The following is a 105,427-nucleotide window of genomic DNA, read 5'->3' as shown; positions in this document are numbered from 1 at the left end:
CTCTTGTGTTGGCGCGAGGCCTCAGCGAACAGGTCGAACTTCAGGGCGCTACGGGGAGTGATCATGGCAAAGGATGGAGCACGCGTTCTCGATCAACAAGGGACCGGATGGGTTTTGAGAGGTTCCCGTTCGACTGCTCGGACGCCGCGGCGGTGATCTCCCCGATGATGTCGCCCACCCGCTGCACCGAGCCCACGATCTCGCCCATGGTGCGCCCGGCGTCCTCCACCAGCCGGGTGCCGGCCTCCACCCGGGCCACCGAACTGCCGATGAGCGCCTTGATCTCGCGCGCCGCCTCGGCGCTGCGCCCGGCCAGCGAGCGCACCTCGCTCGCCACCACGGCGAAGCCGCGGCCCTGCTCGCCCGCACGGGCGGCTTCCACGGCGGCGTTGAGCGCCAGGATGTTGGTCGGGAAGGCGATGCCGTCGATCACGCCGATGATGTCCGCGATCTTGCGCGAGCTGGCGTCGATCTCGGCCATGGTGGACACCACTTCGCCCACCACGCGCCCGCCGCGCTGGGCCACCTCGGCGGCCGATCCGGCCAGTTGGTTGGCCTGCCGCGCGGCATCGGCCGACTGGTGCACCGTGCCCGTGAGCTGCTCCATGCTCTGCGCCGTCTGGGCGATGCTGCTGGTGGCGTTCTCGGTGCGCGCCGACAGGTCCTGGTTGCCGGTGGCGATCTCGGCGCTGGCGGTGGTGATGCTGTCCACCGCCGTGCGCACCTGCTGCAGCACCTGCAGGTAGCGCTGGCGCATGCCCTCCACCTCGCGCACCAGGGCGCCCATCTCGTCGGCGCGGCGCGTCTCGAACGCCTGGGTGAGGTCGCCCTGCGCCACCAGCGTCACGGCGCCGGTCAGCTCGCGCAGCGGCTCGCTCACGCCGCGGCGCACCATCGCGAAGATGCCCGCGCCCACCACCGCCAGGGCGACGGCCATCACCAGCCACACCGCCCCCATCGCGCGCCGCTGGCTGGCCAGCGCCTCGTGGTCGGACACCTCGGCCACCACCTGCCAGCCCGAGCCGGTCCGCAGGCTCATGGCCCACGGGTCCGCGCCCTGGGCGGGCAGCAGCGCGGCGGCCTGCGGCACGAAGCCGTCGGCGCTGGTGTTCAGGGCGGCGAGGAAATCGGCCGCGCCCGGATAGGCCTCCAGCACCTTCTTGCCGCGCGCCGTGGGGTGCGCGACGAACACCGCATCCTGCGGGCCTTTGCGCGGATCGATCACGTACATGCCGCCGTGCTCGTAGAACTGCATGCTGGCCACCTGCTTTTGCATCTGCTCCTGGAAGGCCGACAGGTCGTTGCCCACGAACAGGATGGCGATCACCTTGCCCGCCGCATCCTTCACCGGCGCGTAGTGCGCCATGTAGGGCTTGCCGAACAGCATGGTGCGGCCCGTGTACGGCTGGCCCGCGAGCATGGGCGGGTAGGCGGGGCTGGCGCGGTCGAGCAGCGTGCCCTGGGCGCGCTCGCCCTTTTCGTTCTTCACCGAGGTGGTGATGCGGATGAAGTCCTCACCCTTCCTCGCGAACACCGTGGCCACGCCGCCCGTGTCCTGGCTGAACTTGTCCACCGTGCCGTAATCGGCGTTCACCGCGATGCCGAAGCTCGTCAGCTGCCCGCTGGCCTCGTCCAGCTGCATGCCGGGGTCGAAGCCGCGCTGGAACGCCTGGGCCGAACGGCGCACCAGTTCGCGGTTGGCCTCGTCCACCGCGTTGAGCGACTGGCCCACGGCATCGACCGCATCGCGCACGCCTTCGGAGATCTGAGTGCGTGCGGCTTTCGTCGTGATGACCGAGATCGCGATGCTCACCGCGATCAGGGCGAGGGCGACGAGCGCCAGCGCCAGCAGGGTGACGCGGCGGGCAACCGATCGGGTGCGGACAGATGGGGTCATGGCGGTTTTTTTCGGGTTCGGTCGCAGGGGAGGGAGCAGGGGCGGATGCGCTGCGGAAGACGCCGGCCCCATCGTAAGCAACCGTAACTTTGGCAGGATGAAGGCATTCCTTTAAGGGAAAACCCTATGTATTGAAGGATTTAGCCTGCTTGGCAGCATCACTTTCGGGGGCGAAAAATGCCTTCAGCGCATGTTCTTCTAAGGCATATTGCTACATAAATAATAGCAATTGGCTTTTCGTGCGCTTTGTAGCACTTGTGACACTTCTGCGATGTCGGCCACCCGGTGCAGGGGAGCCCCGGGCACATGGGACAGCGCCCGACGCAGCCCCATGCCTCGGCAAGTCGCCCGCCGGGCCGCAGCCCCGCGCCCGTCAGGCGTGCTCGAAGTGGAACACCGCCGTGCCCGCCAGGGCGTTCGGCAGGAAACGCACCTCGCGGCCGTCCTGCAGGCCGAAGGCGTCGATCACGCGCAGGGCGTTCTTGTGCGCCAGCACCTCGAAATCCTTGAACGTGCCCACGCGGATGTTGGGCGTGTCGTACCACTGGTAGGGCAGCCGGCGCGTGACGGGCATGCGCCCGCGCAGCACCGACAGCCGGTTGGGCCAGTGGGCGAAATTGGGAAACGCCACCACGCCCGCGCGGCCCACGCGGGCCGTCTCGAGCAGCATCACCTCGGTGTTGCGCAGGTGCTGCAGCGTGTCGATCTGCAGCACCAGGTCGAACGAGTTGTCGCCGAACATCGCCAGCCCCTCCTCCAGGTTGAGCTGCACCACGTTGACCCCGCGGCGCACGCAGGCGAGCACGTTGGCGTCGTCGATCTCGATGCCGTAGCCCGTGCAGCCGCGCTCGCGCTGCAGGTACGACAGCATCGCGCCGTCGCCGCAGCCCAGGTCCAGCACCCGCGCGCCGTGCGGCACCAGCCGGGAAATCGCATGCATGGTGGCTTTCTCGGTCATGCGAACTCCTTGGCGATGCTGTCGAAATACGAGCCGACGACGCCCATGTAGCGCGCATCGTCGAGCAGGAAGGCGTCGTGGCCGTGCGGTGCGTCGATCTCGGCGTAGCTCACGTCGCGGCGGTTGTCGAGCAGCGCCTTCACGATCTCGCGGCTGCGCGCGGGCGAAAAGCGCCAGTCGGTGGTGAAGCTCACCAGCAGGAACCGGGCCGTCGCGCGCGCCAGCGCCAGCGTGAGGTTGCCGCCGTAGGCGAGCGCGGGGTCGAAGTAATCGAGCGCGCGGGTGATCAGCAGGTAGGTGTTGGCGTCGAAATACTCGCTGAACTTGTCGCCCTGGTAGCGCAGGTAGCTCTCGATCTGGAACTCGATGTCCTGCGTGCTGTAGCGGTAGCCCGGCCCCGCGCCGGGCGTGCCTGGGGCGGCCGGCGCACCGCCAGCGGTGCCTGCCGGCAGCGTCTCCTCCATCACCGTCTGGCGCAACTGCCGGCCGAATTTCTCGTTCATCACGTCTTCAGACAGGTACGTGATGTGGCCGATCATGCGCGCGATGCGCAGGCCGCGCTGCGGGATCGCCCCGTGCCGGTAGAAGTGTCCGCCGTGGAAGTCCGGGTCGGTCACGATGGCCCGGCGCGCCACCTCGTTGAAGGCGATGTTCTCCGCCGTGAGATTGGGGGCGCTGGCCACCACGACCGCATGGCGCACGCGCTCGGGGTACTGCAGCGTCCACGACAGCGCCTGCATGCCGCCCAGGCTGCCGCCCAGCACCGCCGCGAGCTGCTGCACGCCGATGCGGTCCAGCAGGCGGGCCTGCGCGTTCACCCAGTCCTCCACCGTGACCACGGGGAAGTCGGCGCCGTACACCTCGCCGGTGTCCGGGTGCGTGTCCATCGGGCCGGTCGAGCCGAAGCACGAGCCCAGGTTGTTGATGCCGATCACGAAGAAGCGGTTCGTGTCCACCGGCTTGCCGGGGCCGATCATGTTGTTCCACCAGCCTTCGCTCCTGGGCTGGCCCTCGTACACGCCCGCCACGTGGTGCGAGGCGTTCAGCGCATGGCACACCAGCACCGCGTTGGAGCGGTCGGCATTGAGCGTGCCGTAGGTCTCGAAGGCAAGGGTGTAGTCGCGGATGGCGCCGCCGCCCTGCAGCGGCAGCGCGTCGGCGAAATGCAGGGACTGGGGCGTGGCAATGAAGGACATGAAAAAACCCGGCGTCGCTAAAAACGAGGCCGGGTCGGTGTGTCTGTCACTTGGCGGACGGGTCTTTAGCGGTATTTATAAAGCGCCCGCAAGCTATGCAAATCGGCGCGAGGGGCACTATACCAAAGCCCGGGCCCGCCGGCCATGGGCCCGTGCGCGTTCAGGCCGCGGGTGCGAAAAGCGCGATCAGCCCCAGCGCGAGGAAGATCACCGCCGACACCATGTGCACCGCGCGGATCGGCACCCGCCGCGTGATGCGCTCGCCCAGCCACACCACGGGCGCGTTGGCCAGCATCATGCCCAGCGTCGTGCCGGCCACCACCCACCAATAGGCGCTGTAGCGCGCGGCCAGCATCACCGTGGCGACCTGGGTCTTGTCGCCCATCTCGGCCAGGAAGAACGCGATCAGCGTGGTGCCGAACACGCCAAAGCGCGGCGCGCCGCCCGTTGCGTCGTCGTCCAGCCGGTCGGGGATGAGCATCCACACCGCCATCGCGATGAACGACAGCCCGAGACCCCAGCGCAGCACCTGCGGGCCCACGACGGTCGTCACCCAGGCGCCCACGGCGCCGGCCAGCGCGTGGTTGGCCAGCGTGGCGACCAGGATGCCGAGCACGATCGGCCAGGGCTTGCGAAAACGCGCCGCGAGAACGAGGGAAAGGAGTTGGGTCTTGTCGCCCATCTCCGCGAGGGCGACGATGGCGGTCGAAACGAAAAAGGCTTCCATTGGGGGCAGGGAGTTGTCCGGCCGGACAGGTCGCAGAACATTGACCGCACCCCGACGCCGGCCTTTGGGATCGGTGTGCAGTCAATGGTCTCGCCCAGTTCCGATGGAACCGCATGCACCACAGGCCGCGCAGGCCCGAGTTTGTTGATGCATGCCCCCGTGCGGTCTGTGCGCCGGGCGGGCTACTCCCCAAAGACGGGCCGATTGTAACGATGCGCTTCCAGCCTTCGGGTAAATACCCAACGAAAACGTTGCAGACGCGCCAATTTTCGTGCTTGGACCCCGAATAGATGGTTAATAATGGGCCTTGCCTTTCTGCCAAGCAGGAACGCAAGTAGCGGTGATTGGTCGGTTTCGCGTCTTTGAAGTCGTCACAGGTTTGTTGATTGCGTCGGGCTCCATCGCGTTTTCTTGTTTTTTTAGGAGTCCTTCATGGGCAACAAACTCTACGTGGGCAACCTGCCCTATTCTTTCCGCGACGACGACCTGCAACAAACGTTCAGCCAGTACGGCGCCGTGCAAAGCGCCAAGGTCATGATGGAACGTGACACCGGCCGCTCCAAGGGTTTCGGCTTCGTCGAAATGGGCAGCGATGCCGAAGCGCAAGCCGCCATCCAAGGCGCGCATGGCCAAAACTTCGGCGGCCGTGACCTCGTGGTCAACGAAGCCCGTCCGATGGAACCCCGTCCCCCCCGCAGCGGTGGCGGCGGCTTCGGTGGCGGCAACGGCGGTGGCGGCGGCTACGGCGGTGGTGGCGGCCGCAGCGGTGGTTTCGGCGGTGGTGGTGGCGGTGGTGGCTACGGCGGTGGCCGCAGCAGCTACTAAGCTCACGCTGACAGCATTTCAAAAAAGGGTCCTTCGGGGCCCTTTTTTCATGGCTGAGCCAGCGCGTTTGGCCCGTGTCTGGCACCTTGCTTTTTTGCGGAATTTATGGCCCATAATGCATCGGCGAGATATTTTTCGCGTCGACGTTTGCGGGGATCCGTCAGTTTCGCGCATGGGACATCTTTGTGATTCACTGGCTGCGTTTTCGGGACTCCATCGCTTTATCAATGTATTTTTGAGGAGTCCCGTAATGGGCAACAAACTGTACGTCGGCAATTTGCCGTACTCGGTGCGTGACAGTGACCTGGAGCAGGCCTTCGGCCAATTCGGAGCCGTGACGAGCGCCAAAGTCATGATGGAGCGCGACACGGGCCGCTCGAAGGGCTTTGGCTTCGTTGAGATGGGCAGCGACCCTGAAGCGCAAGCCGCCATCCAGGGCATGAACGGCCAGCCCCTGGGCGGCCGCAGCATCGTGGTGAACGAGGCGCGTCCCATGGAACCCCGTCCCCCCCGCAGCGGCGGTTTTGGTGGCGGCGGTGGTGGTGGCGGCTACGGCGGTGGTGGCGGCGGCGGATACGGCGGCGGCGGTGGTCGCAGCGGTGGCGGTGGTTACGGTGGCGGCCGCAGTGATGGCGGCGGCGGTGGCTACGGTGGTGGTGGCCGCGGCGAAGGCGGCGGCGGTGGTTATGGCGGCGGCGGTGGTCGCGGCGATGGCGGTTTCCGCAGCCCCTACGGCTCCGGTTCGCGCAATGGCGGCGGCGGTGGCCGCAGCGGTGGTGGCGGTGGCGGCTACGGTGGTGGCGGCAACGGCGGCTACTGATCCTCTCCCGCAGCGAGGGCCCTTCCCATCCGTGAAGGCTTCTCGCGCAAGAACAAAAGGCCCCTTGTCAGGGGCCTTTTTTGTGGGCGCCGCCGGCTGGAATCCCGAAGCGGGCCCCGTGCCCGGTCAATGCGGGGCGCCGCTTTTTTGCCGGTGTTTTCTCGGGCGGCCCGACAGCAGGCGGTCGAAAAGCACGTTCGGCAGCACACGCAGCAGCTTGGCCACCACGCCCATCTGCCAGGGAATGACGCGGTAGCTCGCGCCCGCGCGGATCGCGGCGAACGCGCGGTCGGCAAAGTCCCCGGGCTGCATCAAAAAGGGCATGGCGTAGCGGTTCTGCCGGGTGAGCGGGGTGTCGATGTACCCCGGGCACAGCGTGACCACCCGCACCCCCGACGAACGCAATTCGCCCCGCAGGCTTTCGCAGTAGCTGATGACCGCCGCCTTGCTGCCGCAGTACGCGCCGTGGCCGGGCAGGCCCCGGATGCCGGCGACGCTGCCGATGCCCACGAGCGCCCCGCTGCCGCGTTGGGCCATCGCATCCACGAACGGCTGGAACGTGGCCGCCATGCCGATGTTGTTGGTGGCGAAGGTGCGGGCCATCACGTCGATGTCCTCGCGCACGGCGGTGTCCATGCCCACGCTGATGCCCGCGTTGGCGATGACGACATCGGGCACCCCTTGCCGGGCCATGCAGTCCTGGCCCGCCGCCACGATGCTGTCGGGCTGCGCCACATCGGCGCTATAAATTTGATAGCTACCTGCCGGGATGTTGTTTGCGCTGGCCCACGATTGCATCTCTGCCGTGCGGCGGGCCACCAGCGCGAGCCGGTAGCCGGCCTGGTGAAAGCGCAGGGCGAGCGCCTGGCCGATGCCGCTGGATGCGCCGGTGATGAACACCAGAGGGCTGGAAGGCATGGGGGCTCCTGAGGGGTGGTTAGGCATCGTGCGCCGTCCAGTGCCGGTCACTTGCCGGCCGGCGGCATCAGCATGCCCTTCACGCGGCCCTGCAGCTGCATGATCTGGCTGAGGTTGTTGTAGTCCATGGTGTCGGCGGTGAACTGGTCCTTGCCCCGCGTCAGCGTGACCGGCTGGTTCGACTGCACCCGCTCGTCGTTCAGCCACGCGTGCAGGAACTCGCCCCGGAACTGAAGGCGCGGCAGCGGCTCGCGCCCGGGACGCACCAGGGGCTCGCGGGTGACGATGGCGTTGCCGAACAGTTGCACCTCGGAACCGTCCGCATTGGTGAGCGCGCGGTCGGCCGTGGCGATGGTCAGGCGGCCATCGGGCGCGACCGAGCGCATGTGGGCCTTGTCGATCTCCAGCGTGTCGGTGTCCAGGTAGTGGCGCGCGAAATCGCCGCGGACATCGCTTTGCAGCCGGCCGGTGGCATCGAAGCTCTTGACCGAGAAGGTCTTCATGAAATAGTCCGGCTCGTGCGTCAGCGGGCGCTCCTGCACGGGCTTGGCCGGTGTGGGCGCGTTGCGCACCAGCCACCACGTGCCCAGCGCCATGAGCCCCATGAGGGCCACGGGAAGGTAGATGGACAGCCGGTCCCAGCCCCGGCGCAGCGTGGCGATCATGCGGTGTAGGCCTCCAGCAGTTGGGCATAGCGGCCACTGGCCACCAGCAGCAGGTCGCAGAACTCGCGCGCCGCGCCGGCCCCGCCCGCTGCGGCGGTGACGTGGTGGGCCACCGCACGGGCCTCGATGTGGGCATGGCAGGGCGCGCAGGCGAGGGCGCAGCGGCGCATCAGGGGCAGGTCGGGCCAGTCATCGCCGATCACGGCGGCCTGCGCCCAGTCGAGTCCCAGTTCGGCCAGGATGGATTCGGCGGCCGGGCGCTTGTCTTCGGTGCCGAAGCGGGCATGCACCACGCCCAGGTTCTTCAGGCGCAGGCGCAGCGCGGGGGCATCGCGGCCGGTCACCACGGCGGGGGTGATTCCGGCCTTTTGCAGCAGCTTGATGCCGTGGCCGTCGAGCGTGTGAAAGCGCTTGAGCGTCTCGCCGGCTTCGCTGAAGTACAGGCCGCCGTCGGTGAGCACGCCGTCCACGTCGAAAAACGCCACGCGCACGCCCTGCGCGCGCAGCAGCAGTTGCGCATCGAACTGCAGGGCGGGCCGCAGGGGCGGCAGCGGCTGGCTGGCGGGCGTTGCCGCCCCGGCCGTGGCGTGGGCGAGGGGCTGGTCCATCAGATGACCTTCGCGCGCATCAGGTCGCCGATGTGCACCACGCCGATGAGAAGGCCGTCGGGATGGGCCACCAGCACGCTGGTGATGGCGTGGCGCTCCATCATTTCGGCGGCGTCCACGGCCAGCGCGTCGGGGGCGATGGTGCGCGGGCCGGGGTGCATGACCTCGCCCGCGGTCGCGCCGCGCAGTTCCGCGCCGGCTTCGATGCGCCGGCGCAGGTCGCCGTCGGTGAAGATGCCGAGCACGCGGCCCGCATCGTCCACCACGGCCGAGGCGCCCAGGCGCTTGGCGCTCATCTCGCGCATGAGTTCGCTGAACGATGCGCCGGGCGCCACGCGCGGGATTTCTTCGCCCGAGCGCATGACGTCGCTCACGTGGGTGAGCAGCTTGCGGCCCAGGGCCCCGCCGGGGTGGGAGCGCGCGAAGTCTTCGGACCGGAACCCGCGGGCGTCCAGCAGGGCGACGGCCAGGGCGTCGCCCATGGCCAGCTGCGCGGTGGTGCTGGCGGTAGGGGCCAGGTTGAGCGGACAGGCCTCGCGGTCCACGCTGCAGTCCAGCACCAGATCGGCATGGCGCGCCAGGGTGGACTGAAGCCCCCCGGTCATGGCCACGAGCGGCACGCCCAGGCGCTTGAGCACGGGCAGCAGCACGGTGAGCTCGGCGCTTTCGCCGCTGTTGGAAATGCCCAGGACCAGATCGCCCGGCGTGACCATGCCCAGGTCGCCATGGCTGGCTTCCGCAGGATGCACGAAAAAGGCGGGCGTGCCGGTGGAGGCCAGGGTGGCGGCGATCTTGCGGCCGATGTGGCCGCTCTTGCCCATGCCCATCACCACGACGCGCCCCGTGGTGGCGAGCACGCGCTCGACGGTATTGGCGAAGCTCGCGTCCACGCGGGCCGACAGGCCGGCCAGGGCGGCGGCCTCGATATCGAAGGTTTCGCGGGCCAGGCGCAGCGCCTGGTCGGCATGGAAGGGCGCAGGCGCGGCGGGGGCGGAAAGCATGCGCGGATTCTATCGGCCGGACCATGGGCCTGCGCCGCGCCTGGGCTAGCATCCGTGCATGTCTTCACTTGCCTTGACGTTGCTCTACCTGCTGGCTGCCGTGCTGGGGGTGGTGGCGTGCCGCAGCCTCAAGCTGCCGCCGATGCTGGGCTACCTGGCGGCGGGCATCCTGATCGGGCCCCATGCGCTGGCCCTGGCCCAGAACTCGGAAGGCGTGCGCCACCTGGGCGAGTTCGGCGTGGTGTTCCTCATGTTCGCCATCGGCCTGGAATTCAGCCTGTCCAAGCTGCGCGCCATGCGCCAGTTCGTGTTCGGCCTGGGGCTGATGCAGGTGGCGCTGACCATGGCGGCCACCATGGCGGGTGTGCTGCTGCTGTCGCGCTACGTGGGCGGCATCTGGGACATGGGCTGGCAGACGGCGCTGGCCCTGGCCGGCACGCTGGTGATGAGCAGCACCGCCATCGTGGTCAAGCTGATGGCCGAGCGGGCGGAGCTGGAGAGCGAGCACGGCCGCCGCGTGCTGGGCATCCTGCTGTTCCAGGATCTGGCCGTGGTGCCGCTGCTGGTGCTGATCCCGGCGCTCGGCTCCCGGCCGGACCAGCTGTTCGTCGCGCTGGGCCTGGCGCTGCTCAAGGCCACGGTGCTGGTGGGCGTGCTGCTGGCGGGTGGCCAGCGGGTGATGCGCTGGTGGCTCACGCTGGTGGCGCGCCGCAAGAGCGACGAGCTGTTCATGCTGAACCTGCTGCTCATCACGCTGGGGCTGGCCTGGCTGACCGAGACGGCGGGGCTGTCGCTGGCGCTTGGGGCCTTCATCGCCGGCGTGCTGGTGTCCGAAACCGAATACCGCCACCAGGTGGGCACGGACATCCGTCCCTTCCACGACGTGTTGCTGGGCCTGTTCTTCATCACAGTGGGGATGATGCTGGACTGGCACATCCTGCTGGAGCGCTGGGCGCTGGTGCTGCTGCTCCTGGTGGTGCCCTTGCTGGTCAAGGCCGGTGTGATCCTGCTGCTGGCGCGCGGCATGGGCGCCACCACGGGCGTGTCGCTTCGCACCGGGCTGTATCTGGCGCAGGCGGGGGAGTTCGGTTTCGTGCTGCTGTCGCTCACGCAGGAGCACGGGCTGGTGCAGCCCGCGCTGATGAACCCCATCCTGGCCGCGATGGTGCTGTCGATGCTGGCGACGCCGTTCCTCATCCTGTACAGCAACCGCATCGTGATGAAGCTGGTCGCCAGCGACTGGCTGCAGCAGTCGCTGCAGATGACCACCATTGCACGCAAGTCGATCAACACCAGCAAGCACGTGCTGATCTGCGGCTACGGGCGCTGCGGCCAGAACCTGGCGCGGATGCTGGAGCGCGAAGGCATTCCCTACATGGCGCTGGACCTGGACCCCGACCGGGTACGCCAGGCTGCGGCGGCCGGGGATTCCGTGGTGTACGGCGATGCCACGCGGCTGCAGGCCCTGATGGCGGCCGGGCTGGTGCGCGCCAGTGCCGTGGCGGTGACGTACCTGGACATTCCCGCCACGCTCAAGGTGCTGGCCAATACGCGCGAGCACGCGCCGCAGGTGCCGGTGGTGGTGCGAACGCAGGACGACCAATACCTCGACAAACTGCAGGCCGCCGGCGCGACCGAGGTGGTGCCCGAGGCCATCGAAGGCTCGCTGATGCTGGCCAGCCATGCGCTGGCGCTGGTCGGCGTGCCCATGCGGCGGGTGCTGCGCCTGGTGCAGGACCAGCGCGACGCCCGCTACAACCTGCTGCGCGGCTACTTCCACGGGGCGGACGACGACACCGTGTCCGAGCGCGACCAGGAGCGGCTGGCGTCCGTCACGCTGCCCCCCGGGGTGCGGCCGCTGGGCCAGGCGCTGGGGCCGCTGGCCCTGCAGGCGATGGGTGTTCGGGTGGTGAACCTGCGCCACAAGGACGGCCGCATGTCCCAGCCGGACGATGCCACGGTGCTGGCCGAAGGCGACACGCTGGTGCTCTCGGGCCACCCCACGGCGCTGGCGCTGGCGGAAGACGCCTTGCTGCGGGTGTGAACGCCTGGCAGCCGCAGGCGGCTGCCCCGCCGATACACTGCATTCCTTCCCTTCTTTCCCTCCCCCTGGCGTGGCGGCACCTGTGCGGCCGTGCGCGGGCGGCCTTTTCCTTCCAGCCTTCTCCACCGCGCCATGCAAGCCCTCAGCGTCAACGAATACCTTCGCCAGCACATCCGCACGGTGCCCGACTGGCCCGCGCCGGGCGTGCAGTTCCGGGACATCACTCCGCTGCTGCAGGACCCGAAGGTGTTCCGCGTGCTCATCGATGCCTTCGTGCACCGCTACATGGACCGGGCCCTGCGGCCCGATGTGGTGGCCGGGCTGGATGCGCGCGGCTTCATTCTGGGCGCGGTCGTGGCCTACGAGCTGAACGTGGGCTTCGTGCCGATCCGCAAGAAAGGCAAGCTGCCCTTCACCACGGTCGAGGAAACCTACGAACTGGAATACGGCAGCGCCACCGTGGAGCTGCATGCCGATGCCGTGAAGCCCGGCGACCGCGTGCTGCTCATCGACGATCTGATCGCCACGGGCGGCACGATGATGGCGGGCAAGAATCTGCTGGAGCGGCTGGGCGCGACGGTGACCGAGGGCGCGGCCATCGTGGACCTGCCCGAGCTGGGTGGCTCGCAGCGCCTGCGGGACGCGGGCCTGCCGCTGTACACGCTGGTGGACTTCGCCGGCCACTGAGCCCGGGGGCGGAAACCCGCTGGCCGGGCACGCCACGGCCCCTGGGTGGACTGGGGCGATAAAATTAGCAATCATTCTCATCCGACGGATTCGTTCCGGCGTTCGGCTGGAGACCGCCGCGTGGGGCGTTGACGCTGCTGCAGATGGAATGGCTTTTTCTCGTTCGCTTCTTTCCTGGGTTCCGTCCGCTATGTCCCGCCTTGTCCCGTTTGACCCGCGCCGCTCCGGCCTGCGGGCTGTCTCTCTTTCCGTCTCCGGCCTGGTTCTGGCGCACGCCGGACCTGGCGAAGGGGCGGGCCTGTGAACCGCGACGGCGCCACATCCCAGCCGCTGGCCCGGAGCGCTGGTGCGTTGGCCCCTGACGGGGCTTGCCAGCCGCAGGGCGGGGCATCGGAGGCCCGGCGCGCTCCATGGCGCCGGCTGTCGCTGCCCTCGCTGCGGCAGGCGTGGTTCCAGGTGCACTGGTTCCTGGGCATCACGGCGGGGACCGTGCTCGTGGTCATCGGCCTGTCCGGGGCGCTGCTGTCCTTCCATGAGGAAATCCTGGACGCCCTCAACCCCGGCGTGCGCCAGGTCACGCCGCACGCCGGGCCCATGCTCACCCCGCAGCAGATCATGGATGCCGTGGCGCGCGTGCCCGGCCACCCGCGCATCAGCACCCTCACGGTGCAATCGCAACCCGGCGCGGCGGCGCGGGTGATCTTCCAGGCGCGTCCCGGCGAGCGCCGGGGCGACACCGTCTACGTGCACCCCTACACCGGCGCGCTGCAGCCGGCGCTGAAGGGGCAGGACGCCTTCGAATGGATCGAGGCGCTGCACCGCTGGCTGCTGCTGCCACGCGACTCTGGCCGCGTGGCCACGGGCGTGCTCGCGCTGTGCCTGCTTGCACTGTCGCTCTCGGGCCTGTACCTGCGCTGGCCGCGCCACCCGCTGCGCTGGCGCACTTGGCTTACGTTCGATCCGGCGCTCAAGGGCCGCTCGTTCCTGTGGGCGTTGCACTCGGTGGTCGGCACGTGGGCGCTGGTGGTGTACCTCATGCTCACCGCCACCGGGCTTTACTGGGCGTTCGATGCAGTGCGCGACACGGTGGACGGCTGGGCCGGCATTCCGCGCCCGGCGCGCACGGCAGCCCCTGCCCCGCGCGCGGGCGGCAAGGCCGGGCCCGATGCCGCTGAGGCCGCGCCGCTGGACCTCACGCGCGCCTGGCGCACGTTCGAGCAGCGGGCAGGGCCGTGGACCCAGGCCAGCCTGCGCCTGCCGGCGCGGCCCACGCAGGCCGTGCAGTTCACCTGGCTGGCCACGGATGCAACGCATGATCGCCAGCGCAACCGGATGTCCATCGAGCCCTTGACCGGCGAGATGCCGGTGGACGACCGCCATGCCCAGCGCAGCGCCGCGGCACGCGCGCTCGCCACCATCTATCCCTTGCACATGGGCACTTACTTCGGCCTGCCCGGCCGGGTGGCGGTGATGGTGGGCAGCCTGGCCATGCCGCTCTTCGCGGTTACCGGCTGGATGCTCTACCTGGGGCGCCGTCGCCAGCGCCGTGCCACAGAGGCCGCGCGCGCCGCCCACGGGCAGCCCGCACCACTGGCGGCAGGCGGCGCGGCGCAGGGCGCCGACACGCTGCTGGTCGCCTACGCCAGTCAGGCCGGCCAGGCCGAGCGCATGGCGCTGCAGAGCGCGGCCGCATTGCAGCGCGCCGGCTTGGGTGTGGCCGTGCAATCGCTGCAGGCGCTCACGCCCGCGATGCTGGCCGGGCACCGCCGCGTGCTGCTGGTGGCCAGCAGCTTCGGCGAGGGCGAGCCGCCCGATAACGCCCGCCGCTTCGCCCGGTTGCTGACACAACAGCCGCCAAACTCGCTGCAGGGCGTGCGCTACGGCCTGCTGGCGCTGGGTGACCGCAACTACACGCGCTTTTGCGGCTTCGGCCACGCCTTGGACGAAGGCCTGCGCCGGGCGGGCGCCGAGCCGCTGTTTCCGCTCATCGAAGTGGACGACGCAGATCCTGCGGCCCTGGCCCGCTGGAGCGAGGCCCTGGCCGTATTGGACGGCGTGGCGCATCTGGCCCTGGAGGGGGCTTTGGCGGAAGGTGGTATGGCGCCCGTCTACGCGCCGTGGCGCCTGGAGCGGCGCGATTGCCTCAATCCGGGCAGCCTGGGCCACCCCTTGTTCGAGGTGTCGCTCACCTCAGGCATTCCGGTCGAATGGCATCCGGGCGCCTTGGTGGAGGTGCTGCCGCGCCACGCGCCCGAGGCCGTCGCGGCCTGGCTGCAAGCCGCGGGTGCCGATGGCGCTGCACCGGTGCAGCATGGGGGCGTCAGGACCACGCTGGCCGAGGCCCTGGCGGTGAGTGTGCTGCCCCCGCTGCCGTCGGGCGCGGCAGAGGTCCATGCCCAGGCCTGTGCCGATGCGCTGGTGGCGCTGGCGCCCCGCACCTACTCCGTGGCCTCCCTGCCTGGCGACGGCGCGCTGCAGCTGCTGGTCCGCCAGGAGCGGCATGCCCAGGGGCTGGGGCTGGCGTCGGGCTGGCTCACCGCCCATGCCCCGCTGGGCGCCGAAGTGGCTTTGCGCCTGGTGGCCAATCCGCGCTTCGATGCCGCCCCGGGCGACGCGCCTTGCCTTTTCATCGGCAACGGGTCGGGCCTGGCGGGTCTGCGCTCCCATCTGCGGGCCCGGGTGCGGGCAGGCCACCGGCGCAACTGGCTACTGTTCGGCGAGCGCCAGCGGGCCCACGACAACCTGTGCGCCGAAGAAGTCGGTGGCTGGCAGACGCATGGCTTTCTCGAGCGGCTGGACCGGGTGTTTTCCCGCGACGGGGAGGCCCATCGCCACGTGCAGGATCGGCTGCGCGATGCGGCGGACCCCTTGCGCGAATGGATCGCGCAGGGCGCGGTGGTCTATGTGTGCGGCAGCGCCGAAGGCATGGCGGCCGGCGTGGACGCGGCGATGGTGGAGGTGCTCGGTGCCGATGCCGTCGATGCGCTGATCACCGAGGGCCGCTACCGGCGCGACGTGTACTGATCCGTTGCAGGCCGACACGCGGTGGCGGCTGGGGTGATGAGGCCCTTGCCGCCGCTGGTGCGGCTCAGCGCAGGTCGCCGTACTGCGTGTTGCTCAGGTCCGGCGAGCGCGCGTCGCTGCCCGGCATTTCCGTGTCTTCGAAGCCGGTGGGCGTCGAAGGCAGCAGCGGTCCCGAGCGCGTGGACACCCCCGTGCGCGGGGCCGGTGCGGGGGGCTTGGCCGCGGCGGCGTTGTCCAGGGCCCGCTTGAAGGCCGCCACTTCGTCGGCCTCGATCGGGTCGAACGCCTTGGCAGGGGCGCGGGCCGGCGGCGCTGGGGGCACCAGGGGGGCGCTGCGCGGCGCGAGCAGCGGATCGATGGGCGGGGCGGCCACGGGTGCGGGGGCCGGCGCGTGGACCGGAGGGCGCGCCACCGGGGCCGGCACGTGCGGCACGGAAGGGCCAGCCACGCCGTGGGGCGCGAGGCCCTTGCTGGGCATGCCGATGGCCACGTGGTCGTTGATGCGCCAGTACACGGCGGTCACCAGAATGTCGAAGCGGGTCTTGGCGGTCTGGGCGATGAGCGCCTCGATCTCGCTCAGGCGGACGGTCTCACCGCCGTATTCGCGGGCCAGGTCCATCATCACCAGGAACTGGCGGCCGCGCTGGTTCAAGGACAGCACCTTGAATTTGTAGCCCGCGGACAGCACGCCCGCGCGGACCATGGCATCGCGCACCACGGTGTAGAGCAGTTCGCGCCGCTCCATGCGCTCGTTCTTGCGGTTGGCCGCGTGTTCGGCCGCAGGCTCGGCCATCGGTTTGCCGGGGCCGCGTCCGGGCACCAGAGGCACCGTGGCGTCTGCATTCAGCAGACCGGAGGGCTCCACCGCCGGGCGCTGCCGGGGCGCAGGGGGTTTGCGGTTGAACCAACTGAAAAGTGACATGCCGTGCCTTTTTCGGATAGCGCCAAAAGTTCGAAAACGAGTGTAACGCGCGCTCCGGGAGCCAATGGCTTTCCCGCGTCCGCCGGCCCCGGCACGGGCCCGATGGGGGGCTCAGGTGTCAGGTCGCAGCAACACGCCGGCGGCGGTTGCCGAGGCGCTTGGACAGCACCGAACCCATGGCCATGGCCAAGCTGAGGGCCACGGCCGGCTGGCGGTTGGAGAGCTCGGAAAACCGCAGCGCCGTCAGGTTCCAGAGCTTGGACGGTGCGCCTGCCTGCACGGTGGCGGTGCGGGGCTTGTGCGAGAAGAAGGCGCTTTCGCCCACCACGGAGCCGGGGCCGACGATCGCCAAGCGCAGGCGGTCTTTTTCGTCTTCGTAATGCACGCTGAGACTGCCGCTTTCCACGAAGTACAGCGTGCGGTCGCTGGCGCCTTGCGTGAACAGGGTGTGGCCGGTGGCGAGCGACATGGGCAGCAGGTAGCCCGACAGCAGGTCCCATTGCTCCGTGGTCAGCGGGTTCATCATGCTGTCTTCCGCCGGCGCCTGGGCGATGGCCTGCACGAGACCCGTGAGGTCCATTTTTGGGGTGTGGGATGACAGCACAGCATTCATAGTGGCGCGGAAGTTAAGCCCGATGCGTTCGGCGCACAAGCACTCTTTACCACTCCTTACAAAACGCAACCGTTCCGCGGGTGCGTCATTTTCCGATGCAGAAGCTGGAGAAGATCACGCCCAGTAGATCGTCGGAGGTGAATTCCCCCGTGATGGCATTGAGGGCCTGCTGCGCCAGCCGCAGTTCCTCGGCCAGCAGATCGAGCGCCGGGCCCGGCGAATGCAGCTGCGCCGCGGCCTCCATCAGGTGGCCGTCCACCGCCTGGAGCGCCTGCACATGCCGCGCGCGCGCGATGTAGACGCCCTCGGGGGCCGACTGCCATCCGGCCACGTCCAGCAGCAGGCGGCGCAGTGCGTCCAGCCCGTCGCCCGTGCGGGCCGAGAGGTGGACCGCCGGCCGGTCCGGGATGGCGGCAGCGCTGTGGCCCGGTGCCTGATCGGTCTTGTTCCACACGTCGATCACTGGCACATGGCCGGGCAGCGTCCGGGCGATGGTGCCGGCGATGTCGGCGTCGGCCGCCTGGTAGTCGGCCGCATCGGCGCGCGTGAGGTCGTGCAGGAAGAGCACGGCGTCGGCCGCGGCGATTTCGTCCCAGGCGCGCGCGATGCCGATCTTCTCCACCTCGTCGTCGCTCTCGCGCAGGCCCGCCGTGTCGATCACGTGCAGCGGCACGCCCTCGATCTGGATGGTCTGCTGCACCTTGTCGCGCGTGGTGCCGGCGATGGGCGTGACGATGGCCAGCTCGGCGCCGGCCAGGGCATTCAGCAGCGAACTCTTGCCGGCATTGGGCTGCCCGGCGATCACCACCTTGATGCCCTCGCGCAGCAGCGCGCCCTGGCGCGTGCGCTGCATGACGGCGGCCAGCGTCTGCTGCAAATTCGACAGCTGCCCGCTGGCGTCCGCTTTGCGCAGGAAGTCGATTTCTTCTTCGGGAAAGTCGAGCGTGGCTTCCACCAGCATGCGCAGGTGGATGAGGGCATCACGCAGGCGGTGGATCTCGTGCGAGAACGCGCCCGCCAGCGAACGGCTGGCGCTGCGCGCCGCGGCTTCGGTGCTCGCATCGATCAGGTCGGCAATGGCTTCGGCCTGCGCCAAGTCGATCTTGTCGTTGAGGAAGGCCCGTTCGGTGAACTCGCCCGGCTGCGCCAGGCGCAGGCCGGGTAGGCAGGCCCGGCCGCTGGCCGCGTCGGCCTGGGCGGCGGCTTCCAGGCAGCGCGCCAGCAGCAGCTGCAGCACCACGGGGCCGCCGTGCGCCTGAAGCTCCAGCACGTCCTCGCCCGTGTAGCTGTGGGGCGCGGGAAAGTACAGTGCCAGCCCCTGGTCGATGGACTGGCCGGCCGCATCGCGAAAGGGCAGGTACGTGGCTTCGCGCGGTCGCAGGGCGCGCCCGCACAGCGCCTCGGTGAGCGGTCCCAGGCCCCGGCCGGACACCCGCACGATGCCCACGGCGCCGCGCCCCGGTGCGGTGGCGATGGCGGCAATGGGGTCGGAGTGGCGGGGCAGCATGCGAAGAGAGTGGGCTGGGGGAACGGGGCATGATAGCTGCGCCATTCGCGTGGCACACCCCTGCACGGGGCGCGGCACCACGCCCGCAAAAGACAAAGCCCGCCAGGGGCGGGCTTTGCGTTCGGTCCGATCGGAGGGCTTACTTGATCGTGGTCCAGTTGGGCATCGGGCGGTCGTCCGCGCGGTGCAGCGTCTCCACGCCCTTGCGCATCGCCCATGGGCGGATCTGGTGGTGCAGGGGCAGGTAGTAGTACTCGTCCTTGACCAGCTTGAGGGCATCGGCGATCAGCGCGTCGCGCTTGGGCGCATCCATCTCCACCTTGATCTGGCTGATCATTTCGTCCAGCTTGGCATCGCTGAAGCGACCGCCGTTGTAGGTGCCCGCAGCCGTCTTGCCGGCTTTGGTGGCCATCAACGAATCCAGCGAATAGAGCGAGTCGAACGTCGCCACGCCCCAGCCGAACAGGTAGGCGCTCACGTCGTTGTTCATCACGCGGCTGACGAACTGGGCCATGGGGGCGGCCTGCAGCGTGGTCTTCACGCCGATGCGCGTCCACATGGCGGTGACGGCCTGGCAGATCGCTTCGTCGTTCACGTAGCGGTCATTGGGGCAGTCGAGCTTGAGCGAAAAGCCCTGGGGGTAGCCTGCGTCGGCCAGCAGCTTCTTGGCGGCTTCGACGTCGTACTTGGCTGCACGCTCGTCCAGGCTCTTGCTCCAGCCGTGGACCATGGGCGCGACCATGGTGCCGGCAGGCACCGACAGGTTGCGCATGGTGCGGCTGTGGATGCCGGCCGAATCGATGGCCTGGTAGAGCGCCTGGCGCACGCGTTTGTCCTTGAGCGGGTTCTTGCCCGGCGTGCCGGCACCCGGCAGTTCGTCGCGGAACTGGTCCAGGCCCAGGTAGATGGTGCGGTTCTCGGCGCCTTCGATCAGCGTGATGTCGGGGCTGGACTTCATGCGCGCCAGATCTTGCGTGGGCGGATCGACGACGAAATCGACCTGGCCGGAAATCAGCGCGGCCGAGCGCGTGGCCGCCGACTTGATGGGGGTGAACACGACTTCGTCGATGTTGCCCTTGGGCTTGTCCCACCAGTCCGGGTTCTTCTTGAGCGTGACCTTCACGTCGGGCTGCCAGCCCACCATGATGAAGGGGCCGGTGCCGTTGGCGTTGCGCGAGGCGAAGTTCTCTTCCTTGCCGGCATAGTCCTGCGCCTTGGTCGAGTTGTTCTTCTCGGCCCAGGCCTTGTTCATGATGCGGGCCTCGGTCAGCTCGCGCAGCAGCACGGGGTTTGGGCCCTTCAAGATCAGGTCCACGGTGAAGTCGTCGACCTTCTTCACTTCCTTGATGCTCTGCACGGCGGACTGCATGTTCGAGGGGGGCGTCATGGCGCGGGTGAGCGAGAACACCACGTCGTCGGCCGTGAACGGCGCACCGTCGTGGAATTTAACGCCCTTGCGCAGTTCGAAGCGCACCTGCGTGGGGGAGATCTGGGTCCACTTCGTGCCGAGTGCGGGCTGGATCTGGTACTTCTCGTCATAGCGCACCAGGCTCTCGTACACCTGCTGCAGGAAGGCATGCGTCGTCTGGTGGTTCTGGGCGTGGGGGTCCACGGTCAGGATGTCGTTGGCGCCGGCCCACCGCATCGTTGCGGCATGGGCCGATCCTGCTGCCAGCAGGACCGCGATGCCCAGTGCGCTCCATTTGAAAGTCGTACGCTGCTGTTTCATTGGCCAGGTCTCCTCGTCGGTTAACGAAAGTGGATGAAAGATGCCGCAGGTGGCAAGCAAGCATCGTACCCAATGAAAAACGGCCGCTGTACAGCGGCCGTGGAATGTGTCGCAAACGCAGCGCGTCCGCGCTGCGTTGCGGGTCAACGGAACTTCGGCAGGTTGAACTGCGGCGGCACGCCCATGCGCGTGTTGATGATCCACTGCTGCGCGATCGACAGGATGTTGTTCGTCAGCCAGTACAGCACCAGGCCCGCCGGGAAGAAGAAGAACATCACGCTGAAGATCAGGGGCATGAACCACATCATCTTGGCCTGCAGCGGATCGGGCGGCGCGGGGTTCAGCGCGGTCTGCAGCAGCGAGCTGGCGGTCATCAGCAGCGGCAGGATGAAGAACGGGTCGGGCGAGGACAGGTCCTTGATCCAGCCGATCCACGGCGCGTTGCGCATTTCCACGCTGGACAGCAGCACCCAGTAGAGCGCGATGAACACGGGGATCTGGATCATGATGGGGAAGCAGCCGCCCATCGGATTGACCTTCTCCTCGCGGTAGATGCGCATCATCTCCTGCTGCATCTGCTGCGGCTTGTCCTTCAGGCGCTCGCGCATCTCCATGATCTTGGGGTTGATGGCCTTCATCTTGGCCATGCTGGCGTACGCCTTCGCATTGAGCCAGTAGAACGCGATCTTCAGCAGGAACACCAGCGCCACGATGGACCAGCCCCAGTTGTTCAGCACCTTGTGCAGCTGGTCGAGCAGCCAGTACAGCGGCTTGGCCAGGATGGTGAGCCAGCCGTAGTCCTTCACCAGTTCCAGGCCGGGGGTGAGCGATTCCAGCATCGTCTCGACCTGCGGGCCGGCGAACAGGCGTGCGTCCACCGTCTTGGACTGCCCCGGCGCGATCTCGCCGACCGGGGTGATCATGCCGACCGAGTACAGGTTGGTGTCCACCTTGCGCACGAACAGGTCGCGCTGCACGTCGTTGCCCAGCAGCCAGGCGCTGGCGAAGTAATGCTGCACCATGGCCACGTAGCCGTTGGTGGAGGACTTGTCGATTTCGGCCTTGCCGTTCTCGATGTCCTTGAATTCGACCTTGTGGTACTTCTTGGCTTCGGTATAGACCGCGGGGCCGGTGAAGGTCGAATAGAACGACGACTCGCCTGGCGGCTTGTTGCCGTCGCGCACCAGCTGCAGGTACAGCTGGGGCGACACGGGCGCGGTGCCGGTGTTCACGATCTCGTGCTTCACGGCCACGTCGTAGGCGCCGCGCTTCACGGTCCAGGTCTTGGCCAGCTTCACGCCGCCCAGGTCGGCGGATTCGAAGCGCACGCTGATCTCGTTCTGGCCGTCCTGCAGGTCGCGGTTGCCGGCCACCACCGACATCGCCGTCTTGTGCGTGGGGTAGGCGCCGCCGATCAGGCCGGTCTGCGCCACGTACACGCGCTGCGCGCTTTCGTCCAGCAGCATGAACGGCTTGGACTTGTCGGCCATGTCGGGGTACTTGAGCAGTTCGCCATGCGTGAGCGAGCCGCCTTCGCTGTCGAAGGTCAGGCGCAGCACGTCGCTGGTCAAGGTGACGCGCTGGCGCTGTGCCGCCGCTGCCGGCTGCGGCACGCCGCCCGGCACCTGCTGCGCATTCGCGGGCGCCGCCGCGGCTGTGGGGGCCGGCACGGTGGAAGCGCCGGCGGTGCCAGAGGCGGCCGGCGCCGAAGACGCGGGCGCCACGGCGGCAGGCGTTGCACCGGGGAAGAAGGTGGCCTTGTGGCCGTTGTGCACTTGCCACTTGTCCCATAGCAGAACCATGGAAAAGCCAAATATCACCCACAGGATGGTGCGGCGAATGTCGTTCATGAAGACTTCTTCGGTGAGGAGGGGGTGGAGGACGTGGAAGGAGACAGGCGCGAGAACAGCCGCAGTGCGCGGGGCAGTTCTTCGGGCACCGGATCATGCCCTCCATCGCACCAGGGCTGGCACCGTGCCAGACGGTGCAGCGTCAGATAAGTTCCGGCCGCGGCGCCATGGCGTTCAAGTGCCTGCAGCGAATAGGCCGAACACGTGGGCTCGAAACGGCAGGCCGATCCGAGCCAGGGGCTCAGCACCAGCCGGTAGCCACGCACCAGCGCCATCAGCAGCGCGCGCATCATGACACAGGCGCCGGGGCGGGCTGGGGGGCCGCCGCCGTCGGTGCCCCAGTGGCGGTGGCAGCGCCGCCGCTGCGCCGCACGGCGTAGCCGAACAGCTGCAGCAGTTCGGCGCGAACCGCTTGCTTGAGGGCATCGGACGTGGCGCTGGTGAACTGCTTGCGGTCGAACGTCGCCCGCAGGCGCACCACGTGCGCGGCCTGCGGCAACTGGGACTCGAACGAGGCGGCCACGGCATGAATCTGCCGCTTGATGGTGTTGCGGGTGACCGCGCGGCGGGCCCAGCGCTTGGGCACCATGGCGCCCAGCCAGACGCCGGGCGGCTCGGCCATGCCAAACAGGGCCTGCGGCCCTTGCGCATGAGGCAAGGGGCCGGGCCCTGTGGGAGGTGCGGGAGGCGATGCGACCGCTGCGCCGGTGGGAGCGAGCCCCAGTCGGTGCAGTGCGAAGTGTGCGGTGCGGGAGACCGTTCCCCCGGCCATGGCGGCCTGGAACTGCGGACGGGTTTTCAGCCGTTGCATGGGAGGGTTCCCGCCCGGAACCGGGCCGAGTGCCGTGGCGGCCTTAGACGGCCAGGCGCTTGCGGCCCTTGGCGCGGCGTGCGTTGATGACGGCACGGCCGCCGCGCGTCTTCATGCGCACGAGGAAACCGTGGGTGCGCGCACGGCGCGTCTTGGAAGGCTGGTAAGTACGTTTCATGGTCAATGTCCTTGAGGGTTAGGTTCCGGGCGCAACTCGCAAGATGCGGGTTCCAGGCCCTCCGGATGCGGCACTTCGATCAAGATCAAAGCGCTTGGCCCGGGCGTTATTGCCCTGAACGCATTCAGGGAAACCGGCGATTATTGCAGGCTTGTGCCGGCGTGGCAATGGCGAGGCGGCAGTACAGGGGGTTTGCGGCGCGGGTGGCGCGCGCCGTGGGCGCCCTGACCGAGGTTGTGGATAACCCTTTGAAAAGGTACAATCCGCGGCCCTGAATCGTTCCTCCTATCCACAACAAGAACCGCCATCAATGACCGAGGAACCTTCCCGCAGCCCCGACAACGACCCAGGCGCCGATGCCGGACAAGGACTGTGGCAAGCCTGCGTCGAGCAGCTTGCGCAAGACCTGCCGGAGCAGCAGTTCAACACCTGGATCAAGCCGCTCACCGCCCAGGTCGCTCCCGACTTCTCCAAGGTCACCCTGCTGGTGGCCAACCGCTTCAAGCTCGACTGGATCCGTGCGCAATACGCCGGCCGCATCGCGGCCCTGCTGGAAGGCCTCTACGGCCAGCCGGTGTCGCTTGAGTTAGCGCTCGCTCAGCGTGAGACCGTTGCCCGTACTTACGTGCGATCCACGCCGACGGGGCAGGTGGTGTCGTCCGAGCCCACGCCCGCCGCGGCGCCCAGCGACGAGCCGGTGGCTGGTGCTTTCCGCTCGCGCCTGAATGCCGCGCTCACGTTCGAGACGCTGGTGGAGGGCACGGCCAACCGCATGGCGCGCTCGGCGGCCATGCACGTGGCGGGCTCGCCCGGCCACCTGTACAACCCGCTTTTCATCTATGGCGGCGTCGGCCTGGGCAAGACCCACCTGGTGCACGCGGTGGGCAACAAGTTGCTGGCCGACAAGCCCGACGCGAAAGTTCTCTACATCCATGCCGAGCAGTTCGTTTCGGATGTGGTTAAGGCGTACCAGCGGCGCACGTTCGACGAGTTCAAGGAGCATTACCACTCCCTCGATCTGCTGCTGATCGATGACGTGCAGTTCTTCGCGAATAAAGACCGCACGCAGGAAGAGTTCTTCAACGCGTTCGAGGCGCTGCTGGCCAAGAAGAGCCACATCGTGATGACCTCGGACACGTACCCGAAGGGCCTGGCCAACATCCACGAGCGGCTCGTTTCGCGCTTCGACTCCGGCCTTACGGTGACCATCGAGCCGCCCGAGCTGGAAATGCGCGTGGCCATCCTGATCAACAAGGCCCGCGCCGAAAGCGCCGACATGCCCGAGGAGGTGGCCTTCTTCGTCGCCAAGAACGTGCGCAGCAACGTGCGCGAACTGGAAGGCGCGCTGCGCAAGATCCTGGCGTATTCGCGCTTCAACCAGAAGGAAGTCTCCATCCAGCTCGCCCGCGAGGCGCTGCGCGACCTGCTGTCGATCCAGAACCGGCAGATCTCGGTGGAGAACATCCAGAAGACGGTGGCCGACTACTACAAGATCAAGGTCGCCGACATGTACAGCAAGAAGCGCCCCGCCAGCATCGCCCGGCCGCGTCAGATCGCCATGTACCTGGCCAAGGAGCTCACGCAAAAGAGCCTGCCCGAGATCGGCGAGCTGTTCGGCGGGCGCGACCACACCACGGTGCTGCACGCAGTGCGCAAGATCGCCGGCGAGCGCCAGCAGCTCACCGAACTGAACCAGCAGCTGCACGTGCTGGAGCAGACGCTCAAGGGTTGATGCCGAAGTGGCCCCGCACCCCCACGGAGCGCGCCCCGTTCACGGGCAAAATGGCGTGCTGGACGGCATGAGGGGGCATGGCCCATGCCGCCGTCCTGGCACGTTTCCCAAAACCACCAAAGGTTGACGACATGATTGTCCTGAAGGCAACACAAGACAAGGTTCTCGCGGTTCTGCAATCGGTGTCCGGCATCGTCGAGCGCCGGCACACCCTGCCCATCCTGGCGAACGTGCTGATCCGCAAGACGGGCAACGCGCTGCAGCTGACCACGAGCGACCTGGAAATCCAGATCCGCACCACCGCCGAGCTGGGCGGCGACACGGGCGACTTCACCACCACGGTGGGCGCGCGCAAGCTGATCGACATCCTGAAGACCATGCCCGGCGACCAGACCGTGAGCCTGGAGTCGAGCCAGTCCAAGCTGATCCTCAAGGGCGGCAAGAGCCGCTTCACGCTGCAGTCGCTGCCGGCCGAGGACTTTCCCCTGGTGCAGGAGTCGGCCGCCTTCGGCCCCGCCTTCAGCGTGCCGCAGAAGGTGCTCAAGGACCTGCTGGGCCAGGTGTCGTTCGCCATGGCGGTGCAGGACATCCGCTACTACCTGAACGGCATTCTGTTCGTGGCCGAAGGCCAGCAGCTGAGCCTGGTCGCCACCGACGGCCACCGCCTGGCCTTCGCCAGCGCCACGCTGGACGTCGAAGTGCCCAAGCAGGAAGTCATCCTGCCGCGCAAGACCGTGCTGGAGCTGCAGCGCCTGCTGTCGGATGCGGGCGGCGAGAACCAGCCGCACATCGAGATGCAGTTCGCCAACAACCAGGCGAAGTTCACGTTCGGCGGCATGGAGTTCGTCACGAAGCTGGTCGAGGGCAAGTTCCCCGACTACAACCGCGTGATCCCCAAGAACCACAAGAACAGCGTGACCCTGGGCCGCGCGCCGCTGCTGGCCAGCCTGCAGCGCACCGCCATCATGACCAGCGACAAGTTCAAGGGCGTGCGCCTGAACCTGGAGCCCGGCACCCTGCGCGTGGCGTCCAACAACGCCGAGCAGGAAGAGGCCGTGGACGAACTCGACATCGACTACGGCGGCGACACCATCGAGATCGGCTTCAACGTCACCTACCTCATCGACGCCCTGGCCAACATGGGCCAGGACATGGTGAAGGTGGAGCTGTCGGACGGCAACAGCTCGGCGCTGCTGACCATCCCCGAGAACGAGACCTTCAAGTACGTCGTGATGCCCATGCGCATCTGACGCACCCGTCTTCCAGCGCCGGGGGTGAGTGCTATGTTTTTTGTAGCTATATGCCCTAGAAGAATATGCGCTGGAGGCCGATTTGACCCTTATTGAACATTCAGGAAACCCCCCGGTTTCCACGGACCCCAAGGCCATCCATGACCGCTGAGAACACCCTGCCCGAGCCTTCCTCCGACGGCGCGGGCGAAGCGCAGCCCTTCACCAAGATCGACACCCAGCAGGCGGGCGCCAGCGAAGGCTACGGCGAAGGCGCGATCCAGATCCTGGAAGGCCTGGAGGCCGTGCGCAAGCGCCCCGGCATGTACATCGGCGACACGTCCGACGGCACGGGCCTGCACCACCTTGTCTTCGAAGTGGTGGACAACTCCATCGACGAGGCGCTGGCCGGGCACTGCGACGACATCGTCGTCACCATCCACTCGGACAACTCCATCAGCGTGACCGATAACGGCCGCGGCATTCCCACCGGCGTGAAGATGGACGACAAGCACGAGCCCAAGCGCTCGGCCTCCGAGATCGCGCTGACCGAACTGCACGCCGGCGGCAAGTTCAACCAGAACAGCTACAAGGTCTCGGGCGGCCTGCACGGCGTGGGTGTCAGCTGCGTGAACGCGCTCAGCAAGATGCTGCGCCTGACGGTGCGCCGCGAGGGCAAGGTGCACGTGCTCGAGTTCAGCCAGGGCTTCGTGCAGAACCGCATCCTGGAGACCGTGAACGGCGTCGAGATCTCGCCCATGAAGGTCATCGGCGACACCGACAAGCGCGGCACCGAGGTGCACTTCCTGCCCGACACCGAGATCTTCAAAGAGAACAACGACTTCCACTACGAGATCCTGGCCAAGCGCCTGCGCGAGCTCTCGTTCCTGAACAACGGCGTGCGCATCCGCTTGAAGGACGAGCGCACCGGCAAGGAAGACGACTTCTCCGGCGCCGGTGGCGTGAAGGGCTTCGTCGGCTTCATCAACGCCAACAAGAAGGTTCTGCACCCCACCGCGTTCTACGCCACGGGCGCGCGCCCGGCCGAAACCTACGGCGGCATTCCCGGCACCGAGATCGGCGTCGAGGTGGCCATGCAGTGGAACGACGGCTACAGCGAACAGGTGCTGTGCTTCACCAACAACATCCCGCAGCGCGACGGCGGCACCCACCTGACCGGCCTGCGCGCCGCCATGACCCGCGTCATCGGCAAGTACATCGACGCGCACGAACTGGCCAAGAAGGCCAAGGTCGAGGTGAGCGGCGACGACATGCGCGAAGGCCTGTGCTGCGTGCTGAGCGTGAAGGTGCCCGAGCCCAAGTTCAGCAGCCAGACCAAGGACAAGCTGGTGTCCAGTGAAGTGCGCGCGCCGGTGGAGGACATCGTCGCCAAGACGCTGACCGACTACCTGGAAGAGCGCCCCAACGACGCCAAGATCCTGTGCGGCAAGATCATCGAAGCCGCCCGCGCCCGCGAAGCCGCCCGCAAGGCCCGCGAAATGACGCGCCGCAAGGGCGTGCTGGACGGCATGGGCCTGCCCGGAAAGCTGGCCGACTGCCAGGAAAAAGACCCCGCGCTGTGCGAGATCTACATCGTCGAGGGCGACTCCGCCGGCGGCTCCGCCAAGCAGGGCCGCGATCGCAAGTTCCAGGCCATCCTGCCGCTGCGCGGCAAGATCCTGAACGTGGAAAAGGCGCGCTACGAAAAGCTGCTGACCAGCAATGAAATCGTCACGCTCATCACCGCCCTGGGCACTGGCATCGGCAAGGCCGCGGTCGAATCCGGCAAGAGCGGCGTGGACGACTTCGACGCCGCCAAGCTGCGCTACCACCGCATCATCATCATGACCGACGCCGACGTGGACGGCGCCCACATCCGCACCCTGCTGCTGACCTTCTTCTACCGCCAGATGCCCGAGCTGGTCGAGCGCGGCCACATCTACATCGCGCAGCCGCCGCTGTACAAGGTCAAGGCCGGCAAGGAAGAGCTGTACCTGAAGGACGCCCCGGCGCTCGACACCTTCCTGCTGCGCATCGCGCTCAAGGACGCCAGCGTGACCACCGGCGGCGCCAGCCCGCAGACCCTGACCGGCGACACACTCACCGCCCTGGCGCAAAAGCACCAACTGGCCGAGGCCGTCATCCACCGCCTGTCCGCCTTCATGGACAAGGAGGCCCTGCGCGCCATCGCCGACGGCGTGAGCCTGAACCTGGACACCGTGGCCGATGCCGAGGCCAGCGCCGTGCAGCTGCAGGCCAAGCTGCGCGAGCTGACCACCAACGGCATCCCCGCCGAAGTGGCCGGCGAGTTCGACGTGCGCACCGACAAGCCCATCCTGCGCATCAGCCGCCGCCACCACGGCAACGTCAAGAGCAGCCTGATCACCCAGGACTTCGTGCACGGCGCCGACTACGCTGCCCTGGCCGAAGCCGCCAGCACCTTCCGCGGCTTGGTCGGCGAGGGCGCCAAGGCCCTGCGCGGCGAAGGCGAGAAGCAGAAGGAAGAAAAAGTGTCCGACTTCCGCCAGGCCATGGCCTGGCTGATCTCCGAGGCCGAGCGCACCACTAGCCGCCAGCGCTACAAGGGCCTGGGCGAAATGAACCCCGAGCAGCTCTGGGAAACCACGATGGACCCCGAAGTGCGCCGCCTGCTGCGCGTGCAGATCGACGATGCGATCGAGGCGGACCGGGTGTTCACCATGCTGATGGGCGACGAGGTGGAGCCGCGGCGGGATTTCATCGAGACGAATGCGTTGCGGGCGGGGAATATCGACGTTTGACCTCCATGCATTTGGCGATGCATGCCGGTCGCCATCGCATTGGAAGCCGGTCATGCGCCGGCAGGTCCATTCCATCCAACATCCACATGGCCATGGCACACCAACCATGGCTCATTGGAGCGCTCCCCGCATGGAGACGGGTGGCTGCCTTCGTTACCGCATGAACTCGATGCGCTGGATGGAGCGGCGCATCGTTTCGCCCAGAAGGTTTTGTCTGAAAGAACAAGCGGTGGCGATGGCCAATAGGAAGAAACCGTGCAATGAACAAGACCACAGCGATCTATTGGATGGTGCGAGCCGGTGAGGGCGGCTTTCGCTTCGAGGACTTTCAGAGCCAGAGCCTCGTCACCATCGGCTGGCACGAGATGGGTGACCTGAACGCCTTACGCCACCGCGCCGACTTCCAGAAGGCCGCTGCGGCCGCTTACCCAAACTTGTCGACCGGCACCCTGAGCAGCTATGCCGGCCAGACCTTCCGTTTCGTGCGCGAGATGAAGGTGGGCGACAACGTGGTCACCTACAACCCCAGCGAGCGCATCTACCTGCTGGGCACGGTGGCGGGCGACTATGCGCATGCAGGCACGGCCCAGGGTGACCATCCCAACCGCAGGCTTGTGCAATGGCGCGGCACCATCGCCCGGGATGGTCTTTCGGTGGCGGCACGGGCCAGCCTGGGCTCCATTTCCACCTTGTTCCAGATACCGCTGGAGGTGGGGCAGGAACTGGAGAAGCTGGTGGCACAGCCCGCCGGCACCCTGGCCAGTCCCGCCGTGCCTCTGGATGTGACCACGGACGAAGTGGGCAGCCAGTACAAAGACATCCAGAACCAGGCATTGGAATTCATCAAGGACCGCGTCAGCGCGCTGGACTGGGCCGAGATGCAAGAGCTGGTGGCCGGCCTGCTGCGCGCCATGGGCTACAAGACGCGCGTGTCACCCAGCGGCTCGGACCGGGGCAAGGACATCGTGGCTTCACGCGATGGGCTGGGCTTTGAAGACCCACGCATCGTGGTGGAGGTCAAGCACCACAAAGACGCCATAGGATCGCCGCAAATTCGCAGCTTCCTGGGCGGACCGCATGAGCGTGACAAAGGCTTGTATGTCAGCACCGGCGGCTTCACCAAAGACGCCCGCTACGAAGCCGAACGCGGCCGCATTCCGATCGCCCTGATGGATCTGGACGACCTGGTCAAGGCGCTGCTGGAACACTACGAACAGGCCGACAGCCAGACCCAGCGCCTGGTGCCCTTGCGCAAGCTCTACTGGCCTGCCTGACCCTCCTCTCCCCGGGCCGAGTGGGGCTCGGGCTGCGCCAGCCATCCCTGGGCACCCTGCCACATGGCTTGGCGCCAGGATGAATCGTTCTGCGGTGGCGGATCCACCAAATCGGTGGGATACCAGCCGCCCCGCGTGCGCTGCAGCAGTTCCGGCACCAGCGCGCGGCCCTCTTGCAGGCGCACCAGATCACGCTTGGGTAGCTCCTTGCCCACCACCAGTACACCTGCCTGCTGCGCCACATGCACCAGGGCAGCCAGGTTTTCCACACAGGTGGCATGGCCCATGCCTCGAAGCGTTGTCGGGCGCGCCCGTTTCGTTCGTTAAAGTCCAGCTCGACTCAATCCACCAAAAAACACAGGGAGGTAGCCGAAATGAAAGACCCCTACGAAAACATCCTGATCGGCAATTTCCTCTACAGCCTGGGGCTCGTGATCGGGCGGCGGTTTCCGGACAAGCCGTTGCCGGGGGTGGTGAACCTGCTCCAGCAGACGCCGCTCGACGGTCCCTTGGGGGATGTGCTGCTCCGCTATCCAGGCGTCATCCGGCTGATCGAGTTCAAGCGGGCGTCCAACGACAGCGACAAGGAGTCGGACAAGCTCGACACCCTCAAGCTGTCGCTTGAAAACGAGCCGGCGCTGCAGCAGGTATCCCGCGCCATCCATTGGTACGTGGAGTCCTCCAAGGGGCCCTTGGACTGGCGCACCCGGGTCTGCCCCTACCTGGACTTCGCGGGGGGCCAGAGCCCTCCACTCGACTTTCAAGCATTCACGCAATCGCTGGCGGAGACGGTGGGAAAGGCGCAGGCCGAGGAGTTTCCCGATGCCCTCATCCAGCACTATCTGGACGCGGTGGCCGCTTTCTCCGGCAAGTCGGGCACGTCCTCATCGGGGCTGCTGGTGTCCGTGGGCCAGGACGGGACGCTGCACTACATCGCGCTCGAAAGCATCCGGGAGCTGCGCCAGGAGTTGCAGGTCCACCGGCAGCAGGCGGACGAGCGGAGCGCCAGCATCGCGCAGGAGCGCGCCCTGGAGCACAAGCCCCAGGGGAAAGGCCTGTCTCTGTGATGAACGATGCACAACGCAGCGTGGAGCGCATCCACCAGCTGTCCGACATGCTGCAGTCGCTGATGCAACAGGCGGCGGTGCTGCAGCAAAAGGCCGATGCCTCCATGGTCCAGTCGCGCCAGGCCTCGGACGCGCTGAAACGGGCCAGCGACCGGCTGCCCTTGACCGTGGGCACCGCCATCGAAACGGTGCTCGAGCCGGCCGCGGAAAAAGCCGCGGCGAAGATGACCGCCACCTGGGCCCAGGCGAACGCGGCGGCCGCCGAGGCCACGAGGACCTTCGCAGCGGCGCAGGAAACGCTGCAGTGGAAGATGCTGGCGTATGCCTGCACGGGGGCACTGGCCGTGGTGGTCCTGATCGCGGCGGCGATGGCCTACCTGTCTCCGACCGAAAGAGAGCTGAAGGAACTGCGCGCCGAGCGGCAGATGCTGTTGGCCGACATGGATCGGCTCAGAAAGGCGGGCGCGGGCCTGGAGGTCGCGCAGTGCACTCACCAGGGTCGGCCGAGGACCTGCGTGCGCGTGGATGCCCAGTCTCCCCGATTCGAAGGGGGCTACCTGCTTGTGCCTGCACGGTAGGAAGCGGCAAGATCCCGAACGTCCCTTCCGCTTCTTCTCCGTTTTCTTTTCTTCTTCGTTTTGCGATGAGCGCCCCGCGCAAGGCCCTGCCCCGCATCGATCCCGCCCGCTGCACCGGCTGCGGCTGGTGCGTGGCTGTGTGCCCGCCGCATGTCCTGTCGCTGCAGGTGCCGGGCCCGCAGCCGTGGGGGCGCAAGCAGTCGGTACTGCACGATGCGCCGGCCTGCACGGGGTGCGCGCTGTGTGCGGTGCGCTGTCCGTTCGATGCGATCGGCATGGTGCGCACCGGCTGAGGGCTGCCCGCGGGGCCTGTAGGACAAATCGCGTCAGGCGTCGGGGCGCTGGGCCCACCCGCGATCGGTTCCATGCATGTTGTGATCGCGTCTTGTTTGTTTAGTTGTTCACCGCACAAGGAGCACCGCATGTCCGAAAAATCCGCATCCGTCCATTGGGAAGGCGCTGGCAAGACCGGCCAGGGCCAGATCAGCACCGAGACCGGCGCGCTCAAGCAGCACCCCTATGGCTTCGGCAGCCGCTTCGGCGACGACCGCAAGGGCACCAATCCGGAGGAGATCGTGGGCGCGGCGCACGCAGCCTGCTTCACGATGGCCTTCGCGTTCGCCTGCGAGAAGGCCGGCATTTCCACCGAGACCCTCGACACCACCGCCAAGGTGCGGCTGGCCAAGGAGGGCGAGGGCTTCAAGATCGACCGCATCGCCCTCACGCTGACGGCCAAGGTGCCGGGCCTGGACGAGGCGCAGTTCCAAAAGATCGCCGCCGAGGCCAAGGCGAACTGCCCGCTGTCCAAGGCCCTGGCGAGCGTGCCCGAGATCACCCTGACCGCCACGCTCCAGGCCTGACGGCAGGCGCCGTGCCGCCCGCGCGGCCGGCGCCGCGCGTTGGAGCCGAAATGGCCTCCAGTGCAATCGATACTAGGGCATTGTGCTATCAATTAAATAGCATCAGGGCGGTGGTTGTGGGGCGTGCATCGCGTCCTGTACACTTGCCGCCCATGTCGTGCCGTTCTTCCTTTGCCACCGTCGCTCGCGTTGCCCGCCCGGGTCGCGCCGCGGTGACGCCCGCCACCGCGCGGGCCCGGATGAACGCACGAATGATTACCACCATTACCACCGCGGCGACCTAGCCTTGGTGCAGGGTGGCCGTCCCGGCGGCCACCTGGTGTCATTCCCTCCCCGAACGAACCCAGCCTGGCAGCTGGGTTTTTTGTTGGCCGTTTTGTGGCCCGTTTCTGGAGAGAGTGAGCATGTTCAACGACCCCCACCTGAGTCCCTGGTCCGCCAGCCCCGGCGAGGCCCGCGCGCCCATCCCCACGCAGCGTCCGCTGCGCGTGGGGATGATCGGCATCGGCACGGTGGGCACCGGCACCTGGCGGGTGCTGCGCCGCAACCAGGCCGCCATTGCGGGGCGCGCGGGCCGGGGCATCGAGATCGTGGCCGTGGCGGCGCGCAACCTGGCGCGGGCCGCGGCCGTGCTGGACGGCGCCGAGGGCGTGGAGCTGACGGACGACCCGCTGCGCGTGGCGACCCACCCCGGCGTGGACGTGGTGGTGGAGGCCGCTGGCGGCACCGGCCCGGCGCGCGATTGGGTGCTGGCGGCCATCGCGCACGGCAAGCACGTGGTGACGGCCAACAAGGCGCTGCTCGCGGTGCACGGCAACGAGATCTTCGCGGCGGCGCAGCAGCGGGGCGTGGCAGTGGCCTACGAGGGCGCGGTGGCGGTGAGCATCCCCATCGTCAAGGCGCTGCGCGAGGGCCTCACGGCCAACCGCATCGAGTGGGTGGCCGGCATCATCAACGGCACCACCAATTTCATCCTGACCCAGATGCGCGACGAGGGGCTGGACTTCGCGGCGGCGCTAGGCCAGGCGCAGGCGCTGGGCTATGCCGAGGCCGACCCATCGTTCGACGTGGACGGCGTGGACGCCGCGCACAAGGCCACGCTGCTGGCGGCCAACGCGTTCGGCATGCCGGTGCGCTTCGAGCGGGCGCACGTGGAGGGCATCCGCGGGCTGCAGGCGATCGACGTGGCGTGCGCCCAAGCGCTGGGCTTTCGCATCAAGCTGCTGGGCATGGCGCGCCGGAATCTGGAGGCGGGCGAGGGCGAAGACCAGGGCGTGGAGCTGCGTGTGCACCCCGCCCTGGTGCCCGCACGGCACCTGCTGGCGCAGGTGGACGGCTCGATGAACGCGGTGCTGGTCAAGGGCGATGCCTGCGGCGTGACGATGTACTACGGCGCGGGCGCAGGGTCCGAGCCCACCGCGTCGGCTGTGGTGGCCGATCTGGTGGACGTGGCGCGCCTGGCGGCCGACGGCAGCGCCGCGCACCGCGTGCCGCACCTGGCGTTCCATCCGCATGCGCAGCAGGACCGGGCGGTGAAGTCCATCGGGGATGTGCGCACGCGGCATTACCTGCGCGTGCCGGTGGCGGCGGGGCGGGCGGATGCCATCGGGGTGGTGTCGGAGCACCTGGCGCGCGCTGGGGTGGCGGTGCAATCGCTGAAGGTGCACGCCGTAGTGGCTGCGCAGGGCGATGCGGCCGTGGACCAGGTGCTGGCGCTCACGCACGAGGCCGCCGATGCGCAGGTGCAGGCGGTGCTGGAGCAACTGCGCGAGGTGCCGGGCCTGTGCGTGCAGGCGCCGGTGCGGCTGCGGGTGGAAATGCTGGAGTGACGACGGGGGCGGGCGAGGGGTCTGCTGCTGCTGCGGCGGCGGCGCGCTTGTGTGGCCCCGCCGTCCGCTCAGCGCTTTTGCTTCTGGTAGGCCTCGTGGGCTGGCTTGCCGCGGTCGGTGTCCTGCAGGCCGCGCTGCACGTCCTTGTAGGCCTGCTGCATCTCTTCGGATGGCTCGCCGCCGGTCATCTCCACCGCCTGATCGCGCTCGTGCGGCAGGCGGGGCTCGGGGCCGTCGGGGTTCTTGCTGTCGGCGTCGGGGGCGGGGTGCGACTGCGTGGTGTCGACGCGGCGCTCCTTGCGCTCGGGCACCGGGGTCTCGGAAAGGGAATCGCGGGGGGTGGACATTGCGGGGCTCCTGTCGTGTGGCTGTGCCGGAAAGGCATGGCCTCGATGCTAGGAAAGCCCCCCGGCGGCGTCTGTAGGCGGGTGCGCACAGCCGGCGACGGCGGGGGCGATTTGAAGCCTTTCAGGCCGCTGGCGCAATCAATACTAGGGTGTATTGCTATTAATTGAATAGCAGCCGGGTGGTGTTTCGGCAAGCGGCCACCCGCCGCGGCGGTGCCGGCCCCGCGCGCAATCCACGGCGGGATCGAAGCCCCTCAGGCCGCGTCCGCCGTTTCCAGCACGGGCGCGCAGTCGATGCGCGTGCGGACCGAGTTGGCAAGAAAGCACGCCGCGTGCGCCCGGTGGTGCAGCGCCTCCAGCGCCTCCTGGCTGGGCGCGTGGGCCGGGTCGAAGCGGGTGACGGGGCGCAGCTGCACGTGGGCGACCACGGGGCGGCCCTGGTCGTCCGGCGCCATCGTGCCCACGGCGTCGTCGCGGTAGTGGTCCACGCGCCAGCCGTCGCGGCAGGCCAGGTCCAGGAACCACAGCATGTGGCAGCTCGACAGCGCCGCGACGAAGGCCTCCTCCGGGTCCACCGCGGCTGCGTCGGAGTAGGGCAGGGGCACGACGTGCGGCGAGGACGACGCGGCGACGGTGGCCCCGCCGTCGAACTGCCATTGGTGGGCGCGGTGGTAGCGCCGGTCCAGGAAGGCGTCGCTGCCGCGCTGCCAGGTGATGGAGGCCAGGTGTTCTGCCATGGGGGTCTCGTTTCGGGCGGTTGGAGGGGTGGGGAACGAAGGGACGCCCCGGGAGTTTAGGGACCTCCGGCCGTGACCTGCCGAGAACCCGAACCGTTTCCGGGGCCGGCCCGGGCATGCCACACTACTGTATGTCTCAACAGGAATGGGCCGCGCAGGCCCTGCAGTCTTTCGATGCGGTGGTGGGCGCCACCGAGGGGTTCCGCAGCCGCGCCGGCCAGCGGCGCATGGCCGAGCAGGTGGCGCACACCTTCAGCGTGGCGCAGCTGGGCAAGGTGGAGGAGGGGCCCGACGGCGAGGCGCCGCCGCCCACGCGCTCCATCGCCGTCGTGCAGGCGGGCACGGGGGTCGGCAAGTCGCTGGCCTACAGCGTGCCGGCCATCGCCATGGCGATCTCGCGCGGCACGCGGGTGCTGATTTCCACGGCCACGGTGGCGCTGCAGGAGCAGCTCGTCAACAAGGACCTCCCGGCCCTGGCCGCGCGCATGGAGCAGCCCTTCAAGTTCGCCCTGGCCAAGGGCCGCGGGCGCTATGTGTGCAAGCTCAAGCTGGAGCGGCTCGCCGGCACGGGCGAGGCCCATTCGCCGGAGGAGGAGGACCTCTTCGCCGAGGAAGAGGCCGCCACCCGCGCCGCCCGCCCGCGCCAGGAGACCGAGGCGCGCATGAAGTTCTACGCCACCATGGCCGACGTGCTCGCCAAGGGCGCCTGGGACGGCGACCGCGACAGCCTGGAGGTGCCGCCCGAGTCCGAGGTGTGGAGCCCCGTGGCGGCCGAGGCCAGCTCCTGCACCGGCAAGCACTGCCCGGCCTTCAGCCAGTGCACCTACTACGACCGGCGCAAGGCGCTGGTGGCCGCGCAGGTCATCGTGGCCAACCACGACCTGCTGCTGTCCTCGCTGGGCGCGCGGCTGCTGCCCGAGCTGGACAATTGCCTGCTGGTGCTGGACGAGGCGCACCACCTGCCCGCGACCGCGCTCGACCAGTTCGCGTGCGAGGCCGACCTGTCCCGCCTGACCTGGATCGACCGCCTGGCCAGCCGCGCGCTGCGCATCGGCGCGCTGGTCGAGGTGGAGGAGATCGCCGACATCCCCAACCATTCCGCGCGCCTGCGCGCCGCGCTGCAGGACGTGGCCCGGCTGGTGATGGACGTGTACGGCGAGCAGCTGCGTGCCCCCAGGCCGGCCTGGGGCGGCCGCGCTCGCCCGCAGGCGCCCGGCATGCCCACTCGGGCCCGCGTGGCCGGCGGCGTGCTGCCGGAGGCGCTGGTGGAGCCGCTGGGCCAGATGGCGCACCACGCCGAGGGCTTTCTGAACGCGCTGCGCGCCATCGCCAAGGCCCTGCGCGCCGAGATCCGCGACAAGCCCGACGAGGCGCGGCGCCTGTCCACGCTCTATGCCCAGGTCGGCGCGCTCGCGCCCCGGCTGGAGGGCGTGCACGCCACCGCGCAACTGCTGCTGCAGGACGCGCCCGAGGGTGCCGTGCCGGCCGCCAAATGGTTCACGCTGGAGGTGGAGGGCGACTTCATCGTCGTGAAGGCGCACGCCAGCCCCATCCTGCCGGGCAACACGCTGCGCCACCACCTGTGGTCGGCCGTGCGCGGGGCGGTGCTCACCTCGGCCACGCTGACGAGCTGCGGGCAGTTCGACTTCTTCCTGCGCGAGGCGGGGCTGTTCGGCGACGAGACCGTCACCACCCTGGAGGTGCCCAGCCCGTTCGACTACGCGCTGCAGGGCACGCTGATCGCCACCGAGACCGTGGCCGACCCGCGCGAGGCCCAGGCCTTCACCGCCGAGATGGTGGATGCGCTGCTGACCGACCTGGCCATGGTCGAGTCCGGCGCGCTGGTGCTCTTCACCTCGCGCGACCAGATGCGCCAGGCCGTCGATGCGCTGCCCACCGCCATGCGCGGCAGCGTGCTGGTGCAGACCGCGCTGCCCCGCACCCAGCTGCTGGCGCGCCACCGTGAGCGCGTGGCAAGCGGCGAGCCGTCCATCATCTTCGGCATGCAGTCGTTCGGCGAGGGGCTGGACCTACCGGGCGCGCTGTGCGAATCGCTGTTCATCACCAAGCTGCCGTTCGCGCCGCCCGACGACCCGGTGGGCGAGTCGCGCGCCGAATGGCTGCGGGCGGCGGGGCGCGACCCGTTCAGCGAACTGGTGGTGCCGGCCACGGCCATCCGCCTGGCGCAGTGGGTGGGCCGCGCGATCCGCACGGAGGAAGACCGCGCCCACGTGTACTGCTACGACAAGCGGCTGGTGCGCACGTCGTATGGGCAGCGGCTGCTGAAGGGGTTGCCGCCCTTCGCGCTGGAGCGGCGCCCGGCGGCCTGAGCCCGGCCCGCAGGCGCGGGCCGGCCGGCCCCGGCGGCCCGCGCGGAGATGTCGGACATGCCCCACAGGGCCCCGGGCCGCGAGCCGACCGTGGGCGCAGCAGGGCCCCCCTACATTGGGACCTCCCTCCCGCGCCGAGCGCCCTGTGCGCGCGGCGTTCGGCCTCCTTCCCTGCTTGCCGGAGACACCCATGAGCAACGACGACACCACTTCCCCCCATGCCACGCTGTGGCGGCTGATCAAGGACATCCGCTTCGGCATGCTCACGCACCGCGCCGCCAGCGGCATGCTGCATGCCCACCCCCTGACGACTCAGAACAAGGACATCGATGAACAGTCGCAACTGTTCTTCTTCATCCCGCGCGACGGCGAGCTGTTCGAGCGCCTGCGCTCGGACAGCCAGGTCAACGTGACCTACTCCAACCCCGAGAAGGGCAGCTATGTTTCGCTGTCCGGCGCGGCCGGCTTCATCGAAGACATCGCCAAGAAAGAGGCGCTGTGGTCGCCCATGGCGAAGGCCTGGTTTCCGGACGGCGTGAACGACCCCAACCTCGTGCTGCTGGCCATCCACATCAGCCACGCCGAGTACTGGGACGTCAAGGAAAGCAAGATGACCCAGCTGTTCAAGATGGCCAAGGCGGCCGTCACGGGCAACCCGCCCAAGGACATGGGCGAGCACAAGGAACTGTCGCTGTCCTGAGCGCAGCCGTTCGCTCCCCCCATCGATCCCATCGTTTCATTCCCCCGTTCGCAAGGAGACACACCATGGCCAACGACAAGCAGGAGCCCGGCAAGGGCAAAGTGGAAAACGACCACAACCGCCAAGGCAACCAGGAGCCCACCCAAAAGAACGAAGCCCAGCGCACGCCGGAAAGCCGGCACGACCGTGATGCGCACATCGGCAGCGGCAACCAGGTGCAGTCGCGCCAGGGCTCGGCAGGCAGCGGGGGCGGGCGCGGCGCTGGCTGAAGCCGCTGCACCCCGGCAACGACAGGGGGCCTTCGGGCCCCTTTATTTTGCGCAGATGCCCTTGAAAGATTCCATAGACCATCCATATGCCATCCAATGGGATGGAAAAACGAGGTTTTTATGGCAACGACAGCACTCGAGCGCAGCAACAAGGTTCCCGATTCGGAGAAGGTGACGATCAACCTGGGGTATGTGGACCTCGGCCACATCGACCTGCTGGTGTCCGAGGGGTTCTATTCGAACCGCACGGACTTCATCCGCACCGCGATCCGCAACCAGCTGGTTGCGCAGGCCGATGCGGTGCGGCAGGTGGTGGCCCGCAAGACGCTGGTGCTGGGGCTGCAGCGGTTCGGCCGGGCCGAACTGGAGGCCGTCCAGGCCGCAGGGCAGACGCTGGAGATCCGCGTGCTGGGCCTGTGCACCATCGACGACGACGTGCCCCCTGCATTGGCCCAGGCGACCATCGCCTCGGTCCATGTGCTGGGGGCGCTGCACGCCAGCGCGGCGGTCAAGGCCGCGCTGGCCGGCCGCATCGGCTGACACCCACCGGCACGCGCCGGTGGACACGACGACAAAGGACGGACCCGCGCCTTCGGCGCTGGCGACCGGACCACCATGGCAGACCGGCCCGATTCGAAGGCGGCGGCGAGACAAGAGACACGACGAGACGAACGCGGCACGCAGCGCCCCTGGGGGCCCCGGTGCCGCCCCCGCACGCCAGGGCCCCCGCGGCCCGCTTTTCGAAAGGATTCCCCATGGACTGGAACAAGAAGGTCAAGCAGCTTCTGAACGAGGTCACCCCGCTGATGCGCACCGGCCAGCTCGCCGATGCCACCCGCGCCATCCAGCAGGCCCTGGCCGGCCAAGGCACGGCCGCAGCCACCGCGGCGGGGAGCGCTGCCGCCGGCCGTGTGGCGGCCTGGCGCGAGCGCTTCGGCGCGGCGCCCAGCAGCCCCGCCGCGGCATGGAAGGCCCCCTTCGGTGCGCCCGATGTGGAAGATGCGGTGGTCGTCGACCGGCCGGCCGCCCCGGCGCCGGACGCGCACCGGCCATCGCCGTCACCGTCGCCTCGCAGCGCGAAAGCCGAAGTCCCCGGCAGTTTCACGCGGGTGGCCTTCGCCGGCCCGGCCGGCGCGCCGCAGGACCACTACTACCTCAGCGTGCCCCCCGGCGCGGCCGCGGGCACGCCGATGCCGCTGGTGCTCATGCTCCACGGCTGCACGCAGAACCCGCAGGACTTCGCCCTCGGCACCGGCATGAACGAGGCCGCCGCGCCCGCGAACGCGCTCGTGCTGTACCCCGCGCAGGCCCAGCGCGCCAACGCCCACGGCTGCTGGAACTGGTTCCGCCCGCAGGACCAGCAGCGCGGCCACGGCGAGCCCGCCACGCTGGTCGCCATGGTGCGCGACGCGATGGCGCGCCACCCCGTGGATGCCCGCCGCGTGTACGTGGCCGGCCTGTCCGCCGGCGGGGCCATGGCCGCGCTGCTGGCGCGCGAATACCCCGATGTGTTCGCGGCCGTGGGCGTGCATTCGGGCCTGCAGGCGGGCGCCGCGCACAACGTGATGGGCGCGCTGTCGGCCATGAAGAGCGGCGCCAAGGGCACGCCCGGCCCGGCATCCCCCGCCCGCGAGGACGGGGCCGACGCCCCGCCGCTCATCGTGTTCCACGGCGATGCCGACGAGACGGTGCACGCCCGCAATGGCGATCAGCTGCTGGCTGCGGCGCTGCGGTCCGCGCCCGGTGCCCGGCCCGAGGTCGAAACCGGCCAGAGCCCCGGTGGCCAGCGCTACACGCGCACCGTGTACCGCGCCGCACCGGGCAGCGGCCCGGGCGCGGTGGTGGCCGAGCACTGGCAACTCAACGGCGCGGGCCATGCCTGGGCCGGGGGCCACGCGCGGGGCAGCTACACCGATCCGCGCGGGGTGGACGCGACGGCGCAGATGCTGCGGTTCTTCCTGGAGCACCCCCGCGCCGCCGGTTGATCGGGCGCGAGGCGCGGCGGCGGCGTCAGTCGATCACCACCTTCGCGTCCGCCACCAGCCGGGCGAAGCGCTCGGTTTCGCTGCGGATCTGCTGGGCCATCTGCTCGCGGGTGTTGCCCACCGGCTCGGCGCCGATGTCGGCCATGCGCTTGCGGAACTCCGGCGACTGGATCACCTTCACCATCTCGGCGTTCAGCCGCTCCAGGATGTCCCGGGGCGTGGCCGCCGGGGCGAGCACGCCGAACCACGTCCCCAGGTCGAAGCCTTTCAGGCCCGCCTCGTCCAGCGTCGGCACGTCGGGCAGGGCCGAGGAGCGCTGGAGGGTGGACACCGCCAGCGCCCGCAGCTTGCCGGCCTTGATGTGCGGCAGCACGGGCGTGATGGTGTCGAACGACAGGGTGATCTGGCCACCCAGCAGGTCGGTGGCCAGCGGGCCGCTGCCCTTGTAGGGAATGTGGCCGAGCGACGTGCCGGTGAGGCCCTGGAACTGCGTGCCGATCAGGTGCTGCGCGGTCCCGTTGCCGTTGGAGCCGAAGGTCAGCTTGCCCGGCTGCGCCCTGGCCTGGGCCACCAGGTCGGCCACGGTCCTGGCCGGATTGTCGGCGTGCACGACCAGCACGTTGGGCACCAGCGCCACCGTGGTGATGGGGGCCAGGTCCTTCTGGAAGTCGTAGGGCAGTTTCTTGTACACGCTGGTGGCGATGGTGTGGTGCACCGCGCCCATCAGCAGGGTGTAGCCGTCGGGCCTGGACCGGGCCACGTAGTCGGCGCCGATGGTGGCGCCGGCCCCCGGGCGGCTTTCCACGATGACGGGCTGGCCGAGCGACACCGTCAGCCGGTCGGCCAGCGCCCGCGCCAGCACGTCGGTGGTGCCGCCTGCGGGAAAGGGCACCGTCAGGCTGATGGTCTTGGTGGGCCAGGCGGCCTGGGCGAGGGCGCTGCCGCTGGCCAGCACCGGGAGGGCGGCCGCGAAAGCGTGCAGCAGCACCTGCCGCCGCCGGCGCGCGGGGAAAAGTTTCGGGGCCATGCTGGTCTCCTGGGAGAGCGCTCTGCGGCGCCTGGGGGATGGCCCGCCGCTGCGCGGTCGGGCGAAGGACGGAACGGATGAATGAAAGAAAAGGATTTCAGGCGGCCCGCCGCTGCGCTTGGCGGGTGCCGGCCAGGTGGTCGCACACTGCCTGCGTGACCTGGGCCGTGGTGGCCTGGCCACCCAGGTCCCGCGTGTGCAGGGCCGGGTCCGCGGTGACGTGTTCGATGGCCCGCATCAGGCGCCGGGCGGCGTCCGCCTCGCCCAGGTGTTCGAGCAGCATCACGGCCGACCAGAACGTGCCCACGGGGTTCGCCAGGCCCTGGCCCATGATGTCGAAGGCCGACCCGTGGATAGGCTCGAACATCGAGGGATAGCGCCGCTCGGGATCGATGTTGCCGGTCGGTGCGATGCCCAGGCTGCCCGCCAGCGCGGCGGCCAGGTCGCTCAGGATGTCGGCATGCAGGTTGGTGGCGACGATGGTGTCCAGCGTGGCCGGGCGGTTCACCATGCGGGCCGTGGCGGCGTCCACCAGCTCCTTGTCCCAGGATACGTCGGGAAAGTCGCGCGAGACCTCCAGCGCGATCTCGTCCCACATCACCATCGCGTGGCGCTGGGCGTTGCTCTTGGTGATCACGGTGAGCTGCCGTCGCGGGCGCGACCGGGCGAGCTGGAAGGCGTAGCGCAGGATGCGCTCCACGCCCACGCGCGTCATGATCGACACGTCGGTGGCGGCCTCGATCGGGTGGCCCTGGTGCACCCGGCCGCCCACGCCGGAGTATTCGCCCTCCGAGTTCTCGCGCACGATCACCCAGTCCAGCTGATCGGGCGTGCAGCGCTTGAGCGGTCCGTCGATGCCCGGCAGGATGCGCGTGGGCCGCACGTTGGCGTACTGGTCGAAGCCCTGGCAAATCTTCAGGCGCAGGCCCCACAGGGTGATGTGGTCGGGAATGTGCGGATCGCCCGCCGAGCCGAACAGGATGGCGTCCTTGCCGCGCAGGGCGTCCAGCCCGTCGGCCGGCATCATGGCGCCGTGCGCGCGGTAGTGGTCGCCGCCCCAGTCGAAGTCTTCGAACTCGAAGCGCAGCGTGTCGTCGGTGGCGGCCAGGGCCTGCAGGACCTGGCGGCCGGCGGGAATCACTTCCTTGCCGATCCCGTCTCCGGGAATGGTGGCGATGGCGTAGGTGGTCATGGGTGTTCGGTCGAAAAGCGTTGGGGACCGCGCCACTCTAGGCACCGCCGGCCTTTCGGCGCGGGGCTATAGTGAAACCATTGTTCACCTGGATTCAACAATCCAGCCGCCCGCCCACCCGGTTTTTTCCTGCCGCCTGCCCATGCCTGCCGCCCACGCCCTTCCCGCCATCCAGCCGGCCGACCTGGGGTTTTTCTCGGTGCTGGCCAGTTGCGGCAGCCTGAGCGCGGCCGCGCGCGAGCTGGGTATCACCACGCCGGCCGTCAGCAAGCACCTGGCGCTGATGGAGGCGCGCGTGGGCGTGCCGCTGGTCAACCGCACGACGCGCCGCATGGGCCTCACGCCCGAGGGCGAGCTGTACCTGGCGCACGCGCGCCGCATCCTGGGCGAGATCCACGACCTGGAAGAGCTGCTGGGCCTGTCGCGCGCGACGCCGAAGGGCCTGCTGCGGGTGAATGCCACGCTGGGGTTCGGGCGCCGTCACATCGCGCCGCTCATCTCGCGCTTCGCGCGCCTGCACCCGCAGGTGCAGGTGCAACTGCAGCTGTCCGTGAACCCGCCCGCGCTCACCGACGACGCGTTCGACGTGTGCATCCGATTCGGCGCGCCGCCCGAGGCGCGCGTGATCGCCAGGCACCTGGCGCACAACCGGCGGCTGCTGTGCGCATCGCCCGACTACCTGGCGCGCCACGGCACGCCGAAGGTGCCCAACGACCTGGTGCACCACAACTGCCTGGGCATCCGCCAGGGCGAGGAGGCCTACGGCGTGTGGCGGCTCACGCGTGGCCGCGGGCGCCGTGCGGTCACCGAGTCGGTGAAGACGCGCGGCAGCCTCACCACCAACGACGGCGAGATCGCCGTGCGCTGGGCCCTGGAAGGGCACGGCATCCTGATGCGGGCCGAGTGGGACATCGAGCGCCACCTGCGCAGCGGGCAACTGGTGCCGGTGCTGCCCGCCTACAGCACGCCCGATGCCGACATCCACGCGGTGTACCCGCAGCGCCACCAGTCCGCGGCGCGGGTGCGGGCCTTCGTCGATTTCGTGGCGCAGGCGCTGTCGGACCGGGGCAGGGCCGGCGGTGGGGACAGCGACGCGCAGTGAGCCCCTGCCGCGCGGCCGTGGCGGCGCCTTCGCGTAGGCCGGTCCGGGCACTTCGCCGAAAATGCGGGCATTCCGCACGCCGACCCCTTTGCCGCCCCGCCATGTCCCTCATCGCCGTCATCGATTTCGAAACCACGGGCATCTCGCCCGGCCAGGGCGCGCGGGCAACCGAAGTGGCCATCGTGCTGCTGGACAACGGCCAGGTGGTGGACCGCTTTCAGAGCCTGATGAATGCCGGCGCGTGGATTCCGCCGTTCATCACGCAGCTGACGGGCATCACCAATGCGATGGTGGCCGCCGCGCCCGATGCGGAGCAGGTTATGCGCGAGGCGGCGCGCTTCGTGGGCGACACGCCCATGGTGGCGCACAACGCATCGTTCGACAGCAAGTTCTGGGCGGCCGAGTTGCAGTGCGCGGACCTTCCGGCGCCCCACGCCTTCGCGTGCACCGTGCTGCTGTCGCGTCGCCTTTACCCGGAGGCGCCCAGCCACAAGCTCGGCAGCATCGTCGGCCACCTGGATCTGCCGCTGGCGGAACGCGCCCACCGGGCCCTGGCCGATGCGGAGATGGCCGCGGCGCTGCTGGGCCGCATCCAGCACGACCTGCGCACCCGCTGGGGCGTGGCCGACCCTGCGCATGCCCTGCTCATGGGCCTGCAGCGCTGCGCGCGGCCCGCGTTGGGCAAGTGGTTCGCGCAGCACGGCGCGGCGGTGGCGAAGGCCACCGCGGGCGTTTAGCACCGCTCCGGGCCCCGTTTCGCGGGGATGCCCTGGGCTCAGGGGCCCCAGCTTTGGTCAGTAGCGCGCGCGCCCGAAGCTGTCGAGGATGGCGATTTCCGTGAACAGGCTGCCTTCGCGCCGGTTGTTCAGGAACGACACCTCGTAGCCGCCCAGATCGATGCGCGGCAGGCGCGACAGCGTCTCGGCCAGCGCCCGGCCATCCATGCCGCCGCTGCCGCTGCGCGGCACGGCCTTGATCCCCTGGCCGATGGTCTTGGCCACGAGGAAGCCTTCGAACGCCGCCAGCGAGGCGATGCTGGCGCTCTGCTGCGCTGCGTGCATGGCCTGGCGGAATTCGCGCACCACCGGAATCGACTGGTTGGTGAGCGCCGGGAACACCTGTGTCATGCCCACGCCGCGGGCGTTTTCCGCGCCCACGGCATCCACCAGCTTCACGGGGTCGAGGTCGGAGATGCCGACCACCTGCGCATGCCCGCCGGCTGCGCGGTAGGCCTTCACGAAGGCGCTGCCCGCGGCTTGGCCCGCCACCATCACGATCACCTGCGCATCGGCCTTGAGCAGTTTGGCCAGCGCGGGCTGGATGTCCGACGAGGTGCGCTCGTAGGGCTCCTTGGCGACCAGTGCCAGCTTGCGCTGCGACAGGGCCGCCGTGAGCGCCTCCAGGCCCTTTTCGCCATAGGCGTCGTTCTGGTATAGCGCCGCGAACTTGGTCATGCCGATGGCGTCGCCCATCTGTGCGACCAGCTTGGTCAGCTCCGTGCTGTAGCCGGCGCGCACGTGAAAGACGTAGGGGTTCACCGGCTCGCGGATGACCTGCGAGCCCGAGCGCGTGGGAAACAGCGGCACGCCGCTGTCCTGCGGCAGCTTCGCCTCGATCAGCGCCTGGGTGTTGCTGGTGGCGAAAGAGATCAGCGCGGCGGGCTTCATGGCCAGCAGCTTGCGGGCGCCGGCCAGCGTCTTCTCGGGCTTGAATTCATCGTCTTCCACGACGAGCCGCACCTCCAGGCCGGGAAATGCCTGGCTCTTTTGCGCTTCGGCAAAGTAGGTTTCCACCCCCAGCACCACCTGCTTGCCCACTTCGGCGGCATTGCCTCCGGTCAGCGGCGCCACCATGCCGACGATGACGTGAGGGGCCGCGCGGGCGGCCGAGCCGATCCAGGGAAGGGCCAGCGAGGCGCCCAGGCGGGTGGTGAATACACGGCGTTTCATGGAACGTGCTCCTGTGGAGGGCAGACAGCAGAGAAGGGCGCCAACGCGCCCGGACGAACCGATGCAGAAGAACCGGCACGCCCCTGCAAATGCAAGAACGTGCGAAATGTATGACCTATTGTTAATCAATTTTTGTGGCGTTTGGGCCCCTGTGGACGGGATTTGATCGTCCTGTGCTAGGATTTGCCGCTATGCAACGCAATCTGCTGCTATCCCCACTATCGCTAGGCCTAGTGCCTGGCCGGGGTCTGCCTGCGTTCGCCATCACCGTTGCCTAAAAGCGCAACACCGATTTCCCCCTGACCCCGGCCCGCGAACCAGCCTCCACCCATGGTGGAGGGCTGCAGGGGATGTCGTTCACCGTTCACCGTTGATTCGACCCGTGCCCCAGCGCTGCCTTGCAGCGCGGCACACACCGTTCGTGGAGCCTCTCATGATTTCCAAGCCCGCTACCAAGTACCAGCCCATCGCCCCCATCGCGTTGGCCGACCGCACCTGGCCTTCCAAGACCATCACCCGCGCCCCTGTGTGGTTGTCCACCGACCTGCGCGACGGCAACCAGGCACTGTTCGAGCCGATGAACGGCGAGCGCAAGATGAAGTTGTTCCACGAGCTGGTGCGCATCGGCTTCAAGGAAATCGAGGTGGGCTTTCCCGCCGCATCGCAGACCGACTACGACTTCGTGCGCCGCCTCATCGACGAGAACCTCGTGCCCGACGACGTGACCCTGATGGTCATGACGCAGTCGCGCGCCGACCTCATCGAGCGCACCGTCGAGGCCGTGCGCGGCGCGCCGCGTGCCATCGTGCACCTGTACAACGCCACCGCACCCGTGTGGCGGCGCGTGGTGTTCGGCATGAACGTGACGCAGGTGATGGCGTTCATCGAACAGCACGTCTCGCACCTGAAACGCCTGACCGATGCCCAGCCCGAAACCCGCTGGACGCTGCAGTATTCGCCCGAAACCTTCAGTGCAACCGAGCTGGAAGTCTCGCTCGAAGCCTGCCAGACCGCCATCGCCGCCTGGGGCGTGGGCCCGGGTCGCGAGATCATCATCAACCTGCCCACCACGGTGGAAAACGCCACCCCCAACGTGTTCGCCGACCAGATCGAGTGGATGCACCGGCGCCTGAGCCCCCGCGAGCACATCGTGCTCTCGGTGCACCCGCACAACGACCGCGGCACCGGCGTGGCGGCGGCCGAGCTGGCCATGATGGCGGGCGCCCAGCGCGTGGAAGGCTGCCTCTTCGGCAATGGCGAGCGCAGCGGCAACCTCGACGTGGTGACGGTGGCGCTCAACCTCTACACGCAGGGCGTGCATCCGGGGCTCGACTTCTCCGACATCAACGCCGTGGCGCGCGTGGCCGAGGAATGCACCGCGCTGCCCGTGCACCCGCGCCATCCTTACGTGGGCGACCTGGTGTTCACCTCGTTCTCGGGCTCGCACCAGGACGCCATCAAGAAGGGCTTCGCCGCCCACGACCCCGAGGGCCTGTGGCAGGTGCCCTACCTGCCCATCGACCCGGCGGACCTCGGCCGCACCTACGACAGCGTGATCCGCGTCAACAGCCAATCGGGCAAGGGCGGCATCGCCTTCCTGCTGGAGCGCGAGCGCGGCGTGGTCATGCCGCGCCGCATGCAGGTGGAGTTCAGCGCCGTGGTGCAGCGCCAGACCGACGCCAGCGAGACCGAGATGACCGGCGCCACGTTGTGGTCGCTGTTCCAGGCCACCTACCTCGAAACCCCTGCGGGCCTGCCCGGCGCCATCGTCTGCCATGCCCACCGGCTGGCCGACGACGGCCGCGGCATCGAGCTGGACGTGACCATCGACGGCGCGCGCCAGACCCTGCAGGGCCAGGGCAACGGCCCGATCGACGCCACGGTGGACGCCCTGGGCCTGCCGCTGCGCGTGCACGGCTACGAGGAGCGCGCGACCGGCTCCGGCGCCGATGCGCAGGCCCTGGCCATCGTGGAGGCGGCCCTCGACGGCGTGCCCGGCGCGACCTTCGGCGTGGGCCTGCACCACAACATCGTCACGGCGTCGGTGCATGCGGTGGTGAGCGCGGCCAACCGGCTGGCGCAGCGCCGGCAGGCAGTGCCGGCTGCGGCTGGCGTTCCGAGCGAGGCTTGAGGCTTGGCCGGGAAAGCCAGCCCAGCGGTGTCCGTCGCCATGTGCCCATCACCTACCAAGCCCAACCCCCCGCGCATCGCGCTGATCCATGCCCTGCCGCATTCCGTCGAGCCCATCAACGCCGCCTTCGGGGCGCAGTGGCCCGAGGCGCTGCGCATGAACCTGCTGGACGACAGCCTCTCGGCCGACCTGGCGCGCTCGGGTGCGGGGCTTGATGCGGCCATGCACGACCGGTTCCTGCGGCTGGCGGACTATGCCGTGGGCACGGGCGCCCATGCGCTGCTGTTCACCTGCTCGGCCTTCGGGCCGTGCATCGAGGCGGTGGCGCGCCGGCATGCGGGGCTGCCGGTGCTCAAGCCCAACGAGGCCATGGTGGACGACATCGCGCAGGCCGCCGGCGAAGGGGACGTGGGCCTGATCGCCACCTTCGCGCCCACGCTGGCCTCCATGCCGCCGGAGTTTCCCGCGCACGTGGCGCTGCGCACGGCCCTGGCCGACGGCGCGCTCGACGCGCTGAACCTGGGCGATGCGGCGTTGCACGACCGGCTCATCGCGGAGCAGGCACTTGCGCTGCAGGCGCAGGGCTGCCGCCGCATCGCGCTCGCGCAATTCAGCATGGCGCGCGCCCGGGGCGCGTGCGAGGCGGCCACGGGGCTGCCGGTGTTCACCACCGTGCACAGCGCCGTCGCGCGGCTGCGCCAGCGGCTGGGCTGAAAAGAGAAAAAAACGTGGAAAGGCCGGGCGGTGCGGCCGCGTTCAGTGCCCCGCCGGCGCGCCGCCCGTCTGCCGGCCCACCGGCCGCAGGCCCCAGCTGGCGACCAGCCACACCGCGCACAGCAGCGCCGTCACGGCAAAGAGCTGCGGCGTGCCGGCCCACTTGGCCAGCGCGCCGCCCAGGGCCCCCCCGGCGAACAGGCCCAGCGACTGCAGCGTGTTGTAGGTGCCCAGGGCCGCGCCGCGCAGGTGCGGCGGAGCCATGCGCGAAACCAGGCTGGGCTGGCTGGCCTCCAGCGCGTTGAAGCCGCAAAAGAACACGAACAGCAGCAGCCCCAGCGCCCACAGCGCGGGCACGGCGCCGGCCGCGGCCACGCCGCCCAGGCCCAGCTGCACCAGCAGCACCAGGCCGATGGCGGCCAGCAGCGATTCGCGCAGGCGGCCGCGCCGCTCCAGCGCGAACAGCCCGCCCATCATGGCGAACGACAGCACCACGGCGGGCAGGTACACCTGCCAATGCGCGGCCTTGGGCAGCCCCGCCTGCACCAGCAGCGCGGGCACGGCCACCCACATGGCCATCTGCACCGTGTGGAGAACGAACACGCCCAGGTTCAGCCGCAGCAGGTCGGCATGGCGCCACACCTCGGCCAGGCGCCCGCGCGGGGCGTCGGCATGGCGCGCGGGCTCGGGCGGCACCACCCACAGCACCACGGCGATGCCGCCCAGCGCCAGCGCGCAGGTCAGCCCGAACAGGCCCGCCAGGCCGATGTGCGCGGCCAGCACGGGGGCGGCGACGAGCGCCACGGCGAACATCAGCCCGATGCTGCCGCCCACCAGCGCCATGGCCTTGGTGCGCACGGCATCGCGCGTCTGGTCGGCCAGCAGCGCCGTCACGGCGGCCGACACCGCGCCCGCGCCCTGCAGCGCCCGGCCGGCCAGCAGCCCGGTGAGCGAGTCGGCCAGCGCCGCCAGCAGGCTGCCGGCGGCGAACACGGCCAGGCCCAGCACGATCACGCGCTTGCGCCCGAAGCGGTCGGACGCCATGCCCAGAGGCAGCTGCAGTACCGCCTGCGTGAGGCCGTAGATGCCCATGGCCAGGCCGACGAGCGCGGGATCGTCGCCGCCCGGGTATTTGCGCGCTTCGAGCGCGAACACGGGCAGCACGAGGAACAGCCCCAGCATGCGCAGCGCGAAGATCAGCGCCAGCGCGAGGCTGGAGCGGCGCTCCAGCGGCGTCATGGCGGTGGCGTTGGACGGGGGCGAGGCGGTGGCGCCTGGACCTGGAAGGTGGGTGGAGGAATCCGGCACGGTGGGTGCGCTGAGGGCCTGAAGCCAAAGCCGCGATTCTCGCCCATCGCCCGCAGGCCGGAACCGGCGCCACCGCGCAGGCATTGACGGCCTGGCGAACCCGTTTTCGGCATTGCAGGCCCAAAAGGCCTTCATGCCGGCGGATTCATTGTCCTGTTTGCTATTAAATTAGGAGCAAATGGTTTTCCCGCCTGCCGCCGGACCGCCCCCCGCCCGGCAGCAGGGGCCGGGTGGCCCTGCGGACGGCCCGCGCTGGGGGCGTGGCCTATCATGGTGGGTTTCCCCGCCCAGAGCCGCGCCCACCGTGAACCACTCCCCCTTCTCCCGGCCCGCCGACGATGGCGACGCCCCTGCGGCGCCGGCCGCCGGCCGCTACCTGGGCGCCGCCCTGCAGCAGGCGCGCATCAGCATCCGCGGGGCGCGCACGCACAATCTCAAGAACATCGACCTGGACATCCCGCGCAACCAGCTGGTGGTGATCACCGGGCTGTCGGGCTCGGGCAAGTCCAGCCTGGCGTTCGACACGCTCTATGCCGAGGGCCAGCGCCGCTATGTGGAGAGCCTGTCGGCCTATGCGCGGCAGTTCCTGGGCCGGCTGGACAAGCCCGACGTGGACCTGATCGAGGGCCTGTCGCCGGCCATCTCGATCGAGCAGAAGGCCACCAGCCACAACCCGCGCTCCACCGTGGGCACGGTGACCGAGATCCACGACTACCTTCGCCTGCTGTACGCGCGCGCCGGTACGCCGTACTGCCCCTACCACGGCCTGCCGCTGGCTGCCCAGACGGTGAGCCAGATGGTGGATGCCGTGCTGGCCCTGCCCGAGGACACCCGCCTCATGGTGCTGGCCCCGGTCGCGCGCGACAAGAAGGGCGAGTTCACCGAACTCTTCGCGCAGATGCAGGCGCTGGGCTATGTGCGCTTTCGGGTGGACGGCACCATCTACGAATACGAAAGCCTGCCGCAGCTCAAGAAGACAGAAAAGCACGACGTGGACGTGGTGATCGACCGCCTGAAAGTGCGCGCCGAGATGCAGCAGCGCCTGGCCGAAAGCTTCGAGGCGGCCCTGCGCGTGGGCGGCGTGGAGGGCAACGGCCGCGTGCTGGCGCTGGAGATGGATGGCGGCCAGGAACACCTGTTCTCCAGCAAGTTCGCCTGCCCCGTGTGCAGCTATTCGCTGGCCGAGCTGGAGCCGCGCCTGTTCTCGTTCAACTCGCCCATGGGCGCCTGCCCGGCCTGCGACGGCATCGGGCAGCAGGAGGTGTTCGATCCCGCGCGCGTGGTGGCCTTTCCGTCCTTGAGCCTGGCCAGCGGCGCCATCAAGGGCTGGGACCGGCGCAACGGCTACTACTTCGCCATGCTGGAGAGCCTCGCCAGACACTACCGCTTCGATGTGGAGGCACCCTACGAATCGCTGCCCCCGCCGGTGCAGCAAGCCGTGCTGTACGGATCGGGCGAGGAGGAGATCGCCTTCAACTACGTGCTGGACAGCGGCGCCAACAAGGGCAAGGCCATCGTCAAGAAGCACCCCTTCGAAGGCATCCTGCCCAACATGGCGCGGCGCTACCGCGAGACCGATTCGGTGGTCGTGCGCGAAGAACTCGCGCGCTACCGCAGCACCCAGCCCTGCCCCGAATGCCATGGCGCGCGGCTGCGGCTGGAGGCGCGCCATGTGAAGGTGGGCGAGGGCGAACAGGCCCGTGCCATCTACGAGGTGAGCCACGCCACGCTGGCCGACGCGCACACCTGGTTCTCGCAGCTCAAGCTGACCGGCGCCAAGGCCGAGATCGCCGACAAGGTGGTGCGCGAGATCGGCACGCGTCTCACGTTCCTCAACGACGTGGGGCTGAACTACCTGAGCCTGGACCGCAGCGCCGAGACGCTCTCGGGCGGCGAGGCCCAGCGCATCCGCCTGGCCAGCCAGATCGGCTCGGGCCTGACCGGCGTGATGTACGTGCTCGACGAGCCCAGCATCGGCCTGCACCAGCGCGACAACGACCGCCTGATCGCCACCTTGCAGCACCTGCGCGACATCGGCAACAGCGTGATCGTGGTCGAGCACGACGAGGACATGATGCGCGCCGCCGACCACGTGATCGACATGGGCCCCGGCGCCGGCGTGCACGGCGGCCGCGTGATGGCGCAGGGCACCTACGACGCGGTGCGCAGCCATCCCGATTCGCTCACGGGCCAGTACCTGTCGGGCACGCTGTCCATCCCCGTTCCCCCGCGCCGCACGCCGTGGCTGCCCGTGATGGAGGGCACCCCCGCGGCCCCCGAAGCGGCGAAGAAGGGCAAATCGCGCTTCCCTGAAACCGAGGCCAGCAAGCGCCGAGCGGAGCAGCGCGCCGAGCGCCAGGCCGAGCACCGCGCCACCCAGGGCCGGCTGCAGGCCCTGCGCGTGGTCGGCGCCACGGGCCACAGCCTGAAGAACGTGAGCGTGGAGTTCCCCGTGGGCCTGCTCACCTGCGTGACCGGCGTCTCCGGCTCCGGCAAGAGCACGCTCGTCAACGACACGCTGTATGCCGCCGTGGCGCGCCAGCTCTACCGCGCGCACGACGAGCCCGCGCCGCACGACGCCATCGAGGGCATGGAGTATTTCGACAAGGTCATCAACGTCGACCAAAGCCCCATCGGCCGCACGCCGCGCAGCAACCCCGCCACCTACACCGGCCTGTTCACGCCCATCCGCGAACTGATGGCCGAGGTGAACACAGCCAAGGAGCGCGGCTACGGGCCCGGGCGCTTTTCCTTCAACGTGGCCGGCGGCCGCTGCGAGGCCTGCCAGGGCGACGGCGTGGTGAAGGTGGAGATGCACTTTCTGCCCGACGTGTACGTGCCCTGCGACATCTGCCACGGCCAGCGCTACAACCGCGAGACGCTCGAAGTCCTGTGGAAGGGCAAGAACATCGCGCAGATCCTCGACCTCACGGTGGAAGACGCCTTCGCCTTCTTCAAGGACGTGCCGACCATCGCGCGCAAGCTGCAGACGCTGCTGGACGTGGGCCTGTCGTACATCCGCCTGGGCCAGGCCGCCACCACGCTCTCGGGCGGCGAGGCCCAGCGCGTGAAGCTCGCGCAGGAATTGAGCAAGCGCGACACCGGCCGCACGCTCTATATCCTGGACGAGCCCACCACCGGCCTGCACTTCGCGGACATCGACCTGCTGCTCAAAGTGCTGCACCAGTTGCGCGACGCGGGCAACACCATCGTCGTGATCGAGCACAACCTGGACGTCATCAAGACGGCCGACTGGGTGATCGACATGGGCCCCGAGGGCGGCGCCGGCGGCGGCACCGTGGTGGGCGAGGGCACGCCCGAAGACCTGGCCGCCAACCCGGCCAGCCACACCGGGCGGTACCTGGCGCGCTACCTGCCGTCCACAGCGCAGGACTGATCGATAGTTACGTTACTTTCGGTGGCAAATCAGTTGCCCCAAACCGCGCCGTGCGCCGGTTTTCACCCCCAGAATCCGCGGTTCTAAAAACAACCGAAGACGGAACGGGGAGGTCCCATGAACAAGGGCATGGTCCAAGTGGACCAGGAGCGCCTGCGTGCGCAACTGGAGAAAAAACTGCCGCCCAAGGTGCGGCTCTTTCAACTGGATGACATCCCGGGGGTGATGCGCTCGCGCATGGGGTGGCCAGTGGCGGCGGCGTTGATGGAGCGGTGGTTTCGGGGGGCGGCGTTTGAGATGCCTGATCTTATGAAACAGGGGCGCGACAGCTATCGGTTAAGTCTTTCGAACCCTGCTCACTTGGACGAAAGTACCGTGACCATGGCGTGGGCGCTCGGCTTCGCCAGAGTGCGTGCCGCTATGGCAAAGCTTCAGGCGCAATGGGCAAGTCCCGCAGGCAAAGCGCAGTTGCGACTTCATGTGAAAAAGCGAGGCGATGTCGAAATTCAACCACGTTGGCGATTTGGAAATCTCGCGCTACCAGCGAAATTACTGGACGAATCCTGCCAAGTTAATTTTGTCAGTCTGGGCAGTCTTGCTGATCCCTTGGATGATTTTTATGGCGCCATGGGCGAGGCACTACTCAAAGTAGCCGTATCAGGGATGGTCACGAGCAAAGGACCAGGCCAGACAGCCATTGCCATCGACGAAATGGGCTTCTACCTGCGCGACTCCTATGATTTCAACGATCCCGAAAATGCCTTCCTTTCGCAGCCTTTGGGCTTCTGGGGACATCAAGGTGTCCATCGTTTCCATGTCAGTGCGCCGATAGCTGTCTCTCAGCAGGGTGTACAAAAAAATCAAAGTAAGGCACCTGGTCAAACCTACTTCGTGCAGAACAACGATTTCCGGCAATGGCGAGCACTCAATGGTCGAGGCGGAGACTTCCTCGTGCTGTCCAACGTGCATCGGATACACCTACCTTTCCCCATCAAACTGGAGTGGTGATGAAGTTTTCCAAGCTTAAAAAAATCCCCTGCATTGTTTGGTGCTTGGTAGCGAATTCCCTATTGATCATGATTTGGTACGCCTCCACGCCCACATTTTTCGACAGCGAAAACAGCCCGCATCGCGTTTACCGTCTGGAGTTCCATAAAGCATCTCCCTTGCAAAGAATCGCCCATCTCGATTTCAAGATGCCCTATGTCGTGCGCTTGTACAAAATCGAGCCCAAGACGCTGCTGGGTGAAAGCGAGGTGGTCGATCTCTGGCTGAACGGCGAAATCACGTGGTATCTGAATTCTTCGGTGGACCGGAACGAAGTGCGCGTCGGCAGGGATGTCTTGTTTGAAAAAATCCCAGCGGAATGCACACCTGCGTCACCGTTGGTCAGTTGTCCCAAGCCTTGATGCGCCCTTTGAAAAAAATCCCGTGTGTCGTGTGGTGCCTGATGCTGGGTGGTTGTGTTGTTTTGGGGTGGCGCGCCACTTCCCCTACGTTCCTGTACAGCTACAACAGTCCTCATGAAATCTATCGCCTTGAGTTCCATCAGGCATCGATCCTGCAGCGCATCGTCCACCGCGATTTCAGGATGCCTTTCGTCGTCCGGCTATATCGCGTTTCGCCCAAAACGCTGTTGCGAGAAAGTGAAGTCGTGGACCTTCAAGGTGGAGGGCAGTTCGACTGGCACCTTGATCCACCAGTCGCTACCAACAAGGTGTACGTAGGCAATGAAGTGGTGTTTGAGGGCATCCCTTCGGAATGTGGCGACCCACCGCTTGCCAGTGGGTGTCCCGCCAAGCCTTGATGAAAGCGCGCCGGCCGTGAGCGAAACTGTGCAAATCAGGAAAACCACCCTCGGATGGGGTGCGGCCTTGGCAGCCCTTGCTGCTTTGGCTTGGTATGCCTCAACACCGATTTTTTTCGACAGCGAGAACAGTCCGCATCGGGTTTACCGACTGGAGTTCCACAAAGCATCGATCCTCCAGCGCGTCTTTCACCATGACTACAAGATGCCTTACGTGGTGCGTTTGTATCGCGTGGATTCCAGAACTTTGCTGGGTGAAAGCAGCGTGGTCGATCTATGGCTGAATGGAGAGACCTACTGGTATCTGGATCCGCCGATGGACATGAAGAGAGTGCGTGTGGGGCGCGATGTGCTTTTCGAAAACATCCCCTCCGAATGCACGGACCCGACACGGCCATCGGATTGCGGCCCCCACAACTGACGCTTGCTAACCCACCGCGCCACCCATCACCCCAAGAACCCCAGATTCACCGGATACGCCGTTCCCCCGAAATTCCCCAGCCTCGGCAGCACACCGGTCATCTCGGTGTTCGCCACCCCGAACCACCGCGCCATCGTGGCCGCGTACTGGTCCACGGCGGTGCTGGGCAGCAGGCGGCCCTGGCCCACGTGCCACTGGTCTTCGCTGCCGCTGCCGTTGCCTACGCTGATGGGTGGCGGCGTGCCGTAGAAGGCCGCGCCGCGCACGGCGCCGCCGACCACGAAATGGTGGCTGCCCCAGCCGTGGTCGGAGCCGTCGCCGTTCGACGTGAGCGTGCGCCCGAAGTCCGAGGCGGTGAAGGCGGTCACCTTGTCGGCCACGCCCAGCTCCACGGTGGCGTTGTAGAACGCGGTCATGGCGCTGCTCACGCGGTCCATCAGCACGGCCTGGCCCGAGACCAGGTTGTCGTGCAGGTCGAACCCGCCCATCGACACGAAGAACACCTGCCGCCGCGTGCCCAGCGCGCCGCGCGCCGCGATCAGCCGCGCCACCACCTTGAGCTGGTCGGCCAGGGGGTTGCCCGTCGGGAACGCGGTGGACACGCCCGCGCCCGCCAGCGCTGCGGAGATCTGCCCTTCCGAGCCGATGGAGCGCTGCGTCACGCGCGCGTATTCGGCCTCCATCGCGTGGGTGCTGGCGGCCTGCACCAGCTCGCTCAGCACGCCGCGCACGGCGCTCGATCCATAGACGTTGTTCTTGACCCCGTTGATGGGCACGGCGCCGCTGGTGCTGATCTGGTACTGCAGCGCCTGGTCGCCCGAGAGGAACACCGCGTTGCCGCTGGCCGAGATGCAGGTGAACAGCGAATTGGTGTTGGCCGACAGGGCGAGGTCGCCCAGGTTGCCGCCCCAGCCCACGGTGGAGCCTTCGGCGCCCTGCGATTGCCACACCGACTGCTGGTCGTTGTGCGAAAAGAGCTTCGGGGGCAGCGGGTAGGTGCGGCGGTCGGCACTGGCGTACTGCGCCCGCGTGAGCGGCACCACCAGCGGCCCCACGTTGAGCTGCACCGCCGCGCGCCCGCTGTTGAAGAGGCCGGCCATGCCGGTCATGGCGGGGTGCAGCGCGTACTGCAGGCCGCCTGCGAGTGCGCTGGCCGGCTGCAGCACGGTGCCGCCCAGCGCACTGCGCCCGAGCGCGATGCCGCCCGCGGCACCGTCCGCGCCGCCGCCGCGGATGGTGGCGTACTGGGCGTAGCGCGCGCTGTCGTAGGGCACGACGGTGTTGGCGTAGTCGTTGCCACCGTACAGGAAGACGCACACCAGCGCCTTGTAGTCGTTGGCTTCGAACGCCGCGGCCTCGCCTAAAGCGGCGAGGTTGAGGGCGAACGGCAGCGCGGTGCCGGTGGCGGCCAGCTGGGCCGAGCGCCGCAGGAAGGCGCGGCGCGTGTGGCGGGCCGGGTCGATGAAGGGGGTGGACGGGTTCGTGGGCATGGGCGTGTTCCGTGGGCGTGTCCGTGGGGCAGGGGCGGTCACTTCTGCACGAGGTATTCGGGGCTGGCCATCACCAGCAGCACGGCCGCGGCGACGCGGTTGAGCTGCACGGCGGTGGTGCTGCTCGCCGTGACGGGCGTGGTGTTCAGCGCGGCGGCGATGCGGCCCTGCGTGGCAGCGGACACCTGGCCCGCCGACAGCAGCAGCGCCGCCTTGCGCACCAGGGCCGTGGCGTCGGCCACCAGCGGCAGCAGGTTGGCGTAGGTGCAGGCGATGTCGAAGCCGTTGCTTGCGTTGCTGGCGTTTTGCGGCAGGTCGGGCGCGTTCACGAAGATGCCGTTGCGGATGGCGTTCTGCATGAAGTTCAGGTAGCCGCTCACGCTGGTTTCGTTGACGATCTGGAACTCCGGCGCGACCTGGCCGTTGGCGGCCATGGCGGTGGAGGGTGGCACGTAGCCGGGGCGAAAGAAGTTGAACACCGACCCCGCGCGCATCGGGCTTTGCCCCAGGCGCGTGGCGGGGTCGCTCAGGTCGCCGATCTTCCAGCTGCCCTGCGCGGAGCGCAGCCCGAAGGTGCGGCCCCATTGCACGAAGCGCACCATGGGCTCGCGCAGGCGGCCGAACTGCGGGTTCGCCAGCCCCGTGGCGCTGCGCGCTTCGGTATCGAGCAGCACGGCGGCCACCACCGCGCGCAGGTCGCCCCGGGTGCCGCTGCCGTTGTTGGCGAACGCCGCCGCCACGCGCGCCACGTAGGCCGGGCTGGGGTTGCTGGTCACCAGGCGCTGGATGAGTTGGCGGCCGATGAAGGGGCCGACGTTGGGGTGGTTGAAGAGGGTGTCCAGCGCCGTCTTGAGCGCCGCCTCGCCGGGCGTGCCGGCCCCGACGGTGGTGCCCAGGAACGTGGCGGCCAGCGTGGAATGCCGGCTGGCGGTGAGCACCATCGGCAGCCGGGCCTGCTGCGGGCTGGGCACGGTGCTGGTGCCCACGGTGGTGGGCTGGTTCTGGCTGCGGTCGTAGTCGTAGCCGGTGAACACGCGCGCCAGGTTGCTTACGTCGGCGGCGGTATAGCTCTCCAGCCGGTTGCCGCTGCCGTCGCGCTGCTCGGTGCCGTCGGCATTGAGCTGGTACAGGCCCAGCGTGAACAGCTGCATGACCTCGCGGGCGTAGTTCTCGTCGGGCTGGCGGCCGGTGCGGGCGTCTTCCTTCTGGTTGCCGCGCGTGTTCAGGTACACGCCCATGGCCGGGTTCAGCGTCACGGCCTCCAGCAGCGCGCGGAAGTTGCCGAGCGCGTGCGTGTTGAGCACGTCCCAGTAGCCGGCGGCCAGGAAGGCGTTCCAGGTCTGGTCCAGGCCGTTGACCGAGACCACCATGATCTCCGACAGGGCCAGCGCCACGCGCTTGCGCACCGCATCGCCCGCGGTGAACAGCTGGTTCCACAGCATGAAGTCGGCCGGGTAGGCCGCGTTGTAGAAGCGAGCGTCGGCATTGGCCACGCCGTAGCCGCGCTGGGTGAGCCAGTCGGTGCCCGTGGTGCCGATGGGCTGGGCGAACTGGTTGGCCAGCCAGGCGGCGTAGCCCTGGCTGCGCACCTCGGCGATGGATTCGTCGGTGGCCGAGAACTGCGCCTGCAGCAGAAACCGCGCGGCCTCCTCGTCGGTGGCCGGGGCGTTCACGGCCCCCGTGCCGCCGCCCGAGGGCGCCGGGCTGGGGGCGGGGCTGCCCGCGGCGGGCGGCGGGCTGGTGCCGCTGTCTTCGCTGCCACCCCCGCCGCCGCCGCAGGCGGCCAGCAAGGCGGCCGCCTGCGCGGCGGCGCCGGCGGCCGGGGCGCTGGAAGGCAGCGAGGGGGCGATGGACGGGGTGGGCTGCGGGGCCGGCGATGGGCCTGATGAGTGGGGCGCAGGGTGGTCGGCGCCGAGGGCGGGTGCCGCGGGGGTCTGCATCATGGGCGTCTGTCCCGGGCGAACGGGAAGGGGGCGGATGGGGACACGGGCATCGCCGGGGCGTCAGGGCGACGGCGGCGCGCGAAGAGGGGCAGGAATTTTTGGGAACGGAGCGCCCGCCCATTCCGATGACAGGCCGATGCAGCTGTTACATCCGGTCTGTGTCCGGTTGTTACCGCCGCAGCAGGGCGCGCCGGTCTGCTTCCTCGGCCGCCATGCCCGGCCGGCGCCCGGCCGCGCCGTCAGCGCCCCAGCCGCCGCGCCACTTCGCCGTCGAGCGAGGCCATAAACGCTTCCACGGCCCGCGTGTAGTCGCTGTCCAGGCCCAGGGTGCCGTTGATGTCGCCATGCGAGAGCGCCTGCGGCAGCACCTCGGCGCGGCTGCCGGCCTCGCGCACGCGGCGGGCCATGTGCACGGCCTGCTGGCACGGGTGGTCCGGGCGCACGGTCGAGCACACGAACTGGAACGGCGCCGTGCCCGGCACCAGTTGGTCGTAGGGCGACAGCGTTGCCCAATAGGCCGGGTCGTCACCGAAGGCCTCGTCGTAGAGCGCGGCGTGGGGCGCCCCCATGAGGGCGGGCAGGTCCAGCACCGCGCTGTCCAGCGACACCGCGCCCAGCCAGGGCACCGCGCCCGCGCGCTGCGCCAGCGCCGGCTGGGCGTTCAGCAGCGCCACCAGGTGCGCGCCCGCCGAATGGCCCATGAGCACGGTCCGGGTGCCGTCGGCCCCCCACTGCGCCGCCCGCTGCTGGACCGTGGCGAGGGCCGTGGCCACGTCGTGCGCCTGCAGCGCCACGCCCGTGTCCGGCAGCAGCCGGTAGTTGACCGACACCAGCACGAAACCGAGCGGCACCCAGCGCGCCACCTTCTCCTGCACCACGCGCTCCATGGCCTTGTCGCCCGTGCGCCACGCGCCGCCGTGGACCATGAAGAGGATCGGCGCCCGTGGCCCGGCGGCCGGCCGCGCGGAGGCGGGCGGCAGGTATACGTCCATGCGCTGCAGCGGGTCGTTGCCGTAGGGCACGTCGAAGAGGCGCTGCACGCCCTCAGGCAGCCGCGAAATGCCGCGGGGGTCCTGCTCCCCCAGCCACCCGACGGCCTTCAGGCCACCGCTCCCGGCCCAGCGCCCCTGCCAGGGCCCCTGGGCCTGCGCCGGCAAGGCCCATGCGGCGCCGGCCAGCAGCAGCGCGGCCACGAGCGTGTGGCGCAGCCCAAGGGGCGCAAGGCGGTGGGACGGCGAGTGGGTGGCGGTATGGGCGGGGGCGTGGGCGGTCATGGCATCGGACTCCTGGGAGGGCAGTGGCGGTTGGGTGGGGCGCCGTGCGCGGATCGCTGCGCCCTCGCCGCCACTGTGCCGCGCCACTGTTCCAAAACGATGGCGCGCGCATTCCAAGTGATGACAAACCATGACCGCTGCGCCAGGCCCTGTCATGGCCTGACACGGGCATGCCGATGGCGCCGCGGGCCGGCCCTACCATCGCGGTCAATCACAGGGGTTTTTCCATGACCGATGCGCTGGCCCGGATTCTGGTGGCCGATGACGAACCCGACCTGCGGGCGCTGCTGGAGCGCTATCTGGGCGACCACGGCTACGCCGTGCGCACGGTCGACGGCGCCGGCCCGCTCGACCGGCTGCTGGCGCGCGAACGCTTCGACGTGCTGGTGCTGGACGTGATGATGCCGGGCGAGGACGGCCTGGCCATCTGCCGCCGCCTGCGCGCGCAGGGCGAGACCATTCCCATCCTCATGCTGACCGCACGCGGCGACCCGGTGGACCGCATCGTCGGCCTGGAGATGGGCGCCGACGACTACCTGCCGAAACCCTTTCAGCCGCGCGAACTGCTCGCGCGCATCCAGGCCATGGTGCGGCGCCAGCGCATGCTGGGTGCGCACGCCGGCCCCGCGCCTTCGGCCGGGCGCGTGGCGTTCGGCGATTTCACGCTGTGGCTGGACGAGCGCCGGCTCGAGCGCGCGGGGCAGGACCTGCCCATCACCACCGCCGAATTCGCGCTGCTGCGCGTGCTGGCCGGCCACCCGCACCGCCCGCTGGGGCGCGACCGGCTCATCGCGCTCGCCCACGGGCCGGCGCATGCCGCCACCGACCGCAGCATCGACGTGCAGGTCATGCGCCTGCGCAAGCTGATCGAGGCGGACCCGGCCCGGCCGCGCCACATCCGCACCGTGTGGGGCGTGGGCTACGTGTTCGTGCCGGATGCCACGGCGCCGCCGCCCGCCGATGGCGCGGAGGCCGCCCCATGAGCGCCCCGGCCGGGTCCGCGACCGGGGCGCGCCGCGTGCGCTGGCCGCGCAGCCTGCTCGGGCGGCAGTGGCTGCTGGTGGCAGCCCTGGTGGTGCTGGGCCAGCTGTGCGCGGCCTGGGTGGCACGGCAGATGGTCCTGCGCCCCCGCGCCGAGCAGGTGGCCGAGGGCGTGGCCCGCCATGTCGATGCGCTGCGCGCCGGGCTGGCCGCGCTGCCGCCTGCGCAGCGGGCGGCCTTCACCGACGCCTTCAACCGCCGCGCCCGGCAGCTGGCCGGCACGGCCGCTGGCGCCGCGCCCGGCGCGCGGCCCTCGCCCGTGGAGCGCACCTTCATGCAGGCCGTGGAGCGCCGCCTGGCGGCCGATCCCGACCGCGCTGGCGCCGCCACCGCCCCCCGCTGGCGGCGCGACGAGGCCGGCGGGCTCGTGCTGCGCGTGTCCTTCGACGGCGCGGACCACTGGCTCGGCCTGCCCGGCCTGTTCCCCACGCGGGAGGCCACGGGTGCCTGGCTGATGGCCACGGTGGCCGGCATGCTGCTGGCGCTGGCCGCGGCCTGGTGGCTGCAGCGGCACCTGCACCGGCCGCTGGCGCGCGTGGTGGCGGCGGCCCGGCGCATCGCGCGCGGCCAGCCGCCGCCGACCCTGCCCGAGGAGGGGCCCGAGGAACTCGCCACCGTCAGCCGCAGCATCAACGCCATGGCGCTCGCCCTGGCCCGTGCCGACCACGACCGCGCACTGATGCTGGCTGGCGTGTCGCACGACCTGCGCACGCCGCTCACCAAGCTGCGCCTGGGCGTGGAGATCGCGCAGCCCCGGCTGGACGGCGACCTGGCCGCCAGCATGGCGCGCAGCATCGACGAGATGGATGCCATCGTCGGTCAGTTCCTCGACTTCGCCCGGGTGGGCGAGGCCGAAACTCCGGTGCGCGAATCGCTCGACGCCCTGGCCGACGCCGTCGCCCAGGCCCAGGCGGACCACGGCCGCACGGTGCGCGTGGAGCCGGGCGGTGCCCCGCCGCTGCCCCTTCGCCCCCAGGCCCTGCGCCGCGCCGTGGACAACCTGGTGGAGAACGCCTGGCGCCACGGCGCCGCCCCCGTGGTGCTGCGCACGGGCGGGGCCGCGCAGGGGGCGGCCGCGTGGATCGAGGTGCAGGACGGCGGCCCGGGCATCGCGCCGCAGGACCTCGCCCGCGTGCGCGAGCCGTTCGCGCGCGGCGGCGCGGCGCGCTCCGGGTCGCCGGGGGCGGGGCTGGGCCTGGCGATCGTGGAGCGCGTGGCGCGGGCGCACGGGGGCACGCTGGAACTGCATGGCGCGCCCGGGCAGGGGCTGCGGGCGCGCATCGTGCTGCCGCGGGAGAACGGCGCTGGTGGACTGGAAAAGGATTAGCGCAAAATAGGGCTCCAGCGCAATCAGTACTAGGGCATGTCGCTATTTAATTAATAGCATTTCCCGGGCCGATCTGCACCGGCTCGGCGGTTTCGGTTCCTGGCTCCGGCAGCAGGGGGCCGGACCGCTGAACCCATTCCACGCCCCACCACGCTGCCCCTTCCATTCCATGCCGATGCCTTTGCGAACCCTGTGCGGCGCGGCCCTGCTGCTGCTCGCCAGCGCGTGCACGTCCGTCCCACCGGCTTCGACGGCGCCTGCGCCCGCCGCCTTTCCCGGCGCATCGTGGGAGCCCCAGCCCGTCGCGGAACAGGGGCCGGCCTGCCGCCGCGGTCTCGAAGCCGCCGGCGACTACCTTCGCACCCTGGACACGACCGCCCTGATGGCGGTGCAGGACGGCCGGGTGCTGTTCGCGTACGGCCCGGTGGAGGCGGTCAGCATCGTGTTTTCGGTGCGCAAGAGCGTGCTGTCGATGCTGTACGGCCCGCCCGTGGCGGACGGCACCATCGACCTCGACCGCACGCTGGCGGACCTGGGCATCGACGACACGGGCGGGCTGCTGCCGATCGAGCGGCAGGCGACATTGCGTGACCTGCTCACCGCGCGTTCGGGCGTCTACCATGCGGCCGCCAACGGGGGCGACGACGCGGCGGCTGCGCCGGCGCGCGGCTCTCAGGTGCCGGGCCGCTATTTCCTCTACAACAACTGGGATTTCAATGCCGCGGGCACGGCGTTCGAGCGCCTGGCCGGCCGTGGCATCTACCAGGCCTTCGCGGACGATCTGGCCGCGCCGCTGCAGCTGCAGGACTTCGACCCGGCGCGGCATGTGCGCAGCGGCGATGCCCGGCGGTCGGAGCATCTGGCCTATCCCTTCTTCCTGTCCACGCGCGACATGGCGCGGCTGGGCCATCTGATGCTGCAGCAGGGCCGCTGGCGCGGGCGGCAGCTCGTTCCCGCGGACTGGGTGGCGCGGATCACGCAGCAGACGACGCCAGCCTCGCAGATGCACCCGGCGCACACCGCGCGGCGCGGCTTCGGGTACGGCTATTTGTGGTGGCTGCTGCAGGAGCCGCCGGACTCGCCCCTGGCAGGCGCCTACATGGCCTGGGGCGTGCACGGCCAGTACATCCTGGTGGTGCCGAAACGGCAGATGGTGATCGCGCACAAGCGCCAAGTGCCGGTGGCGGGCGACTGGAACGTCAGCTGGGTCGGTCCGAAGGCGTTCCTGCACGCTGCCCGCCTGCTGGCGGCCGCGCCCTGCCGGGCCGGCGAGGCGCCCTGACCGGCCCGCGCTGCCGCCGGGATCGGCAGGGAGGGCAGGAAAGCGCCGCAAAAAATGCCGCCAGCGCAATCAGTACTAGGGCATATTGCTATCGAATTTGTAGCGTATCGCCCGTCTGCACCACCGCATCCCCGGCCCCCAGCCGGAACACCCCCGCCGCCCGCACCAGTTCCTCCGCCTGCGCCCGCAGGCTGTTCGCCGCGGCGGCCATCTCCTCGACCAGCGCGGCGTTCTGCTGGGTGGCCTGGTCCATCTCGGTGACGGCCTCGCCCACCTGGGAGACGCCCAGCGACTGCTCGTGGCTGGCCGCGCTGATCTCGCCCATGATGTCCGTCACGCGGCGGATGGCGGTGACCACGTCGGTCATGGTGCTGCCCGCCTGGTCGGCCAGGGCGCTGCCCTGCGCCGCCCGTTCCACGCTGGCGCCGATCAGCGCCTTGATCTCCTTGGCCGCCTCGGCGCTGCGGCCGGCCAGGCTGCGCACCTCGCCGGCCACGACGGCGAAGCCCCGTCCCTGCTCGCCGGCGCGGGCGGCTTCCACCGCGGCGTTCAGCGCCAGGATGTTGGTCTGGAAGGCGATGCCGTCGATCACGCCGATGATGTCGCCGATCTTGCGCGAGGCGGCGTGGATGCCCTGCATGGTCTCCACCACGCGCGTGACCACGGCGCCGCCCTGCACGGCCACGGTGCTGGCGTGTTCGGCGAGCTGGTTGGCCTGCCGCGCGCTGTCGGCGTTCTGGCGCACGGTGGCGGTCATCTCCTCCATGGAGGCGGCGGTTTCCTCCAGCGCGCTGGCCTGGGCCTCGGTGCGGGACGACAGGTCCATGTTGCCCTGGGCGATCTGGGCGCTGGCGGTGGCCACGCCCTCGGAGCCGCTGCGCACCTGCGCCACCATGGGCTTGAGGCGCGCGCGCATCTGCTGCTGCGCGGCGATGAGCCGGCCCACCTCGTTGCTGCCGTGGGTGGTGTCCTCGCCGCTCAGGTCGCCCGCGGCCACGGCGCTGGCCAAGTCCACGGCCTGCGCCAGCGGCCGGGTGATGGAGCGCACGAAGACCACCGCCAGCCCGCCCGCGAGGGTTAGCGCCAGCGCCATGGCCAACGCGGCGACACCCAGTGCGCGCTGGTGGCGGGCCACGCGCTGCTGCAGCGCGGCCTCCAGGCTGGCCATGGCGGTGGCGTTCAGGGCGCTCAGCGCCTCGATGGTGGCCGAGAGGTCGTCGAAGTAGTCCTTGGCGGGCAGGGTGATCTCGGTGGCCTGGAGCAGCCCCCGGTCGGCCAGGCCGCGCGATGCAGCCACGCGCTGGCGCACGGCCGGCACCTGGGCGCCCAGCGCCTGCCGCAGGCCGGCATCGCCGGCCATGGCGCGGTCGAAATTGCGGAAGGTGCTTTCCTCCAGCTCGCCCACGCGCTGCTGCAGCGCCTGCAGCGAGCCCTTGCCTTCGGACGGCAAGCTGGCGCGCGCCAGATAACCGGCACCCTGGCCGCGCAGCAGGCCGATTTTTTCGCCGAGCAGCGGGGCGTAGACCAGCGAGGCCTGGATCAGGTCCTGCGTGGCGGTGTCGGGATCGGTCTGGAAGCCGTAGGCGTGCAGCAGCTCCTCGCTCACCCGCAGCAGGTCGGCCACCAACTGCGTGTGCCGCGCCAGGGCCTGCGCGGCGGGCAGCGCACGGGCCGCCACGGCCTGCTCCAGCGCGCGCCAGGCCTGCGCTGCGTCGGCCCAGGCCTTGACCTGCGCCGCGGGGGCCGCGGCGGCCGCCATCTGCCGGTCGGCCTCGGCCAGGGCCTGGTTCATCGCATCGCGCACGGCGGGCCGGCGCGCGCCCAGCACCTCGTCCCCGTTGAGCATGGCGGCCGACAGGCCCCGGTGCACCTGCAGCCACTGCGCGGCCTGGTTGACCGCGATGATGGCCGGCGCGCCCACGCTCTCATGGCGCGCATCGCCGATCTCCTGCAGCGCGCCGCGCACGTACAGCCCGGTGGGCAGCGCGGACATCAGCACGGCGATCACGCCGAGGATCAGGAATTTCTGAAGCAGGGTGAGGCGATGGAGGAGGGGCATTTTGTGTAAACAAATGTTTGCTTTTGGGGCTTAGCAAGACATGTGCCTTTGCTCTTCTCGGAGGGCTTTCGTTTTGACAATTCAATGATTGTTGTATAGTAGAATCATGAATGAATCCGATGTGGTCCAAGCCCTGGCTGCCCTGGCGCAGGCCGTGCGCCTGCGTGTCTTTCGGGCGCTGGTGGTGGCGGGCGAGGACGGCCTCACGCCCGGCGCCCTGGCCGAGCGCCTGGAGATCGCGCCCAACACCCTGTCGTTCCACCTCAAGGAGTTGACGCATGCGGGCCTCATCAGCCAGGAGCGCCAGGGCCGCAACCTGATCTACCGCGCCGCCTACCCCGCCATGAACGCGCTGCTGGCCTATCTCACCGAAAACTGCTGCCAGGGCGCGCCGTGCCTTCCCACCGGCGCCAACGCATGCCCGTGCTAGCCATGCCGGCCACGCGCGGCCTTCAGCCACTCCGGGCTCTTTCGCCCCATTGCACTGCCGGCCATCCGGAGCCCTCCATGAGCCACACCCCACGCGCCCTCAACGTCCTTTTTCTCTGCACCCACAATGCGGCCCGCAGCATCCTGGCCGAGGCCCTGCTCAACGACCTGGGCCAGGGCCGCTTCCATGCCTATTCCGCCGGCAGCCACCCGCGCGCCCACCAGCGGCCCAATCCGCTGGGCATCCAGGTGCTGCGCAGCGCGGGCATCGCGACCGACGGCCTGCGCAGCAAAAGCTGGGACGAATTCGCCGCGCCCGGGGCGCCTGCCATGGACCTGGTCATCACCGTCTGCGACAGCGCGGCCGGCGAGGTGTGCCCGATCTGGCCGGGGCACCCGGCCACGGCCCACTGGTGCCATGCCGATCCCAGTGAAGGTGGCGGCACCGATGCCGAGAAGCTGGGCGCGTTCCGCAACACGCTGCACGCCATGAAGCGGCAGCTGGAGCGGCTGGTCGCCCTGCCGCCGGACCGGCTGGACCCCGCCGTGCTGCAAGCCAGCGTCCGCCAGCTGGCCTGCGATTGAGGGCAGGGCGATGCCGACACGCGTACGACTCCTGACCTTCCGAACCTCGACGCCGCGCTGCTGCACCCCGTCGATCCCGAGCGGCTGTTCCCCGCGCAGCGCGCCACCCATGCCCCGCGCATCCTGCTGCTGTACGGCTCGGTGCGCGAGCGGTCCTACAGCCGGCTGCTGACCGAAGAGGCGGCGCGGCTGCTGCGGGCCCTGGGCGCCGAGGCGCGCATCTTCGATCCGCGCGGCCTGCCGCTGCCGGACGCGGCGCCCGACGACCACCCCAAGGTGGCCGAGCTGCGCACGCTCGCCCAGTGGGCGGAAGGCATGGTCTGGACCTCCCCCGAGCGCCATGGCGCGATGACGGGCATCCTCAAGATGCAGATCGACTGGATTCCGCTGTCGGTCGGCGCGGTGCGACCCACCCAGGGCAAGACACTGGCGGTGATGGAGGTCTCGGGCGGCTCGCAGTCGTTCAATGCCGTCAACCAGATGCGGGTGCTGGGCCGCTGGATGCGCATGGTCACCATCCCCAACCAGTCCTCCGTGGCGAAGGCGTTCCTCGAATTCGACGAGGCCGGCCGCATGAAGCCGTCGAGCTACTACGAGCGCGTGGTGGATGTGATGGAAGAGCTGGTGAAGTTCACCCTGCTGACGCGCGACGGCGCGGCCTACCTGGTGGACCGCTACAGCGAGCGCCGGGAAAGCGCGCAGGCCCTGTCGCAGCGCGTGAACCAGCGCAGCCTCTGAGCGGCAGCGGCAGCGGGGGCGGGCGGTGCCGCGCACGCCAGGCTGTCCCGCGCGGCCACACGGAAACCGGGGCCGTGCTGAATAATCGATCTTCTCGCGCCCCCCTTCCCCCGCCCCCTTTTTTCTGCGCCGGCCTGCCGGCGAACCGCCGCATGCCCTGTCCCGTGCTCTCTTCCGCCTTCGCCGCGCTGCCGCGCCCTGGACGACATCGCTTCCCCGGCCTGCCGGGCCGCAGGGGGGCTGCATGAGCGCCGCGGCCCGGGCGCCGGCCGGCGATGCGATGGGTTCGCGCGATGTGCTGGCCGCGATGGCGGTGGTGGTCATCTGGGGGGTCAATTTCGTGGCGATGAAGTGGGGCCTGCGTTACTTCACGCCGTTCCAGCTCGGGGCCGTGCGCTACCTGTTCGCCGCGCTGCCGCTGGTGTTCTTCCTCAAGCCGCCGCGCATGCACTGGCGCTGGGTGCTGCTGTTCGGGCTGTTCCAGGGCGTGGGGCAGTTCGGCTTCGGCTTCTTCGCCCTGAAGCTGGGCATGACGGCGGCGCTGGCCAGCGTGCTCATGCAGACGCAGGTGTTCTTCACCGCGCTGTTCGCGTTCGGCATCCTGCGCGAGCGGCCCGGGCGGCCGCTGGTGCTGGGCATGGCGATCGCGGCGGTGGGCCTCGGATGCTTCGCCATGAACTTCATCGGGCCGGGGGCCACCGGCACGGGCTTGGGAGGGGCGACGCTGGTGGGCATCTGCCTCACGCTGTGCGCGGCCGCGTCCTGGGCGGTGTCCAACATCGTCTCGCGCATGGCGCAGCGGGCATCGCCGGGCTACAAGCCGCTGTCGTTCGTGGTGTGGAGCAGCCTGGTGCCGGTGCTGCCGTTCGCGGCGCTGTCGGCCCTGACCGATGCGGACGCGGGCCGCTGGCTGCACTGGGACGCCTGGGCTGCGCTGCCGCCGGTGGCCTGGGGCTCGATCGCCTACCTGGGCTGGGTGGCCACCATCGTCGGCTACGGCCTGTGGACGGGGCTGCTCACCCGCTACCCGGCCAACCGCGTGGCGCCCTTCAGCCTGGGCGTGCCCGTGGTGGGGCTGGCCGCCGGGCTGCTGGTGCTGGGCGAGGTGGTCACCGCCTGGCAGTGGGCCGGCGTGGCCTGCGTGGTGCTGGCGCTGGGGTGCGTGGTGCTCGGGCCGCGCTGGGAGCGGCGCTGACCGGGCGCGGTCGCCCAATCGGCACCCGTTCAATGCGCTACAGCGGCCGGCGGCGGGCGTAGCGCACCACCGTCACCCCTGCGCGCGCCTGGCGCGTGGAGGGCATGACGAGCACGCAGTCGTCGTACGGCGTGGTGACGGGTTCGCCGTCGTTGTCGCCGATCACCGTGCCGGCCTTGGGGATCACCTCCAGGCCGGTGAACGGCTGCGTGAAGCGGAAGGCGCTGCTCTTGGCGACCACCGGGCCGGTCACCTCCAGCACCCACTGGCGCGGCGCATCGGGCTGGCGCCAGCCGGGCAGCAGCGCGGCCAGCGCCTCGGGGCTTAGCACCTGCGCCGCCGCGAGGAAGCGCGCGCACTGGTCGTAGGCCACGGTGCGGCTGGACAGCGCGCCATGGAAGCCGCATTCCACCAGCAGCGAGCGGCGGTCGCCGGCCTGCGCGTCGGGCAGGCCGAAGTGCCCGTAGTCGCGCATGCGCACGCCGTCCTGGTGGCCCGCATCGGCCACGATGTGCTCGGGTGCGCCCATGCGGCGGGCCAGCTCCAGGTTGCGCGGTTGCAGGCCGGTGAGCAGGAGCGGCGCCCCGGGCTCGTGCATCGAATGCAGGTCGAGCAGCCAGTCGGCACGCGCCACGAAGGGCCGCAGCGCGGCGGCGCGGCGGCGCTCGCGCGTGTCGCCCGCATCCATGCGCTCGTCGGTCCACTGGCGGTTCATGTCCTGGTCGGTGAAGCGCGAGGCGTCGTGGTCGGCCGGATCGAAGCGGTCGAAGGCCTCCAGGTTGCAGAACGCCAGCGTGAGCGCGCCCTGCTGCGGGCGCAGCCCCGCCGCCAGCAGGCCCTGCAGCGCCCAGGCGCCGCACAGCTCGTTGCCGTGCACCAGGGCGCTGATGAGGACATGGCGGCCGGGCAGGCCGGAGTCGAAGTGCCACACGCCTTCGGTGCCGGTGTTGCCGGCGCGCCAGGGCGTGAGGTCGGGGGCGGTGAGTGAAAAGGTCCGGGGCATCAAGGTCACTCCTCGATCTTGGCGAATTCGACGATCTTCTGGTATTTGGCCACTTCCGAGGCGATGAACTGGTCGGCGTTCAGGCTGGTGGAGGCCACGGTCGAGCCGGAGGCTTCCATTTTCTTGCGGAAGTCGGGCGACTGCAGCGCCTCGTTCAGCGCCTTCTTGAGCTTGTCGTGCACGGGCTTGGGCAGCTTGGCCGGGCCCATCAGGGCGAACCACACGCCGATGTCCACGTTCTTGTACTGCGGCAGCTCGGCCAGCGCGGGAATGTCGGGCGTGATGGCCGAGCGCTTGGCCTCTGTCGTGCCCAGCGCGACGACCTTGCCGCTCTTGATGTGGGGCAGGCCGCTGGAGAGCACGAAGACACCGAACTCCAGGTTGTTGCCCAGCAGGTCGTTGGTGAGCGGGGCCACGCCGCGGTAGGGGATGTGCGTCATGAACAGTTTGCCCTGCTCCTTGACCATCTCGCCCGCCAGGTGCAGCGAGGTGCCCACGCCCGAGCTGCCGTAGCTGTACTTGCCGGGGTTCCTGGACACGCGTTGCGTGAACTCGGCCGCGTTCTTCACGCCCGAGCCGGTGGAGGCCACCAGCACCAGCGGCTGCGAGGCGATCACGCCGATGGCGGTGAAGTCCTTCACGTCGTACTTGACCTTCTTGGTCACCAGCTTGTTGATGGCGATCTCGTTGCTCGCGCCCACGAGCAGCGTGTAGCCGTCCGGCGCGGCGCTGGCCACCTTCTGCGCGCCGATGGCGCCGCCGGCGCCACCCACGTTCTCGATCACCACCGGCACGCCCAGGCGCGCGCCCAGTTCCTGCGCCACCGTGCGCCCGGTGAGGTCGGTGCTGCCGCCGGGCGGGTAGCCGACGACGATGGTGATGGGCTTGCTCGGGTAGCTGTCCTGCGCGGCGGCGGGGCCGGCGGCCAGCAGGGCGAGGCCGCACAGCAAAAGCGTGCGGCGGAAGGCGGGGTGGGCATGCATCGGAGTCTCCTGGTGGGGTGTGGGCCGATTGTGCGAAGGCGGGCAGGGCGCGGGGGTGCCGAGTCGGCACGCCATGGTGCTGTTTCGGCACGCGGGCGCCAAGGGGGCGAACCCGATGACGGCGCGGGCCGTCACCGCGTGGCGATGGCGTGCCAGATCGCCTCGGCCTGCGTGCTCAGCCGGCGCTTGGGCCGGTACAGCCGCACGTCGAACTTCGCCTCCATGCTGCGGTCGCCCGCCTTGGCCAGCCGGCCGGCCTTGCAGTCGGCATGCACCATGGACCACGGCAGCCAGGCCACGCCCAGGCCCTTATGCACGTATTCGTACTGCGCATCGGCCGAGTCGCACTCCACCGTGCGCTGCAGGCGCTGCGTGACCGGGTGGTGCGCCAGCTGGTCCTCCACCAGCCGGCCCAGCGCCAGCGTGCGCGCGTAGGCCAGGTAGGGAATGGGGCCGGCGCCCGCCAGCGGGTGCAGCGCCGTGCCCTGCGCCGTGGCGCGCGACACCGGCACCAGCCGGTCCGAGGCCAGCGTGATGTGCGAGAACTGGCGCGCATCCAGCCGGATGGCCAGCGCCGGGTGGTGGTAGGCGATGGAAAAGTCCGCCTCACCGCGCTCCAGCAGGGCCACGGTGTCGGCCAGCGCGCGGGTCAGGATGCACAGCTCGCAGTCCTTCATCACCGGGCGCAGCCGCACCAGCAGGTCGGCCACCACGGTGCGGGCCAGGGTGCGGCCCGTGGTGAGCGTGACGGTGCGCGCCTGGCGCCCGGCCACCGCGCGCAGTTCCTCGTGCGACTGCGCGAGGTTGCGCGCCATCTGCTCGGCCGTGTCCAGAAAGACCTGGCCCGCCGCCGTCAGCCGCACGGGGCCGCTGCCGGGCTCGACCAGCGGCGTGCCGGCCCAGGCTTCCAGCGCGCGGATGCGGCGCCCGAAGGCCGGGTGCGTCACGTGGCGCAGCTCGGCCGCGCGCGTGTAGCTGCGCTCCTGCGCCAGCACGATGAAGTCTTCCAGCCACTTGAGCTGCATGGCCGGCGGTGTTTGAGCGAAGGGGCGGCGGGGCGCGCGGCGCTCAGGCGCGGGCGGCGTTCAACGTGTCCCGCGTGGCCAGGGCCACGGCGCGCGCGGCTGTGGCGAAGCCCTCGCCATCGGCCGCGTACAGGATCGCGCGGGACGAGTTCACGAGGATCGGGCCGCCCTCGCGCCGCCCGGCACGCACCGTGGCCGCCGCATCGCCGCCCTGCGCGCCCACGCCGGGAATCAAGAGCGGCAACGTGGGCGCCAGGGCGCGCACGCGCTCGATCTCGGCCGGGTAGGTCGCGCCCACCACGAGGCCCAGCTGGCCGTTGGTGTTCCACGGGCCTTGCGCCAGCCGCGCGACGTGCTCGTACAGCAGCGGCTGCCCGTCCACGCTGGCCAGACGCTGGCTTTGCAGGTCGTCGCCGCCCGGGTTGGAGGTGCGGCACAGCAGGAAGGCGCCCTTGCCGTGGTAGGCCAGGTAGGGCTCGATGGAATCGAAGCCCATGAAGGGCGAGAGCGTCACCGCATCGGCGCCGTAGCGCTCGAAGGCCTCGCGGGCGTACTGCCCGGCGGTGGAGCCGATGTCGCCGCGCTTGGCGTCCAGCACCACCGGCACGTGCGGCGCGGTGGCGCGCATGTGGGCCATGAGGCGTTCGAGCTGGTCTTCGGCGCGGTGCGCGGCGAAATAGGCGATCTGCGGCTTGAAGGCGCAGGCCAGGTCGGCGGTGGCATCGACGATGGCGGCGCAGAAGTCGTAGATCTTGCGGGCGTCGCCGCGCATCGCTGCGGGAAACCGGTCGGGTTCGGGGTCCAGGCCCACGCACAGCATGGAGTCGTTCTGCGCGGCCGCGCCCTGCAGCATGTCGATGAAGGTCATGGGGCGCGATTTTAGGGGGCGGGGCCGCCGGTGGCGCCGCGAGCGCCGCCGTGCCCGTCCCGGCACAATGCCGCGCATGCCTGCCCTGTCCCCCCGCCAGCTCGTCGCCCTGATCCTCGTCACCCTCATCTGGGGCTTCAACTGGCCGGTCATGAAGCTCGGCGTGGCGGGCTTTCCGCCGCTGGCCTTCCGCGCGATCTCGCTGTGGCTCGGCCTGCCGGTGCTGGCCCTGGCCCTGGTGCTGCTCAAGGCCCCGTTCGCCGTGCCGCGCGCCTACTGGCTGCCGCTGGCGGGCCTGGGGCTCGTCAACATGGTGCTGTGGCACGCCTTCAGCATCACGGCCATTCCGTCGCTGTCCAGCGGGCGCGCGGCCATCCTGGGCTACACCATGCCGATCTTCTCGGCCGTGCTGGGCGCGCTGTGCTTCGGCCACCGCCTGGCGCCGCGCGCCTGGGCGGGCGTGGCGGCGGCGGCCGGGGGCGTGCTGCTGCTGCTGTGGCACGAACTCAGCCAGCTCGGCGGCCGGCCCGTCGGCGTGGGGCTGATGCTCACCGCCGCCGCCTGCTGGGCGCTGGGCACGCAGCTGCTGCGGCGCAGCACCCTGCCGCTGCCGGTGCTCACGTTGTCGTTCTGGATGACGGTGCAGAGCACCGTGGTGCTGAGCCTGCTGGCGCTGCTGCTGGAGCACGACCGCTGGCACGCCCCGTCCGCCGTGGGCTGGGGCGCCATCGCCTTCAACGCGGTGCTGGTGCTCGGCTTCGCGCAGCCGGCGTGGTTCTTCTTGGTGCGCGGCCTGCCGCCCGTGGCGTCCACCTTGAGCGTGATGATGATCCCGGTGCTGGGCGTGTTCAGCGGCGCGGTCTGGCTGGGCGAGCGCCTGCACTGGCAGGACTGGGCGGCCGTGGCGCTGATGGTGCTGGCGATCGCCTCGGTGCTGTGGCCGCAGCGCCCTGCGGCCACAGCGGTTGCGGCATGAAAAGTGCCTCCAGCACAATAACCACTAGGGCATATCGCTATTAATTTAATAGCAAACAAGCGGCGGGCGTGAACCCGCCGCCGGCTCAGCCCTGGGCGCGCTTTTGCAGGATCTCGAAGGCCGGCAGCGTCTTGCCCTCCAGCACTTCCAGGAAGGCGCCGCCGCCGGTGGAGATGTAGCCCACGTCCTTCTCGATGCCGTACTTGGCGATGGCCGCCAGCGTGTCGCCGCCGCCCGCGATGCTGAACGCGCTCGATTCGGCGATCGCCTGGGCGATGGCCTTGGTGCCGTTCTCGAACGCGGCGAACTCGAACACGCCCACGGGCCCGTTCCACACGATGGTGCCGGCCTGCTTGAGTTGCGCGGCCAGTTTCTTCGCGGTCTCGGGGCCGATGTCCAGGATCAGGTCGTCGTCGGCCACGTCGGCGGCCGCCTTGACCGTGGCGGGCGCGTCGGCCGAGAAGGTCTTGGCCACCACCACGTCGGTGGGGATCGGCACCTCGGCGCCGCGCGCCTTCATGGCGTCGATCACGGCGCGGGCCTGGTCCAGCAGGTCGGGCTCGGCCAGGCTCTTGCCGATCGAAAGGCCGGCGGCCAGCATGAAGGTGTTGGCGATGCCGCCGCCCACGATGAGCTGGTCCACCTTGTCGGCCAGGCTCTTCAAGATGGTGAGCTTGGTCGAGACCTTGCTGCCCGCCACGATGGCCGCCAGCGGCCGCGCGGGCTGGGCCAGGGCCTTGGTGATGGCGTCGATCTCGGCCGACAGCAGCGGGCCGGCGCAGGCGGTCCTGGCGTATTCGGCGATGCCGTAGGTCGTGCCCTCGGCCCGGTGCGCGGTGCCGAAGGCGTCGTTCACGTAGATGTCGCAGAGCGCGGCCATCTTCCTGGCCAGCGCGGGGTCGTTCTTCTTCTCGCCGGGGTTCACGCGGCAGTTCTCCAGCAGCACGACCTGGCCGGGCTGCACGGCCACGCCGTCCACCCAGTCGGCCACCAGCGGAACCTCGCGGCCCAGCAGTTCGCCCAGGCGCTTCGCGATGGGGGCGAGCGAGTCGGCGGGCTGCAGCGTGCCCTCGGTCGGGCGGCCCAGGTGGCTCGTCACCATGACGGCGGCGCCGGCGTCCAGCGCCATCTGGATGCAGGGCACCGAGGCGCGGATGCGCGTGTCCTCGGTGATGTGGCCGGCGTCGTCCTGCGGCACGTTCAGGTCGGCGCGGATGAACACGCGCTGGCCACGGGCCTGGCCTTGGGCGCAGAGGTCGGAAAAGCGAAGGATGTGCATGGATCGATGGGGCCGGCGGGCGGCGCGGGGAGGGTGGAAAACTGCGCCGCATTGTAGGTGCGGCCCCGTGCCCGGCCGTGGGCTACCAGCCCAGGCCGATGTGCAGCGGCAGGTACACCACCATGCCCACGACGATGGTGCCCAGGATGCCGCGGCGCCAGAAGTAGTTAGATTTGGTTAACAAGATCGCGAATGTAACGAGGCTTATAGACCTTCCTAGGCACGCCTTGCAAGTCCATCAATGACCGCCTTACCGTTGCTTGACTCACTCCAAGACGCCTAGCAATTTCCGCTTTGGCCAAACCATCAGAAAACATCCGAGCAGCTGTCAACGCCAACTCGCCAGCCACGATCCTAGGCCGGCCAAATTGAACACCAGCGCGCATTGCAGCAACCTGCCCAGCAATCACCCTCTCCCTGATGGTTGAGCGCTCCAATTGAGCGAAGGCGCCGAGCGTTTGAAATGCACACACTCCCCATGCTGTAGTCGTGTCAAAAGGCTCTGACAAAGACCGCAGCATGACCCCGCGCGCCTGCAGATCGTCATGAATCGCAAGAAGATCAAACAGAGACCGGGCAACCCTATCAAGCCGCCAAAACACAAACACGTCGCCGGACTGCATAGACGCCAAACACTGGCGCAGAACAGGCCGATGACTGACACCGCTAGCCTTTTCCTGATACACCTCCTGAACACCGGCTCGCTCCAGCGCATCAAGCTGCAGCCTAGTCTCCTGATCCTTTGTTGACACACGCGCGTACCCAACCAACCTGCCCCGCTGCTGCTGCATTCATCCTCCTTATTTGCGACCGGGAACGAAACGAGAAAATATTGCTGCAATGCACGTGTAGCCAAACGCCCCAAAAGGCCGTGTTTCAGGCCGCATTGAGCAGTACCATGCAGCGCCAAAGGGGGAATTTCATGGGGACGATCATCGGTCTAGGATTGCTGCTACCAATCGCCATCGGCTGCATAGCTGCAGCCGTCATGTACTGGGTGTTGGCCAGCGGCATCCAGGCAGGCGTAACAGCAGGGCTATCACGCAGCACGATCAAGCTGCAGGGCAACAACGCAAGCACAAGGACTCCAGAACCTGCGCCCGATGGATTCGTCTGGGTGCTGGTACCGACAACCGCGTTACCCCACTTTGCAGACCCGCACAACCGGCCAATGCCGGATATGCGGGCTGACTAACTAGTTGGGCAACGACCCCTCGCGCCACTGACTGGCGACCTGACGCGGCGATATCAAACTGGGGTCTGGCTGGTGGACCTCAGGAATGGGCACGCTACGCACCGCCTTGGCATCCTGCAGGGGATCATGAGATGTGACCATCGGAACGCCCATGCCAATCTGCGGACTATCACAGATGACCGATCTATCCTTGCCCTGCCAGGAGACAACGGCCATGCAATCGGCCAAGCGGCGCCATTTGTAGCCCATCGCCTGCAAGTCAGCATCAGTCACCGTGAAGACCGGCTGTCCATTCTGAGAAACCAAAATGACGCAGGCGGTTTTTGCCTGCATAACCATACAGCCGGAGAGATGCAAACCGCGCGACTCCATAGGCTCAGGAGGCACTCTGACCTCCATTGCAGGCACCACGGATGCCTGGTGATGATCGCCCGATTGACGCAGTACTACAGGCTGCGCCGCAACGGCTAAGACCGGCTGAGGAGGCTGCAGCAAGTGCCCTTTCTGCATGACCAGGACACCGGCCGGCGTGGCAGGTTTAGCAGGCTGCGGCTTCGGCCCGAAAATCTTGTAGCCCAACCACACAAACCCGATAGCAGCAACCGCAAACATGATGCGCGATAACCTGCGCCATTTGACATTGGCCGGCTGCACATCCTGCGCAGACGCCTCGATGACCGCAGCACCTTGCGTATGGCTTTTGTACAGGCCGAAGTACTGCGGTTTGTATGGCCTCTGGTCAGAAGACACTTCGCCGCCGTTGAGGCCAGCGAAAACGCGCCTTATATAGGTTTCAGCATCGCCCAGGAATGCGGCCTTACGGACGCGAATATGCATCTCTGCAAGGCCCGCCACCTCCTCCTCAAGCGCCCGCATGCGCTGAGTCATCAAAAGCACATCGACGCCGAAATGACGGCTGATCTTGAACCACTGGATGACCTCATCGGCCGTGAAGCGACCCTTACGCGTGTTCTCCTTTGGAAAACTCACATGGCACTCATCAATAACGAACAGTGCACCCACGTTTCCATCACCGCGCCACTCATCATAAAAGTCCCACACGCCACCGAACAAGCGCTGGTTTGCAGGGGGAGTCCGAGCAGGCTTACCCTTATGGACAATCATCGTCTGCGCAGGAGGCTGCACACGACGACCCAGCACAGACAACCCGCGAGAGGGAAAATTGAAAGATTCGTCCTCAGACTGATCCTCAAACTCCCCAACGATGAAGGCTTTCTCACCACGGTTTGCGGCTTCAGCATCCCATCTACCCAAAATCGGCATGGGCGCCTTACGCAACTCAATCAGGTCCAAGTAACCAGGATCAATCGCCGCAAATTGCTCCAGCTTAAGCGGAAGATTCGTAATGACCTTGCGCCCCATCTTGAGCGCAGGCAAGACGTGATAAACAACGGCCTCATAGCTCTTTCCAGAGCCGGGAACGCCTTCAAGCAGATTGATCATGATCCGAGCCGTGTAAATGGAATCAACTGCAGCACCAGCCTGATGCCGATGGCTGCAACGATGATCCCGAACGCCGTTCCAAGCCCGATGGTTTGCATCATCAACGTGACCTCAGGAGGGACACCAGCCCAGATGCCCGCCAGTCTGGCAACCATCTCATCCATGCCCGTAATGCCATCGATCAGGGTCTTGACCAAGCCGAAGACCTGTTCAAGAGACCACAAGAAAAAATCCTGCAGGATGATGACGAGCGATTTGAAAAAGCGCGGAACAAGCTCGAAAAACCAATCGATAAAGCCATCGAGCTTGTCCACGACCTTTTGGATACCGTTGACGATCGCACGTATCGCCGACGTAATTCCCGATTCTTCGGCCATGGGTCAACCTCCAAAAATCAGCGAGCGGGCGAGCCACAGCGCCGTGATCAATATGCAGATACGAATGAACGGCCACACCGCAGGGGGCGGAGACACGTCCACAATTCCAAAATTGACGATGCCCAAATTCAAAGGCACCTTGAACGACAAGGGAGAACCGCCGTTGTCCGAAATGTCAGGCATGAAGGCACGCGCGAGAACGTTGAACTTGCCCTGATCGCCACCCAAACCAGATGCCTCCCACACGCCTTTAATGCCCTTGGGATACTTGCTTTCATACAGGTCGGGCTGACCGTGTTCCTTGCCAGTACCCACCGAACCCACATCACCGACACCTTCGGATTCACCATTCCCGTTGCCGTTGCCGTTGCCGTTCCCGGTCCCGTTTCCCGTATTCGTACCGTTCCCACGGGAGCTACCAGTGGGGTCCGTCAGGCCCCTGCAGACGGGATTCTTCGGATTGGCATTGCAGTAATTAGCACGGTCCACTCCATTCGTTACCGTCACCGTCGATTCACCGCCGGACGAAGGTTTGCGGGTCTCTGTGACTGTGCAGGTTTCGCGCTTGCAATCCACCTGAGTGGTCACATCGACACTGTTGCCGGCCGTGTCACGGATGCGAGTCCAATCGACGCCGGTTTGCTCACCACTGCTACGGTCGATACACACATCTTTGCCGTTGACCTGTCCTTTTTGCCCGCCCTTGCAATCGCTATCGGGCTTGCTCGCATCGATAGGCTTTGTCGGGTCTTCAGCTTCGCCCAGGCCCAGGGCACAGGCCAACCCTGCCACCTGATTGCCAGTGCCGGTACTGATGCCACGCGCGCCCCAGGAATCACCCTCCGTGACCCAGCCGGAGCCCGTGTCAAACGAAGCACTGCCTGTGAACTCATGCAAGCAGCCGAGAGGCTTTCCACCACTGCCAGTCTGCCCACTGTCCAGACATACATTCGTCGCCTTCCCGAGAGGAATTTTTCCGTTGACGCGGCCACCTCGATCCGGATTGCCGACTGCATTCCAAAGGTTGTTGGCGACGTTGCACTTTCCATCGTCCGTATCCCAATACGGATCGACCGGCTTCACGCATTGGCCGGCTTCGTTCCGGACCTGCCCTTGGGGACAGTCATCCGGTTTTTTCACACACGCGCCGTCCTTTTTTTCAAAACCTTCCTTGCACTGGCACTGGCCGTTGACAGGCTCTGCATTGGCTTCGCACTGCTGCGGGACGCACTTAAGTACACCATTGGGGTATTTAACAAGACCAGTGGTATTTCGACAGTAGATGTACGCAAAAACGATATCGGGCTGCGGAGGACTTTTGGAGGTCTCCGCGAGATACCACCCAGGCTTTGCAGCAGGCGCACTGCAGGTCGGCTTCCAGTCGTAATGTGAGCAACTCTCGATGATGGGACTCTCACCCTCCTGCGCATGGGCCACACCCCAGCCCAGCAAGAACAGGACGAACAACAGAACGCGCCAAGCAGCACGAGACAGAACAGTTAATTGCAGATTACGCATTGCGCACCTGTATGCAAAAGACAAGGGCACTGACCGCCCCCATCACGGCCACCAGGGCCAGGAAGAGAGCGAGCAGTGCCCCTATCAGCATGGCGAGCCCTTAGGCCTTACGCACGCCGCGCTTGCCCAGGTCGATGCCCTTGAAGGCCATGTGAATGCCGATGACGGCCACGCCGATGACCACGACAGCGGCTGCAACGGTGGTGAGGTCGACTGCTGCGAAGATTTCAGACATATTGGATGCTCCAAAAAAAAATACGGTGGGCCGCGATATGCGGATTGCACCCGGATGCCCTGCACGCAAGGCGACCGGCTGAAATCAGGCCTTTGAAATGAGCTTCGTAGCCAGACTGATAACGAAGCCGAGAAACCACCACGTGACGACCGATCCGGCGCCGAAGACATAGGCAGCCAAAATGACCTCCGGGGTCAGACCAAGCGCCGCAAAATCCTCGACACGCGAGAACGACAGGAACGCCTGTTGATCCGCCGGACACGGCAGCGTCTGGACGTTGCAGACGATGAAATTCATGGCTATTCATCGCCCCAAATCAGATCGCCGCACTCAGGGCAGACCAACACACCAGTAGCGTCTGCCGTTTCGGAATCACTCACGAAATCATCAACATTGCCCTTATGGCCACAGTGCGGGCACTCTTGTTCGTCATCCATGTTTTCCATCCTTTCTGTTTAGTTTTACTAAACACTCTGAGCAAAAAAAAAGACCGGGAACGAATCGAGAACTACATTCGGTCCACCACACGTTTTGAAACCCTCAAAACGACACCGGCCGGTGGAGCTGGGTCAGGTCTATGACCTGAGCCCGATGCCAGGGCTCTGCATGGTCCTCGATCAACTGCGCACAGTCTTCAAGGTCCACGACAGGGCAGGCTTCACGCAAGGACATGACCCATTCAGGCTGTCCGTCATCCATAGACGGCGCCAGGAATGCCCCCGTAGTGCCGGATTGGATGACGTAGGCCATCACGCTGCTTTCTTGGCCTGTTCCAGGGGCACGATTTCCACGAGAGTCATCTTGGTGGAGTCCTGCGCTCCCGCCACCATTTCGAACGTAGCCTTGGCCTTGATTGGCAGGCTGTTAGACAGGTGAGCCCACTTGTCGTATTCCTTGGCATCACCGAACTTGAACGGGCGGGTTGCACGGCCCATGCTTCGACCTGCACTGTTCTCGGCCAGGTCCACTTCGCAGTGGAACGTGGTGGAGCTGAATGCCCGACCCTCCATGGTGCCTTCGCTTTCCTTGATGCCGTATACGACAACTTCACTCTGAAATTTCATGATGGTTTCCTTTGGTCTTCTGTTGAGGGCTATGCCATGGCGTGACCAGCGCCGGCACCCTTGGTGACTCGTTTAAAAGCCTTTGCATAAGCGCAGGCGATTTCCTGTTTTCCAAACCGCTGCAGACGGCCAGGAGCCTTTTTGTGCATGACGATTTCGAGGAATTCATCGATGCCCAAGTGCTCAAAAGCCAAGGCGATGCTGGGCGCAGCAACGTCAATTTGCCAACGCACATTGCGGACGACTTCGGCTTCGATGGTTTCCGCAGCCAAACGGGGGTTGCATGGCACATGGACCGGGAACGAAACGGCTTCGGCTTCGGCCAATATCGCGGCATGCCAATCACTGGCGCACGCGAAAAAATCGGCAGGACGGCGCAGCATGTTGCTGTTCAAGATGCGGGCTTTGTTGCCCCACCGCAGCTCGGCGCGCATCCAGCAGGATTCATCCTTGTCGCCAAAAAGCTGGTGGCCTTTTTCGTACACATTGGTTTGCTTTCCAACTTCCTTGGAACCAACGTAGAAAGACCGTGCTTTGCCGTTGCACCAGTCGCCAACCATGTTGCACTTGAGGCGCCGACCGCCTGAGTCCATCAAACCCGCTTCATAGTCGGCCTTGACGCGATCCATACCGCCACGAATGCCATCGAAAAAATCGAGAGCAAGATCGCACCGAGTGATGACACCTGCAACGTCATCAATCAGATTCGCCATGTGATCGCGCCAACCAGATTGGGCGAACGTGCAAGCAGAGCCATACACGTTGACGTGCATGGTTTTGGCCTGGGCTTGCTGGCGAGGACTGTCGCCCGATGCCAAATAGCCGACCCAACCCACCTCGACGTCGTTGCGCTCGATGGACCAGCGACGACCATAGAAGTCATGACCCTTGCGGACCTCAGGGGCGACCATGTAGTCGGGGCCGAGGGTTTCACAGACACGCTGAGCCAACTCCATGGCTTGAGCAGCAGGGGAAAAATCCGCATCCTTGCACTGGGCCAGGAGCTTGCGCAGGCGCATCAAACGCACACCGCGCTGATCGCGCTCCATGCCGCTGACTGGCTCGGCTTCGTCGTCCGCCGAAGGCGTGGGGAACAGGATTTCAGGACCGGGCAAGGGAGCGTTGCGCAGCAAGACCGTGAAGCGCACCCAGTCCACATGCACAGGGACGCCAGTGGCCAAACGTTCAGCCTGCAAACGAACCTTGACCTGATTGCCATCGAGGACCAAGGCACACGTTTGGGCATGCTTGTTCAGAACCGACTTCGCGGGGCGGGTCATGCTGTCACTCCAGGCGTGGGCTCTGCCACTTTTTTGTTATCCCCGTGATTACCATCGGGGAGGGCTTGCGCCCCTGCCGCCTGCGCGGACTCCTCCCCCGCCAGCGGGGCCCCCTCCGCGCCGAGCGCAGCCGAGCAAACACCGTGGCAAGCAGGGACAAAGGCAGGGCGAATCTCTAGCACTATGACGCGGGGCACGGGTTGCACGCAGGTCAACATGGGCATGCTGCCCATACCCTGCCCCGTCAAGCTCGCTTCGCTCGACGCGCTAGTCGCGCTTTGACGGGTCCCCAGGTTGTCTCCAGGACGGGTGCAGGCGGGGGTTCTGAAAGATTCGCGCCGCGCATCGAAAGCAGACAAAAACCAATAGGCAGGGAGCAGGCCCACGACCGCGCCAAAGGCAACGACGACGGCAAACTTGAAAACGTTCATGGAACCCCCGCGCCGTCCCAGGTGGCCCAGGAAATGATGTGGATGGCCGTATGGCGCATCAATTCATCAAGGCGATCAAGTTGCGCCTGATTGTTGAGGGTGCGCCGCTGCTTACGCAGCCGATCGTGAATACTGTGCAACTGCACCAGATAGCGGGCGTTGTCGCTCATGACAGCACACACGCATAAGGCAGTCGAACCAACACATCACGACCATCAGCAAAACGCACGCGCTGATACTCGCCACGCCCTTCCCACCGCAAGGGACGAAGCAAAAAATCATCACGCTCGTGCTCATCAGTCAAGATGCACCAAAACGGGTGAGACTCAGCAATGCCAGCAGCAATGCCAGCAGCAATGGCATCCCAAGCCTCATCAAATGCCGATAAGCTCATTGCAGCACCCCGTTTTTCCGGGCGCCGTAGAGGCCGACCTGCTTCCAATTGCGATTGCACTCAGCAAACCGGACCATCGACTGCAGCAACTCGTTCACGCTGCAATCCAACGTTGCAGCCGTCTCCCGGAGCTTTGCGATGATTTCAGGACGGTCGGTGTAGTCGATCCGTGCCTTTTCGGCGCGGTATGCAGCCTTGCGGGCCGCAGCATCAGCGTGCTTTGCTGGGCGGCCCTTGCGCTTTTCGTTCCCGGCAACGGATTGAATGCCACCCTCTCCGCCAACCTGAGCGACCAGGGCTGCAGATGCACCTGCACAGACGGGAGGGCAGCAATCGTTAGCCGCGTCAAACGCGGCAAATTCCGGAAAATTCAACTGAAAGTTTGCGCCGCTCATATCAGCACCAGTGACGGCATACATAGCCGTCCGCGTAGACAGTCGCCCAAGGACTGCCAACAGACCCAGAGACGTAAGCCGAATGGCCACCACTTGGCATGTCACGCGGCGCATCCATACCACCGCAGGCCCATTCGGGCATCAGGTAACAGTCATAGGCGTCATCACGCAGACCGCCAGCAGGACGATGCGCCTCCCAAGGGCCAGAAAACGGCATGCACTCCCCACTGCTGCTGCTGAACTGAGCTACCAATTCAGCATCCGTGCTGGGATCAAGCACCGGAACAGCAGGGGGAGTGCTAGGGACGACAGCCTGCGCGGCTGCGAATTCGGAAAAAGAAACTTGGCAAGGTGACATGGGTAGCTCCATGGGTGTAAAGTGGCCCAGGTATTAACTACATCTGACAACGCAATTTCTACCTGATGTGTGTATTTTCTCTCTAAATGTAATACAAATCAAACGGAGTATTTCTATGAATGCGATGCAATCGATAGTTGGAATCTATAAAGCGAAGCGCGGCATGCGCTTCGACAAAGAGGTAGCAGAAGCGCTAGGAATGAAAGAGCAAACGCTCAACAACTACATGAAAGGACGTAGCAAACTGCCAGACATGGCGATAGCGCAAATTGCAGAAGGGGCACACCTTGACGCAATGCAAGTGATCGCAGCCACGAACCTCACATGCATCAAAACACCAGAAGAGGAACGCCAGTTTTGGGCCAAAAAACTAGCGTCCTACACCGGGCAAATCTTGTAGCCGGCGGCGCACAGCACGGACGGCAGGCGCGCGTCCTGCAGCGTGCCGATCAGCTCGCCCTGCGCCATGAAGATCTCGGGCGCGATCACCGAGGCCAGCGCGGCCAGCGGCGCGTACTTGAGGCCGCGCTTGAGCCAGCCCGGCAGGGGCAGTTCGCGCTCGGGGATCATGAAGAACGCGCGCGACACCACCGTGATGGCGGCCAGCCCCAGGATGGCGATGGTGGGTTCGACCCAGGACCAGCTCATGGGTGGCGCTCCTCGCGCAGCGGCACCACGTCGCCGTCCTGCACGTGCTTTTTCTCCTCGGGCGGCAGCGCGCTCTCGGCCGGCACCAGCAGCACCTCGGGCTTTCGCAGGTGGCGGTCCACCGTCTCGATGATGAGGCCCACGGCCACGGCCGCCGCGATCGCCACCAGGATGTTCAGCTTGAGCGGCAGCGCGAACGCCGCGATGGCCGCCGTCATGGCCACGCCCGTGGCCAGCCAGGTGGCGCGGTCGAACAGCATGGACAGCATCACGCCCAGCAGCGCCAGGACGCCCGCGAAGCCCAGGCCCCACGACAGCGGCACCACGTTGGCCAGCAAAATGCCCGTGATCGACGGCACCTGCCAGGACAGCCAGTTGATCGACGCGGCGCCCCAGAAGTACGGCACCTGCTCGGGATGTGGCGTGGGCTGGGGGTAGCGCTTCATGAACGCGACGAAGATCACGTCGCCGCTGAAATACCCCACCGCCAAGCGCCGGCGCAGCGGCAGGTGCGCGAAGTAGCTGCGCCATAGGCTGCTGAAGATGACGAAGCGCAGGTTCACGCACGAGGCCGTGAGCCACACCACCCACAGCGGCGCGCCGACGGCCATCAGCGGGATCACCGTGAGCTGCGCGCTGCCCGCGTACACCGCGAGCGACATGAAGATCGCCATCGGCACCGACATGCCGCTCTTGACCATGGACACGCCGGTCACCAGCCCCCAGGCGCCCACCCCTACGCTGGTGCCGAACATGTCCAGCACGCCCTGGCGGTAGGCGGGATGCCGGACGAGCGCGCCCAGTCCCCGGGTGCTCATTCCCGCGCCCCGGCCGGCGCGCCGCCCCCCAGCACCATGCCGGGCGCGAGCGCGAAGCCGCGCAGGAAGTCGGCCACCGGCAGGCGCTTGCCGCCCGCGCGCTGCAGCGTGGTCAGGCGCAGCGCGCCGTGGCCGCAGGCCACCGTCACGCCGGCATCGTTCACGGACAGAATCTGCCCGCAAGGCATGGAATCCGCCGGCATCGTGCTATCAATTTCGTAGCTCCACACCTTGATCGCTTCGCCGTCCAGCGTGGTCGATGCGCCGGGAAACGGGTCGAAGGCGCGGATGCGCCGGCCGATCGCCTCGGCGGGCAGGGCCCAGTCGATGGCGCTCTCGGCCTTCTCGATCTTGTGCGCGTAGGTCACGCCCTCGGCGGGCTGGGGCGTGGCGGCCAGGCCGCCGCGGGCGGCGAGCTGCAGCGCTTGGACGACCATGCGGCCGCCCAGGTCGGCCAGCCGGTCGTGCAGCGTGGCCGTCGTGTCGTGCGGGCCGATGGCGGTCTTTTCGATGAGCAGCATGTCGCCCGTGTCCAGGCCGGCATCCATCTGCATGATGGTCACGCCCGTCTCGGCATCGCCCGCCTCGATCGCGCGGTGGATGGGCGCGGCGCCGCGCCAGCGCGGCAGCAGGCTGGCGTGGATGTTCAGGCAACCCAGTCCGCGGGCCCCCACGCTCCCCGCTGCGCGTGGTTCGCTGCCCCCCGAGGGGGCCTTCGCGCCTTCGGGCGGCCGGGCGGCGCTCATCCCGTCCAGCACCCACTGCGGCAGGATCAGCCCGTAGGCGGCCACCACCATGGCATCGGCCCCGGCGGCGACCAGCGCATCGCGCGCGGCGGCGGCGTCCTCGGGGTATTTGCCGTCCAGGCGCAGACTGCGCGGCTGCGCCACGGCGATGCCGTGCTCCAGCGCGCACTGCTTGACGGGCGAGGCCTGCAGCTTCATGCCCCGGCCGGCGGGGCGGTCGGGCTGGGTCAGGACGAGGGGAACGGTGAAGCCGGCGTCCAGCAGGCGCTGGAGGGCGACGCGGGCGAAGTCGGGCGTGCCGGCAAAGACGATCTTCATGAAGGCGGTCGCGGCGTCAGAATCCCAGCAGATCGCGGGGATCGGGCTCGTCCGTGAACATCACATTCACCACCACGCCGCGCGGGTCGATGTGCACATGGCCGAAGCGCCGGGTGCCCAGGTCGTCGCGGAAGCGGTAGGTCCAGATGTCGCCGTCGAAGCGCGCCACCTGCTCCACGCGCATCGGCGGGCCGAAGGTGCGGCGCACGTCGTCCACCGTCCAGCCGGCCGGGATGCCGGCCAGGTTGTTGAAGGTCAGCACCTGGTCCGTTCGCACGAGCCGGCCGCCGGCATCGAAGTCCATGTGGTACACCTGCCGGCCCGCGGGCTGGGTGGTGTACAGCAGCCGCTCGCCGCCACCGGGCAACGGCGTGACGGACACCGGCGGGCCCAGGTTCTGCAGCACCTCGGCGCGCGAGGCGCCGGGCTTGACGAAGTCGGGCGACGCGCACGCGGTGAGCACGGCCGCCAAGCCGATGGCGGCCATGCCGCGCGCCAGGGAGGAAAAGGAAAGGGAGCGCCAGGCGATCATGATCGTGCCTCACGTTGCTGCTTGAGCATCTTGGTCTTGATGCGGTTGCGTTTGAGGGGAGAGAGGTACTCGACGAACACCTTGCCCAGCAGGTGGTCCATCTCGTGCTGGATGCACACCGCCAGCAGGCCCTCGGCCTCGACCACGCGGGACTGGCCCTGGGCGTCCAGCGCCCGCACGTGGACCGCGGTGGAGCGCGCCACGCCGTCGTAGATGCCGGGGACCGACAGGCAGCCTTCCTCGCCCACGGTCTTTTCCTCGCTGGCCCAGAGGATCTCGGGATTGATGAAGACCTGGGGCTGGTCGTGGTCCTCGGAGACGTCGATGACCACAATGCGCTCGTGCACGTCCACCTGCGTGGCCGCCAGGCCGATGCCGTTGGCGTCGTACATCGTGGCGGCCATGTCGTCCAGCAGGGCGCGCACGCGGTCGTCCACGGCCTGGACCGGCTTGGCCACCGTGTGCAGGCGGGGATCGGGGTAACAGAGAATAGGAAGAATGGCCATGGCGAACCCGGAAAGATGTCGCTATTTTCGCCACTTTTGACGGGGACGGCCGCCGGCCGCCGCAATAATCGTTGCCCAATCAAGGGCTTGGGCTGAGAATCCGAGAAGATTTGTAACGTATCAACCGGCGGGTTTTGTAACCGACAAACACGCGCTGGCGCCAGCGAGGGGCGTTTCGCAATGCATGACAAGAGGAACAACATGACGGCATCCACAGGCTTGCGGCCCACGGCGCTGGGAGCGCTGGCTTTTCTGGCCGCAGCCCTGCTGACCGGCCCCGCGCATGCCCAGAACTACCCTGTCACCACCGATCAGCGGGCCACCGCCCAGCAGGTGGCCTCCCGGGGCGTGCCGATGTCGGAACTGGCCGCCAACGCGCCGGACACCTATGTGGTCAAGCGCGGCGACACCCTCTGGGGCATCTCGGGCATGTACCTGCAGCGCGCCTGGCGCTGGCCCGAACTCTGGGGCATGAACCTGCAGGCCATCCCCAATCCGCACCTCATCTTCCCCGGCCAGACGCTGTACCTGGAAAAGGTGGACGGCTATGCCCGCCTGCGCACCAGCCCGTCGGGCCAGGTGCCCAATGACACGGTGCGCGTCTCGCCCCGCACCCGCACCGACAGCCTGGCAGGCACCGCGCTGCCCACCCTGCAGCCCCATCTGATCGAGCCCTTCCTCGTCGAGCCGCTGGTGGTGGACGAACTCACGCTGCAGCAGGCCCCGCGCATCGTCGCCACGGTCGATGAACGCGTGCTCATGGCCAGCGGCGACCGGGCCTACGTGCGCGGCGCCACCGGCAATCCGCTGCGCCTGGGGCCCGGCGTGCCGCGCCAGTACCGCATGTTCCGCAACGCCATCCCCATGAAGGACCCCGAGTCCGGCGAGATCCTGGGCTACGAAGCCCAGTACGTCGGCAAGGCCGAACTGGTGCGCGGCGAGACCACCGAGGAAACGCGCGATCCCAAGGGCGAAGTCACGCTCGACGTGGTGCCCGCCACCGTGGACCTGAGCAGCGCCAAGGAAGAAATGCGCGCCGGCGACCGCCTGCTGCCCGCCCCCGCCCGCGGCTACGCCAGCTACACGCCGCGTGCGCCGCAGGCCCCGGTGGATGCGCGCGTCGTGTCGCTGTACGGCAGTTCGGCCGTGGCCTACGCCGCGCAGAACCAGGTGATCGCCATCAACCGCGGCACCCGCGACGGCATCGAGGCCGGCCATGTCCTCACCCTGCTCACCAAGGGCGAGCGCATCAAGGACAAGACCGACGAGAACAAGGCCATGATCAAGCTGCCGAGCGAGGCCAACGGCGTGGGCATGGTGTTCCGCACTTTCGATCGCGTCTCCTACGTGCTGCTGCTGCAGGTGCAGCAGGGCGTGCGGGTCGGCGACCGCCTCGTCAATCCGCAGTAAGCCCTGCGGCCCTCTCCAGGGGCGCCTTGGCGGGCGCCCCTTGGCCTCGGGATGCCTGCTTTGACCTCCATGGATCGGGACGAATTGGCCGCCTGGCTGCGGCTGGCGCTCACGCCCGGCGTCGGCAATGGGGCCGCGCGCCGGCTGCTGGCCGCGTTCGGCCTGCCGCAGAACGTGTTCACCGCATCGCCAGCGGCGCTGCGGGCCTGTGCCACGCCCGCCCAGGCGCGGGCCCTCGGCACCGTGCCGCCCACACTTGAGGCGCTGGTCGAGACCACCTGGCAGTGGCTGAACGGTGCGGCGCCGGGCCAGCCCGCCCGCCAGATCGTCACGCTGGGCGATCCGGCCTATCCGCCGGGCCTGCTGGCCACCGAAGACCCGCCCCTCATGCTCTACCTCCTGGGGGCACCGCGGTTCCTGGTGCAGACGACACCCTGGACGACCGAGCGCTGCATCGCCATCGTGGGCAGCCGCAATCCCACGGCACAGGGCGCCGACCATGCACGGCAGTTCGCGCAGGCGCTGCGCAGCGCCCGTTTGTGCATCGTCTCCGGCTTGGCGCTGGGCGTGGATGCCGCGGCGCACGAAGGGGCGCTGGACGGCGGGGTGGACGGTGCCGACGATCTGCCCGCGACCCTCGCGGTGGTGGGCACCGGGCTGGACCGCGTCTACCCGCGCAAGAACCTGGACCTCGCCCACCGCATCGCGCAAAACGGCGTGCTGGTGAGCGAATACCCGCTGGGCACGCCGCCGCTGGCAGGCAATTTCCCCAAGCGCAACCGCATCATCGCGGGGCTGTCGCAAGGCACGCTGGTGGTGGAGGCGGCGCTGGCCTCGGGCTCGCTGATCACTGCCCGGCTGGCCGCCGAGCAGGGGCGGGAGGTGTTCGCCATTCCCGGCTCCATCCATGCGCCGCAGTCACGGGGCTGCCATGCGCTGATCCGGCAAGGGGCCAAACTGGTCGAGTCCGCGCAGGACGTGCTGGAAGAATTGCGCTTGGCGCCCTCCGAGGCACCGCGGGCCGCGCCCGCATCGCAGGCGCCCTTGCCGCGCAGCGAGGGAGATGGCGATGATGACATCAGCGAGGCGTTGCCGGTGGGAGAACACGCGGCACTGCTGCAGGCGCTGGGGTTCGACCCGACCGGCCTCGATGCGCTGGTGGCGCGCACCGGCATGGATGCCGCGTCGCTGCAGGTCGCCTTGCTCGAACTGGAACTGGACGGGCAGGTGGCCCGCCTGCCCGGCGGGCTCTTTCAGCGCATGGGGCGGGCCTGAGGCGGGGCGCACGGCATCGCAGCGCCGCCCCATCCATCAGCCGCCTCGGCCCATCAAATGCCCAGCATCAGCTTCAGGTTCTGCACCGCCGCGCCGCTGGCACCCTTGCCGAGATTGTCCAGGCGGGCCACCAGCACCGCGTGGCGGTAGTTTTCATTGGCGAACACGCGCAGTTCGAGCTGGTTGGTGTCGTTGAGCGCCAGGGCGTCGAGCTTGCCGTCGTCCGTTGGCGGCAGCACCTTGACCCACTGGTCCGGCGTGTTGCTCTTGGCGTAGTGCGCGACCAGGGCGTCGTGCAGGTCGGCTGCCTTGGGCGCGCCGGGCAGCAGGTCCAGGTGCAGCGGCAACTGCACCAGCATGCCTTGCTGGAAGTTGCCCACGGCCGGCAAGAAGATCGGCCGGCGGGTCAGGCCGGTGTACTTCATGATCTCGGGCAGGTGCTTGTGCGACAGGCCCAGGGCATACAGCTCGAAGGCTGGGGCGGCGTTTTGCTCGTATGCCTCGATCATCGTGCGGCCTCCGCCCGAGTAACCGCTCACCGAAGGCAGAGCCAGCGGGAAATCGACCGGCATCAGGCCGGTCTCCACCAGCGGGCGCAGCAGCGCGATCGCGCCGGTGGCATAGCACCCGGGGTTGGCCACCCGCGTGGCCGATGCCACGGCATCGCTCTGGCCCGCGGCCAGTTCGGGAAAGCCGAACACCCAGCCCGCCACCGTGCGGTGCGCCGTGCTGGCGTCGATCACCTTGATGCGGCGGCCGCCGGCCTTCTCGATCTCGTCCACCATGGCCACGGTCTCGCGGGCGGCATCGTCGTGCAGGCACAGGATCACCAGGTCCACGCCGGCGATCAGTTCGCGCTTGGCGGCCGGGTCCTTGCGCCGCTCGGGCGCGATGCTGACCACCTGCACCTGCGGCATCGCCTGCAGGCGCTCGCGGATCTGCAGGCCCGTGGTGCCGGCTTCGCCGTCGATGAAGACTTTGGACATGGAATGCTCCTGCAAAAGATGGCCTTGGCGGCCCGCCGTGGTACGTGACATCCGCAAGGGATGGTGCATCGCAGCATGATACAGTCGCCGGTTGCCATGTCACCCGCCCGCGGCCAGACATCTGCTCATGGCAAACGGGTTACCAACATCCTTCCCTGAGAGAGACCTCATGAAGATTCACGAATACCAAGGCAAGGAAATCTTGCGCAATTTTGGTGTGCCCGTTCCGCGCGGCATCCCTGCTTTCACGGTGCAGGAAGCCGTGGAGGCTGCCCAGAAGCTCGGCGGCCCCGTGTGGGTGGTCAAGGCCCAGATCCACGCCGGTGGCCGTGGCAAGGGCGGCGGCGTGAAGGTCGCCAAGACCATCGACGATGTCAAGCGCATCTCGGGCGAAATCCTGGGCATGCAGCTCAAGACGCACCAGACCGGCCCCGAAGGCCAGAAGGTCCGCCGCCTGTACATCGAAGACGGCGCCGACATCAAGAACGAACTGTATGTCTCGCTGGTGACCGACCGCGGCACGCAGAAGGTGGCCTTGATCGCTTCCAGCGAAGGCGGCATGGACATCGAGGAAGTGGCGCACTCCACGCCCGAGAAGATCATCACCGAGATGATCGATCCCCTGACCGGCATCACCGCCGAGCAGAGCAAGAAGGTGGCTGCAGCCATCGGCCTGACCGGCGCTTCCATCGACCAGGCCGTGGACATCTTCGCCAAGATCTACAAGTGCTACATGGAGACGGACGCTTCGCTGGTGGAAATCAACCCGCTGAACTGCGATTCCAAGGGCAACCTGATGGCGCTGGACGCCAAGTTCAACTTCGACGCCAACGCGCTGTTCCGCCATCCTGAAATCGTGGCCTACCGCGATCTGGACGAAGAAGATCCGGCCGAAGTGGAAGCCTCCAAGTTCGACCTGGCCTACATCAGCCTGGACGGCAACATCGGCTGCCTGGTGAACGGTGCCGGCCTGGCCATGGCCACCATGGACACCATCAAGCTGTTCGGCGGCGAGCCGGCCAACTTCCTGGACGTGGGCGGCGGTGCCACCCCCGAGAAGGTCACCGAAGCCTTCAAGATCATGCTGAAGAACCCCAAGGTCGAAGGCATTCTGGTCAACATCTTCGGCGGCATCATGAAGTGCGACACCATCGCCACCGGCGTCATCACCGCCTGCAAGGCCGTGAACCTGAACGTGCCGCTGGTCGTGCGCATGAAGGGCACCAACGAAGAGCTGGGCAAGAAGATGCTGGCCGAATCCGGCCTGCCCATCATCGCCGCAGACACCATGGCCGAAGCTGCGACCAAGATCGTTGCTGCCGTCAAGTAAGCCCGGAGAACACACATGTCGATCTACATCAACAAAGACACCAAGGTCATCACCCAGGGCATCACGGGCAAGACCGGCCAGTTCCACACGGAAAAGTGCCAGGAATACGCGAACGGCAAGAACGCCTTCGTGGCGGGCGTGAACCCGAAGAAGGCCGGCGAGTCGATCTTCAACATTCCGATCTACGCCTCCGTCAAGGAAGCCGCATCGCAGACCGGCGCCACCGTGTCGGTGATCTACGTGCCGCCCGCAGGCGCCGCCGCTGCCATCTGGGAAGCCGTGGAAGCCGATCTGGACCTGGCCATCTGCATCACCGAAGGCATTCCGGTGCGCGACATGCTCGAAGTGCGCAACAAGATGAAGGCCAAGGAAGCCGCCGGCGGCAAGAAGACGCTGCTGCTGGGCCCCAACTGCCCCGGCCTGATCACGCCTGACGAAATCAAGATCGGCATCATGCCCGGCCACATCCACCGCAAGGGCCGCATCGGCGTGGTGAGCCGTTCCGGCACGCTGACGTACGAAGCCGTGGCCATGCTGACGGAAGTGGGTCTGGGCCAGTCGAGCGCCGTGGGCATTGGTGGCGACCCCATCAACGGCCTCAAGCACATCGACGTGATGAAGGCTTTCAACGACGATCCCGACACCGATGCCGTCATCATGATCGGCGAAATCGGTGGCCCGGACGAAGCGGAAGCCGCCCAATGGTGCAAGGCCAACATGAAGAAGCCGATCGTGGGCTTCATCGCCGGCGTGACCGCCCCTCCCGGCAAGCGCATGGGCCACGCGGGCGCGCTGATCTCCGGCGGTGCCGACACGGCCGATGCCAAGCTCGCCATCATGGAAGAGTCGGGTTTCATCATCACCCGTAATCCTTCCGAGCTCGGCAAGCTGCTCAAGGCGCAGCTGAAGTAATCCGTAAGCAAAACTACGGACGAAAGGGGTTTGCAGCCCCGATAAACTGCGCTCTCCCATAAAAGAAGAGGCGCCCGAAACCCTGGTTTCGGGCGCCTCTTTCATTCATAACACGGAGATACCTCGCATGGAATTCCTGCACACGGCCGACTTCTGGATCGGCCTCGTCAAGATCGTCTGGATCAACATCATCCTGTCCGGCGACAACGCCGTGGTCATCGCACTGGCCGCGCGCTCGCTTCCCCCGCACCAGCAGAAGAAAGCCATTTTCTGGGGCTCCGGCGCCGCCGTGGTGCTGCGCATCGTGCTGACCGTGGTGGCCGCCAAGCTGCTCGAGCTGTCGTTCCTGCAGATCATCGGCGGCTGCCTGCTGCTGTGGATCGGCCTGCAGCTGATGACCGACAGCGACGAGGACGGCGAAGGCTCCCAGTCCGGCGGCGGGCTCATGGCGGCCGTCCGCACCATCCTGATCGCCGACCTGGTGATGAGCCTGGACAACGTGATCGCCGTGGCCGCCGCGGCCCACGGCAACATGGTCCTGTTGATCCTCGGCCTGGCCATCAGCATTCCGCTCGTCATTTTTGGCAGCACGCTCATGATCAAGCTCATGGAGCGCTTTCCCATCATCGTCCTGTTCGGCGCTGGCCTGATCGGCTGGGTGGGTGGCGAAACCATCGCCAGCGATGCATCGCTGCACGATGTCGTCCTGGCCCATCCTTCCTTGCACTATGTGGCAGCCGCTCTGGGCGCCCTGTTCGTGGTGGGCGCCGGGAAATTCCTGCAGTCACGGGCGCAGCAAAACTCGGCGGCGGCCGGTTGATGCGGTTGTGCCCCCGTTAGCCTGATGAAAACTTGGGGTCGGCCGACCCCGAGGCCCTCTCGGCGGCGGGTCCGTCGTCTATGATGCGGAACGCGACGCAACAGGGCACGACATGGGGGATTTTCAAAAAACTGCAACAGGGACTGCGCACACCGCTGGCGCAGCTTTGCTTCTCCCTGCGCCGGGTGAAGCATGACCTTGGGAATCAAGCTGAACTATCAGTTTTGCGCCCGCACCGACCAAGGCCGGGTGCGCTCGAACAATGAAGACGCCGTGATCGCGGACGCCAGCGCGCAGCTGGCGGTGCTCGCCGATGGCATGGGCGGGTACAACGCGGGCGAAATCGCAAGCGGCATGGCCACCAGCCTCATTCACGACGAAATGACCCAGTGGCTGGCGCAAGCCGGCCCCCGTGCCGCGTCGACGGAAGTGCGCCGAGCGCTGGAAGACTGCGTGGAGCGCACCAACCACGCCATCTTCGATGCGTCGCTCTCCCATCCGCAGTATTCGGGGATGGGTACCACGGTGGTGGTCGGCGTTTTTCTGGGCGATCGCCTGATCCTCGGGCACATCGGCGATTCACGGTGCTATTGCCTGCGCGGCGGCGTGCTCAGGCAGATCACGCGCGACCACTCCTGGCTTCAGGAACAGGTGGATGCCGGCATCCTCACGCCCCAGGAAGCGGCGATATCGGGCCAGCGCAACCTGGTCACCCGGGCCCTTGGCGTGGAAAGTGCTGTACTGGTCGAAATCAATGAGTTTCCCGTGGAGCCGCAGGATCTGTTCGTGATGTGCTCGGATGGCTTGACCGACATGGTCGAAGACGATCAGATTCAAGCGCTGGCCCTGGTACAGGAACCCCTGGAGGATAAAGCCGCCCATCTGATCGAAGCCGCCAATGCCCGGGGCGGCCGCGACAACATCAGCGTGCTGCTGGTGCAGGCGGGATCCATTGAGAGGAAGCGCGGCTTGATGTCGCGATTTTTGCGTGCCGATTGAAGTTGAATCAGCCACCTGGCCGACCATCGCAATGAAAGAATGAGGAATTGATCATGCCGAAAATGATCGTGTCGATCGACGGAGTCGTCATCAAGGAAGTCCAATTGACGAAGGAGCGTACGACCCTCGGCCGCCGCCCCTATAACGACATCGTCATCGACAACCTGGCCGTCAGTGGCGAACACGCCGTGCTCCATGTCTCGCCCGACGAGGTGGAGATCGAGGACCTCGGCAGCACCAACGGCACCTACGTGAATGGACAGCCCGTCAAGCGCCAGCCGCTGCGCAACGGGGACACGGTGGAAGTGGGCAAGTACAAGATCCGCTTCATGCAGGAAAACGAGGGCGAAAACTTCGAAAAGACCATGGTGTTCAAGCCCGGCATGGTGCCGCCGCGGCCATTGACCTCCCGTTCCGCCCCGCTGTCCGCCGCCGGGTCGACTCCTGCTCCGGTCTTGAGCGCGTCGATCCGGGTCTGCTCAGGGGCGGCTGCAGGGCGCGAGGTGGCGCTGGTCAAGGTGGTGACCACCATCGGCAAGCCGGGTGTGGCGGTTGCGTCGATCACCAAGCGGCACCATGGATTTGTGCTGTCGCACGTGGAAGGCGCGCAGCGGCCTCAATTGAATGGGGCCGTGATGGCCGATGAGCCGGTACTGCTGAAGAGCGGGGACCGCTTGGCGCTGGCAGGGACGGAGATGGAGTTCGTACAGGGCTGATCGATTGGTTGGTATCAGTCGGCTTGAGATGCGCCGAGATTCGTAACTCACGCATCTGCTTGTGACAGGGGTGGTGGACAAATTTGTCACAAGTGCCAGGGATGGAGCGATTCAGATGGGGTTACCTGCTTTGTTCCCCTGAGGTTTCTCTGTTTTGGCGGATGGGCCGCGTTGGCATGGAACCTGCTGAGTTGATGGCGGACCTGGAGAATTCTTCTGCAGGTTTTTATTTGCAATCGACCTCCTAGGAGAGATTTATGAAGCGCAATCTGCAAAAGGGTTTCACCCTGATTGAATTGATGATCGTGGTGGCGATTATCGGTATTCTGGCTGCTGTGGCCCTGCCGGCCTACAAGGACTACACCATCAAGGCACGTGCTGCTGAAGTGGTGTTGGCTGCTTCGCAATGCCGCACGACCATCAGCGAAGCCGTGCAAACGATGCGTTCTGACTTTGTTCCTTCGACGACCAATGCTTGGGGTTGCGAAGCGAATACCGCCAACGCCGCTGGTTCTGGCCCGACCAAAATGGTCCAGAGCATCACGACCACGGCCGATGGCGTGATCACGGTGACGCCTAACTTCACCGCTCTTGGTATCACCACGAACGCGCCTACCGGTACCTTGACCCTGACCCCTTACCTCAACAGCACTACGGCCTTGGTTCCCTCGACCAATGCTACGCACCGCGGCGTGCAGATTTCTGAATGGCGCTGCACCTCCTCGGGCGACATGGCGAAGTACGCGCCTGGCTCGTGCAAGTAATCAACGAATTGATTCGATGAGAAACCTCCCTTCGGGGAGGTTTTTCTTTTTACGTGATGTCTTCCTTGAAGTCGCTGCGGGTGATTTTGGGGCATGCGGGCCTGTTACTGGCCTGGATTGCCCCCGATCAAGTTCCTCCCTGGACCACCTACCACCATGAGTTCTTCATGGTGGTCGGAATATTTCTTTTGATGCCGTGGAAGCATCTGCTGGTATTTCCGCCGCGCATTGCGATACTTATGCTCCTCTGGGTGATCTGCATTCTTCTGCAGGCCCCGATGCATGGCTTGTCGCGGGACGACATGGCTGCAGGGCTACTCTTCGCTGTACTTTTTGGAATGGCCGCTCAACAGGGCGCGCAGGCTGCTTCCACAAGTCTCCACCATGACCTGACCTACTCGGTCCGCTCATGGTGTCTGGTCATTCTCGTTGCGGCTGTGATCAGTGCGGTGATTGGTCTGGCGCAATGGTCCGGTGCCAACCTGGGCCTCTGGATGCTGGAAAGCGGGGGCCGCGCCTATGCCAACTTCGGGCAGCCCAACCATTTGGCGACGTTGCTGGTCATGGCTATTGCTGTCTTGGTCTATCTGGACGGTCGAGGTTCCGTGAACCGTATGGTGCTGGTAGGGATAGCGCTTTTGCTGTGCTGCGCGTTGGCAGTGTCGGAGTCCCGTACGGGTGCCCTTAGCCTGGCTCTCCTGTGCTTGCTGCTGATAGTTTTTGGCCGGCGCGCAGGGCTTTCAAAAACCCTTTGGTGGTTGCTGCCCTGTTTTCTCGTGTTCCTGCTCGTCTACATCCATCTGGACCGTATTGCGCCCTGGTTTGGCGGGACGGCACTGAGAACGGGGATAGGGTTGAATCCCACCGGGCGCTTGGAAATTTGGAAGCAGATGCTGTGGTCGCTTCAGCAGGAACCTTGGCTAGGTTTTGGCTGGCTGCGTTTGGGCGCGAGCCATTTTGCGGCTGCTTCTGTTTTTTCGTCGATCTTGAATATCGACCATGCCCATAACCTCCTGCTGGATCTGCTGCTGTGGTTCGGCATACCGCTCGGAGGATTGCTGATCGTTGCTGGTGGAGTCTGGTGCGCACGAACGGCAGTGGATGCGCTGGGCAAGAAAATCAGCGCGAATTCTCTGTGCTGTGTGGCAATCATTTTGCCCATCGCGGTGCACAGCATGCTGGAGTATCCATACGCCTATCTCTATTTTTCTCTGGCGGTAGGTTTCTTCGCTGGCGCACTGGAAGCGGAAATTGGCTGGGCAAAAGAGTTTTCAACGAGTGCCAAAAGAATCTACCAAGGAATGGTTTTGGCTGTCCTGGCGGTTTGCGGATTCATCGCCGTGGAGTATCAAAAAATTGAAGAAGATTACCGGGCATTGCGCGTGGAAAATCAATTCATCACCAGTGCCGAACAACGCCATACATACCATTCGCCTCCCAAGTTGTTGACTCAATATGGCGAACTTATTGCAAGCCAGCGCAATGACGCCCAGGCCTCTGATGCGGGCAAATCCCCGGAGTTGGCACGCCGGCTGTCAGAGCGGTTTCCATGGCTTTCCACCCACCTTCACTATTACCTTGCCTTGGTCCGAAAGGACCGCTGCCAGGAAGCGGCGGAGCAATGGAAGGTCTATCAAGTAATGTTTGGGCGGTTCGGTGTCTTCAAGGCAGAAGAGCAGATCGAAAAATGGTCCCTGCAGGCGGCCTGCCCTTTAAGCCGCGCTGGGGCACTGACACCTTGACCCCTGCGGGCGCGGGACTCAGCGGAATGGAGAGGCGGGCGCGAAGAAACTGCCTGACTTCCCGCCGCGCTTTTCCAGTAGGCGGACGCCCCCGATGACCATATCCTTGTCTGCCGCTTTGCACATGTCGTAGATGGTCAGGAGCGCCACCTGGACGGCAGTGAGGGCCTCCATCTCCACTCCGGTTGCGCCCACTGTCTCTACTGTCGCCGTGCACAGCACGGCGCTTTCATTAGTGCGCAGCTCGAATTCCAGCGCAACGCGTGTGAGGGCCAGCGGATGGCACAGCGGGATCAGATCGCTGGTCTTCTTGGCGGCCATGATGCCGGCGATCCGCGCCACGCCTAGAACGTCCCCTTTCTTGGTGGACGTGGACCCGATGAGCGCGAGCGTTTCCGCCTGCATCTCGATGCGGCCGGTGGCGACGGCAACGCGGTGCGTGGCCGGCTTGGCGCCCACATCGACCATGTGGGCCTGTCCCAGGGCGTCGAAATGGGTCAGGCTGGAGGGAGTGGGGGTGTCGCTCATACAAGTACTGGGGATTGCACGCGGGTCATTCGCTGGCAGGGAACATTCGGGGGCCAGGGCATCATACGGTCATGTGTAGCGGCCAGGGCCGGGGTGGCGTGGCCGAATCAGTGCAGGAGACTTTGCGTGCCATTTGATCGAAAACGGCCTCTGGTGCTTGTGCGTCAGGCGGTGGCCGCTTCCCTTTTCATCCTGAGCGGTGTGTGCGGCACGACCGCCGTGCATGCGCAAGCGAGCCTGCCCACCCTCGGCGACAGCTCCGACCTCACCACCGCCCAGGAGCGCCAGCTCGGCGACCGCATCATCCGCGAGCTGTACCGCGATCCGGATTACATCGACGACGCCGTGCTCAACGAGTACGTGGACAGCATCTTCCAACCCCTGGTGAAAGCGGCGCGCGAGCGCGGGGAACTCTCCCCCGAACTGGACGAGCGCTTCGCGTGGGAAATCCTGCTGGGCCGGGACCGCACGGTGAATGCCTTCGCGCTGCCGGGCGGCTATTTCGGTGTGCACCTGGGATTGATCGGCGTGGTGTCCACGCGCGACGAGCTGGCGTCGGTGCTCGCGCACGAACTGAGCCACGTCACGCAGCGCCACATCTCGCGCCTGATCACGCAGCAGAACCGGCAGACGCCGTTGATGCTCGGGGCCCTGGTGCTGGGTGCACTGGCCGCCAGCAAGAGCCCCAATGCGGCCCAGGCGCTGATGATCGGCGGGCAGGCGGTGGCGGTGCAGAACCAGCTCAACTTCTCGCGCGACATGGAGCGCGAGGCCGACCGCATCGGCTATGGGCTGATGGCGCCGGCCGGCTTTGCGCCGCAGGGGTTCGTGGCCATGTTCGACAAGCTGCAGCAGGCCAACCGCATCAACGACAACGGCAGTTGGCCCTATTTGCGCAGCCACCCGCTGACCACGCAGCGCATTGCCGACATGCATTCGCGGTTGCCGCCAGGGGGCGCCGCCGCCGCACCGGCCACGCCCACGCTGGAACACGCGATGATGGCCGCGCGCGCCCGCGTGCTGTCCCGTCCGGGCGTGGATGTCTGGCGGCAGTGGACGACCGAGCCGCTGGGCACCGGTTTCGCCGCCCAGCCGTTGCCCCGCCGGGTGGCGGCCTGGTACGCGGCGGCGCTGAGCGCCAGCCAGCTGCAGGACGTGCCGGCGGCGCGCACCGCACTGCGGGGCTTGACGGAGGCGGTGCGCGGCGATGCGCCGGCGCTGCGGCAGGCGAGATTGCTCAGTGCGGAAATCGAATTCGCGGCCGGGGACTTCCACGCCGCATTGCTGCAGTTGCCAGCGCAGGCGACCCTGGCTTCTTCAGCGAACCCTGCAGTCCAGTCCGCTGCGCCGACGGGGCGGCCGGAGATGCTGCTGCGCACGCAGGCCCTGCTGCGCAAGGGCAATGCCCAGGAAATGACCGGCCCGCTGCAGACGCGGGTGGCGACGCATCCGCACGATGCCACCGCGTGGCATATGCTGGCGGCGGTGTGGCAGCAGCAGAACCACCCGCTGCGCGCGGTGCGGGCCGAGGCCGAGGCGCATGCGGCGCGCTACGACTACCAGGCGGCGGTGGACCGGTTCAAGGCGGGCCAGGACCTGGCGCGCAAGAGCGGCAGCCGGGGGGGCGATGCGGCCGACTACATCGACGCGTCGATCATCGAGACGCGCCTGCGGGCCGTCGATTCACTTCTTAAGGAACAGGCCGCCGAGCGCTGATTCGATGAGCACGCCCAGCACCGAATAGATCAGCGAGCCGATCAGCGCCGCCGCGAAGCCCCGCACCTGGAAGCCGTCGCCCAGCACCGTGGCGGCGGCCCAGAACATGAGCGCGTTGATGACGAAGAGAAACAGCCCGATGGTGAGGACGGTGACCGGCAGCGTCAGCACCACCAGCACGGGCCGCAGCACGACATTGAACAAGCCGATGACGAAGGCGGCAATGAGCGCGCTGGTGAAGCTTTTCACCTCCACGCCGCTGTACACGTAGGCCACGAACAGCAGCGCGGCAGCGCTGAGCAACCACTTGAGGATGAGTTTCATCATGGCGCGGGAGCATAGCACCCGCATGCCATGGCTCGGCGGATTCGCTGGTCTGTTCCCCGGCCCGCGAATGCGCTCAACCGCTGCGTTCAGGCATCAGCGAAGCGATGGCTTCGTGGGGTCTTCGGGTGAGGCTTGCTGTCCGTCAGCCTGTTCCCCGCTTCAGCCATGCGTTGCGGATGACGTTAGCAACGGTTCCCTGGCCTGGCTTTCCTGGGAGACCGCCCGGAATGGACGCGTCAGCGAACTCATGGCAGACGAGGCGCTTGAGGCAGCGACCTGTCCGACGAAGCCCACGCTGTCGAGCACCCCCGCCATGGCGGTGAGGGCCGCGCCTCCGACGTGACGCAGCAATTCGTTGTGAGGCGCGAGCCTCGCGACGATGGCCTCCTCGTCGATGGTCGGTTGCAGGCCGCTCGTCTCACCCGCTCCGCTCTCGAGGTCACCGATGTTTGCAGCAGAGTGTTGGAGCAAGTCCCCGATCACATTCGCGAAGCGCTGGTGATCGCTGGACACGATACCCGGGACGCCGGTCTGAGAGATGGCGGCAATGACATTCATGCCAATCATCTCGATCGGTGCAAAAGCGGTGCTGCGCAGGATGCGCAGCGCCGCTTCTGGAAGCGCACCGGTGACCATGCCACCGAGGAGGAAGGGCACGAGCCCCACCGCGAGTGCGACGCCCATCGACTTCTTGCCGATCACCGTACTGGGTTCCATCTTGAGTGCCAGTTCGGTGGCCAGATGGATGGCTTCGTCTTGTGCGACGCCCTCGGGCAGCTTCATCACGCCGCTGTGGACCGCGTGCTCGACGGCCTCCTTGACCGACTCACGGATCTCAGCAATCTCTCCAGGCACGCCCGCCGCCGCCGAGAGGATGGCGACCTCGGTCGTCCCCACGCCGATCAGCGCAGCGACAGCTCTCGGTAGACGAGCGGCGTTGTACTCGAGCAAGTTGTTCGGCAACGCGCCGATGGCCGACACGACCCCGGCAGTGAGCGCCTCGCCGAGCTTTTGCATGAATGGGAAGGGATCGCCACGGTCATTGGCCATGCGCTTCTTGACCGTCATCGTGTCCGCCGCCTCGATCGCGACCATGGGCGCCGCGTCGATCACGGACGCCGGCAGGCCCCGCGCCACGGATGCGAAGCCAGAACCCAGCAGCGCGAGCTTGGCCTTTGGTGCCGCCACGAGCTCCCACAGCGAGCCCAGCCCAGAGCTGACGGCCAGGCTCGAGCCAAGCAGCTTGAGGTCGATGCTCTTGGCCGTAGCAAGCTGCAGCAGTCCTGTGGCAGCCATCTTCAGCGACAGGTCCGGCCGTGCGGCAAGCCGGTCCTCGATCAAGGATTTCAGTGCGGGCAAAGACGATTCCATCCTCGGACGTGCCTCCCGCAGCAGCGGGATGATCCGGCCGCGAAGGTCATCGCCGATCGCCTGCTCACCGCGAGCAATCACGCCGAGTAGCAGCGGGATGGTGGCGTGTTCCATCGGGGCGCTGAGGTCTTCGCCAAGCGCCGCCTTGAGGCTGTCCAATGTGTTTCCACCGTTGGCGCCCAGGCGAAGCGATAGCGTCGGCTCCTTGCCAGCCAGGGCCATGAATTTCAGGCCGGGCACTTCGGCAGGATCGATCGCCAGGGACTCCAGCAGTTTCTGGGTCACCGGGTTTTTGGACGTGAGCTGATTCCCCTCCACGCGAACAGTGCCCTGATAAGACGGGCCGGGACGGCTGTCGGATTGCAGATCGGCAAGCCGATCCGCTTCAATGCGAGGGCCCAGGCTGTTCGTGGAGGGCAGCGACTGACCTTTGGGCCGAATCGGAGGTCCGGACTCCATGGTGGACGGACGGGGCGAGCCGGGACGCGATGAAGGCTGACTCGCCGGCTGCTCGGGCACGGAAGAGGTAGAGGCGACGGAGGTGGAGACCAAGGGAGCAATCTGCATGGGTAATCTTGAGAATGGAGGTGAGTGAAAAAACCTCCACCATCGCGTAGCCGTGCCAAAAATAACCGAGGGATCGCGAAGTCCAGTCTCCTTTCACGAAGTGCCTCGCTGCAGCAAGATCCCCGGTTGTCGCGGGTACCCGGAACCTCCGCGACGCACCGGACGCAACAGGTCGTCAGCCAGCACAACTACGTCATGTGTGCAGGACAGGCCCTTGCGCGTAACTGCTGGGCAGCAAGGCCGTGGGGGAGGATCACTCCGCCACGAACATGAACATCGCGCCCAGGCCGGCCAGCGTGCCCGGCAGGGACCAGCGGCGCGGCGATGGCTTGCGCGTGATGTTGACGGGGGCGGCCACCGCCTGGACGGGCGCCGGTGCGGCCATTTCGTCCTGCTTGGGGCGGCGTGCGTCGATCACGGGCACGGCGCCGTGTTCGGCCTGCAGCTGGGTAAGCAGATCGGCCAGCGGGCCCTTGGCCAGCACGGTGCTGGCCTGCACCCCTTCGGCCTGCAGCCAGGGAACGATCTGGCCGAACAGCTTGTCGGCCCACTTGGTGCGCCAGTTCTCGCGGGCGCTGTGGCTGACCCACTTGCTGATGCGGTGGGTCATGCGCGGCGCGCAGGCCACCAGCACCCATTCCGTTTTCTCGGCCGAGGCGCGGTGGGACAGGGGCGCCAGGACCTGCCGGGCCTGCTCGGCGTCGTCCACGTACACGATGACTTTGTTCATGAGGCTTCCTTGTGACCTGGCAGGGGTGCCGTTAGCAATGGGGAGAAGAGGGCTGGGCGAAATGGCCGGACGCCTGGCGGCGCCCGTGCCGTTTTGCCCACCGTTCGGTGTCAAGGCCTGCCCGCTCAGCCGTGGGCGGCCGGAGCCGCTGCGGCGCGGCGCGAGACGATGACCTTGCCGACCACCAGCACCAGCAGGGCGCCGGCGATGTGCGCGGCCCAGTACAGGGTGTCGGAGATCACGGCCAGGCCTTGCGCGTCGAGCGTGCCCAGCTTCGGTGCCCAGCTCCAGCGCTCGGTGTTGACGAAGATCGGGTCGGTGACCAGCATGCCGCCGGCGATCCAGCCCAGCAGCATGCCGCCGATGGTGATGATGATGGGGAATCGCTCCATGAGCTTGATGACCAGCTGGCTGCCCCAGACGATGATCGGGATCGAGATCAGCAGGCCCAGGACCACGAGCAGCATCGAGTGCTCGCCGGCATTCTGGGCGGCGCCGGCGATGGCGATCACGTTGTCCACGCTCATCACCAGGTCGGCCACGATGATGGTCTTGATGGCCGCGAACAGCTTGTCGCTGCCTGCCACGTCGCCATGGCCGTCCTCGTCGGGTGCCAGCAGTTTGATACCGATCCACACCAGCAGCAGCGCGCCCACGAACTTGAGGAACGGCAGCGCCAGCAGCGTCATGGCGAACGCGATCAGGATGACGCGCAGGATGATGGCGCCCGCGGTGCCCCAGATGATGCCCTTGGTTCGTTGGGCGGGTGGCAGCTTGCGGCAAGCCAGCGCGATGACGACCGCATTGTCGCCACCCAGCAGGATGTCGATGATGATGATCTGCCCCAACGCGACCCAGAACTCGGGTGAAGTCAAGAAGTCCATAAATTCCTCAAAAGCAATGGCCGGGAGGAGGAACCCGCTACCCCTGTAGCGCCGGGCCCCTCCGGGAACGGGGGCTGACTGCGGAGGTGACCTGAGGCACGCCCGCGTTGCGCGGAGCGTTGTTCGATAGGGACGGCCTTGATCAGCCCGCGCAGGGCCCATCAAAGGTCTCGCTCGGTCCGCCATGCCTTGCATGGATGGACCCGGCCTGCCGGAAGCTTGCGCTTCGTACTGACGACAGGACCGACAAGCCCAGCCGCCCGGGCGGTGTGCCTGCCGGTGTCTGCTGGGTTGGGAGCTACTCCCCTTCGAAGCCGGCATTGGAACACAGGGGCGAGCGGCCGTGCAAGCGAACGTCTCTCGCGCGGCGGGACGGTTTTGAGCCAAACAGGCCCCATGCCGGCGTTTTGATTGCCTTTGTTGCTATCAATTCGTGAGTGTTTTGCGGTGCGGTTCGAACGCCCGCAGGCGCCGCGGGAGCGCACCCGGGCAGCGGTATGATCGCGGCCCCCTTTCGCACACCCATGGCCGTCCTGCACATCACCGACATCGAAGCCGCCATCAACCATTGGCGCGCCCGGTCGCCGTCGCCCGACGGCGTGACGCTGGCGCCCGCGCTGGTGGCGCTGGCCGAGGTCTACGCGCTGATGGTGTACTGGCACGAGGACGAAGCGGACGAGGCGGGCTTTCCCCCCGCGGCCATGGCGGCCTGGCGCGCCTGGTACGACACCACGCCTGACACCCCGTGCATCGCCATCTGCTCCACCAGCCAGGGCGACGAGCAGTGCAAGGGCTGCGGCCGCAGCTTCGCTGAGGTGCAGCACTGGCT

At 67.6% G+C, this 105,427-nt stretch carries 105 protein-coding genes, 1 pseudogene and 1 riboswitch (1 of these 107 only partly in view); of the genes and pseudogenes, 49 read left to right on the top strand and 57 right to left on the bottom strand.

Annotated features, from left to right (window positions below; all coding sequences use genetic code 11):
• Window positions 1-61: 61 nt before the first annotated feature.
• The 4 genes from AVMA1855_RS03190 to AVMA1855_RS03175 all read right to left on the bottom strand — a co-directional run bounded on the left by AVMA1855_RS03190 (window position 62) and on the right by AVMA1855_RS03175 (window position 4,778).
• Window positions 62-1,897 carry a methyl-accepting chemotaxis protein gene (locus AVMA1855_RS03190; RefSeq protein WP_284424562.1) on the bottom strand — a complete coding sequence of 612 codons (1,836 nt, stop codon included), beginning with the start codon at window positions 1,895-1,897 and terminating at the stop codon, window positions 62-64.
• A 373-nt stretch (window positions 1,898-2,270) separates the two neighbouring features.
• On the bottom strand, window positions 2,271-2,855 hold the full coding sequence (metW, locus tag AVMA1855_RS03185) for a methionine biosynthesis protein MetW (protein ID WP_284424561.1): 585 nt from the start codon (window positions 2,853-2,855) through the stop codon (window positions 2,271-2,273).
• Window positions 2,852-4,051: a homoserine O-acetyltransferase MetX gene (gene metX, locus AVMA1855_RS03180; RefSeq protein ID WP_284424560.1), complete on the bottom strand. Its 1,200-nt coding sequence runs from the start codon at window positions 4,049-4,051 to the stop codon at window positions 2,852-2,854. Before metX ends, metW begins: the two co-directional genes overlap by 4 nt.
• 160 nt (window positions 4,052-4,211) lie before the next feature.
• Window positions 4,212-4,778, bottom strand: coding sequence for a TMEM165/GDT1 family protein (locus tag AVMA1855_RS03175; protein ID WP_284424559.1), 567 nt, complete (start codon window positions 4,776-4,778; stop codon window positions 4,212-4,214).
• A gap of 10 nt (window positions 4,779-4,788) precedes the next feature.
• A riboswitch (yybP-ykoY riboswitch) is annotated at window positions 4,789-4,986 on the bottom strand.
• Between the two features lie 224 nt (window positions 4,987-5,210).
• Here AVMA1855_RS03175 and rbp (AVMA1855_RS03170) point away from each other — a divergent pair.
• Together rbp (AVMA1855_RS03170) and rbp (AVMA1855_RS03165) are read left to right on the top strand one after the other, a co-directional pair.
• Window positions 5,211-5,603 carry an RNA-binding regulator gene (rbp, locus tag AVMA1855_RS03170; protein WP_092742454.1) on the top strand — a complete coding sequence of 131 codons (393 nt, stop codon included), beginning with the start codon at window positions 5,211-5,213 and terminating at the stop codon, window positions 5,601-5,603.
• Window positions 5,604-5,853: 250 nt separating this feature from the next.
• Window positions 5,854-6,423 (top strand): RNA-binding regulator, encoded by a 570-nt coding sequence (gene rbp, locus AVMA1855_RS03165; RefSeq protein WP_284424558.1) that lies wholly within the window; start codon window positions 5,854-5,856, stop codon window positions 6,421-6,423.
• A 126-nt stretch (window positions 6,424-6,549) separates the two neighbouring features.
• On the opposite strand, the gene AVMA1855_RS03160 is transcribed toward rbp (AVMA1855_RS03165), so the two are convergent.
• From AVMA1855_RS03160 to AVMA1855_RS03145, 4 genes are read right to left on the bottom strand one after another with little or no spacing between them, the layout of a single operon-like run.
• On the bottom strand, window positions 6,550-7,341 hold the full coding sequence (locus tag AVMA1855_RS03160) for an SDR family oxidoreductase (RefSeq protein WP_284424557.1): 792 nt from the start codon (window positions 7,339-7,341) through the stop codon (window positions 6,550-6,552).
• A gap of 47 nt (window positions 7,342-7,388) precedes the next feature.
• Entirely contained in the window at window positions 7,389-8,006 is a 618-nt protein-coding gene (gene lptC / locus AVMA1855_RS03155; RefSeq protein WP_284424556.1) for an LPS export ABC transporter periplasmic protein LptC, read from the bottom strand.
• A complete protein-coding gene (locus AVMA1855_RS03150) occupies window positions 8,003-8,614 on the bottom strand; it encodes a KdsC family phosphatase (protein ID WP_284424555.1) in 612 nt (203 codons plus the stop codon). The genes lptC and AVMA1855_RS03150 overlap by 4 nt, the downstream gene beginning before the upstream one ends.
• Window positions 8,614-9,615 carry a KpsF/GutQ family sugar-phosphate isomerase gene (locus AVMA1855_RS03145; protein ID WP_284424554.1) on the bottom strand — a complete coding sequence of 334 codons (1,002 nt, stop codon included), beginning with the start codon at window positions 9,613-9,615 and terminating at the stop codon, window positions 8,614-8,616. Before AVMA1855_RS03145 ends, AVMA1855_RS03150 begins: the two co-directional genes overlap by 1 nt.
• 58 nt (window positions 9,616-9,673) lie before the next feature.
• Here AVMA1855_RS03145 and AVMA1855_RS03140 point away from each other — a divergent pair, with 58 nt between their 5' ends.
• The 3 genes from AVMA1855_RS03140 (at window position 9,674) to AVMA1855_RS03130 (ending at window position 15,370) form a co-directional block, all read left to right on the top strand.
• Entirely contained in the window at window positions 9,674-11,659 is a 1,986-nt protein-coding gene (locus AVMA1855_RS03140) for a monovalent cation:proton antiporter family protein (protein WP_284424553.1), read from the top strand.
• A 132-nt stretch (window positions 11,660-11,791) separates the two neighbouring features.
• Window positions 11,792-12,346 carry an adenine phosphoribosyltransferase gene (locus tag AVMA1855_RS03135; RefSeq protein WP_092742468.1) on the top strand — a complete coding sequence of 185 codons (555 nt, stop codon included), beginning with the start codon at window positions 11,792-11,794 and terminating at the stop codon, window positions 12,344-12,346.
• Between the two features lie 426 nt (window positions 12,347-12,772).
• The gene (locus AVMA1855_RS03130; protein ID WP_284424578.1) at window positions 12,773-15,370 is read left to right on the top strand and encodes a PepSY domain-containing protein; all 2,598 of its coding nucleotides are present in this window, start codon (window positions 12,773-12,775) and stop codon (window positions 15,368-15,370) included.
• A 64-nt stretch (window positions 15,371-15,434) separates the two neighbouring features.
• Here AVMA1855_RS03130 and AVMA1855_RS03125 read toward each other — a convergent pair whose 3' ends face one another.
• The 8 genes from AVMA1855_RS03125 to rpmH all read right to left on the bottom strand — a co-directional run bounded on the left by AVMA1855_RS03125 (window position 15,435) and on the right by rpmH (window position 22,980).
• Window positions 15,435-16,292, bottom strand: a complete 858-nt coding sequence (locus AVMA1855_RS03125; RefSeq protein ID WP_284424552.1) for a hypothetical protein — start codon at window positions 16,290-16,292, stop codon at window positions 15,435-15,437.
• Window positions 16,293-16,410: 118 nt separating this feature from the next.
• A complete protein-coding gene (locus AVMA1855_RS03120; RefSeq protein ID WP_272566394.1) occupies window positions 16,411-16,905 on the bottom strand; it encodes a Crp/Fnr family transcriptional regulator in 495 nt (164 codons plus the stop codon).
• 85 nt (window positions 16,906-16,990) lie between these two features.
• On the bottom strand, window positions 16,991-18,412 hold the full coding sequence (mnmE, locus tag AVMA1855_RS03115) for a tRNA uridine-5-carboxymethylaminomethyl(34) synthesis GTPase MnmE (protein WP_284424551.1): 1,422 nt from the start codon (window positions 18,410-18,412) through the stop codon (window positions 16,991-16,993).
• A 139-nt stretch (window positions 18,413-18,551) separates the two neighbouring features.
• Window positions 18,552-20,141, bottom strand: a complete 1,590-nt coding sequence (locus AVMA1855_RS03110) for an ABC transporter substrate-binding protein (RefSeq protein WP_272566396.1) — start codon at window positions 20,139-20,141, stop codon at window positions 18,552-18,554.
• 143 nt (window positions 20,142-20,284) lie between these two features.
• Window positions 20,285-21,991 carry a membrane protein insertase YidC gene (yidC, locus tag AVMA1855_RS03105; RefSeq protein ID WP_272566397.1) on the bottom strand — a complete coding sequence of 569 codons (1,707 nt, stop codon included), beginning with the start codon at window positions 21,989-21,991 and terminating at the stop codon, window positions 20,285-20,287.
• The gene (gene yidD, locus AVMA1855_RS03100) at window positions 21,988-22,284 is read right to left on the bottom strand and encodes a membrane protein insertion efficiency factor YidD (RefSeq protein WP_272550214.1); all 297 of its coding nucleotides are present in this window, start codon (window positions 22,282-22,284) and stop codon (window positions 21,988-21,990) included. Before yidD ends, yidC begins: the two co-directional genes overlap by 4 nt.
• Window positions 22,281-22,802, bottom strand: a complete 522-nt coding sequence (locus AVMA1855_RS03095) for a ribonuclease P protein component (protein ID WP_284424550.1) — start codon at window positions 22,800-22,802, stop codon at window positions 22,281-22,283. Before AVMA1855_RS03095 ends, yidD begins: the two co-directional genes overlap by 4 nt.
• 43 nt (window positions 22,803-22,845) lie before the next feature.
• Window positions 22,846-22,980: a 50S ribosomal protein L34 gene (gene rpmH / locus AVMA1855_RS03090; RefSeq protein ID WP_005798102.1), complete on the bottom strand. Its 135-nt coding sequence runs from the start codon at window positions 22,978-22,980 to the stop codon at window positions 22,846-22,848.
• 310 nt (window positions 22,981-23,290) lie between these two features.
• Here rpmH and dnaA point away from each other — a divergent pair, with 310 nt between their 5' ends.
• The 4 genes from dnaA to AVMA1855_RS03070 all read left to right on the top strand — a co-directional run bounded on the left by dnaA (window position 23,291) and on the right by AVMA1855_RS03070 (window position 29,995).
• Window positions 23,291-24,712, top strand: coding sequence for a chromosomal replication initiator protein DnaA (gene dnaA / locus AVMA1855_RS03085; RefSeq protein WP_272566399.1), 1,422 nt, complete (start codon window positions 23,291-23,293; stop codon window positions 24,710-24,712).
• 131 nt (window positions 24,713-24,843) lie between these two features.
• Window positions 24,844-25,962 (top strand): DNA polymerase III subunit beta, encoded by a 1,119-nt coding sequence (gene dnaN, locus AVMA1855_RS03080; RefSeq protein WP_284397642.1) that lies wholly within the window; start codon window positions 24,844-24,846, stop codon window positions 25,960-25,962.
• Between the two features lie 140 nt (window positions 25,963-26,102).
• Window positions 26,103-28,721 (top strand): DNA topoisomerase (ATP-hydrolyzing) subunit B, encoded by a 2,619-nt coding sequence (gene gyrB, locus AVMA1855_RS03075; protein WP_272566400.1) that lies wholly within the window; start codon window positions 26,103-26,105, stop codon window positions 28,719-28,721.
• Window positions 28,722-28,981: 260 nt separating this feature from the next.
• Complete coding sequence (locus AVMA1855_RS03070) at window positions 28,982-29,995, top strand: restriction endonuclease (protein ID WP_284424549.1); 1,014 nt, start codon at window positions 28,982-28,984, stop codon at window positions 29,993-29,995.
• Here the strand turns inward: AVMA1855_RS03070 and AVMA1855_RS03065 are convergent.
• Window positions 29,980-30,282 carry a hypothetical protein gene (locus AVMA1855_RS03065; RefSeq protein WP_284424548.1) on the bottom strand — a complete coding sequence of 101 codons (303 nt, stop codon included), beginning with the start codon at window positions 30,280-30,282 and terminating at the stop codon, window positions 29,980-29,982. The two genes, AVMA1855_RS03070 and AVMA1855_RS03065, sit on opposite strands and share 16 nt — an antisense overlap.
• Window positions 30,283-30,369: 87 nt before the next feature.
• Between AVMA1855_RS03065 and AVMA1855_RS03060 the strand changes: the two genes are divergently transcribed.
• The 5 genes from AVMA1855_RS03060 to AVMA1855_RS03040 all read left to right on the top strand — a co-directional run bounded on the left by AVMA1855_RS03060 (window position 30,370) and on the right by AVMA1855_RS03040 (window position 34,329).
• The gene (locus tag AVMA1855_RS03060; RefSeq protein WP_284424547.1) at window positions 30,370-31,062 is read left to right on the top strand and encodes a hypothetical protein; all 693 of its coding nucleotides are present in this window, start codon (window positions 30,370-30,372) and stop codon (window positions 31,060-31,062) included.
• Window positions 31,062-31,640: a hypothetical protein gene (locus AVMA1855_RS03055; protein ID WP_284424546.1), complete on the top strand. Its 579-nt coding sequence runs from the start codon at window positions 31,062-31,064 to the stop codon at window positions 31,638-31,640. The genes AVMA1855_RS03060 and AVMA1855_RS03055 overlap by 1 nt, the downstream gene beginning before the upstream one ends.
• Before the next feature lie 65 nt (window positions 31,641-31,705).
• The gene (locus AVMA1855_RS03050; RefSeq protein ID WP_284424545.1) at window positions 31,706-31,933 is read left to right on the top strand and encodes an ATP-binding protein; all 228 of its coding nucleotides are present in this window, start codon (window positions 31,706-31,708) and stop codon (window positions 31,931-31,933) included.
• A 129-nt stretch (window positions 31,934-32,062) separates the two neighbouring features.
• The gene (locus tag AVMA1855_RS03045) at window positions 32,063-32,500 is read left to right on the top strand and encodes an OsmC family protein (protein ID WP_272566412.1); all 438 of its coding nucleotides are present in this window, start codon (window positions 32,063-32,065) and stop codon (window positions 32,498-32,500) included.
• Window positions 32,501-32,904: 404 nt separating this feature from the next.
• Window positions 32,905-34,329, top strand: a complete 1,425-nt coding sequence (locus AVMA1855_RS03040; protein ID WP_284424544.1) for a homoserine dehydrogenase — start codon at window positions 32,905-32,907, stop codon at window positions 34,327-34,329.
• Window positions 34,330-34,397: 68 nt separating this feature from the next.
• On the opposite strand, the gene AVMA1855_RS03035 is transcribed toward AVMA1855_RS03040, so the two are convergent.
• Both AVMA1855_RS03035 and AVMA1855_RS03030 read right to left on the bottom strand, forming a co-directional pair.
• A complete protein-coding gene (locus tag AVMA1855_RS03035; RefSeq protein WP_284400525.1) occupies window positions 34,398-34,676 on the bottom strand; it encodes a hypothetical protein in 279 nt (92 codons plus the stop codon).
• 254 nt (window positions 34,677-34,930) lie between these two features.
• Window positions 34,931-35,413: an OsmC family protein gene (locus AVMA1855_RS03030; protein WP_272566414.1), complete on the bottom strand. Its 483-nt coding sequence runs from the start codon at window positions 35,411-35,413 to the stop codon at window positions 34,931-34,933.
• Between the two features lie 131 nt (window positions 35,414-35,544).
• Between AVMA1855_RS03030 and dinG the strand changes: the two genes are divergently transcribed.
• From dinG to AVMA1855_RS03005, 5 genes are all read left to right on the top strand, one after another.
• Window positions 35,545-37,743: an ATP-dependent DNA helicase DinG gene (gene dinG, locus AVMA1855_RS03025; RefSeq protein WP_284406568.1), complete on the top strand. Its 2,199-nt coding sequence runs from the start codon at window positions 35,545-35,547 to the stop codon at window positions 37,741-37,743.
• 190 nt (window positions 37,744-37,933) lie between these two features.
• Window positions 37,934-38,443 (top strand): pyridoxamine 5'-phosphate oxidase family protein, encoded by a 510-nt coding sequence (locus AVMA1855_RS03020; protein WP_284424543.1) that lies wholly within the window; start codon window positions 37,934-37,936, stop codon window positions 38,441-38,443.
• Between the two features lie 65 nt (window positions 38,444-38,508).
• Window positions 38,509-38,712, top strand: a complete 204-nt coding sequence (locus AVMA1855_RS03015) for a hypothetical protein (protein WP_284406566.1) — start codon at window positions 38,509-38,511, stop codon at window positions 38,710-38,712.
• A 120-nt stretch (window positions 38,713-38,832) separates the two neighbouring features.
• Window positions 38,833-39,252 (top strand): ribbon-helix-helix domain-containing protein, encoded by a 420-nt coding sequence (locus AVMA1855_RS03010; protein WP_284406565.1) that lies wholly within the window; start codon window positions 38,833-38,835, stop codon window positions 39,250-39,252.
• A 215-nt stretch (window positions 39,253-39,467) separates the two neighbouring features.
• Window positions 39,468-40,697, top strand: coding sequence for an extracellular catalytic domain type 1 short-chain-length polyhydroxyalkanoate depolymerase (locus AVMA1855_RS03005; RefSeq protein ID WP_284424542.1), 1,230 nt, complete (start codon window positions 39,468-39,470; stop codon window positions 40,695-40,697).
• 25 nt (window positions 40,698-40,722) lie between these two features.
• Here the strand turns inward: AVMA1855_RS03005 and AVMA1855_RS03000 are convergent, their stop codons facing one another.
• Together AVMA1855_RS03000 and AVMA1855_RS02995 are read right to left on the bottom strand one after the other, a co-directional pair.
• Window positions 40,723-41,724, bottom strand: coding sequence for a Bug family tripartite tricarboxylate transporter substrate binding protein (locus tag AVMA1855_RS03000; protein ID WP_284424541.1), 1,002 nt, complete (start codon window positions 41,722-41,724; stop codon window positions 40,723-40,725).
• 97 nt (window positions 41,725-41,821) lie between these two features.
• Window positions 41,822-42,916: a tartrate dehydrogenase gene (locus AVMA1855_RS02995; RefSeq protein WP_284424540.1), complete on the bottom strand. Its 1,095-nt coding sequence runs from the start codon at window positions 42,914-42,916 to the stop codon at window positions 41,822-41,824.
• A 142-nt stretch (window positions 42,917-43,058) separates the two neighbouring features.
• Between AVMA1855_RS02995 and AVMA1855_RS02990 the strand changes: the two genes are divergently transcribed.
• Together AVMA1855_RS02990 and AVMA1855_RS02985 are read left to right on the top strand one after the other, a co-directional pair.
• Window positions 43,059-44,018, top strand: a complete 960-nt coding sequence (locus AVMA1855_RS02990; protein ID WP_284424539.1) for a LysR family transcriptional regulator — start codon at window positions 43,059-43,061, stop codon at window positions 44,016-44,018.
• Window positions 44,019-44,119: 101 nt separating this feature from the next.
• Window positions 44,120-44,755, top strand: a complete 636-nt coding sequence (locus tag AVMA1855_RS02985; protein WP_284424538.1) for a 3'-5' exonuclease — start codon at window positions 44,120-44,122, stop codon at window positions 44,753-44,755.
• A 57-nt stretch (window positions 44,756-44,812) separates the two neighbouring features.
• Here the strand turns inward: AVMA1855_RS02985 and AVMA1855_RS02980 are convergent, their stop codons facing one another.
• A complete protein-coding gene (locus tag AVMA1855_RS02980) occupies window positions 44,813-45,967 on the bottom strand; it encodes an ABC transporter substrate-binding protein (RefSeq protein WP_284424537.1) in 1,155 nt (384 codons plus the stop codon).
• A 433-nt stretch (window positions 45,968-46,400) separates the two neighbouring features.
• Between AVMA1855_RS02980 and leuA the strand changes: the two genes are divergently transcribed.
• Window positions 46,401-48,098, top strand: a complete 1,698-nt coding sequence (leuA, locus tag AVMA1855_RS02975; RefSeq protein WP_284424536.1) for a 2-isopropylmalate synthase — start codon at window positions 46,401-46,403, stop codon at window positions 48,096-48,098.
• A 39-nt stretch (window positions 48,099-48,137) separates the two neighbouring features.
• Entirely contained in the window at window positions 48,138-48,812 is a 675-nt protein-coding gene (locus AVMA1855_RS02970) for an aspartate/glutamate racemase family protein (protein WP_284424535.1), read from the top strand.
• A gap of 42 nt (window positions 48,813-48,854) precedes the next feature.
• On the opposite strand, the gene AVMA1855_RS02965 is transcribed toward AVMA1855_RS02970, so the two are convergent.
• Entirely contained in the window at window positions 48,855-50,051 is a 1,197-nt protein-coding gene (locus AVMA1855_RS02965; protein WP_284424577.1) for an MFS transporter, read from the bottom strand.
• 445 nt (window positions 50,052-50,496) lie between these two features.
• Here AVMA1855_RS02965 and uvrA point away from each other — a divergent pair, with 445 nt between their 5' ends.
• The 5 genes from uvrA to AVMA1855_RS02940 all read left to right on the top strand — a co-directional run bounded on the left by uvrA (window position 50,497) and on the right by AVMA1855_RS02940 (window position 55,745).
• Window positions 50,497-53,517 (top strand): excinuclease ABC subunit UvrA, encoded by a 3,021-nt coding sequence (gene uvrA / locus AVMA1855_RS02960; protein ID WP_284424576.1) that lies wholly within the window; start codon window positions 50,497-50,499, stop codon window positions 53,515-53,517.
• A 117-nt stretch (window positions 53,518-53,634) separates the two neighbouring features.
• Complete coding sequence (locus AVMA1855_RS02955; protein WP_284424534.1) at window positions 53,635-54,525, top strand: DUF6402 family protein; 891 nt, start codon at window positions 53,635-53,637, stop codon at window positions 54,523-54,525.
• Window positions 54,525-54,926 carry a hypothetical protein gene (locus AVMA1855_RS02950; protein WP_284424533.1) on the top strand — a complete coding sequence of 134 codons (402 nt, stop codon included), beginning with the start codon at window positions 54,525-54,527 and terminating at the stop codon, window positions 54,924-54,926. The genes AVMA1855_RS02955 and AVMA1855_RS02950 overlap by 1 nt, the downstream gene beginning before the upstream one ends.
• Window positions 54,926-55,324: a hypothetical protein gene (locus tag AVMA1855_RS02945; protein ID WP_284424532.1), complete on the top strand. Its 399-nt coding sequence runs from the start codon at window positions 54,926-54,928 to the stop codon at window positions 55,322-55,324. Before AVMA1855_RS02950 ends, AVMA1855_RS02945 begins: the two co-directional genes overlap by 1 nt.
• A gap of 16 nt (window positions 55,325-55,340) precedes the next feature.
• Window positions 55,341-55,745 (top strand): hypothetical protein, encoded by a 405-nt coding sequence (locus tag AVMA1855_RS02940; RefSeq protein ID WP_502870250.1) that lies wholly within the window; start codon window positions 55,341-55,343, stop codon window positions 55,743-55,745.
• Between the two features lie 26 nt (window positions 55,746-55,771).
• On the opposite strand, the gene AVMA1855_RS02935 is transcribed toward AVMA1855_RS02940, so the two are convergent.
• The 3 genes from AVMA1855_RS02935 to AVMA1855_RS02925 all read right to left on the bottom strand — a co-directional run bounded on the left by AVMA1855_RS02935 (window position 55,772) and on the right by AVMA1855_RS02925 (window position 60,452).
• Window positions 55,772-57,235, bottom strand: coding sequence for a DUF1501 domain-containing protein (locus AVMA1855_RS02935; RefSeq protein WP_284424531.1), 1,464 nt, complete (start codon window positions 57,233-57,235; stop codon window positions 55,772-55,774).
• 38 nt (window positions 57,236-57,273) lie between these two features.
• A complete protein-coding gene (locus tag AVMA1855_RS02930) occupies window positions 57,274-59,178 on the bottom strand; it encodes a DUF1800 domain-containing protein (RefSeq protein ID WP_502870249.1) in 1,905 nt (634 codons plus the stop codon).
• A 239-nt stretch (window positions 59,179-59,417) separates the two neighbouring features.
• Window positions 59,418-60,452, bottom strand: coding sequence for an alpha/beta hydrolase (locus AVMA1855_RS02925; RefSeq protein ID WP_284424530.1), 1,035 nt, complete (start codon window positions 60,450-60,452; stop codon window positions 59,418-59,420).
• A 227-nt stretch (window positions 60,453-60,679) separates the two neighbouring features.
• Here AVMA1855_RS02925 and ompR point away from each other — a divergent pair, with 227 nt between their 5' ends.
• The 3 genes from ompR to AVMA1855_RS02910 all read left to right on the top strand — a co-directional run bounded on the left by ompR (window position 60,680) and on the right by AVMA1855_RS02910 (window position 64,102).
• Window positions 60,680-61,435, top strand: coding sequence for an osmolarity response regulator transcription factor OmpR (gene ompR, locus AVMA1855_RS02920; RefSeq protein WP_284400551.1), 756 nt, complete (start codon window positions 60,680-60,682; stop codon window positions 61,433-61,435).
• The gene (locus AVMA1855_RS02915; RefSeq protein WP_284424529.1) at window positions 61,432-62,820 is read left to right on the top strand and encodes an ATP-binding protein; all 1,389 of its coding nucleotides are present in this window, start codon (window positions 61,432-61,434) and stop codon (window positions 62,818-62,820) included. The genes ompR and AVMA1855_RS02915 overlap by 4 nt, the downstream gene beginning before the upstream one ends.
• 175 nt (window positions 62,821-62,995) lie before the next feature.
• A complete protein-coding gene (locus tag AVMA1855_RS02910; protein ID WP_284424528.1) occupies window positions 62,996-64,102 on the top strand; it encodes a serine hydrolase domain-containing protein in 1,107 nt (368 codons plus the stop codon).
• Window positions 64,103-64,190: 88 nt separating this feature from the next.
• Here the strand turns inward: AVMA1855_RS02910 and AVMA1855_RS02905 are convergent, their stop codons facing one another.
• Window positions 64,191-66,161 carry a methyl-accepting chemotaxis protein gene (locus AVMA1855_RS02905; protein WP_284424527.1) on the bottom strand — a complete coding sequence of 657 codons (1,971 nt, stop codon included), beginning with the start codon at window positions 66,159-66,161 and terminating at the stop codon, window positions 64,191-64,193.
• Between the two features lie 106 nt (window positions 66,162-66,267).
• Between AVMA1855_RS02905 and AVMA1855_RS02900 the strand changes: the two genes are divergently transcribed.
• The 4 genes from AVMA1855_RS02900 to AVMA1855_RS02885 all read left to right on the top strand — a co-directional run bounded on the left by AVMA1855_RS02900 (window position 66,268) and on the right by AVMA1855_RS02885 (window position 69,108).
• Complete coding sequence (locus AVMA1855_RS02900; protein ID WP_284424526.1) at window positions 66,268-66,591, top strand: ArsR/SmtB family transcription factor; 324 nt, start codon at window positions 66,268-66,270, stop codon at window positions 66,589-66,591.
• A 77-nt stretch (window positions 66,592-66,668) separates the two neighbouring features.
• Window positions 66,669-67,175, top strand: coding sequence for an arsenate reductase ArsC (locus tag AVMA1855_RS02895; RefSeq protein ID WP_284424525.1), 507 nt, complete (start codon window positions 66,669-66,671; stop codon window positions 67,173-67,175).
• A 57-nt stretch (window positions 67,176-67,232) separates the two neighbouring features.
• The gene (gene arsH, locus AVMA1855_RS02890; RefSeq protein ID WP_284424573.1) at window positions 67,233-67,913 is read left to right on the top strand and encodes an arsenical resistance protein ArsH; all 681 of its coding nucleotides are present in this window, start codon (window positions 67,233-67,235) and stop codon (window positions 67,911-67,913) included.
• 244 nt (window positions 67,914-68,157) lie between these two features.
• On the top strand, window positions 68,158-69,108 hold the full coding sequence (locus AVMA1855_RS02885) for an EamA family transporter (protein ID WP_284424524.1): 951 nt from the start codon (window positions 68,158-68,160) through the stop codon (window positions 69,106-69,108).
• Between the two features lie 37 nt (window positions 69,109-69,145).
• Here the strand turns inward: AVMA1855_RS02885 and AVMA1855_RS02880 are convergent, their stop codons facing one another.
• The 4 genes from AVMA1855_RS02880 to pyrF all read right to left on the bottom strand — a co-directional run bounded on the left by AVMA1855_RS02880 (window position 69,146) and on the right by pyrF (window position 72,987).
• Window positions 69,146-70,111 carry a M14 family metallopeptidase gene (locus tag AVMA1855_RS02880; RefSeq protein ID WP_284424523.1) on the bottom strand — a complete coding sequence of 322 codons (966 nt, stop codon included), beginning with the start codon at window positions 70,109-70,111 and terminating at the stop codon, window positions 69,146-69,148.
• Between the two features lie 5 nt (window positions 70,112-70,116).
• Window positions 70,117-71,094, bottom strand: coding sequence for a Bug family tripartite tricarboxylate transporter substrate binding protein (locus AVMA1855_RS02875; protein WP_284406536.1), 978 nt, complete (start codon window positions 71,092-71,094; stop codon window positions 70,117-70,119).
• Window positions 71,095-71,225: 131 nt separating this feature from the next.
• Window positions 71,226-72,119: a LysR family transcriptional regulator gene (locus AVMA1855_RS02870; protein ID WP_284424522.1), complete on the bottom strand. Its 894-nt coding sequence runs from the start codon at window positions 72,117-72,119 to the stop codon at window positions 71,226-71,228.
• Between the two features lie 43 nt (window positions 72,120-72,162).
• Window positions 72,163-72,987 (bottom strand): orotidine-5'-phosphate decarboxylase, encoded by an 825-nt coding sequence (pyrF, locus tag AVMA1855_RS02865; protein ID WP_284424521.1) that lies wholly within the window; start codon window positions 72,985-72,987, stop codon window positions 72,163-72,165.
• 76 nt (window positions 72,988-73,063) lie between these two features.
• Here pyrF and AVMA1855_RS02860 point away from each other — a divergent pair, with 76 nt between their 5' ends.
• Window positions 73,064-73,963: a DMT family transporter gene (locus AVMA1855_RS02860; protein WP_284424520.1), complete on the top strand. Its 900-nt coding sequence runs from the start codon at window positions 73,064-73,066 to the stop codon at window positions 73,961-73,963.
• Between the two features lie 85 nt (window positions 73,964-74,048).
• Here the strand turns inward: AVMA1855_RS02860 and AVMA1855_RS02855 are convergent, their stop codons facing one another.
• From AVMA1855_RS02855 to AVMA1855_RS02845, 3 genes and pseudogenes are all read right to left on the bottom strand, one after another.
• On the bottom strand, window positions 74,049-75,242 hold the full coding sequence (locus tag AVMA1855_RS02855) for a phosphoglycerate kinase (protein ID WP_284424519.1): 1,194 nt from the start codon (window positions 75,240-75,242) through the stop codon (window positions 74,049-74,051).
• An 82-nt stretch (window positions 75,243-75,324) separates the two neighbouring features.
• A pseudogene (locus AVMA1855_RS02850) lies at window positions 75,325-75,411 on the bottom strand (AzlD domain-containing protein); the annotation flags it as partial.
• Window positions 75,410-76,033, bottom strand: a complete 624-nt coding sequence (locus AVMA1855_RS02845) for a recombinase family protein (protein ID WP_284424518.1) — start codon at window positions 76,031-76,033, stop codon at window positions 75,410-75,412. The pseudogene AVMA1855_RS02850 and the gene AVMA1855_RS02845, both read right to left, overlap by 2 nt.
• Window positions 76,034-76,164: 131 nt before the next feature.
• Here AVMA1855_RS02845 and AVMA1855_RS02840 point away from each other — a divergent pair, with 131 nt between their 5' ends.
• Window positions 76,165-76,437 carry a hypothetical protein gene (locus tag AVMA1855_RS02840; RefSeq protein ID WP_284424517.1) on the top strand — a complete coding sequence of 91 codons (273 nt, stop codon included), beginning with the start codon at window positions 76,165-76,167 and terminating at the stop codon, window positions 76,435-76,437.
• On the opposite strand, the gene AVMA1855_RS02835 is transcribed toward AVMA1855_RS02840, so the two are convergent.
• From AVMA1855_RS02835 to AVMA1855_RS02780, 12 genes are all read right to left on the bottom strand, one after another.
• Entirely contained in the window at window positions 76,438-77,901 is a 1,464-nt protein-coding gene (locus AVMA1855_RS02835; RefSeq protein WP_284424516.1) for a zonular occludens toxin domain-containing protein, read from the bottom strand.
• A complete protein-coding gene (locus AVMA1855_RS02830; RefSeq protein ID WP_284424515.1) occupies window positions 77,898-78,278 on the bottom strand; it encodes a DUF2523 family protein in 381 nt (126 codons plus the stop codon). The genes AVMA1855_RS02835 and AVMA1855_RS02830 overlap by 4 nt, the downstream gene beginning before the upstream one ends.
• A gap of 3 nt (window positions 78,279-78,281) precedes the next feature.
• Window positions 78,282-79,796 (bottom strand): hypothetical protein, encoded by a 1,515-nt coding sequence (locus tag AVMA1855_RS02825; protein WP_284424514.1) that lies wholly within the window; start codon window positions 79,794-79,796, stop codon window positions 78,282-78,284.
• Between the two features lie 100 nt (window positions 79,797-79,896).
• Window positions 79,897-80,031 carry a hypothetical protein gene (locus AVMA1855_RS02820; protein WP_284407699.1) on the bottom strand — a complete coding sequence of 45 codons (135 nt, stop codon included), beginning with the start codon at window positions 80,029-80,031 and terminating at the stop codon, window positions 79,897-79,899.
• 84 nt (window positions 80,032-80,115) lie between these two features.
• Window positions 80,116-80,328 (bottom strand): hypothetical protein, encoded by a 213-nt coding sequence (locus AVMA1855_RS02815; protein WP_284424513.1) that lies wholly within the window; start codon window positions 80,326-80,328, stop codon window positions 80,116-80,118.
• 2 nt (window positions 80,329-80,330) lie between these two features.
• On the bottom strand, window positions 80,331-80,468 hold the full coding sequence (locus tag AVMA1855_RS02810) for a DUF8106 domain-containing protein (RefSeq protein WP_284424512.1): 138 nt from the start codon (window positions 80,466-80,468) through the stop codon (window positions 80,331-80,333).
• Window positions 80,469-80,571: 103 nt separating this feature from the next.
• On the bottom strand, window positions 80,572-80,781 hold the full coding sequence (locus tag AVMA1855_RS02805; RefSeq protein WP_284424511.1) for a hypothetical protein: 210 nt from the start codon (window positions 80,779-80,781) through the stop codon (window positions 80,572-80,574).
• A complete protein-coding gene (locus AVMA1855_RS02800) occupies window positions 80,781-81,095 on the bottom strand; it encodes a hypothetical protein (RefSeq protein ID WP_284424510.1) in 315 nt (104 codons plus the stop codon). The genes AVMA1855_RS02805 and AVMA1855_RS02800 overlap by 1 nt, the downstream gene beginning before the upstream one ends.
• A 29-nt stretch (window positions 81,096-81,124) precedes the next feature.
• Window positions 81,125-82,375, bottom strand: a complete 1,251-nt coding sequence (locus AVMA1855_RS02795) for a replication initiation factor domain-containing protein (RefSeq protein WP_284424509.1) — start codon at window positions 82,373-82,375, stop codon at window positions 81,125-81,127.
• 427 nt (window positions 82,376-82,802) lie between these two features.
• Window positions 82,803-82,976: a hypothetical protein gene (locus AVMA1855_RS02790; RefSeq protein ID WP_284407705.1), complete on the bottom strand. Its 174-nt coding sequence runs from the start codon at window positions 82,974-82,976 to the stop codon at window positions 82,803-82,805.
• A complete protein-coding gene (locus AVMA1855_RS02785) occupies window positions 82,973-83,200 on the bottom strand; it encodes a hypothetical protein (RefSeq protein WP_284424508.1) in 228 nt (75 codons plus the stop codon). Before AVMA1855_RS02785 ends, AVMA1855_RS02790 begins: the two co-directional genes overlap by 4 nt.
• Complete coding sequence (locus AVMA1855_RS02780; protein ID WP_284424507.1) at window positions 83,197-83,619, bottom strand: hypothetical protein; 423 nt, start codon at window positions 83,617-83,619, stop codon at window positions 83,197-83,199. The genes AVMA1855_RS02785 and AVMA1855_RS02780 overlap by 4 nt, the downstream gene beginning before the upstream one ends.
• A 449-nt stretch (window positions 83,620-84,068) precedes the next feature.
• On the opposite strand from AVMA1855_RS02780, the gene AVMA1855_RS02775 reads away from it, so the two are divergent.
• Window positions 84,069-84,353 carry a helix-turn-helix domain-containing protein gene (locus tag AVMA1855_RS02775; protein WP_284424506.1) on the top strand — a complete coding sequence of 95 codons (285 nt, stop codon included), beginning with the start codon at window positions 84,069-84,071 and terminating at the stop codon, window positions 84,351-84,353.
• Here the strand turns inward: AVMA1855_RS02775 and AVMA1855_RS02770 are convergent.
• The 5 genes from AVMA1855_RS02770 to def are packed head-to-tail and all read right to left on the bottom strand — an operon-like array spanning window position 84,332 to window position 87,521.
• Window positions 84,332-84,601 (bottom strand): AzlD domain-containing protein, encoded by a 270-nt coding sequence (locus AVMA1855_RS02770; RefSeq protein ID WP_284424505.1) that lies wholly within the window; start codon window positions 84,599-84,601, stop codon window positions 84,332-84,334. The genes AVMA1855_RS02775 and AVMA1855_RS02770 overlap by 22 nt on opposite strands.
• On the bottom strand, window positions 84,598-85,419 hold the full coding sequence (locus AVMA1855_RS02765) for an AzlC family ABC transporter permease (protein ID WP_284424504.1): 822 nt from the start codon (window positions 85,417-85,419) through the stop codon (window positions 84,598-84,600). The genes AVMA1855_RS02770 and AVMA1855_RS02765 overlap by 4 nt, the downstream gene beginning before the upstream one ends.
• The gene (locus AVMA1855_RS02760) at window positions 85,416-86,483 is read right to left on the bottom strand and encodes a methionyl-tRNA formyltransferase (RefSeq protein WP_284424503.1); all 1,068 of its coding nucleotides are present in this window, start codon (window positions 86,481-86,483) and stop codon (window positions 85,416-85,418) included. Before AVMA1855_RS02760 ends, AVMA1855_RS02765 begins: the two co-directional genes overlap by 4 nt.
• A gap of 16 nt (window positions 86,484-86,499) precedes the next feature.
• A complete protein-coding gene (locus tag AVMA1855_RS02755) occupies window positions 86,500-87,015 on the bottom strand; it encodes a hypothetical protein (RefSeq protein ID WP_284424502.1) in 516 nt (171 codons plus the stop codon).
• On the bottom strand, window positions 87,012-87,521 hold the full coding sequence (gene def, locus AVMA1855_RS02750) for a peptide deformylase (RefSeq protein ID WP_272566510.1): 510 nt from the start codon (window positions 87,519-87,521) through the stop codon (window positions 87,012-87,014). Before def ends, AVMA1855_RS02755 begins: the two co-directional genes overlap by 4 nt.
• A gap of 201 nt (window positions 87,522-87,722) precedes the next feature.
• Between def and AVMA1855_RS02745 the strand changes: the two genes are divergently transcribed.
• A complete protein-coding gene (locus tag AVMA1855_RS02745) occupies window positions 87,723-88,931 on the top strand; it encodes a LysM peptidoglycan-binding domain-containing protein (RefSeq protein ID WP_284424501.1) in 1,209 nt (402 codons plus the stop codon).
• A 69-nt stretch (window positions 88,932-89,000) separates the two neighbouring features.
• Window positions 89,001-90,206: a DNA-processing protein DprA gene (gene dprA, locus AVMA1855_RS02740; RefSeq protein ID WP_284424572.1), complete on the top strand. Its 1,206-nt coding sequence runs from the start codon at window positions 89,001-89,003 to the stop codon at window positions 90,204-90,206.
• A gap of 53 nt (window positions 90,207-90,259) precedes the next feature.
• Here the strand turns inward: dprA and argC are convergent, their stop codons facing one another.
• A complete protein-coding gene (gene argC, locus AVMA1855_RS02735; protein ID WP_284424500.1) occupies window positions 90,260-91,192 on the bottom strand; it encodes an N-acetyl-gamma-glutamyl-phosphate reductase in 933 nt (310 codons plus the stop codon).
• Window positions 91,193-91,361: 169 nt separating this feature from the next.
• Here argC and sucC point away from each other — a divergent pair, with 169 nt between their 5' ends.
• The 7 genes from sucC to AVMA1855_RS02700 all read left to right on the top strand — a co-directional run bounded on the left by sucC (window position 91,362) and on the right by AVMA1855_RS02700 (window position 98,475).
• Entirely contained in the window at window positions 91,362-92,522 is a 1,161-nt protein-coding gene (gene sucC / locus AVMA1855_RS02730; RefSeq protein ID WP_272566514.1) for an ADP-forming succinate--CoA ligase subunit beta, read from the top strand.
• Window positions 92,523-92,537: 15 nt separating this feature from the next.
• Window positions 92,538-93,434: a succinate--CoA ligase subunit alpha gene (sucD, locus tag AVMA1855_RS02725; RefSeq protein WP_092742583.1), complete on the top strand. Its 897-nt coding sequence runs from the start codon at window positions 92,538-92,540 to the stop codon at window positions 93,432-93,434.
• A 127-nt stretch (window positions 93,435-93,561) separates the two neighbouring features.
• Complete coding sequence (locus AVMA1855_RS02720) at window positions 93,562-94,254, top strand: TerC family protein (RefSeq protein WP_284409780.1); 693 nt, start codon at window positions 93,562-93,564, stop codon at window positions 94,252-94,254.
• A 192-nt stretch (window positions 94,255-94,446) separates the two neighbouring features.
• Window positions 94,447-95,253 (top strand): Stp1/IreP family PP2C-type Ser/Thr phosphatase, encoded by an 807-nt coding sequence (locus AVMA1855_RS02715; RefSeq protein WP_284400620.1) that lies wholly within the window; start codon window positions 94,447-94,449, stop codon window positions 95,251-95,253.
• Between the two features lie 53 nt (window positions 95,254-95,306).
• Window positions 95,307-95,969: an FHA domain-containing protein gene (locus tag AVMA1855_RS02710; RefSeq protein WP_284424499.1), complete on the top strand. Its 663-nt coding sequence runs from the start codon at window positions 95,307-95,309 to the stop codon at window positions 95,967-95,969.
• Between the two features lie 257 nt (window positions 95,970-96,226).
• Complete coding sequence (locus AVMA1855_RS02705; protein ID WP_284424498.1) at window positions 96,227-96,733, top strand: pilin; 507 nt, start codon at window positions 96,227-96,229, stop codon at window positions 96,731-96,733.
• Between the two features lie 56 nt (window positions 96,734-96,789).
• Window positions 96,790-98,475 carry a PglL family O-oligosaccharyltransferase gene (locus AVMA1855_RS02700; RefSeq protein ID WP_284424497.1) on the top strand — a complete coding sequence of 562 codons (1,686 nt, stop codon included), beginning with the start codon at window positions 96,790-96,792 and terminating at the stop codon, window positions 98,473-98,475.
• An 18-nt stretch (window positions 98,476-98,493) separates the two neighbouring features.
• On the opposite strand, the gene moaC is transcribed toward AVMA1855_RS02700, so the two are convergent.
• On the bottom strand, window positions 98,494-99,003 hold the full coding sequence (gene moaC, locus AVMA1855_RS02695) for a cyclic pyranopterin monophosphate synthase MoaC (RefSeq protein ID WP_284424496.1): 510 nt from the start codon (window positions 99,001-99,003) through the stop codon (window positions 98,494-98,496).
• Between the two features lie 171 nt (window positions 99,004-99,174).
• On the opposite strand from moaC, the gene AVMA1855_RS02690 reads away from it, so the two are divergent.
• The gene (locus AVMA1855_RS02690; protein WP_284424495.1) at window positions 99,175-100,719 is read left to right on the top strand and encodes a M48 family metalloprotease; all 1,545 of its coding nucleotides are present in this window, start codon (window positions 99,175-99,177) and stop codon (window positions 100,717-100,719) included.
• Here the strand turns inward: AVMA1855_RS02690 and AVMA1855_RS02685 are convergent.
• The 4 genes from AVMA1855_RS02685 to AVMA1855_RS02670 all read right to left on the bottom strand — a co-directional run bounded on the left by AVMA1855_RS02685 (window position 100,687) and on the right by AVMA1855_RS02670 (window position 104,598).
• The gene (locus AVMA1855_RS02685; RefSeq protein WP_272569868.1) at window positions 100,687-101,043 is read right to left on the bottom strand and encodes a phage holin family protein; all 357 of its coding nucleotides are present in this window, start codon (window positions 101,041-101,043) and stop codon (window positions 100,687-100,689) included. The genes AVMA1855_RS02690 and AVMA1855_RS02685 overlap by 33 nt on opposite strands.
• A 162-nt stretch (window positions 101,044-101,205) precedes the next feature.
• Window positions 101,206-102,984 carry a hypothetical protein gene (locus AVMA1855_RS02680; RefSeq protein ID WP_284424494.1) on the bottom strand — a complete coding sequence of 593 codons (1,779 nt, stop codon included), beginning with the start codon at window positions 102,982-102,984 and terminating at the stop codon, window positions 101,206-101,208.
• Between the two features lie 253 nt (window positions 102,985-103,237).
• A complete protein-coding gene (locus tag AVMA1855_RS02675; RefSeq protein ID WP_272566525.1) occupies window positions 103,238-103,714 on the bottom strand; it encodes a hypothetical protein in 477 nt (158 codons plus the stop codon).
• 125 nt (window positions 103,715-103,839) lie between these two features.
• Complete coding sequence (locus AVMA1855_RS02670; protein ID WP_272566526.1) at window positions 103,840-104,598, bottom strand: TerC family protein; 759 nt, start codon at window positions 104,596-104,598, stop codon at window positions 103,840-103,842.
• A 524-nt stretch (window positions 104,599-105,122) separates the two neighbouring features.
• Here AVMA1855_RS02670 and AVMA1855_RS02665 point away from each other — a divergent pair.
• Window positions 105,123-105,427 carry the 5' portion of a DUF3717 domain-containing protein gene (locus AVMA1855_RS02665; RefSeq protein ID WP_284424493.1) on the top strand. It continues 133 nt past the right edge of the window, so the window shows 305 of its 438 coding nt (coding positions 1-305); it begins with the start codon at window positions 105,123-105,125; its stop codon lies beyond the right edge, outside the window.

The sequence above is a fragment of the Acidovorax sp. SUPP1855 genome, assembly GCF_030158955.1.
Lineage (GTDB): Bacteria > Pseudomonadota > Gammaproteobacteria > Burkholderiales > Burkholderiaceae_C > Paracidovorax.
The sequence above is the reverse complement of the archived record's forward strand: the minus strand, read 5'-3'. Positions and strand labels throughout refer to the sequence as shown.

Coding starts and splice junctions, on each gene's coding strand:
- metW (WP_284424561.1), bottom strand. CDS start 2,855: ATGACCGAGAAAGCCACCATGCATGCGATTTCCCGGCTGGTGCCGCAC.
- AVMA1855_RS02800 (WP_284424510.1), bottom strand. CDS start 81,095: ATGAAATTTCAGAGTGAAGTTGTCGTATACGGCATCAAGGAAAGCGAA.
- AVMA1855_RS02815 (WP_284424513.1), bottom strand. CDS start 80,328: ATGAATTTCATCGTCTGCAACGTCCAGACGCTGCCGTGTCCGGCGGAT.
- AVMA1855_RS02925 (WP_284424530.1), bottom strand. CDS start 60,452: ATGACCGCCCACGCCCCCGCCCATACCGCCACCCACTCGCCGTCCCAC.
- AVMA1855_RS02710 (WP_284424499.1), top strand. CDS start 95,307: ATGCCGAAAATGATCGTGTCGATCGACGGAGTCGTCATCAAGGAAGTC.
- rbp (WP_284424558.1), top strand. CDS start 5,854: ATGGGCAACAAACTGTACGTCGGCAATTTGCCGTACTCGGTGCGTGAC.
- pyrF (WP_284424521.1), bottom strand. CDS start 72,987: ATGACCTTCATCGACATGCTGCAGGGCGCGGCCGCGCAGAACGACTCC.
- AVMA1855_RS03120 (WP_272566394.1), bottom strand. CDS start 16,905: ATGAATGCTGTGCTGTCATCCCACACCCCAAAAATGGACCTCACGGGT.
- rpmH (WP_005798102.1), bottom strand. CDS start 22,980: ATGAAACGTACTTACCAGCCTTCCAAGACGCGCCGTGCGCGCACCCAC.
- leuA (WP_284424536.1), top strand. CDS start 46,401: ATGATTTCCAAGCCCGCTACCAAGTACCAGCCCATCGCCCCCATCGCG.
- gyrB (WP_272566400.1), top strand. CDS start 26,103: ATGACCGCTGAGAACACCCTGCCCGAGCCTTCCTCCGACGGCGCGGGC.
- AVMA1855_RS02680 (WP_284424494.1), bottom strand. CDS start 102,984: ATGCAGATTGCTCCCTTGGTCTCCACCTCCGTCGCCTCTACCTCTTCC.
- AVMA1855_RS03050 (WP_284424545.1), top strand. CDS start 31,706: ATGAGCGCCCCGCGCAAGGCCCTGCCCCGCATCGATCCCGCCCGCTGC.
- AVMA1855_RS03040 (WP_284424544.1), top strand. CDS start 32,905: ATGTTCAACGACCCCCACCTGAGTCCCTGGTCCGCCAGCCCCGGCGAG.
- AVMA1855_RS02795 (WP_284424509.1), bottom strand. CDS start 82,375: ATGACCCGCCCCGCGAAGTCGGTTCTGAACAAGCATGCCCAAACGTGT.
- AVMA1855_RS02945 (WP_284424532.1), top strand. CDS start 54,926: ATGCGCCCTTTGAAAAAAATCCCGTGTGTCGTGTGGTGCCTGATGCTG.
- AVMA1855_RS02855 (WP_284424519.1), bottom strand. CDS start 75,242: ATGCACATCCTTCGCTTTTCCGACCTCTGCGCCCAAGGCCAGGCCCGT.
- dinG (WP_284406568.1), top strand. CDS start 35,545: ATGTCTCAACAGGAATGGGCCGCGCAGGCCCTGCAGTCTTTCGATGCG.
- mnmE (WP_284424551.1), bottom strand. CDS start 18,412: ATGCTGCCCCGCCACTCCGACCCCATTGCCGCCATCGCCACCGCACCG.
- dnaN (WP_284397642.1), top strand. CDS start 24,844: ATGATTGTCCTGAAGGCAACACAAGACAAGGTTCTCGCGGTTCTGCAA.
- AVMA1855_RS03140 (WP_284424553.1), top strand. CDS start 9,674: ATGTCTTCACTTGCCTTGACGTTGCTCTACCTGCTGGCTGCCGTGCTG.
- AVMA1855_RS02965 (WP_284424577.1), bottom strand. CDS start 50,051: ATGACGCCGCTGGAGCGCCGCTCCAGCCTCGCGCTGGCGCTGATCTTC.
- AVMA1855_RS02820 (WP_284407699.1), bottom strand. CDS start 80,031: ATGTCTGAAATCTTCGCAGCAGTCGACCTCACCACCGTTGCAGCCGCT.
- AVMA1855_RS02955 (WP_284424534.1), top strand. CDS start 53,635: ATGAACAAGGGCATGGTCCAAGTGGACCAGGAGCGCCTGCGTGCGCAA.
- AVMA1855_RS02840 (WP_284424517.1), top strand. CDS start 76,165: ATGGGGACGATCATCGGTCTAGGATTGCTGCTACCAATCGCCATCGGC.
- AVMA1855_RS02825 (WP_284424514.1), bottom strand. CDS start 79,796: ATGCGTAATCTGCAATTAACTGTTCTGTCTCGTGCTGCTTGGCGCGTT.
- AVMA1855_RS02845 (WP_284424518.1), bottom strand. CDS start 76,033: ATGCAGCAGCAGCGGGGCAGGTTGGTTGGGTACGCGCGTGTGTCAACA.
- AVMA1855_RS03055 (WP_284424546.1), top strand. CDS start 31,062: ATGAACGATGCACAACGCAGCGTGGAGCGCATCCACCAGCTGTCCGAC.
- AVMA1855_RS02785 (WP_284424508.1), bottom strand. CDS start 83,200: ATGAGCTTATCGGCATTTGATGAGGCTTGGGATGCCATTGCTGCTGGC.
- AVMA1855_RS03065 (WP_284424548.1), bottom strand. CDS start 30,282: ATGGGCCATGCCACCTGTGTGGAAAACCTGGCTGCCCTGGTGCATGTG.
- AVMA1855_RS03160 (WP_284424557.1), bottom strand. CDS start 7,341: ATGCCTTCCAGCCCTCTGGTGTTCATCACCGGCGCATCCAGCGGCATC.
- AVMA1855_RS02860 (WP_284424520.1), top strand. CDS start 73,064: ATGCCTGCCCTGTCCCCCCGCCAGCTCGTCGCCCTGATCCTCGTCACC.
- AVMA1855_RS02880 (WP_284424523.1), bottom strand. CDS start 70,111: ATGCCCCGGACCTTTTCACTCACCGCCCCCGACCTCACGCCCTGGCGC.
- AVMA1855_RS02780 (WP_284424507.1), bottom strand. CDS start 83,619: ATGTATGCCGTCACTGGTGCTGATATGAGCGGCGCAAACTTTCAGTTG.
- AVMA1855_RS03110 (WP_272566396.1), bottom strand. CDS start 20,141: ATGAAACAGCAGCGTACGACTTTCAAATGGAGCGCACTGGGCATCGCG.
- AVMA1855_RS02715 (WP_284400620.1), top strand. CDS start 94,447: ATGACCTTGGGAATCAAGCTGAACTATCAGTTTTGCGCCCGCACCGAC.
- AVMA1855_RS02810 (WP_284424512.1), bottom strand. CDS start 80,468: ATGGATGACGAACAAGAGTGCCCGCACTGTGGCCATAAGGGCAATGTT.
- AVMA1855_RS03020 (WP_284424543.1), top strand. CDS start 37,934: ATGAGCAACGACGACACCACTTCCCCCCATGCCACGCTGTGGCGGCTG.
- AVMA1855_RS02770 (WP_284424505.1), bottom strand. CDS start 84,601: ATGAGCTGGTCCTGGGTCGAACCCACCATCGCCATCCTGGGGCTGGCC.
- AVMA1855_RS03015 (WP_284406566.1), top strand. CDS start 38,509: ATGGCCAACGACAAGCAGGAGCCCGGCAAGGGCAAAGTGGAAAACGAC.
- AVMA1855_RS02870 (WP_284424522.1), bottom strand. CDS start 72,119: ATGCAGCTCAAGTGGCTGGAAGACTTCATCGTGCTGGCGCAGGAGCGC.
- AVMA1855_RS03135 (WP_092742468.1), top strand. CDS start 11,792: ATGCAAGCCCTCAGCGTCAACGAATACCTTCGCCAGCACATCCGCACG.
- AVMA1855_RS03145 (WP_284424554.1), bottom strand. CDS start 9,615: ATGCTTTCCGCCCCCGCCGCGCCTGCGCCCTTCCATGCCGACCAGGCG.
- AVMA1855_RS02670 (WP_272566526.1), bottom strand. CDS start 104,598: ATGGACTTCTTGACTTCACCCGAGTTCTGGGTCGCGTTGGGGCAGATC.
- lptC (WP_284424556.1), bottom strand. CDS start 8,006: ATGATCGCCACGCTGCGCCGGGGCTGGGACCGGCTGTCCATCTACCTT.
- AVMA1855_RS02935 (WP_284424531.1), bottom strand. CDS start 57,235: ATGCCCACGAACCCGTCCACCCCCTTCATCGACCCGGCCCGCCACACG.
- AVMA1855_RS03060 (WP_284424547.1), top strand. CDS start 30,370: ATGAAAGACCCCTACGAAAACATCCTGATCGGCAATTTCCTCTACAGC.
- AVMA1855_RS02985 (WP_284424538.1), top strand. CDS start 44,120: ATGTCCCTCATCGCCGTCATCGATTTCGAAACCACGGGCATCTCGCCC.
- AVMA1855_RS02835 (WP_284424516.1), bottom strand. CDS start 77,901: ATGATCAATCTGCTTGAAGGCGTTCCCGGCTCTGGAAAGAGCTATGAG.
- AVMA1855_RS02675 (WP_272566525.1), bottom strand. CDS start 103,714: ATGAACAAAGTCATCGTGTACGTGGACGACGCCGAGCAGGCCCGGCAG.
- AVMA1855_RS02930 (WP_502870249.1), bottom strand. CDS start 59,178: ATGATGCAGACCCCCGCGGCACCCGCCCTCGGCGCCGACCACCCTGCG.
- AVMA1855_RS03010 (WP_284406565.1), top strand. CDS start 38,833: ATGGCAACGACAGCACTCGAGCGCAGCAACAAGGTTCCCGATTCGGAG.
- dnaA (WP_272566399.1), top strand. CDS start 23,291: ATGACCGAGGAACCTTCCCGCAGCCCCGACAACGACCCAGGCGCCGAT.
- AVMA1855_RS02700 (WP_284424497.1), top strand. CDS start 96,790: ATGTCTTCCTTGAAGTCGCTGCGGGTGATTTTGGGGCATGCGGGCCTG.
- AVMA1855_RS02970 (WP_284424535.1), top strand. CDS start 48,138: ATGTGCCCATCACCTACCAAGCCCAACCCCCCGCGCATCGCGCTGATC.
- yidC (WP_272566397.1), bottom strand. CDS start 21,991: ATGAACGACATTCGCCGCACCATCCTGTGGGTGATATTTGGCTTTTCC.
- sucD (WP_092742583.1), top strand. CDS start 92,538: ATGTCGATCTACATCAACAAAGACACCAAGGTCATCACCCAGGGCATC.
- AVMA1855_RS02805 (WP_284424511.1), bottom strand. CDS start 80,781: ATGGCCTACGTCATCCAATCCGGCACTACGGGGGCATTCCTGGCGCCG.
- AVMA1855_RS02760 (WP_284424503.1), bottom strand. CDS start 86,483: ATGAAGATCGTCTTTGCCGGCACGCCCGACTTCGCCCGCGTCGCCCTC.
- AVMA1855_RS02745 (WP_284424501.1), top strand. CDS start 87,723: ATGACGGCATCCACAGGCTTGCGGCCCACGGCGCTGGGAGCGCTGGCT.
- AVMA1855_RS03125 (WP_284424552.1), bottom strand. CDS start 16,292: ATGTCACTTTTCAGTTGGTTCAACCGCAAACCCCCTGCGCCCCGGCAG.
- AVMA1855_RS02705 (WP_284424498.1), top strand. CDS start 96,227: ATGAAGCGCAATCTGCAAAAGGGTTTCACCCTGATTGAATTGATGATC.
- AVMA1855_RS02885 (WP_284424524.1), top strand. CDS start 68,158: ATGAGCGCCGCGGCCCGGGCGCCGGCCGGCGATGCGATGGGTTCGCGC.
- AVMA1855_RS02895 (WP_284424525.1), top strand. CDS start 66,669: ATGAGCCACACCCCACGCGCCCTCAACGTCCTTTTTCTCTGCACCCAC.
- AVMA1855_RS02900 (WP_284424526.1), top strand. CDS start 66,268: ATGAATGAATCCGATGTGGTCCAAGCCCTGGCTGCCCTGGCGCAGGCC.
- AVMA1855_RS02915 (WP_284424529.1), top strand. CDS start 61,432: ATGAGCGCCCCGGCCGGGTCCGCGACCGGGGCGCGCCGCGTGCGCTGG.
- AVMA1855_RS02790 (WP_284407705.1), bottom strand. CDS start 82,976: ATGAGCGACAACGCCCGCTATCTGGTGCAGTTGCACAGTATTCACGAT.
- AVMA1855_RS02755 (WP_284424502.1), bottom strand. CDS start 87,015: ATGATCGCCTGGCGCTCCCTTTCCTTTTCCTCCCTGGCGCGCGGCATG.
- def (WP_272566510.1), bottom strand. CDS start 87,521: ATGGCCATTCTTCCTATTCTCTGTTACCCCGATCCCCGCCTGCACACG.
- moaC (WP_284424496.1), bottom strand. CDS start 99,003: ATGAGCGACACCCCCACTCCCTCCAGCCTGACCCATTTCGACGCCCTG.
- AVMA1855_RS03095 (WP_284424550.1), bottom strand. CDS start 22,802: ATGCAACGGCTGAAAACCCGTCCGCAGTTCCAGGCCGCCATGGCCGGG.
- AVMA1855_RS03035 (WP_284400525.1), bottom strand. CDS start 34,676: ATGTCCACCCCCCGCGATTCCCTTTCCGAGACCCCGGTGCCCGAGCGC.
- AVMA1855_RS02685 (WP_272569868.1), bottom strand. CDS start 101,043: ATGAAACTCATCCTCAAGTGGTTGCTCAGCGCTGCCGCGCTGCTGTTC.
- AVMA1855_RS02905 (WP_284424527.1), bottom strand. CDS start 66,161: ATGCCCCTCCTCCATCGCCTCACCCTGCTTCAGAAATTCCTGATCCTC.
- argC (WP_284424500.1), bottom strand. CDS start 91,192: ATGTCCAAAGTCTTCATCGACGGCGAAGCCGGCACCACGGGCCTGCAG.
- sucC (WP_272566514.1), top strand. CDS start 91,362: ATGAAGATTCACGAATACCAAGGCAAGGAAATCTTGCGCAATTTTGGT.
- AVMA1855_RS03070 (WP_284424549.1), top strand. CDS start 28,982: ATGAACAAGACCACAGCGATCTATTGGATGGTGCGAGCCGGTGAGGGC.
- AVMA1855_RS03000 (WP_284424541.1), bottom strand. CDS start 41,724: ATGGCCCCGAAACTTTTCCCCGCGCGCCGGCGGCGGCAGGTGCTGCTG.
- dprA (WP_284424572.1), top strand. CDS start 89,001: ATGGATCGGGACGAATTGGCCGCCTGGCTGCGGCTGGCGCTCACGCCC.
- AVMA1855_RS02775 (WP_284424506.1), top strand. CDS start 84,069: ATGAATGCGATGCAATCGATAGTTGGAATCTATAAAGCGAAGCGCGGC.
- metX (WP_284424560.1), bottom strand. CDS start 4,051: ATGTCCTTCATTGCCACGCCCCAGTCCCTGCATTTCGCCGACGCGCTG.
- AVMA1855_RS03005 (WP_284424542.1), top strand. CDS start 39,468: ATGGACTGGAACAAGAAGGTCAAGCAGCTTCTGAACGAGGTCACCCCG.
- AVMA1855_RS03150 (WP_284424555.1), bottom strand. CDS start 8,614: ATGGACCAGCCCCTCGCCCACGCCACGGCCGGGGCGGCAACGCCCGCC.
- AVMA1855_RS02990 (WP_284424539.1), top strand. CDS start 43,059: ATGCCTGCCGCCCACGCCCTTCCCGCCATCCAGCCGGCCGACCTGGGG.
- AVMA1855_RS02950 (WP_284424533.1), top strand. CDS start 54,525: ATGAAGTTTTCCAAGCTTAAAAAAATCCCCTGCATTGTTTGGTGCTTG.
- AVMA1855_RS02830 (WP_284424515.1), bottom strand. CDS start 78,278: ATGGCCGAAGAATCGGGAATTACGTCGGCGATACGTGCGATCGTCAAC.
- AVMA1855_RS03190 (WP_284424562.1), bottom strand. CDS start 1,897: ATGACCCCATCTGTCCGCACCCGATCGGTTGCCCGCCGCGTCACCCTG.
- ompR (WP_284400551.1), top strand. CDS start 60,680: ATGACCGATGCGCTGGCCCGGATTCTGGTGGCCGATGACGAACCCGAC.
- AVMA1855_RS02995 (WP_284424540.1), bottom strand. CDS start 42,916: ATGACCACCTACGCCATCGCCACCATTCCCGGAGACGGGATCGGCAAG.
- AVMA1855_RS03175 (WP_284424559.1), bottom strand. CDS start 4,778: ATGGAAGCCTTTTTCGTTTCGACCGCCATCGTCGCCCTCGCGGAGATG.
- AVMA1855_RS02765 (WP_284424504.1), bottom strand. CDS start 85,419: ATGAGCACCCGGGGACTGGGCGCGCTCGTCCGGCATCCCGCCTACCGC.
- AVMA1855_RS02875 (WP_284406536.1), bottom strand. CDS start 71,094: ATGCATGCCCACCCCGCCTTCCGCCGCACGCTTTTGCTGTGCGGCCTC.
- rbp (WP_092742454.1), top strand. CDS start 5,211: ATGGGCAACAAACTCTACGTGGGCAACCTGCCCTATTCTTTCCGCGAC.
- AVMA1855_RS03030 (WP_272566414.1), bottom strand. CDS start 35,413: ATGGCAGAACACCTGGCCTCCATCACCTGGCAGCGCGGCAGCGACGCC.
- AVMA1855_RS02980 (WP_284424537.1), bottom strand. CDS start 45,967: ATGAAACGCCGTGTATTCACCACCCGCCTGGGCGCCTCGCTGGCCCTT.
- AVMA1855_RS02910 (WP_284424528.1), top strand. CDS start 62,996: ATGCCTTTGCGAACCCTGTGCGGCGCGGCCCTGCTGCTGCTCGCCAGC.
- AVMA1855_RS03045 (WP_272566412.1), top strand. CDS start 32,063: ATGTCCGAAAAATCCGCATCCGTCCATTGGGAAGGCGCTGGCAAGACC.
- yidD (WP_272550214.1), bottom strand. CDS start 22,284: ATGATGCGCGCGCTGCTGATGGCGCTGGTGCGTGGCTACCGGCTGGTG.
- AVMA1855_RS02720 (WP_284409780.1), top strand. CDS start 93,562: ATGGAATTCCTGCACACGGCCGACTTCTGGATCGGCCTCGTCAAGATC.